Source organism: Legionella drancourtii LLAP12 (assembly GCF_000162755.2).
In the GTDB taxonomy this organism is placed as follows: Bacteria; Pseudomonadota; Gammaproteobacteria; order Legionellales; family Legionellaceae; genus Legionella; species Legionella drancourtii.
Map to the genome: position 1 here is coordinate 53,835 of NZ_JH413808.1, position 89,498 is coordinate 143,332.

The following is an 89,498-nucleotide window of genomic DNA, read 5'->3' on the forward strand; positions in this document are numbered from 1 at the left end:
GAAGCCGCATATGGAATGCTAAAACATCGCCCCCATGTTCACCACAGGCCATGCACCGAAATCCTCCTGAATCTAACCGTAAACGCAGGCTAGGTTTGGTATCTGTATGAAAAGGACAAATCGCATTTTTCCATTCACCATATCCATTGATCTTCAAACCTTGCTCCCGAAAATATTGACTAGGATTGGGCAATAGCTCTCGATTAAATTTCTTTTTGAAACGATTCATTCTGTTATGCATGATTGGTTTCTCCACAAATTTTTCGAGCAGCTTCTAGCTGCAGAACCAGAGCACGGATTTCCTCATCAGATTTACCTGCAATCCTGGCAGCATTTAATTTTGCAATCTCATTAGCAGGCCAACCCACTATACGAGCACCTAAGCTAATGGGCTTTGTCCATAGGCCTTGGGAAATTCGGAGATAAAGAGTACTTCGAGGTAACCCACTGGATATTTTTACAGCAGGTAATCTTAAGATCGTGTTAATCATGTTCGTGCCTCCTTAGGCTTCGTTAAACATGATTTAATGTAAATGAGGTAAAAATTTGTCACATTATTTGTCAGAAACAAAATATATGACAAATTTATCTTATTGATTTTAAAGTCAATTATCTAATAAGTCTGTCAGAACATTTTTTATAAATTCAGCTTTGCGTTCATCTGTAACAATATTTTCTTTAACCCAATTTTTCTTAGACTCTTGTGTTATCTTTCGTCTATTTTTATGGCTTTCCACCCATATAGGGTATTTTCTAACAGCATCCTCCACCTGAGAAACAAACTCTATCCAATATTTACTTTTTGATAATGTGGAATTTTTGTCAGCAGGCAGATTCTTAGGGAAAATTACATCATATTGCGATTGCGAAATACTCAAATCTAAATAGCCAATTCGGGTAAACCTACTAAAACCTGTTTCCGAAGTTGAAGATTCCAGAATAATTTCTGCTCTTCTTGGAATCGCTCGCCGTATCTTTTCTATATCTCCAATGTTTAGTAAACGAGGAATATTTCTGCCAGTATCAATTGTATACACTTGCACTTCGCCTCTTAAGGCTTTAGGAATAACTATTTCAGCCTCATCCTTATCTAAAAGAATTAAATTTGTAGAATCCATGCTCAACTCTCTTAATATTAATTTTTAAGTAAATCTAAATAATTTGCCCAATCCTGCATCATTTTTTTTCGCTCTGATAAATGGGCAGTACGGTTATAAGCACGCCCGTTAGGATCACGAACTGCATGCGCAAGCTGATGTTCAATAATGTCTGGTCTTACTCCAAGAACTTCATCTAACAATGTCCGTGCAGTTGCTCTAAAGCCATGACCAGTAGCCTCTTCTTTACTAATATCTAATCGACGTAAAGCAGCCAAAATGGCATTATCACTCATAGGACGATCATTGCTTCTTGCAGACGGAAAAACAAAAGTGCTATTACCAGTAAGGGGTTGAAGTTCTTTTAATATAGAAATTGCTTGAGTAGCTAATGGGACTATATGAGGAGTATCTGTTTTTGTAACGATATAACTCCATTGGGCAGCATCAAAATCAATGTCTTCCCATTTGGCATGCCTTAATTCACCAGGCCTTACAAATACTAATGGAGCTAAGCGTAGAGCGCATCGAACAATCAGCGAACCCTCATAATCTTCAATAATTCGCAACAATTTACCAAAATTTTTCGGATCAGTTTGAGCTGCAAAATGCTTGGTTTTTACTGGAGGTAACGCTCCCTTTAGATCTTGGGATGAATCACGTTCCGCACGTCCAGTCGCAATAGCATAACGGAAAACCTGTCCACAGTTACTTAAAGCTCGATGCGCTGTTTCTAATGCACCACGTTCTTCAATACGTCGAATTACTGACAACAATATAGGAGGAGTAACTTCTGCTATGGGTTTATTGCCAATCCACGGGAAAATATCACGCTCAAAGCGTTGCATGATCTTATCAGCATGACTCTTAACCCAATTTGATGAGTATTTTACAAACCATTCTCTAGCCACCACTTCAAAGCTATTGGCTGAGCGTTCATCTGCCACTTGCTTCATGATCTTACGATGCTCGCCAGGATCAATTTTATCAACAAGTAATTTTCGGGCGTCATTACGTTTATCACGTGCTTTAGCAAGAGTAACATCAGGATATACCCCCAATGCTAATAATTTCTCTTTACCACCAAAACGGTATTTCATTCGCCAATATTTATTACCTTGTGGCGTTACATACATAAACAAGCCTTTCTCATCAGAAATCTTATAAGCCTTTTTTTCTGGCTTAGCATTACGAAACGTTATTTCTTTCTTTTCAGCCACTTTGGGGGTATCTCCTTTTTTATTTCTCGATATACCCCAACAAATACCCCCACTATGGTTTGGATGTAGGGGGTACTTGTTGGACAATAGTGGACATATGATAGGCGTTAAGCCTAGTGTTTACAAGAGGTTATGGATGTTATTGGAGTGTCTTGGATGGTTAATTGGTGGAGGCGGCGGGAATCGAACCCGCGACAATTTCTCGTAACTTATTGATTTATATATGCCTAATTTTCTACTTGCTAATTCTGGGGCATAAATGGGTCAATTTTGATGCTGTTTCTCTATCACCTAAAATCATAAGCCGCGATCTCACATTTAAGCCTATTAACTTCTTAAGTTTTCTGTTCCTTGCTTCTTCATTTAACGTAACATATAATTTACTTTAAGTCATATAATGTAAAAATTATGATACATTAAGGGTTAAGAAATGAGTAAAAAAACACATTTGCCCATTCCGGTACAGAAAGTTTTAAGAATATTGGGCAAGAATATTGGTGATGCGCGCCGTCGTCGTCGTATAGCTATGGAGCTTATGTCTGAACGTTGTGGTTTTTCTCGCCCCACTTTATCCAGAATTGAAAAAGGCGATCCAAACGTATCTATGGGTGCGTATGCGTCTGCTCTTTTTGTTTTAGGAATGTCTGAGCATTTGACACGCGTTGCTGATGCCTCTCACGATATTGTCGGGCGTGAACTTGAAGAAGAAAGTCTTCCTAAAAGAATCAGATCGCCACAAGGTAATAAAGGGGAAGCAAATGAGTAGCCAAGAAATTTATGTTTCGATTGAGCTTGGTGAAATAACTCACAAGGTCGGCAAGCTCTGGTTTCATCAGCGTGGCGCAAGGCAAAGTGCGTCCTTTGAATATGATCCTGAATGGCTGAAACATTCGGAAAAGTTTGCTCTTGATCCAGCTCTTCAATTAACCTCTGGCGCATTTCATACCACCCCAGACCAGATTTTATTCGGTGCTATTGGTGATTCGGCGCCTGATCGCTGGGGTCGTGTTTTGATGCGCCGAGCAGAAAGTGTGCGCGCTAAATCAATGACCGAGACAGCAAGAACATTGTCAGAAGTCGATTATCTGTTAGGCGTTAATGATGAAGCTCGTCAGGGCGCTTTACGTTTCTCACTAAAAGATGGCGGGCCTTACTTAACCCCAAAAGATAAAGAAAGCATACCACCTTTAATCAGCCTACCTCGATTACTTTCTGCAACGGAACATTATCTTAATGACGAGGAAACAGCTGAAGATTTGAAAATATTATTGGCACCAGGTTCATCTCTTGGTGGGGCGCGGCCAAAAGCATCGGTCAGAGATAAAGACGGTCATCTTGCAATTGCTAAATTTCCAAAAAAAGATGATGAATTTAACGTGGTTGTCTGGGAAGCTGTTGCCCTGACCCTTGCAGAAAAAGCGGGTATTAAAACAACCGATTGGCGTCTCGAAACAATCATGGATAAACCGGTACTGATTCTCCGACGTTTTGACCGTCACGAAGGTCGGCGTGTTCCATTCTTATCTGCAATGAGTATGTTAGGCGCAAAGGATAATGACCTCCACAGCTATCTTGAAATCGCATACGCCATCACTCAACACGGTGCAAGTCCAAACAGTGACTTAGAAGAGCTGTGGCGACGTATCATCTTTACCGTATTGATTTCAAACACAGACGATCATTTAAGAAACCATGGTTTTTTATATGAACGTCATAAAGGTTGGAGGTTGTCACCTGCCTATGATGTCAACCCAACCCCCGTTGAAATGAAAGCACGGATGTTATCAACGTCGATAGATTATGATGATCCAACGGCCTCTATTGATTTGGCGCTTTCCGTTATTAAGGAGTTTCGGATAAAAAAAACAAGAGCACTTGAAATTATAAAAGAGGTTGCGATGGCCGTGAGTGAATGGCAAGCTGTTGCTAGCCAATTAGGATTGACAAAAAGGGAGATTGATCGCATGGCCTCAGCTTTTGAGCATGAAGAGTTGAAGAGTTGAAGAGTTGAAGAGTTGAAGAGTTGAAGAGTTGAAGAGTTGAAGAGTTGAAGAGTTGAAGAAGTTATAATCTGATTTGCATCGGAAACAAATTCCAATCAAGAAATAATGAATCTTTAATCAATTGTATTTAAAGGGCTTTGTGTGAATTCAATGGCTAAAATAAGCCTTCGAATCAAAACCCAATCAAGAAAATTTACTTAAGACTATTTTTTCACTTGACCAGTCAATGGCGATGACCAGTCATTTACTGTTGTGTATCCTGCTATGGTTGATGTGTCAGGAATCCATCTACCATAATTTTTAATAATCATTTCTGTATCTTTATGTCCCATTTGTTTCGCAACCCATAATGAATTTTCGCCAGCGGAAAGCATCATAGAAGCATAAGTATGGCGAGTCTGATATGGGTTGCGGTAGCGAACTCCTGCTTTTTTTAAAATATGAGTCCAGCAGGTTTTTCGAATTTGACCGTCTGTTTCCCAAGCAGTGTTAGTGCGAGGGTTATAAAAAACACGTGCCCCCTCAAGGAAAGTAAATTTTTTTTGATTTTGCAGTGCTTCTAGTGCTGGAGGAAGTAAAAGCACATCGCGTTGACCTGATTTTGTTTTGGTGCCTTTTTCTTTTTTAAGAACCACGGCCCTTGATACCCTTACAATCCCATTTAACCAATCAATATCGCCCCATTCTAAAGCAATAAGCTCAGAAGTACGTAAACCGCTATAAAAAGCAAATTGGAATAGATTCCTTGCTTGATCTTTAGCCTCCGAAAGAATGGCTTTAATTTCTTCCTGATTAAATGGATCTACCTCCCAATTACTGCTGCGAGTTTTTTTATCAACTAACTTAGATAAAACCAATCTATCTAAAGGATTTGATGTAATCATTCCATCATTTAATGCTTGATCTAAAGTATTTCTTAATGGGGTTAGAATATTTCGTATGGTTTTTAGCGTCAATTCGAGCTTTGTCACATAATTACGAATAATCATAGATGACAGATCTTTTATAGGAATATTGCCAAATGCTGGGTATAAATGTGCTTCACATGTTTTTCTATAGCCATTAAAAGTACTGGGTTCAAGTGTTTTTTCAGCAATTTCCATATATTCTTTGAGCAACTCACCCACAGTAGATTTCACCACTGAATAGCCAAACATTTTTGACCTTTGTGAATTTGGGAAATAATCCTGATAATTAAATGTACCCAGACTAATAGCGTTTAGAATTTCACCTCTCAACCTTTCAGCATATTTAATATTTGCTTTGGTTGGTTCAATTTTTAAAGTTTCACGACATCTAACACCACGATACGTAAAATCAATTCTAATACACCTACTGGAATCTAACTCTCGAACACTTATCCCACGCGCAACCGGATATTCGTTGCTTTGTTGCCGTTTTCCACCCATCGTTCAACCTCAACTAAATTAATCCATATATTACCATCAGGCCCCACTTTACATTGTACACCATCTAACCACATACCTCGCTTTCGTTTAGCGTGAACTGCATTAGAAGTGTCCCCCGATATTTCGCAATATTTTTTTAATTTTATCCATTTCATAATAGATTACTCCACTCATGCACTAAGTTGTCTAAAATTTTTAGGAAGAGGTAAATATTTTTTAAGCTGCTTTTCTCGACTATTTATTTCAAGAATCATTTGATATAACCGTACTAATTGCATTTCAGAGGAAAAATTATGGGGTACGAAGTTTTCACTATAAATGGCACTAATATTTTTAATTGAGGAATTTGAAAGATCTGCAATATTTTTTAAGGTGTAGTTTGTAGACTCCAAAATATATTGAATAATTCCTTTATAAATTTGTAATTTGGAATGGTTCTCCATGAATAATACTCCTTTGACTATCTTGTTTAATAGCTAACTTATTCATTAAAAGTAAAATTATCCCGCTATTTTATTTGGTGGATTAACCAACAACATGATATATTGGCTATAATTATTCTATTTAAGATTATTTTAGCAGATTAATTGAATAAAATTATTCAATTAAAGATAATATACATACTATTTTATATTTAAGTCAATCTGTTTTGAATAATTTTATTCATTTGTTAGGCTATTAATGACTGAGATGACATTAAGCAATAACTTGCAACAACTCATGAGAATACATGGCAATATTTCTGTTAGTGAGTTAGCTCGGTTAACTGGTATACCTCAACCAACTATTCATCATATTCTGACGGGTTCAACGAGAAATCCACGAAAAAAGGCATTAGAAGAACTGTCTCTTTATTTTTCTGTTTCCATCAACGAATTAACCGGCCAAGAACCTCTACCTGCTGTTATTCCTGATTCAGTTAAGGAAAATTTACAGATCAGTACAATACCTGTTATAGAATGGGCATCATTAAAAACATGGCCTTCAACAACAGTCAAAACCCAAGATTCGCAAGAAATATTAATTGATAAAAAAATTGCCAAGAATTCTTTCGCATTAGTTATGCCTGATGCTTCAATGGAACCTCTTTTTCAACAAAATAGCCTTTTAATCTTTGATTCAGGTAAAACTCCTAAAGATAGGGATTTTGTAATAGTGTACTTATCAAAAGAGGAGATAGTCGCATTTAATAGATTATTTATCGAAAATAATACCTCTTATCTGCGACAGGGTTTAGAAGATGGAAGCCTTAAACTAACAAAATTAGACAAACCTAATGATCGGATTCTCGGCACTCTTATTGAAGCGCGGATTCAGTATTAAGTTGGTAATCACTAGCGCGTTCTTCATGTAACCCGAATATAAATGGATTAAAGTTTGTATGAATATCGTAATGATCTACCTGCTCTGCTTTCTTAAGATATTTAACTACCAACCAAGCAGGAAAAACCATAATGACTGCACAGCACATTTTCCATAAATAACCACAAACCATCATCCATCCAAGTTGATGATCGGTTAGCTTTCCAAAATAATTAAGCATATCAACAATTACGGTAAGCAGGGCTTGTCCTAGAGCTGTTGAGAGAAGGCTTCTCAATATAAAAAATTTCCCCTTTAGAAAAATCTTCCACTTTGAAAGGAGATAAACATTAGTCAGCTCACCTATAAGCAAACCAACTAACCCCGAACCTACGTACCTGAGTGTAGGATCAAACACAATTTCATATGCTGAAGCATTCGTGAAAAATTCGGGTGCGGGTAAATGAGATACGGTAATTACAACTAAAGAAAATATAAATTCAGCTAAAACACCAATCCAAATAAATAATCTAGGATATGCATATCCGTATACCTCACCAACAATATCACAAATACTAAAAGTGAGCGGAAATACAAAAATACCACCTGGTTCAAGCATTGTCCCGATCTGAGTTATCCTGCTTGCCAAGCACACTGTTGATAGCAAAAAAGTTAAATATAGACCGAGCAATAAGTAAGGGTATCTATATTGCTTTTTGCGAGTTAACGCATCAAAAATTTCCTTTCTCAAATGCCTCTCCTTACATCAACTATTTGCTTTTATTAACTAATTCGAATTCCTTAACTGTTTCCCTAACACCCGCCATATATCCGATTCTACTAGCATCCTCGGGTTTAAACTTTGCTATTAGATCTTTATCTTTTGAAAGTTCAGAGGGAGATTTTTTTATAGTAATTGCTTTGGATTTTGATTTTATTTCAAGCAAGTACTCATCTACTTCAGGAGTCATATGCTGAACTACAATAGAGTAATCAGGTTTTAATCGTTCTACCGTAGCCATATAAGTCAAAGTTCGAACTGTTTTAGGATCCAGATTCTCAATTAATTCATTGTCCATAATAATATCGCTGATATTTTTTTCCTTTGTATGTCGTTCAGACAATTTAATTACTGCTTTTGTAAAGCCTGTTTTTTTACATTCAAAAATATCTGCAATTTCATATTTAGGTTTCTTTGCTGTTTCAGCTACAAATTCCTTTAACATGGCAGCAAACCATTCATACCAGCTAATCCTTTCTTTCATAATCCCTCACTCAAATTACTCCAATTGCACCAATACTCTCTTTACCATACTCTGGTAATAACAAGTCTTCTGGAAATTGACCACTTCTGTTTATGTACTCAGAGTGTTCAATTGCAAAACCAGCTTTTAACAAACTTCGATCTAATACTTCTTTTGTAATCCAATGTACAAATGTAGGTAATGAACTTGCCCGTCCACTGCTTTCAAATTTTGCTGGCTCAGTAATTTCACCTGGCCATTCTTCCTCATTCTCTACTCGTCTATTGAATTCAGGAATAAAACGTTGCCAATTTCTTAAAAACGGTGTTTCGCAAACGATATATATTTTACCGTTTGGAGCTAACAGTTTTGATAATAAAGCCAATGATTCTTCTATCTTGGCTCCAGAGAAAAAATGTAGAACACGGCAAATCAAAATAGCATCAAACTGTTTCTCAGGAAGACCAATTAACTCGTTTGGCAACTCACCAGGAACAAGAATTAATTTGCTACTATCACCCGTTAATGATTTACTGGAGTCATCTGTTGTTTCCATGAAACGCTGACGTACAACAGCTAAATTTTCCGGATCAATATCATTACAAAAAACAGTTGCTCCTTTTGCAATAGCTTCCAATGTTGCCGCTCCAAAAGCGGCTCCTATTTCTAATACTTTACCCCCATGCTTAGCTGATAAAGCTGCATGCTCAATGAACCTCTGAGAAACTGGATCACATGGGGTTGTTGTAAAACCTCCAAAAGGATTATGAGTTTTCGTAAAGATACCTGTAGTCTCTCTGGTAAGTGGCGCATCTACACTCAAAACACTTTTCGGGTCAGTAACAACATTATTATCATGATCTATACTAAAGCCCTCAATTGTTGAGATAAGCCAAGGAAGATCAACAGGTGACTCTGCTTCGAGACTTAATTCATCAAATAACTTTGTTGTTTTATCAATCTGCAATTTATACGATAGGAGAAATGTAATTGTAGGAGTACCGAAATGATGCTCCCATCGCTTGGCTCTGATAATCTGAAAATCTTTTTTCAGTGATTCCGTGTTTAGATGACGATAAAAGCCTTCAAATAAAATGGTTGCTTGAGTCATACAGAGAGATTTATTCTTTTCAGCGCTTTTGATTATCTTATCTAACTCAGCAAGCAAAATAAGATTTTTTTCTGGGACACCATTGCTTTTATTGTCATTTTCAACGGATTCTTGAATAGCTTTGCAAAAATCTAAAAACTCCATTTACATCATTCCTACTTCTTAAAGTTTATGCAATATATAATTAAGACTAATTAATTTCAATAATTTTATTCAAATAATTTTGTTAGGCATGCCTACTAAAACAACCCTACTCGTGAGTTAGAGCTAGTCATATGCTAATTCGCTTGGATAGAATGCCAGCATACTAATAATAAATTAATCTAAAAAAAGAATTTTAAATAGCCCGATTCGTCATTTAAAGCCAAGATAGCCTATATAACCCCAAGCAATACAAAAATAGACTATTATTTTAATAAATATACAAATATAAAATATAACATGGCAACTAATACAAGAAGTCAATTAACGGATCTGATCGTAAAAAGATTAAATGAAACTAAAGAGCACTTGAAAAAAGAGTTTTTCCTTGAGCATCCTATAAAAATTGCCCGTTATTTTACACTGGATAACCTCCTTCCAACTGAAATTGCTGAAAAAATATACGCTAACTTTCCTAAACCAAGCCAAATGCATCTATTAAATATTCCTGGAAAATTAAAGCTAAAATACAGCCACTTAAAAGATGTATCCAGTTTATTGCAAGATATTAATTCTGCGATTCAAGATCCTCGAGTTGTCGCTGTGATTGAAGAGATAACCGAGATTAAAAACCAAATTCCTGATCCATCAGAATATGCTGGTGGAATTAGTACATTACTCAAAGGATATCGTCTTAATCCTCATTTGGATAATTCGCATGATGTAGACAGAAAACACTATCGAACAGTAAATGTCCTTTATTATGTATCCCCTAATTGGCGACTCGAAAATGGTGGAAATTATGAACTATGGGATGAAAAAATTAAAAATTGCATTGTTGTCCCTAGTCTTTTTAATCGCCTGCTTGTGATGGAAACCAATCGAACCTCTTGGCATGCCGTAAATCCAGTTTTATGTGATGCACCTCGATGTTGTGTGTTTAATTACTTTTTTTCTAAGCAATCTCCTGAAGGTGAAGAATATTTTTTCAATGGGAATTCATTTAGCGCGCGACCTGAACAAAAAATTCGTCGTGCAATCGAACGTGTCAAAAACACATTCATAAGAAGATGAGGGTTTATCAATGCAACTGGGTACACACTAGGGAGCATTGAGCGATGTTGAGAAAAGGATCAAATAAATGTTATTTGCTTTAGTTGTTCTCTTCGGTGTTATTATGGTTCTTTTTTCAGAGGAGTTTAGCAAATCCTTCAAGAATCTATGGGCAATAAAAGGAGCTAAATTACTTCTACCACTGTTTGCTGCCTCTTGGTTTATCTATACTTTTGATTTTTTGTTTGTGGGGGTAATCTTTTATTTGCATCAATTTTTGCACGATACACTGGCCTTTTTGATAAGGATTATGCCTTTTCAGCAAGGTGCAGAATCCGTAGCATTAGTCATCTTATTAACGTTCTTTTCTGTTGCCCCTGTGCTAATTATTGATTTTTTTACTCGAAAGAAAAACTATAAGGGTTATCAATACCCTTATATAACAAGTACAATAATTTGGATATTTTGCGTTGCTCTATTAATAATCATCTAATTGTTTATACCATTCACAGCACAGAACAATTTTTAAAAAAGTGAATAAACAAGAGATCGTTAGCCGATTTTAATCCATTTTAATCGAGCCATCGCCATCTCTTTTACCTAAAACATTTAATACATAGTCCCAAATGATACTTGGCACATTGATTCGCGTTCCATCAGAAGGATTAAGGTGCAAGTCGATATAGGGAAAGCTATTGTTTTCAATAATGCCAAATTGTTGCTTATGCCATGGAAGAGAAATATCCTGACAAATAAAATCAAGACCTGTAAGTGGTATATTGAGCACTTTATGTACTCGTTCCAATAACAGTTTGTTCTCTGGATGGATTAAGTCAGTAACATTACTAATTTTTGCACCACTACCTATTGTCACTTTTTTTGAAATAAAGATTTGTTGTCCTTTGTTTATTACTGTGTTAAGAGTAACTCCCTGAGTCTCTAGGACTTTCTTCAAGTAACTATTGATATTAATTTTGCGTGAATTACTACCAGCTGCAGCTTTATTCTTTTTATCGATTAACTCTGCAAAAGTACTGATACCATCACCGATCACGCTTCCAGGTTGTCGCATCACACAAGCTATTAATGAGTCATCAATAATTAATGACCGATAAACATTGCCAGGAATATGTTGTTCAACCAATACACGAAAATCAACTTGTTTTACTATTTTAATTGCCTCTTTTAATTCATTTGGTGTTTGAATAGTACAAAAGGCATGAATACTTAAGGATTCGGATACGGGTTTAACAGCAAGAGGGAATCCTAATTCAATACCATATTGATAAGCGCTTTTACTGGAAATAAAAACCTTTCCTACGGGACATGGTATTTTTTGGTTTAATAATTCCTTTTTGAGAATCCATTTATTATCGTATTTGGTATCATCGTCAAAGTACGTATTTTTTTGATAAAGAAGAGAAATAGGGGTTTGCGTAAAATAATATTTTTTGTTATTAAATACCAACATAAAATACAACGTATGTAATTGAGACTCCTTAAAATTATACAGTTCTAATCCCCTTCGTTGCGCTTCATCCCATAGTGCAAGTACGCTATTATTAAATTGGTTTCTATCAATGATATTGGTTTTGGTAAATAATTTTAATTTTTGAAAAATAGTAATGGACATCCTATTTAATAGATTATCGAAACGTAAAAAATCCTGCTCTGATAGGAGAAACGTTTTAGATAAAAAATAGATCAATGGATTGAATATAAAATAATCGAATAAACTAAAAAATTTCCTTCTAACATGACAGCGTTTTTCAGGATAGCAATGCTCACAGATTTTATCATCCATCACCGTATACTCCCTTATAGGTATGGTGTTATCTCAAAATGTAATAACGCTTTTATTTAAATCCGTCTGCTCAACCTTTTATTCCTAACAGTAGTTTTCTCAGCTATCCCAATGTACTAAGCAATTAGTTGTAAAAAGACTTACCTATGAGAAACCCTGATTTAAATCCACAATAATTATCCTCTTGATTTTTTTCCTTTCTTTTTTCTGGTGTCAAAAATCCTAAAGTTAATGTTTTTGCTTTTGGTAAAGAGGAAGTGAGCAGTTCTGATTCTTCACTCATAGCAGTTCCTTTTTCTAATTCTTTAGGTGTATCTGGTTTTTCTTCAATCTTAGGCGAAGTTTTCTTTAAACAATTGGAGTTTACCCCATGAAAATTAGTTATTCCTTGTAGCTCATCAAAATTGCGTGCAAATCCATAGGTTTGAAAAAAGTAATTAAATACGTTATCTATCTCTACTTCTGGAGAAATGATTGAATCTGCTAGAATATGGCCATTATGTGAATTGGCAAAATAAACTACAGCCGACTTGTCTTCTAAATTCATGGCCACCCACGCTCTGTATTCATTCATATCACCGGAATGATAGGCTCTGCTTGCACGATGGATACGGCCTGTTACAGAGGTAATCCATTTTAATTCACTCCCTTCGGCTAATTTATAGGACTCGGTGCATTTTTCTTTTAGCCTATTAAAATCATCCTGATTACTCTCAGTCAATTCGATTTTCTTAATCGTTCGACTAGTTTGATCTGCATAAAAAAGCGCATCATTAAATAGAATAACCGCATTTCTCTCCTCCAATAAGCCCTCGATGCAATCAAAAGAGGACTGGCTCGGATCTGTTGTCATTTTAATAAGACCGCACCCACATTGCTTATCGGTTTGTAGCCCAAAACCTAAACCCCATGCCACATGATTTCGATCCTGCTCTAATCCGTTTACCTCCATTGGCCAGTTGCCAGGCAAATGATCATGGTTCATGGATACCATGGGTTGAAATGCATACTGTAGCTCTTCATCATTCATCCAAGCTACTATAAATTTGGCATAATCGCTTGGCGTTGTATAGAGGCTATTTGCTGCCTGCGGAGATTTACTTTTATCCGTATGAAAACTGCTGTGCTTCATGTTTAACGCTTTTTCCCCAAAGATGTACTCTTGGGCAAGTGTTTCAAGATTGGAGTCAGTTAATGCTTCGATGACTTCTTGCAAGTAAGCAATTCCTGGACCAGAATAAGCGTACTTTGTGCCAGGGTCAAACTGGAATTCAATGAGCCCTTTACTCTCATCATGCGTAATAGGTAACCCTGTCGTGTGGGATAATATCATCTCTGCGGTCAAAAGCTTGGTCTTATCTTCATCTTCTTTGCGGAATTTTTTTAGTATATCTGGAAAAACTTGATAGAGAGGGGTTTTCAAATCAAATTTGGCGTTAAATTGTCCTAGGCCAGGTTGGGCTTCATTCGCGTTATTGGCTGCTATTAATTTTAATACCAAATAGGCAAATACAGGTTTACTCAGTGATGCAGCTCCAAAAACTGTTTCAGGAGTAACTTCCATGGAGGGACTGGAGTGAAGATGGTCTGTAATCGAGGTAATCTCACTTAATTGATCATCGGACAAGATATCTATTTGTTCATCTTTGGCAAAACTTTTACGTAATTCTTCTAACTGATATTCATCCAACTCAATCTTATGAAGTTTATCCTTCGATTTGTTATAATAAAGCAAACCTTCTTCAGTAAGGATGTAATACGATTTATAGAATTTGCTTTGCTCTTCCTTAATTTTAGCCACGGGCATCTTCAATAACCCACATTGGGTTGAGCTGACAGTGCCTTTAACGAGTGGTGGAGAAATAATTCCTTCATTATTTACCGTGATAACCGATATTCCTGGAATACCGGCTTTTTTCATCACCTCTTCCAATGTCATTTTTGATGTAGGAGCAGTTGCTTTTTGTTTCTTCTCTATAATTGGCTGAAATGCAAGATCGAGAAAGTGGTATGCAACGTATCCTCGTTTTGTGTCAAATTCAAGACGAAAATTGAGATTGTTTTCTGGTGAAAAAATATTCTTACCCACAGGAATAAGCTTATAACTTTGTCCAAATGATTGAAGCTTGAGTGACTCTCCTTCAATGGTTATTTCATGAGGCCCATACTTGCCCGTATATTCCTGTAATTTTTCTTTTCCTACCGCAATTGGGTGGTCCAAATCATTTAACCACGCGAGGTGTTTTTCAATCTGCTTCTCAGATTCTAAATCTTGCACCAGTGCTTGATTGAATTTGATTATGGCGGTTTTATAATCACCTTTTAATTCTGCTTTTATTCCCTCCTGTTGCTCTTTCCAACCTGGCTTATCATAACACTCAATGTGTTGTGTCAGTTCAACCGTGTATTTAGGTTCCAATTCAATGGCCTTGAGCAGTTGGATTTTTGCAGTGACATAATCGCCTCGTGACTCAGCCAGTAAGCCTTCATGTCGTTCTTTGTAACCCGGTTTATCATAGTGCGTATAATCATATTTGCCACAAAGATAATCGAGGCCTTTTGTTAAACCAACATGAGGAGTTACTAGTTCTTTGACAAGAGATAACCCATTTTGGCTGTTCGCAAAATAACAAATCGCTGAACCATTTTCAGGGTTTATTGCAACAAATGCCTTCGCGCCTAGTGTGTCTCCCCAATGAAATGCCAATGTTCCTTCTTCTGTTTTTTCTAAACCCCATCCTAATCCCCAAAATACGGATTGTAACACTTCTTGAGGGATCTCTTTCTTTCTTGCTGTTTCATCTTTTTCTGTTGAGACGAGCTCGTTCATTGCTGTCTTTCTCAGCGTTTGCTCTTTGAGTAGTGCCATGACAAATTGTGCATAATCATATGCTGTAGTTTGTAACGACCCAGCAGCAGTTACTTCGTCTCTATACGGTTGGGGCTGCATCAGTTCATTATGACGGGAGGCAAATTGTGTTCCTGGCTTAAAACGAGCACGTTCAAAGTGACTGTTTTTCATTCCAAGTGGTGTAAATACATATTCTTGTGCAAGCGTTTCAAGACTTTTACCTATTTTTGATTCAATTACTTTCTGTAGATAGTGATACCCTTCTCCAGAATAATGGTATTGGTCACCCGGTTTGAATTGGAACTCAAGTTGATTAGTACCAGGCTCCCAGTTAGGCAAACCTGTTTGATGCGACAAAATCATTTGTGGTGTTAAAGACGCTACTTTTTCTCTGTCCTCACTTTTAAAGCGCCCATAATCTATTTCAGGCAATGATTGGGTCAGGAAGTCTGGTGGTAGTTGATCTTTTTCTATTAGCTTTAATACTAAATAAGCAAACAATGGCTTGCTCAAGGAACACGCCTCAAATACAGTAGATTCATCAACACAATCTCCAAAATCCATATCAGAAATACCAAGAGCACCGCTCCAAGAAAGTGTTCCATCAGAAATAGTAGCAATGGATACTCCAGGAATGTAGGCTTTGTTCATCAAGTCGTGCAACATCACTTTTTTTTCTGAATCAACGGTTGTTAAAGAGTGTTGCTCTTTTGCTCCACCTGTTTTTTCATGCTCCGTTTCTAGTTGAGGTTTTGTTAAAGGATGTTTAAACAATAAGGTTTGATCACCACGGATGGAAAGGATTTCCACGAGATCTCTTTTGAAACTTATTTTGAACGATGGATCCTCTTCAGGAAGAAATTCGGCCTCTGATATTCGCACAAGCTTTGTTTCACTATTAAAACGCCTACAGATTAAGCTGCCTTCTCTTAGGTAGATCTCTGCTTCATCGTTATAATTTCCTACAAAAGTTTCCATTGGAGAGGTAAATACTGTTTTTTCTGGAGAGGAGTTTTGATGAACTGCATTCGACCATTCCAAACGCCTTAACTCAATGGCCTTTTCAAAATAATCTCTCGCCTCTTCAAGCCTACCCTCATCTTCACAAATCTTACCTGCAATGGTTTCTTGCCATCCGGCCTCATCACTTTGACTAAAACTCATATATTTAAAGAGCTCTTGCATGTCACCAATAGGAGGTAAATCAGGAGAGTTCAAAATTTGAGTTGCAATACTCATCCCATTTTCTGAATTCGTAAAAAATACCGCGCCCTTTTTTTCTGTAACATTTAGTGCAATAAACGATCGTGTATTAGGATTTGCACCCCATTGATAGGCGATGACTGCATCTTTATTTTTATAAATATGCCAACCTAACCCACACGTATTCGCGATGCTGTAAGCACCTCTTGACTCAAATGCTTGTTTTATTATTGGATCATCCATACTATCCAACCAAGCACTCATCAATTTTGAAAAATCATTGGCCGTTGTAAGCAGTGATGCGGCAGAATGAAGTGGTGGCTCTATTTCTAATATGGGAGTCGGTTTCTCTAGTTGAGTATGAACCACTACAATATTTTTGCCGTCCTCTGGTTGTGGCTTGAACGTAGAGCGATTCATTTTTACGGGGTCAAACACATACTTCTTAGCCAGCTCCTCTAAATTTTTACCCGTTTTTGTCTCGATGACTGTTTGTAAAAAAAGAAACGCTTCACCTGAATACGAATATCCACTACCTAGATCTGATCTAGGATCAAACGTTAGTGTAGAAGATAAATTTGGAGACCAATTGGGCAAACCTGTAGTGTGTGACAATACATGTCGCGCTGTTAATTGCATCGCTTTTTCAGGATACTCACCATTGACCTTGAATCGCTCATATTCCTGACCTTCTTGCTGCAGAATAGAAAGTAATGGCTCATCCAAATCAATTTGCTTCTCTTTGACCAGCTGTAACACCAAATAAGTAAATACAATTTTACTCAGTGAAGAGGCTGGAAATCTCGTATTACCCCCTACGGTATTTTCAGTACCTGTGGATTGAGCATTTTTTTTGCCAAGAGCAAGAGAAGTTTTTACCAATCCGTGTTGGTGTTGTTCATTGGATTCAACATAAGCATAACTTACAGCGGGAGTATGCGCAGAATCGATTATTTTTTGTAGTTGCCCTTTATTAAGGGCAACAGTTGTGAGTTCCTGGTGAAGCATTATTTTTTTATCATGCATGTTTTTTCGGTCTATAATGGCCTTTTTTGAGTCTTCTACTCGTTTTGCATCACCTTCATTTTCAGGCAATATAACGGGAAATTGACTCACCGTATCCAGATAATTTTTAAGTGCTGTTGGTGGTTGGCTATGATTGATGTATTCATCAGCAATGAGAGAGTATGTCCAAAAATCTCTGAGATTAAAACTAAGCTCACCCCGATGCTCTTGGATAATTTTATCTATTTTTTCAAAATCACCATGCCGCGCATAGGCAAGCATTCGTTCTCCTACTGATAATTCTTGAGCGATTCTAACTAAATCGGTTGAGTCGATTATAACATCATGAATAACAGGCTCTAAACCAAGTTTCATAGCGCATACATTAACTGCCCTAATGTTGGCCGGTGAGAAATAAGCATGAGTAAAATTAACAAAACCAGTCAAATTGACTTCTTTTCCAGAATGTAATGCATCAAATAACTCGTTTGTGTATTTTCCAGTATCGTGCTTAATCGCACTGCCTATTTTAAACTGCCAATCACCCTGTTCGTCTTTAAAAAAAAGAATGTTTTCAAACCCCATAGCATCCAGGATAATATTAGTCCTTTGATAAAAATCACGATAATGATTTAAAAATTCAATCATGACTTCCCGAAGCTTAGGATCATTATCCAAACGGTGCAAAATAGCACCGATTCGCTCATCAATGAACGCATAATCATTAAGCTCAAAATCTACTCCAGAGCCTTCTTTATAAATAAGTGCTTTATGTACCTTATCAAATAAGTCCTGGTTGTGCTCCATTAAGTAAATATCAAGTTCTGCAGGTTCTATTTTAAAATCAAATTTAACTTTAGATTTGAAACATTTTTCGTATGGAACGATTGATAAAGCTGCTTCTTGAGGCTCCTTTCCGGGAAGTTGTACCTGATGAGTAATATGTTGTTCCCGAATGCATCGTTTTTTCCCTTCTTTGTCAAAGCACTCATATAAAACAGCATATTTTTTCTCTAACTCTTCAAGTTCCATAGGGTTAGGATTTTGTTTCATTAATTTAATAACAAAAGGCGCATCTGGAAATCGATAAAGTATGTGAGTCCCACCTTCAGCGATGCGCTCGGCCTTAGTTAAATCAATTGCACCGGATTCAGTCTTTGGTACTGAATAAACAAACTCTTGCTGTGCCCATTCACCAGACGTTTTGTTCACTGATAAAATTTGAGCGATTTCTGTATTGGATGTAGACATAATAAAAAAACAAATATAGGAGTATTGCGCACATTTTAAACTAAAAAAATTGAGCTCACTTTGGGTGGTCATTTTTTTACGGTTTTTTTACAGCTTAAATGCTTTTTTATGATGGGCCACTATGGCGCTCTGGCTCATCAACTAAGATGGGCATAAACTGACACCTTACCGAGCAGCGAGTCATTTTTATCTTGCGCCAAAAAACAAATTAACTCCTTATTGCTACATCAATAACGCGAGATAGAGCCACAAAAAATTAAATTTGACCCGCACAAAAGGATGTATAGTGTGCACATACTCTACGCGTCACGATCCGTATAGTGTGTTATTAATCATCTGAAGAGTACCTACAATATTGACCGCTAGAATTCCACCAAACACATGCATTAACCCCTTTCCAGTGGCTCCTGGTTGGCTACCCGAACCGGCAGCGCGCGCAATCAATACCCACCCTCTTACAAAAGCAATGAGGCCGATGACTTGAATAATAATCGTCAATGGCCTTCCAACGACACTTCCACTTCCAAATAATGTATCAAGAGTCGAATTACCGCTGTTTACCGGTGCATATTGAAGAACATTTTGATAACCAAATGAAGATTGCATGAACATCGAAAAGGTCGTTGGAAAATAAATCAGCATTGTACCTACTAACAAATAAGTTATTGGTTCTTTAGCATTGGTATTACTCGACATCATTGTTCGTTGTTCGCCATATTGCTTTAAACAATAGACTCCCTTAAATAAAAAGGCGCAACCGATAAGATACGCAGCTCCTGTAATCAAGCGCTCTACAGGAAGCAAATTATTTGCAACATTATTTAATATGTTGACCTGACTTGATATCCAGCATGCTACTGTCCCGCCCGTACATGTATCAGCCATATAAAACCTCGACTATTTTCTTAGATAATCACTCGTACTGGGCATGTTAATACCCATCACCCCTTCACCGAATGAATTAATTTCACCCCATACCTTGCAATTTTTGTTTTTTCTCTTACAGTTAAGTTTAGGACATTTGTGCCAATTTGTTTTGCGCAACCGAAAATCATTACTTAATGCTAATTTTGCATTAAATTAATTCACTATATGTAAAAAATAACGCTTTTTTACATAATTTTTGCAGATAATTTAATATTTGTGTATAATTGTCATAATGTTTATAAATTTAAATTTGGTATCCTTCATGAAAAAAGACAATGAGAAAGAAAAACATCAGCCTGTCCCTGAACCAACCACAGCAGGTGGAGCAAAAGAACAAACCTCTTCAGCCGCACTCACATTAGAACTATTAAAAAAAGAAAAAGAAAAACTTAAAGAGGTAGAAAAAAAAGAAGCTGCTGCTGAAGGAGCAAAAGTACGCTGTCGAACTTGTTTTAAAGAAATAGCCCCTACCCGTCGTTGTTTCGGACATGGTGGAGGAGGCGGTGGAGGTGATGGTGGCTCTGGTAAAACCTCCGAGGAAAAGGCAAGTTCCGGTGAAGATAAATCGCTAACCAAATCAGGAAAGGTAGTTGAGTCTACAGATGAATTAATAGGCGAGTTTGCTTCAATGGGTGATGGTGAAGGGCTTGATTTAGAATCTAGTTTTGACCCGGAAATAATTGAACAATTAATCGCTGACGGGAAATTGCTGGTTGATAGTGATCGCGAATCATTGACCCTTACGATTAAACTGCTTTGTGAGCCTAATGAATTAACTGAAGAACAAAGAGAAGAATTAAAAAAATTCATGGAAGCGATTATAAAAGAATTCAATGAATTTAAAAAAGAGAACAATCTTTCCGATGATTGTTTAAAACTTACTCAAGATGAAGAAGGAAACATACTCTCTCTTCGTATTACCATGCCCACCTTAGCTTTATACGATGCATTTATCCAACGGCTCGCAAATAATTTAGTGCCCATACCCACTCCGAAAGCACAAGAAAAGGATGAAGTCACAAAAGAGCAACGTTTTGCTCCAAACCCACTTTCGATGGAACCTAAACCTTCTTATAAAGATAAACCTTCCAAACAAGAAGAAATTGAGTCAAATAAGGATGTAGAACCTAAAAAGACAGAAGATGAGGAAGAGGAACAAGTAATCTTTAACCCATCTCCTTTTAACAGGAAACCTTGGTAAAAGCTACAAATGAACCTCCCTGTGGTAAGTCACGGAGAGGTTCATTAAATTATATTTTTCGAATCAGTGCCAAAACAACCCCAATTATTTTATGCCCGCAACTCCGAGTAACACGAATACTTGCCCAATTCTCATTTACAGCGATCAATTCATACTCCTTCACTGGATTACCTGCCGAGAGTTGCTTATAACGGCGCACGGTGACTTCTTTACTATCTTGTAAATGAATAACAACTATACCCCCAGGACGAATTATTTGATCCGGATCAACAATTAAAATATCACCAATTTTAAGTTCTGGAGTCATACTGTCATCTTGTATGCATAATGCAAATGAATTGTTTCCAAGTTGAGCTGTCAAGTCAGGACTAAGCGGAATAAAAGATATAGCATCACTTTTCCGGTCTTCCTTTATCGCTTGAATATATTGTTTAGGATCGCAAGCTTGCTGAGCATTCAACAAGGGAATTAAGGCCCCTAGCCACGGAAACTCCTGCTTAACCTGTTTGTCATCAGTCAAACACATCAAATACCCAGGAGCTACATCTAACGCCTCTGCTAACTGCTTAATTTCCTCAGGACCAGGAGTTCTTATCCCTCTTTCCCAGTTGTTAATCCTGGAAGGCTTTAAATCGTCTGTAAGCTCTGAAAGCGCTTTTCTAGTCAGTCCTTTAGCTTGTCGCTCTTGAAAAATTCGCTCTCCAATTTTTTCTTTGATGTTCATCATCGAGTCATACCTTTTCTCAAAATAACTAATAAATCCATTGACAACTCACTTAATGTGCAATATCGTCATGCTTAATTGCACATTAAGTGCAATTAACAAATCATTATCTTTCAAATGAAGATAACACAGAATAAAAACAATAACGAGATGTACAACCAGGAATGTGTATCAATCATGGATTTTATGGTTAACAGCGAGGAACTTGAGGCAATTTATGGTTTGCCTCATGCACAACAACTCGCTTATTTAAGAGGGATACGACCGTACATGGACGTTAAAACAGGACTTGTTGGCGTTAAACGGCGAATTAGCTTTCAGTCGATTGCTGAACAAATTTATATTCAGCCGCACCAAGGTGTAAAAAGCGAAAAATATTCTCGTGCTCAAGTTCGACGTGCTCTGTCTGCTTTAGAGCGTGTTGGTTTGATCAGTTTGCAATCAGAGGAATTACAGCTCATTTTAAAATGCAACTTAGCAACTTTGGGTTATTTTGCGCAAAATAAAGTAGTCACAAACCCGTCACAGAAAGCCGTCACATTTTGTTCTGATCAACCCATTGAAAATAAAGGGTTTTATGAGGATTTTCCGGAAAAACCCATCACAGTGGAACCCCCAAAAGCCGTCACACCTCTTATAAAAGAAAATAATTATATTTATTTATTACGCCAATTCGACCATTTCTGGCTTATGTATCCCGAGAAAAGGTCACGTGAGCGTGCTTTTGAAATTTTTCAACAAATCAATCCCGATGAGCATTTACTACAAACCATGTTGCAAGCACTGGAGAGCCAAATCAAAGCCCGTAAAACGAAAGAATCGCATGGTGAGTGGGTTCCAGCCTGGAAGTTTCCAGCCAACTGGTTGTCGCAAAAGTGTTGGGAAGATGAAGTCAAAATCGAATTAAAGCAGGAGAAAAGGAATGAGAACCGTCGCGCAAATACTGCAACAACAGCCCATGACCCATTCTGGAACCCAGAAGCAGGAGACTTGGCCAGTACAGGAGAAGATGAATACCAGCAAGCCAACGTCATCAGCTTGCAACGTTACCGACAAGCGGATTGAGAACCTGTTTACCCGCTTTGCTGTTTTTTACGGTCATTTATGGCGCAGTCAGTTTAAGAGCGATGGATTTTTGGAATTTGCCAAAAAAGAGTGGACTGAAGGGTTGGGGCGATTTAGCGATGAGGTTTTGAATCAGGCCATTTTAACCTGTCGGGATCATTGTGACATGCCGCCTAGCCTGCCGCAAATGATTAGTTTTTGTCGTGATATCAAAAGGCGGAATACTTTTTATGTCTCAGATGAAGCACATCAACCAGCCAGCAGGGTTGTGGTTGAAGAAAATATCAGGCAATGCAAAGCCTACTTACTTAAATAAAAAGAGGAGAAGCACAATGTTATTTTTAACAAGAAAAGTCGGGGAATCCGTGATTATCGGTGAAGAAATTTACTGCACGGTGCTTGAATACAAGCATGACGAAGTTTGTCTGGCTTTTCATGCCCCCAAGTCCCTACCAATTCATCGGGAAGAAATTCAACGCAGAATTAACCGCGAGCGCCAAAAGGATGAATGGTATTGCGATCGCGTGTCTCACAAAGAAAGCGTGGTTGATCGCCTAATCAGTAAATTCAAACAAGAAATGAGTCCTGCTCAGAACCTTCAACAATAATATGGGGTTAGCTCAATGATAGATCGGGTTGAAGGCATAACAGTTAAAGACCGTGCCAAAGAAAAATTGAAGCGTGATTTAGGTGGTTTGATCGAAGGGGCGTTAAACGACCCTAAAACCGTGGAAATCATGCTCAATGCAGATGGCACACTTTGGCAGGAACGGCTTGGAGAAACAATGCGTTGCATAGGGAATATAAATGTAGCACGTGCCGAATCCATCATCAAAACTGTTGCCGGTTTTCATGGAAAAGAAGTAACCAGCATGAAGCCTTTGTTGGAGGGAGAACTGCCTCTAGATGGCTCACGTTTTGCTGGACAACTGCCGCCGGTTGTTTCAAGTCCAACCTTTGCCATCCGAAAAAAAGCTTTATCGGTTTTTACACTCAATGACTATGTTCAATCGGGAATTATGACTGAAGCACAGTGTGAGGTTATTGAAAAAGCCGTTTCTTCACATCGAAACATTTTAGTCATTGGTGGTACCGGTTCTGGCAAAACCACATTGGTGAACGCCATTATCAATGAAATGGTTATTCATGCGTCTGAAGAACGTATTTTTATCATTGAAGATACGGGGGAAATCCAGTGTGCAGCAAAAAATTGTGTTCAATACCACACCACGCTTGATGTCAGTATGACCCAGCTTTTGAAAACCACACTGAGGATGAGACCTGATCGAATCATTGTGGGGGAAGTTCGCGGAAGTGAAGCGCTTGACTTGTTGGATGCATGGAACACGGGACATGAGGGAGGAACAGCTACTTTGCATGCGAATAACTGTATTGCAGGGCTTCATCGGTTGAAATCACTCATTACTAGAAATCCCTCAGCACCCTCCGAGATCGAACCTTTAATTGGAGAGGCTGTCCATTGTGTTGTGCACATCTCAAGAACTCCACAGGGGAGACAAATTCAAGAAATTATTAATGTCCATGGTTATGTAAACGGTCATTACAACATCGAAAAACTTATTTAAGGAGAAAATGAATGAATCAAACGACTCTGTTTAATCAAAAAAACTACTGGATAATGGGCTTAATCGTTTTATTTTTGTTGTTAATCACTCATCCAGCCGCAGCTTCCTCTGCAGGAGGTGGACTTCCCTTCGATTCATGGCTGACTAAAATTCAAAAATCCATTACAGGCCCTTTTGCCTTTAGTGCTGCCATTATTGGATTGGTTGCTGCAGGCGCGACCCTTATTTTTGGCGGTGAATTAAATGGATTTATGCGATCCCTGGTCTTTTTTGTGTTAGTGCTCTCCTTTCTAGTGGCAGCTCAAAATACCATGACGGCAATTACTGGCAAAGGCGCTGAAATTTCTAAACCATCTGCTGGAATCATTGCAACGGAATCTCAGCTATGAGTCTTCGTTCCATCCCAATACGACGCAGCGGAAACCGCCCCAGTTTGTTTATGGGCGGAGATCGTGAACTGGTTATGTTCTCAGGGCTATTATCAGCAATCCTAATCTTTGCAGCTCAAGACTGGCTGGCGGCTTTCGCAGGTAGTGTCATATGGTTTCTATCCTTGAAAGGGCTTCGTTTAATGGCTAAATCCGATCCTTATATGAGGGCTATATATTTAAGGCAAAGACGTTACCAAGCTTATTATTCGGCCCGTTCAACTCCTTTCAAAGCAAACAAAAGAGGTTATCAATGATTGCATTAATCACCTTTTTAATCAGCACCACAGGACTTTTACTTTTGAGCCTCCTGTTTTGGGAAATTCGCCTGAAAAGCCGTAAATACCATTTAAAAAAGCATCGCCATAATTCAGGAGGTACTGCTGATTTACTCAATTATGCCTCAGTGGTTGATGATGGCGTGATTGTCGGTAAAAACGGCTCCTTTATGGCAGCCTGGCTATATCAGGGTGAAGACAATACCAATACCACGGATGAGGCTCGTGAGATGGTCTCGTTTCGAATCAATCAGGCAATGTCCTCCATGGGCAATGGCTGGATGGTTCATGTAGACGCTATAAGACGAGCGGCTCCAGGTTATAGTGAGCGTGCCTATTCTCACTTTCCAGATCCGATTTCCTATGCGATTGATGAGGAAAGAAGGACACTCTTTGAAAGCATGGAAACCCTATATGACGGGTATTTTGTGATTACGTTGACCTGGTATCCGCCGGTAATTGCTCAAAAGCGTTTTGTGGAATTGATGTTTGATGACGAAGGACTGGATCTAAGCCAAAAGGCAAAGACTCATCAACTGATAGAGGAATTCAAACAAACCTGCAGAAACTTTGAATCACGACTAAGTTCAGCCCTTAACCTCGAACGACTGAAAGCCGAACAACATAGTGATGAATATAACAATACCGTGCTTCAGGATAACTTCTTAAGACACTTGCACTATTGTGCCACTGGACTTAACCATCCGGTCAATCTTCCTAAAAATCCAATTTATCTTGATGCGTTAATCGGTGGTCAGGAATTAATACCGGGCATTACGCCCAAAATTGGCCGGAAATTCATTCAGTGTGTGGCGATTGAAGGTTTTCCAATGGAGTCTTACCCTGGCATTCTAACCGCCCTAACTCAATTGCCGGTTGAATATCGTTGGAGTTCCCGTTTTATCTTCATGGATCCTTATGAGGCGGTGGCACATTTCACCAAATACCGTAAAAAGTGGAAACAAAAAGTCAGAGGTTTTTTCGATCAGGTGTTTAACACCAATTCAGGCGTGATCGATGAAGACGCGCTCAATATGGTGAATGACGCACAATCAGCCATTGCAGAAACCAACTCAGGCATGGTGGGTCAAGGCTACTACACTTCGGTTGCTATCTTGATGAATGAAGACCGTGATTTAGTTGAAAAAGCAGCGCTTCTGATTGAAAAGAACATCAATGCCTTGGGATTTACAGCAAGAACAGAAACCGTTAATACCATGGATGCCTTTATGGGCAGTCTTCCAGGGCATGGCGTTGAAAATATCAGACGACCTTTAATCAACACTATGAATTTAGCTGATTTGATACCAACATCCAGCATCTGGACAGGCGAAAACAAATCCCCTTGTCCACTGTTTCCGCCATTATCCCCTCCATTGATGCATTGCGTCACTAATGGTAATACACCCTTTCGCCTGAATCTTCATGTAAGAGACTTAGGCCATGGAATTATGTTTGGCCCAACACGTTCTGGTAAATCCACTCACCTTGGTTTAATTGCACTCTCCTGGCGACGATACAAGGATGCACGCATTTATTCATTTGATAAAGGCATGTCCATGTATCCAACGTGTAAGGCTAGTGGAGGGGAGCATTACACCATTGCTGATAAATACTCACATCTTTCATTTGCGCCCTTACAGTTTTTATCCACTCAAAGCGATAGAGCCTGGGCTATGGAATGGATTGATACGATCCTTGCCTTAAACGGGTTAAATACCACGCCAGCCCAACGCAATGAGATTGGCCATGCCATTATGAGCATGCATCAGAGTGGTTCTAAAACCTTATCTGAATTGGTCATGACCATTCAAGATGAACCCATCCGTGAAACATTGAAACAGTACACGATCGATGGATTGATGGGGCATTTATTGGATGCCGAAACTGATGGTCTGGGACTGTCCTCATTTATGACCTTTGAAATTGAGCATCTTATGGGGCTGGGTGAGAAATTTGCTTTGCCAGTATTGCTGTATCTGTTTCGGCGCATTGAAACATCACTGGATGGCAGGCCAACTCTGATTTTACTCGATGAAGCATGGCTGATGTTGGCACACCCGGTATTTAAAAACAAAATTGCTGAATGGCTTGATTCTATGGCCAAAAAAAACTGCGTGGTGTTTATGGCAACGCAACATTTATCGCATGCAGCGAATTCTGGCATTTTAGATATCATTGTTGAATCAACTGCCACAAAAATCTTTTTACCTAATCTGTATGCACGAGATCCTGAAACACGACTGATCTACGAACGTATGGGATTAAACCCTCGCCAGATTGACATCATTGCATCAGCTCAACCTAAGCGTGATTACTACTATGTCAGTGAAAAAGGACAACGCCTTTACCAATTGGCTTTAGGTCCAATGGCGATGGCATTTGTGGGTGCTACAGATCCTGACTCCATAGAACGAATGAAACAGCTTGAGCTGAAACATGGCGCTGAGTGGGTCTCGTATTGGCTTTTAGAAAAAGGAATCACAATGAATCAATTTGGAGAAGCAGCATGAACCAATTAAAACAAAAGCTAAGTCTTAAAAAGAAAAAAAACGACTTAACTGATAATCCTTATCTCAACGCCAAAAGAGCTTGGAATTTCCATACTGCAGGTCTTATGAAATCATTGCAAATATGGCAATTAGTCAGTTTGGGTAGTCTTTTAATCACTTTGGCTGCTATTGGCGGACTCATAACAATTGGAAGTCAGTCCAAATTTATCCCCTTAGTATTTCAACAGGATGCCAGCGGCAATACGCTATCAGTCACTCGTGCAGACCATGTCGGTGATGCAAGTATCGATGATTACCGAGCAGCTGCAGCCCATTTTATTGAAAACATCCGAATGGTCAGTGTTGATATTGCATTGCAGAAAAAAGCTGTATTTCAAGTTTATTCTTATTTGAACCAAAACGATGCGGCCCTTACCAAAGTTCAGGAATTTTACAGTGACAAACAACACTCAAATCCCTTTGACCGAGCAGCTCATGAAATCGTTAGCATTGAAATACGCTCAGTCCTACAAGAAGCTGAGGATACCTGGCAGGTTGATTGGGTCGAAACAGTAAGAAACCGTGACGGAACGCTTAAAGAAAAGCCCGCCCAGATGAAAGCACTTGTGACAATGTATCAGGATAATGAGCTCAATGATGTATCCAATGAATCTATTTTAAAGAACCCTCATCTGATTTATGTCCGCGATTTCAATTGGTCTTATGACTTAAAGAATGGAGAAAATGCATGAAAAAAATAATTCTTTCCTTTAGTTTATTACTCCCTTTGACAAGCTTTGCTGTGGATAACACTGAGCTGGCTAACTTCTATTTTTCTAAAAGCATCCCTGTACTATCGAATCAGGAAAAGCAGGCTTTAAGCATTGCAGAAGAATGGCAGAAAGGTGACAAAACCAGCAAGCCATTCCACTCTTCTGATGGCTCGGTAAGTTTTGTTTATGGTTCAGGTCAAATCAGAGTGGTATGTGCACCATTACAGGTTTGCGACATTGCGTTGCAGCCAGCCGAGCAGCTTAACGATATGAATGTCGGCGATCCACGTTTTCTCGTAGAGCCTTCCATTACTGGTTCAGGCATGGATCAACAAATTCACTTGCTAATCAAACCCAGAGATGTTGGGCTAGATACTTCTCTAGTCGTTACTACAGATAGAAGAACCTACCATTTTAGATTAAAGTCAGATCAAAATAATTTTATGCCCTATGTCTCTTTTACTTATCCAGATGATGCAAAAGCAAAATGGCGTTTGATACAGCAAATGCAAGCGGAGCGTCGAAAAGCCAATACATTCACTGAAACCAACGAATATTTAGGCGATCTTAATTTCAATTACAGGATACAAGGCAATTCCCGATTTAAACCAGTTCGGGTTTATAACAATGGCGTGAAAACCATTATTGAAATGCCTAAAGCCATGTCTGAAAGCGAGGCACCTGCACTACTGGTCTTAAGAAATGGTGGTTTGTTTAAACAACCAGAATCGGTGATGGTCAATTATCGTCTGCAAGGCTGCCGATATATTGTTGATAGTGTGTTCGATAAGGCAATACTGATTATCGGAAGTGGATCTTCTCAAGAAAAAATTTCCATTACGAGGTGCTAGAGATGAAGAAATTAAGTGTTTTATTGCTGGTAATTCTTCTGTCGAGCTGTACAAGTATGCAGTATGGAAATTTTACGGTTGCCTCTCAGAGCAAAGATATTTATTTGGCGAAGGATGCTACATCACAACTCATACGGATTTATCCTCCAGCTCAAAATACCTTTTATATCAGTCAAAAAGTTAATGATGGCTTTGGCATTAATTTGATTCATGAAATGCGAAACAAAGGTTATGGAGTGATTGAAAACATCCAACCAAGACAAAAAGCAAATTTTTTCTATATAGTTGATGAGATTAAGTCAGGTTATCACTATCGAGTCAGTCTTTATATTGGCTCGCAAACATTAAGCAGGATCTATGTCAAAACTAAAGAAAATATCGCTCCAACCAGCCCATGGTCACATAAGGAGTAACACTGATGAACCCAAATAACGATTTATTATCAAAGGACTACTCACCTCAAAAGCTCAAAACAGCAGGGGTAAAGCGTGTAAACAACTTGCCATTAATGATCGCAATTGGTGTATTGACCGTTTTTGTTGTGCTCATTGTCTTTGTTGCCCATAAGAGAGCCAATGCACAAAACCAAACCCCAGAGGCCATAAAAGTCACGGGACAGAAGAAAAATAACATGAATCTGGCCAATGAAATCGTTGGAAATCACAAAACCGGTGTGATGCCTGCTTCCAATGAGAAACTAATTATCAATCATGAGCCAGTACTTGAGTTACCTGTGGATCAAAACTCCCCTCAAAAGCAAGAGATGGATAGTCAAAATGTATCGGATACGGAGCTGGAACGAATTCGTCAGGAAAAAACTCAAGCATTTGAAGAGGCGGTCAAAGCCAAAACATCAATTATGGTTGATAATCCTCGCCTGAATTCCAGAGAAAGTACCAATACTCACAGAATCAATGCAGCTTCAACATTCGATGTCGATGTAGGTGGTTCCTTTAAAGAGGAACTTCAACTTGTACAAGAAAGACAAAATACCAGACCCATGCCGCAAACCTTGGGCGGCGAGGAAAATGAAATGCGCTGGCATTTAAATTCACGACTTGAGAACCCCAACAGTCGTTATGAATTAAGGGCTGGCAGTGTCATTCCAGGAGTGATGATCAGTGGCATTTCCTCTGAGTTGCCTGGGCAAATCATCGGTCAGGTTTCACAGAGCGTTTATGATACGCCAACCGGGAAGTATCTTTTAATCCCGCAAGGTACAAAGCTTATTGGTATTTACTCCAGTGATGTGAATTTTGGTCAAAACTCCGTCCTGGTAGCCTGGCAGCGTCTTGTTTTTCCAGATGGAAAAGCTTTGGATATTGGTTCCATGCCGGGAGCTGACAGTGCAGGTTATGCAGGATTTCGTGACAAGGTTAATCATCATTACATACAAATTTATGGTTCAGCTCTCTTAATGTCCGGTATCGTCGGAGGAATCAGTTACAGTCAAAATATAAACCAGCCCAATCAGTATGGATATACCCAGCCTACAGCTGGCAGTGTATTAAGTCAGGCTTTGGGACAACAGCTGGGTGAGGTGACTTCGCAATTGGTAGCAAAAAATCTGAATGTATCACCAACTATAAACATTCGCCCGGGCTACCGTTTCAACATCATTGTCGTAAAGGATCTAACTTTTACAAAGCCCTACCGGCAGTTCGCATCGTAACAGAGGAGAAATTATGAAACTTCGAATCATATTTGTTTATTTATGGACATTTAATGCCTTCTCAAATATGCCCGTGTTTGATTTACCCAATTACGTACAAAATGGAAAAATGTTACTGAATCAGATTAAAGAGTATAAAACTCAGGTTGATCAATACAAAAACCAGGTTCAACAATATCAAAACATGCTGGATAACACCAAATCGCTCACTTCGTTTCAGTGGGATAATGCTAATGGCATCATAAATAACCTGCTTGAATCGACCGATACGATTGATTATTACAAACAGGAGGCTGGGAGCCTCCAGGGTTACCTAGATAGGTATCAAAGTCAGGAATATTATCAAAAAACTCCATGTTTTAATGGCAGTAACCAGTGTACACCCGAAGAAATCCAAAAAATAAGGCAAAGTAAAATCTCGGCTTCTGTTGCTCAAAAACGAGTTAATGATGCCATGCTCAAAGGAATCGATAAACAGCAGCAAAGCATAAAAGATGATTCGCTGAAACTGCGCACATTGCAATCTCACGCCCAAACTGCCCAAGGGCAAAAACAAGCACTTCAAGCTGCATCGCAACTGGCCAGCAATCAATCCCATCAATTGCTTCAAATCAGAGGGCTTTTATTAGCGCAACAAAGCGCCCAAACCACAAAAGATGCAGCCGCTGCAAATAAAGAAGCCATACAAACTGCGGGTGATGAACGCTTTAGATCGGGCGCCTTTCATAAAAGTTCAGGGAAGAAATGGTAACCCATTTATAACAAGAGGAAGACAACAATGAAACAATTAGGATTATCCATAGCACTTTTAGCATTCCTACTTACAGGCTGTGACAGCACTGAAATGAAAGCAAGAAAAAAGGCAGAGCATCTCGCATCGTTAACCTGCGACAGCTCCAAAGAGGGTAGGACAGCCGATGAGCTGCAGGCAATAGCTGATGCATGTTTTAAAGGCGGAAGTTACTCCAAAAGTTCAGGTACAAAATGGTAATCCTATGAAAAAAAAGACAATCACTCATATAATCGTATTCTTTTTAATTGGGTTTTCCGTATGCTGCCATGCTCAAGGCAGCATGGACAGCAGGGATTTACTGGATAATATTCTGTATCGTTTTTCCAATACGGCCTCTACATGGAGCCAAACCATATTAAGTTATGCACGATACCTTTTTTGGTCTTTGGCATTAATCAGCATGGTATGGACCTATGGGCTTATGTCATTACGAAGAGCGGATATTCAGGAATTTATGGCTGAAACGGTTCGATTTTTAGTAGTTGTCGGTTTTTTCTATTGGATTTTAGATAATGGACCTGCCATTGCAACTGCAATCATCGATTCCATGCGAAAACTCGCAGCGAATGCCTCCGGAATTGATACGCACATTTCCCCCTCTGACATTATTGACGTAGGTTTTGATATTGTGTCAAAAGCAATTGATAACTCGTCCCTCTGGTCCCCTGCGGCAACTACGGTGGGCTTGATCGTTGCAGGGGTGATTCTGGTCGTTTTGGCACTGGTCAGTATTAACATGCTGATTATTCTGATTACTGCCTGGATTTTAACCTATGGCGGCATCATCTTATTAGGGTTTGGTGGCGGACGCTGGACTCAGGATATCGCGATTCAATACTACAAAACGGTGTTGGGTATTGCATTACAAGCATTTGCGATGATTTTGATTATTGGTATTGGTAAGTCTTTTGTCGATCAATATTATGCCGCTATGGCAAAGGACATTCTCTTAAAAGAAATGTTTGTGATGCTCATTGTCGCCATTCTTTTGCTGGTGCTTATCAACAAAATTCCTCCTGTTCTTGCCGGAATTGTATCTGGCGGTGGCGGAGGCAGCGGTGGTATTGGCCTGGGTGGCGCTTTAGGCGCAGCAGGCATTGCAGGTGCTGCTTTGGCAAGTAGCGCGGGAGCTGTCAGTGCTCAGAGTGCAGGAGGGTTATCCGCTCTTCATTCTGCATTCAAAGCAGCTTCCCAAAGTATAGGTACTGGTGATTTAAGTTCTGCCTCAGAGGGGAATGTAAGTTCTAAAACTGGCAGTTTGGCACAAGCCATGGGACAGGCTTCCAAATTTGCAGGCGCGTTCGGGTCACATTTGGCCACAGGAGCATTTGATGTAGCTCGTGAAAAGGTAAGCAATATGAAGGAAGCAATAGCTGCAACAGTGGCCGAAACTACTGGTGGGAAAATTGCTGATGCAATTGCCCAACGGGTAGAATCTCAAAACGATTTATCAACATCTGAACACCAGGATTGTGCATTTCAAAATATTACTTCGATAGGCGCTCCAGAAGGAAGTTTCAGTGCTTTAGAAAACGACGATGAAGTCAGCCATTTTGTCAATCGAAAAGCTTCTGGAGAAAGCCAATGAATCTGAGTAAACCCAATAAATCCATTGGTCCACAGGTAAGACAAAAAAAGCATAGTAAGAGGAACATCCGACTCATCGGAATGATTATTCTGGGGTTTTTAATCAGTTTGGAGATTGGCACACAATATGTGGCTTATAAGTTTCGTTATCACGACAGTTTAGGTTTTTCATTTGCGCATATTTATCTACCTTGGCAGCTGCTTTGGTGGAATATGAAATATCATAATTACCATCCAGAATATTTTAATGCCGCGTTTGGCATGATGGTAATGAGTAGCTGCCTGTTTTTAATGATGCTAATGTTTGCAAGTCGTCATTTTAAAAAAGAAAACATCAGCGAATACCTTCACGGTTCAGCCCGATGGGCGAATATGGATGATTTAAACGATGCTGGCTTGCATTCCCAAGAGGAAGGTGTGTATGTTGGAGCTATTGAAGATAAGCAGGGAGAGATTCACTATTTGCGCCATAATGGACCGGAGCATGTTTTAACCTATGCGCCAACGCGCTCGGGAAAGGGGGTTGGTCTTGTGATTCCAACCCTTTTATCGTGGAAGCACTCCTGTGTCATTACGGATTTAAAAGGTGAGCTTTGGGCAATGACTTCCGGCTGGAGACAAAAGCATGCCAACAATAAAGTGATTCGCTTTGAACCAGCAACATTAACTGGCTCAGCCCGTTGGAATCCGCTTGATGAAATCAGAGTAGGTACAGAATCAGAGGTGGGTGACGTACAAAATTTGGCAACGCTTGTGGTTGATCCTGATGGCAAAGGGTTAGAAACGCACTGGCAGAAAACATCGCAAGCCCTTTTGGTTGGTTTTATTCTGCATGCGATTTATAAATTGAACAACCAGGGGGAACCCGCCACATTTCCCAACATTGACCGTATGCTAGTTGATCCCAATATTAATATTGCCGATCTACTCATTGAAATGACCCAATACCCGCATATTGAAGGCAAAACCCATCCTGTTATTTCTGCCTCTGCCCGTGACATGATAGACCGCCCCGAAGAAGAAGCTGGTTCTGTGTTATCCACATTAAAATCTTATCTGGCGTTATACCGCGATCCGGTAGTAGCATATAATGTCTCCGCCTCTGATTTTTGCATCCGTGATTTGATGAACCATGAAAGTCCTGTGAGCCTTTATATCGTTACTCAACCCAATGACAAAGCAAGGCTTCAGCCTCTGGTTAGGGTCATGATTAATATGATAGTGAGGTTATTGGCTGACAAAATGGAGTTTGAGCGTGTATCTGATGACAAAGGTTTATCTTATGTCAGAACGAAAAAAACGTATAAGCATCGATTGCTTTGCATGATCGATGAGTTTCCAAGTCTTGGAAAACTCGATATTCTGCAAGAGTCATTAGCGTTTGTTGCGGGTTATGGTTTAAAGTTTTACTTAATTTGTCAGGACATTAATCAGCTTAAAAGCCGTGAACGTGGTTATGGTCCTGATGAAACCATCACGTCTAATTGCCACATTCAAAATGCTTATCCACCTAACCGAGTTGAAACAGCAGAACATCTTTCCAAGCTGACAGGTCAAACGACGATTGTTAAAGAGCACATCACCACCAGTGGCAAACGCTTATCAACTTTTTTAAATCAAATCTCCAAAACCGTGCAGGAAGTATCAAGACCTCTTTTAACCGTTGATGAGTGTCTGCGAATGCCAGGACCGAAAAAAGATGCCGATGGTTTGATACGAGAGGCCGGTGATATGGTGGTTTATGTTGCTGGGTTTCCTGCGATTTATGGGAAACAACCGCTTTATTTTAACGATCCGGTCTTCATGGCCAGAGCCTCTGTCGAGGCACCGGTACACTCAGATATTTTGCGTGCTCGTTTAAGTGACGATGAGATCATCAAGTTATGAAAAAATTGTCCGTCTTCATCGCTATTTTCTTGATAAGTCTTATTACTTTAGGCGCACTGTTCCATGCCATGGGGTTTAGGATAAACCTGACTGAATCCATTCCTATAGGCTTATATCGCATCACCAGTGCAGAGTCTCTCAAAAATGCTTATGTGATTTTTTGCCCTGATGACAGGAAGTCATTTAGGTTAGCCAAGAACAGAGGCTATATAGACCATGGTCTTAATTGTGGTGGATATGGTTATTTAATGAAAAAAGTGGTCGCTGTATCTGGCGATATTCTTTCTGTGACACCTGAAGGGGTCTTGGTAAATCAAACGTTGCTTCCCTTTTCAAAGCCAAAGTTAAAGGATGGAATTAACCGAACTTTACCTCAATGGAGGACCTTAGATTATTCGCTTAAAGAAAATGAAGTGATGACCATGACCAGTCAAAGCGAATGGTCATTCGATGGTCGATATTATGGTCTTGTTCACACAAGACAAATCAAGGGAATGATCACACCCATATGGGTAATTAATAAACGGGAGAAAACCACATGAGTCACGAAACCAAGTTAATGGATGTGATTTCAGAAAAATTCGAAGATTTAGTAATCCCTGGCTTTCTTGTCGAAGTCAGTCCAATAGAAGCGGACATCATGGGTGCATTTTTTGAAGATGCACTCAATGACGAGGATGCGATGGAAGCCATGTATGACTAAAATGCCTTACCACCAGGTCGTTGCCAATCAAATTATCGAAAGCCTGAAAACAGGAACCGCTCCCTGGCTAAAACCATGGGAGCCTGGCACAGGTAATGGTCAAGTTCCTTTTAATCCAGTCACAGGGAAGCGTTATCGAGGGATCAATGCTTTGTATTTGATGGTGAATCAAAGTGATGACAATCGTTGGTTAACCTACAAACAAGCTCAAAGTATGGATGCGCAAGTTCGCAAGGGAGAAAAAGGTACCACAATTCAATATTGGAAATTTCATGAAGAACAAACCCAACACGATGATTCTGGTAAACCTGTGCTTGATGAGCATGGTAATCCATTAAAAGTGCAGGTGAATCTTGAACGACCTAAGATGTTTTATGCAACGGTATTTCATGCCTCGCAAATTGATAATATGCCCGAACTCATTGCAAAGGAGCCAGATTGGTCCCTAATTAAAAAAGCAGAAAAACTGCTACATAACTCTGGTGCTACCATTGTTCACTCCGAGGCAGACAGAGCCTTTTATAGGTTATCGACTGATAGCATTCATCTTCCGCAATTTAAATCCGCAGCGAACTACTATGCTACCGCCCTGCATGAACTAGGGCATTGGAGCGGTCATCCCTCAAGACTGGACAGAGATTTAGGCCATCCCTTTGGTTCAGATGCTTATGCCAAAGAAGAATTGAGAGCAGAAATTGCAAGCATGCTGTTAGGTGCAGAACTTGGTATAGGCCATGACCCCTCGCAACACACAGCTTATATCAAATCATGGATTCGTGTTTTGGAAGATGAGCCATTAGAAATATTCAGGGCATCCGCAGATGCAGAGAAAATAGTGAATCACCTGTGTGCTTTAGAGCAAACTCAAGAGATTCAACTGGCAGAACTTATTGAAATCAAGGATGATAAACTAAAAGAGGAAGTCTTTATGGCGACTGACAACACCACTTCTGAAAAGGTCTGGCTAAGCATCCCCTTCAAACAAAAAGAGATTGCCAAATCCACAATTGGAAAACTCCCTGATGGTACGCCAGGTATTGCCTGGGATAAAGTACAAAAATGTTGGTATGCAAACCCTGGTGTTTCTGTTGAGAAAATCAAAGCCTGGCTTCCTGAATTTCAAACAGAATCTCAGGATAAAGCGCTCATTCCTGCAGATGAATTTAAAGCTGCATTGGTAAGCCTTGGTGCTATTGTTTCAGGTGAGCATCCAATTATGGATGGCAAACCGCATCGTATACCCACGGAGGGTGATAAAAACGGGGAAAAGGCAGGATTTTATGTTGCCTATTTAGATGGTATACCAACAGGATACATTAAAAACAACCGAACTGGCGCTGAGCTTAACTGGAAGTATAAGGGTTACATTTTAACTGATGAACAGAAAGCAACGCTTAAAGCAGAAGCACTTGAGCATCAACAAACTCGTCAACGTGAGCTTGAAGCCAAACAAAAAAATACCGCGTTACGACTTAAGCAAAAATTATCCATGATGGTAGAAGTTGTGGAGCCCACGCCTTATATGCAATCTAAAGGTATTCAAGTTCATTCAGAGGTGTATACTGATGAAGATAAAAAACTCACCTGTATTCCAGCAACGGATTGTGAAGGGACCCTTTGGACTGTGCAGTACATTGCCGAAGATGGAACCAAGCGGTTTGCGAAAGACTCGAGAAAAGAGGGCTGTTTTCATGTGTTGGGTGGTTTGGAAAAGCTTGCTGATGCATCGGTCATTGTCATTGCTGAAGGGTATGCTACCGCGGCAACGATAAAAGAAGCATGCGAGCTCCCTGCTGTCGTTTCCGCCTTTGATTCAGGGAATCTTAAAGCAGTAGCTAAAGCATTGCATGAAAAATATCCACGTACTCCAGTTATCCTAGCAGCTGATGATGATAAGCATCTGGAGTTATCGAAAGGTATCAACCCCGGGAAAGAAAAGGCAGGAGAGGCTGCCGATGCTGTTAATGGCTTTATTGTTCTACCAATTTTTGCACCAGGTGAGCAGTCATCAAACCCTAAGCAATTCAGTGATTTTAATGACTTGGCAAATCATAGCAAGTTAGGTTTTGATGGAGTTAAACGTCAGATCAAACCAACAATTGAAAAAATTGCCAAACGCTATAATCATCTGCGATTATCAAGGAGCAGCAATGTAATTCATATTTCCTAGGTTCAACATGATTGGTAAAGCTTCAATCCGTCAGATTAGGTTTAAAGCTTTACCTTTTATTACAATACACCATTTATTTTTTACGGCTTTTACTTTTCTCATTTATTCCAAAAACTTCCCATCGCACATGGTTATCAGGTTGGAGTCTTTGCCGCTCCAGCTGATCATGTGCATTATCCTGCAATAGCACTTGACCTCCTCCGGTGAGCTGAACCAGATCGCATTTGGACAGGTTTCGCAAGCTGTTGTGATCTTTGGCTGGCGAGCCTTGTCCAATGCTGAAAGAGTTTGGCTTTGTAACCCGGTTCCTTCTATTTCCATTGGCTGTTCCAACAGCCTCATGGCTTCCTGGAGTTCTTCTTCGATGGTTTTGCCTTTTTGATCTTGATTGTTCATACTGTTTCTCCTGTTCAAAATTCAATTTTTGACGTTGGTTTTCCAAATCCAAATCAGCAAACGTGATTGGTATCTGATATTGAATAACAATTTGCAAAATAATCTTTTTAAAGAGTGGAGAGCCGTTTACACAAATACAGTCACCATAGTGCTGTCTTGCCATTTCCAAAGCTCTTTTAAGCGCAGGAATAGAACCGCCTTTAAAAATTACAATTTCTTTTCCATTGTCTCTGATTACAGCGTTATCCTTTTTATAAATCTCAGTACCTTCTTTAGTAACAGAGTCGATTTGTCTAAAATTAAAAGAAGAAAAAACAGAGTCTGTACCTGATATAGTGTAATTACTGTTGTTTTTTCGATTGCGATAACGCATTGCCCTTAAAGCATCTTGGTCACCACTCTGTGCCTTTTTTTGCAGCCAATCAGCCCAGGTTTTATTTTGATAATTTTCCATTAAACTGTGCCGAGCATGCGTATAGTTTTTCCTGATGTTCTCAATGTCGTGCAGGAGGGTTTTATTGATTTGCTGATAAAGAAACTTTTTGCTCATTTTTGAAAGGTTCATTAACTTTAAAGCGGTTCGTTTCATTCGTCCCCTTTTTTTGGCCTTATCAATCAATTTGGCTTTAGCTTCGCGCAAGTTTTTTTAGTTTTGCTGAACATACATTTTGGCTTTGTGCTTTTTCATGCTGGTATTGGGCATAGAGTTCACTACTGATAATAGTTTTGTTTAGTGGTTCATACCGATAAACATTGGATGATGATAGATTAGTTATTGAAAGTAATGGTTCAAATTCACCAAGCTTTGATTCAAGACGCTCTTTAGAAAAATTTCTAGAGACAGAACTTGCTTTGACTGTAAGACCATCCTCATCACAAAAAATAAAGCCATTAGCTCTGATTTGTATTCTCATATGGTGCTTCGCTAAAATCTTATGTAAGTTGCTCCAATTTTGGGCCGCGTCGATTTGTTCTTTACAATTGCGCTTCATCCAGTTAATCAGGCTCTCAATACCTGAATGTAGCTCCATATCGTCAGCTAGGTTTTCTGAACGGTTTTTACGGGTTTGATGATTGGTTATTTGAAGACCTAATTCAATTTCGAGCTTTGATGCAACCTCGGCAAAGGTCTTATATGCCCTATAAGGTTCAATCATATTAAAGGTTTGGGGATGAATTTTATTAATCGCAACATGAATATGGAGATTGTCTGTATCATGATGAACAACGGAGATTCTTTGATGTTCTTTAAATCCAATCAACGATGCCACTCTGTCTTCAATTTCTTGTAAAGCTTGAGATGAAGGATTTTCTCCTGGGGCGAAGGAAATGAGCATATGGTAGGTTTTATCGCCCGACGCTCTCTGGTTTCTAGCCTGTGTTGCCAATACCTCCTGAACAGCCCAAATGGGATCGATACTATTACAGTTTGATAGTCTGATTTTGCCAACACGCTCCTGTTTGTTTTGTTTATTACAAAGGTACTGGACAAGACCTGAAAAACTGCTGAGTCTTGTTTTTTTCATAAGAATATGGCGAATAATCATAGTTTTTTCACCACTTCAAACATCGCATCCTGTGTGGTTTGAATACGACTTAACAATGTTCTTATTGTTTGGAGGTCAAAGTGCGCAACACGTTTATCCTGAGTCAGCCATAGTTTTAACAATCCGCCAAGCCGTCCTAAATCCCCATTAATTTTGGCTAGCTGCAGTATGTAATCCTTATCAAGACTACTTTGAATTTGATAACCGAGACTGATCCGCCTTAAGTACTCGGCAATTGAAAGGCCAGCAGTGGCCGCATTCGATTTAATTTGAATTTCTTCGGAAGGCAAAACAGGTACGCGAAGATGACGACCATTTTTTCTGGTGGATGTTTTAAGTTTCTCGTCCATAAGGATGCCGACCTCTTAATTAAGTGGTTATGCAATCCTTTGAGTATCGATTTGATCTCAAAACACAGTTTTTTCGTTGAGCACCGAAGGTGCGAATAAGACTCGTGAGGTTTGGTAGCCAGCTTGCTGGTTAGCTAACTTCACCTATCTTGCCCTGCGTTTTAAGTTCATTTCACTTCATACTATCAGGTAATTTTATGTAATTCCAAGGTTATTTTTCGTAACACCATATTAATTTCTGATAATTACCATTCATTACGCTAAATTACACTTAAGTGCGTTTAATGGCATTTTTAATTACGACAAATGGAGGGAAAATAACATAATCTATTGCAGTGCAGTGAAATATTTCATACCATCGAAGAGAACAACAATAAACTAATGGTATGACATGGGAAATTCCCTTAGCGAACTAATCGCAGCCAAGCAGATGACCAGGAAAGGCTCTGATAAATCGGTCAACAAAGCCGCTTTTCTTGCGCTAAAACAGGATATCGATGCGGCATTGGCTGACGGTTGGTCCATCAAGTTGGTCTGGGAAACTTTGGTTGAGGAAGGAAAAATCTCATTTTCATATAAAACATTTTGTGGCTATGTAGCACGTTTGATTGCTGCAGAAAAAAAGCCATCTATTCAGGAGAACACCAAGGAAGATGAAAAGGCTAAAAGTAAAGCAAAAAACGAAATTCGCGGTTTTACTTTTAATCCAAAGCCCAACCTGGAGGAACTCTTGTAATGGCAAAAATACATATTACACTGCAAGGCAAAGGCGGTGTCGGCAAATCATTTATTTCTGCAACAACGGCGCAATACAAACAACATAAAGGCCAAACCCCACTATGCATTGACACTGACCCCATCAATTCAACCTTTCATGGCTTTAAAGCCTTGAACGTGGACCATATACAGGTCATGAGCGGCGATGAAATCAATCCCCGACTCTTCGATGCACTCATTGAGAAGATTGCTCCCGCTACTAATGATGTGGTCATTGACAACGGCGCCAGCTCGTTTGTACCTCTGTCGCATTACCTCATCAGCAACCAAGTTCCAGCGTTGTTAAAGGAATTAGGTCATGAAATGGTGATTCATACTGTCATCACCGGCGGCCAGGCCCTATTCGATACCATTAATGGCTTTGCGCAGCTGATTGACCAGTTTGCAAATGAAGCACAGTTTGTCGTCTGGCTCAATCCCTATTGGGGAGCCATAGAACATGAAGGTAAGACATTCGAACAACTAAAGGCTTACCGTGATAACAAAGACAACATATCAGCCTTAATTCAAATTCCTGATCTAAAAAAAGAAACCTATGGCCGAGATCTAACCGATATGCTGCAACAAAAACTGACCTTCGGTGAAGTACTAGGTATGCCAGATAAGAGCATTATGACCCGTCAACGTTTAAAAATCGTTCGAGATCAACTGTTTGGTCAGCTGGATAGCGCCAGGGTGATCTAATGAATGATAAATTTGATACAGTTATGCAGGAGATCGCTGTCAAGCATGGGGTAGTATTAAGCAAGGATGATCCAATTCTCATCCTGCAGACCATGAACGATAGATTGATTGAAGAAACTCAACAGGCACAAGCGGCCATGCTGGCACAGTTCAGAGAGGAAATGGAGAGTATTTCCTCTCAATGGAAAGATGATGCCAAGGAAAAAGCTGAAAAGATACTCAATATGGCATTAGCCAGCAGTAAAGAAGCTATGACTCATTTATTGCAAGAGGCAACAAATGAATCGGTATCGGTAATTAAAAAAGTAATTTCTAATTCAGTAGCAGATGTTCATGATATGGCAAAGCAAACAAAAAATTATTGTCTGTTGGTCTTATTTGGTTCAGTGTTGATTGTGTCTTGTGTATATTTAGCTCTATTTTTAATTTAGCACTGGAATTTGATTTATGACTGTTGAGACTGAAGCAGAACTTATTTCTCCAAGACCTTATGGCTTAATTTCAGATTTTAGTAGCATTCAATATGAAAATAAGTTTTGTATGTATCCAGGATGCAATGAACCGCCTATTGGCTCTCATGTTTTATCTAAATCATGCATTAGAAAATATGCAGACAATCAGATAATCCAACTACAAACTATTGTTTATGAGCCCTTTGAAAACATAAGATCTAAAGCAAAACGAAAATACTATAAACCATGCGATTTAGATAAGATATCAACCTTTAAAGGATTTTGTAATAAGCATGACCATAGCCTTTTTCATGAGCTGGATAATTTTGATGGTGTTGTAACTCCCAAGATTGCTCTGCTAGCCCATTACAGAATAATATGTTACGGATTAGATATTCTTCAATTGCAATTAAAACAACACGAATTTTTGAAGAGTGCTGCATTTGTGGGAGGCGCATCAAAAAAAACCAATGAAAAAGCCAGAAGAATTAAAAATGGATTTTTTCTGCGTGGATTAAAAATGGCCGAAGCAGATTATTTAGAAAGAAAAGAAATCTGTGAAAAGTTGCTTAATGCTGTTGATCCTCAAATGAATTATATTCATTTTGAAGGAGGAATAGAGAATTCTCTATTCGTTGGGAGGGCTGGCATATTTTTACATCAATTTGGCAGGGATCGATTACCCAAAAGATTTATGGCCCAAATGCCATTTATTACATATTCATCTATTTCAGATGGAAAAACATGTAATCTAATATTTGGGCTCTACACCAATTAAGGGGGCACTTTAATCGAATTAGTCTAAACTAAGTCCTTGATTTAGCGATCAAAAGGAGATTAAAGTGCCGAAGTACAATCTTATCCTAAATTTACCTGGATTTTCCATAGTAAAAGTGAGCGGATATCAACCATTATTATTAGATGTAAGCTATAACCGCTTAGCGCGTTGTAGCCACTGTCAAAGTAAGAAGGTACGGAAGAAATCCTCGTATATACGAAGAGTTCATCATGAATTAATAGGCCATAGACGAAGTATATTAAGGTTTAAAGCGTATAAGTTGTATTGTTATGCGTGTGGTCGTTATGGTAATCAACAATTCCGTGGTATCAATAAACATCAACGCGCTACTTGGCGAGCGCAGGCTGCGGTGTTTCATGAGCATAGCCGAGGAGTCTCTCAAAAAGACTTATCAGAGCGCTATAAGAAAGGCAAAGCGACTATAGAACGTTGGTATCAGCGCCATTATGAAGAGCAACATCGAGAATTAATTAATAAACCTTGTCCTGTAGTCTTAGGTATTGATGAACATTTCTTTAGTAAGAAAGAAGGATTTGCAACTACCTTTTGTGACTTAAGAAAACATAAAGTATTTGACGTGGTGAAAGGACGAAGTGAAGGAGATTTAAAGTCCTATCTGCAGCAGTTGCCAGGAAAAGAGCGAGTTAAAGTGATTTGTATGGACTTAAGCAGTACTTATCGTTCTATGGTAAAAAAGTACTTCCCTAATGCTCTGATAGTTGCTGATAGATTCCATGTAATCCGTTTAATTCAACATCAATGTATGATGACTTATCGAGAGCTTTCCAGCGAAATAAAGAACAATAGAGGCATCTTAGCCTTATTGAGAACTAGGCCAGATAACTTGACTCAAGAGAAGAAAACCAAGAGGGATGCGTTTTTAAGTCAAAACCCAGCTATCGATGCGATCTATCAATTTCAGCAACAGCTGCATTCTCTTTTAATGAAAAGAGCGTTAACTCAAAGGGCTTGTCGTAAAGTAATTCCTACTTTCTTGGATATGCTTACTGATTTAAAACAGAGTGGATTTAAGGCCCTAGCCTCATTAGGTAAAACACTAGCTGCATGGAAAGATGAAGTTGCCAGAATGTGGCGGTTTAGTAAATCAAATGGAATAACTGAAGGGTTCCATCGAAAGATGAAACTGATACAACGAAGAGCCTATGGGTTTAGGAATTTTGAAAATTATAGACTGCGTGTTAAGGTGCTCTGCGGGTGATTATAGCTGCCCCCTTAAATGGGAAAGAGCCAATATTTGCTTATCTTCCGCAAGATGCCAAAGAATATTCCAAAGATCTAGATATTTTTATTAACCACCCAGATTTCAAAAAACGGCTGGAAGTTTTAATTTACTCTCAAAGTGATTGTTGCATTTTGAGAAAAGATCTTACAGAAGCTCACAGTAGTACTATTAAAGAGATAGTTGATTTTTATCGTTAACTCTATTTCAATTGGTTCACGCATAATTAATTAATTTTTACCCAATTTTTTGGGGCGCCATTGGGGCATTAAATTAAAATCCGGGGCTTTTTTGGGACATTTTGTAGACAATGATAGACCATGAAATACAACATAAAAATTATTAAAAACCCGCCAAATGCATTGATTTCATTGGGTTTATGATGGTCTTTGGTGGTCAGAAATGGTTTTAATGATTGGTGGAGGCGGCGGGAATCGAACCCGCGTCCGCAGATCCTCTGCCTTCAGTTCTACATGCGTAGCCTTGTCATTTGATTTAACTGTGGACTCTCCGACAGGCAGGATGGTACACAGCGATTCCCTGAGTTTCGCATTTTAATCCGGGATAAATTAAAACACTAGCTTATCTTCTATGACCGTTGATTCGATACCAATAAGCGAGCTCGGTCAACGGGGCACTGGGGTTAAGGCCAGTACACGTCGATTAGTTTAATCTGATTAAGCTGCAATAGCCCCGTCAAAAGAAACATCATCAAAGTTTGCATTGTTTGCATTTATATTTATTGAGCCTGATTTACGAGAGATCTCATTCTCGGCATGCACCTCTGGTTTTGCAACCCCCGTCGAAGCCAGGTCGCCCCCAATTTGTACACTTTAAGTATAACATAAAATAATCAGGGTTTTGCATTCTTCTGCTTAAATTAGGCAAAATAGTTGAGATCCCTACTAAGAAAGGCTTGTAAGCACTAAATTAGGATAGACTGTAATTAATAAGGATGATGTACCTGGCCTCACTCATGCGCCCTTCAGCCACCATCGCCCTTGGCGATGGTGGCTTGTTTCGGAAACACTTGGGCTGTTTTAGCCACGAATACCGTTATGGCGTAATAAGGCATCGACGGTTGCTGGGCGGCCTCTAAAGTTTTTATAGGCTTCAGCGGCTTTTCGCGAACCACCAACTTCTAAAATATTATGGAGAAAATCATGGCCCGTTTTGGGGTTTAACACGCCTTCTTCTTCAAAACGCGAAAACGCATCACTGGATAATACTTCCGCCCAACTGTAGCTGTAATAACCTGCCGCATAGCCACCGCCAAAAATATGGCTGAAACTGTGTTGAAAGCGGTTATAAGGAACAATAGGCAGTATGCTGGTTTTGCGGCGTACGTCCGCTAAAATGTCATTAATCAAGGAATCATTATTTTTTTGATACTCTTGATGAATACGAAAATCAAAGATGGAAAATTCCATTTGTCGCAACATCGCCATTGCGGATTGAAAGTTCTTCGCTGCGATTAAACGGGTATAGAGGGACTCAGGGAGTGGCTTTTGCGTATCAACATGGGCGGTGAGTACAGCTAGGGCGCTTTGCTCCCAACACCAGTTTTCAAAAAATTGACTGGGTAATTCCACCGCGTCCCATTCCACGCCATTGATACCAGATGCACTAAGGTAATCAACCTGGGTCAAAATATGATGCAGGCAATGACCAAATTCATGGAATAAGGTGGTCACTTCATCATGCGATAACATGGCGGGTTTATTCGCCGATGCTTTGGCAAAATTACAGGTCAACGTCGCTATGGGTAATTGCACGCTGCCATCGTCTAATCTGCGGCGGCTTTGTAAGGAATCCATCCACGCCCCACTATGCTTGTTTGGCCGCGCGAATAAATCCGTGTAAACATAACCTCGTACTTGATTGTGCTCATCAACCACACAATAGCATTGTACGTCTTTATGCCAAATATCAACGCCTTTGATTTCCTCAACACTCATGCCGTAAAGTTTTTTAACTAAATCAAATAAACCCTGCATTACTTTAGGTTGGGGAAAATAAGGACGTAAATCTTCTTGCGACAAGGCAAATAAATCCAAGCGTCTTTTCTCCGATAAATAACCAATGTCCCATGGTTTTATCGGGTCAATATGCCATTTACTAGCAGCAAATTCTTTTAATTCCGCAAATTCACCTTCACCTTGATGATGAGCGCGTCGTACTAAGTCATTCATAAAATCCATGACTTGAGTGGTTGAATCGGCCATTTTGGTTGCCAATGATAATTCGGCAAAATTATTAAAACCTAACAATTGCGCTTGCTCATGTCGCAAAGCCAGGATTTCATTCATTAACGGCGTATTGTCGTAAGTGCCGGCATTCGGCCCTTGATCGGAAGCTCTAGTTACGTATGCATGATACATTTCCTCACGCAAGGCACGGTCATCAGCATAACTCATTACCGCTTGATAGCTAGGGTATTCCAAAGTAAAGACGTAGCCATCGAGGCCTTTTTCTACGGCCAGTTCTTTCGCGGTATTTAAGGCGTGCTCAGGTAACCCTGCAACCCGTTGTGAGTCGGTGATGTGAATGGTAAATGCTTGGGCGGCATCTAATATATTATGCTCAAATTGATTGGATAATTCATCCAATCGCGTTTGAATCGCTTCAAACCGTTTTTTATGGTGTTCATCTAGTGCAACCCCGGATAATTGAAAGTTACGCAAAGCATCGGCAATAATTTTTTGCTGCACCGGATCGAGTGTATGGAGATCAATGGCTTTAATTGCTTCATACAATTGATGATTTTGCCCCATAGCCGCTTCATATGCAGAAAGTGCTGGTAAACAGGCATCATAGCATTCACGCAAAACCGGGGAATCCATCACCGCATGTAAGTGCGACATTGGCGACCAAAAACGCTCTAATTCATCGGACATATCCTCTAAAGGATACATTAAATTATCCCAGGTATAGTAATGATTTTCTTGCAGTAAGTGCTCAACCTGTTCTAAATGGCTTTTTAACATGGCCTCAAGATGAGATTTAAAGTGATTGACATCAATATGGCTAAATTGTGGTAATCCAACTGGCGCTGACATGTTGTACCTTCAAAAATTGATCTAAGATACAAAAGCATAGCACTCAATTGCGAAAGCCTCTACTGCTTAATTAGGATCCACAGCCCCTAAAGAAAACCCAGTCCTTGTACATTGTCACTTTCATCATCGGCATTTTCTTCATCATCGCATTCATCAGAATCAACTGGTGTCCCCAAGAGTTTCTTTTTAGGCTCATCTTTCTTAGCAAAAAAACCCAATTTCCTTATCCCCTCTGCCGGCACCTCAACCATATCTTTGGGGCGATAATGGTTAAGGATAGGCACTAAGGCAAAATTAATTAAACAAACAAGGACAAGGCTGACTGCTCCGATCATGGGAATGATTGGCATAGCAGCGAACAAAGATGCAGCGCAACACGTGGCCAGAAAAATGGCCATGGTAATTATTAAGTGTGAGCCTAATCGCAACATTTCAAAGGTTATCTGGTCGTCTAGTGTCTGAAGATGTTGTTTTATCTGTCCCTCTTGCTCCTTATTTTCGGGAGCAAGAGCCATTGCTTGGTATTGTGCACGAAGGGTAAATAAGCGATTCAATTCAATATAAGCGCGCAGGGCTGAGAGTACTACGTCATAAGCAAAAAAGACGATGACTAAATAAGTCGTGAATGGTGCTGCTAAAATAAAGCAATTGACCAAACCTACCCCTATCCAGACAATGTCGTTGCCTAATTCAAACCACCGACGTTGCAATTGCCCTTGGAAGCGCACATCCCAATCTAATGTTCGTTCTTTATCACTCACCCAAGGACCTGGTAGAGTATGTTTTAGCAGGAGAAAAAGATTCGTTGTTGCACGGGGAATGAAATAAAGCCAGGCAAGATGCGGAAGAAATGGATCTATCTGTTTATCCATGTTCCTAATCAGATCACGGTACCAATCGGCACTAAAATGCAATCCAGCAACTAGATCCAATACCCGCTTGGAACGAGTGAGCAATAAGCGATATAAGTTAGCATTTATGGTTTGCCCACGAATTTGCTGAGAAAATGAATAACCTACCTCAACTTTTACTGCTGCTGGCAACTGATTGGGAAGTATGACATTCATTTCCTGTAAGAGGTTACGATAAATCTCTTGTTGCGCGCGCAAGCGCAGAACTTCTCTGGGAACAAGCAAATAATGTTGATAGGCGTATTCTAATAACTCGGCCAGTAAAATGGCTGCCATTAATTGCTCAGTAAGGTGCTGTTCGCTAACCGAGTGCTCTCCTGAGCAATTAGCTCTGATCTGCTGTCCCAACAGACTGTATTCCATATTTAATAGCATATGGGAAGAGACAATTTTACGATAAGATTCAGGGGCAAGTGACTTGATGCGCTCAGAGAACGTCCAATTCAATGGATTAGGATCATCAATCCCGAGAGACTGATCGATAAAAAGCGTATTTTGTAAACGTCGTATAACTGGGTTCATGATGTCCTAACATATTGGATATCAAAGCACAAATTCATCTTGTCCATAAATAAGTTTAAAAGATAAATTAAAGCCTAATCTTAACAAAAAAAATACAGCAAGTAAATTCTTATAGTTATGACTGCAAATCCATGCCGCGAAAATTAGCATTAATAACACGATTAAACCTTATATCTCAATTTTTATACCAAGTTCAACTATTCTTTTGTGATAAATCATAATCCCCTGTAGAATTAGCAGGTTAAACCAACCGTCCTTGCTATCGATTTTAGCGTTTAAAGTATTACGTACGAATCTGCCACCAAAACCCTAAGATTTGCTTTCGTCAGCACCAACAGCCCCTTCTTTAACAAAAGAATGGTTAAAAATGAGTTCGATTTCTTGCTGATTCATGTCTTCTGAGCGACAATAGCGCACCTAGTACGTGCATAAGAGAACGCATGAATCTGTCAAAAGAATTAGCGAATGCCATTCGTATTTTAAGTATCGATGCAGTCGAACAGGCTCAATCAGGGCATCCAGGCATGCCTTTAGGCATGGCCGATATTGCCACCGTGTTGTGGAAAAAATTTTTAAAATATAATCCGAAAAACCCACATTGGTTTAACCGTGATCGTTTTGTCTTATCTAATGGCCATGGTTCCATGTTGCTTTATTCACTATTGCATTTGACCGGCTATAATCTGCCTATAGAAGAGCTGAAAAATTTTCGGCAATTAAATTCAAAAACCCCTGGCCACCCAGAGTTTGGTCATACTCCTGGAGTAGAAACCACTACGGGACCTTTAGGGCAAGGGTTAGCCAATGCGGTGGGTATGGCAATAGCAGAACGCGCGTTGGCCAGTCGCTATAATCATGAAGATTGCAACTTGGTCGATCATCATACTTATGCCTTTGTCGGCGATGGTTGTTTAATGGAAGGGATTTCTCATGAAGCTTGTTCTTTTGCTGGAACATTAGGTCTTGGGAAACTTATTGTTTTTTACGACAGTAATGGCATTTCCATTGATGGAAAAGTCGACTCCTGGTTCACTGACGATACCGCCATGCGCTTTAAGGCCTATAATTGGCAAGTCATTGAAGCCATTGATGGCCATGACCTGGATGCGATTGAACAGGCGATTGTTGCCGCACAAGCGAATACCAGCCAACCGACATTAATTATCTGTAAGACCATCATTGGCTTAGGTTCTGCGGTTGCCGGCAGTGAAAAATCCCATGGTTCCCCCTTAGGAGCCCAAGACATTGAGAAAGTTCGTGAATTTTTTCACTGGCAGCATGCTCCTTTTGTCATCCCCGATACCATTTATCAACAATGGAGCCATGTAGAACAAGGTGAACGCGATGAGCAACAATGGTTGTCCTTATTGCATCATTACCAGCAAAGTTATCCAATAGAGCACTACGAGTTTTTACGCCGTATCAACGGCGATCTTCCTGACGATTGGAAAAGCCATTGCCAGGCATTCTTAGAGCAATGTCGCCGTAATGAGAAAGCCATCGCGACGCGCAAAGCCTCGCAACAGTGCATCGAACATTTTGCCCGTTCGTTGCCTGAAATGTTGGGCGGTTCTGCGGACTTAACCGGCTCAAACAATACCGATTGGTCAGGAAGCCAAGCCATCACCCATGAAGATTTTAGCGGTAATTACTTAGCCTATGGCGTGCGTGAGTTTGCAATGGCGGCCATTATGAATGGCCTGGCCGTGCACGGTGGCTTTATTCCATATGGTGGCACATTCCTGGTTTTTGCTGACTATGCGCGCAATGCCGTACGCTTAAGTGCCTTAATGAAGCAGCGCGTCATTTACGTCTTTACACATGACTCCATTGGCCTTGGTGAAGATGGACCAACCCATCAACCCGTAGAACATGCCTCCATGTTACGCATGACCCCAGACATGACCGTTTGGCGACCCGCAGACCTAATGGAAACTGCAGTTGCCTGGCAAAGTGCTCTGGAGCATCATAATGGACCCACATCTTTGCTGCTTTCGCGACAAAATTTACCCGCGTTACCGCATGGCGTAAACGCAGCCGAGTTAATTAAAAAAGGCGGCTATATCCTTGTGGATTGCGCTGGCACGCCAGATGCCATCTTGATTGCCACAGGCTCTGAAGTTCAGCTCGCCATTACTGCGGCAGAACAAATAAGCACGCAAGGACTAAAAGTTAGGGTAGTCTCCATGCCTTGTGCTGAGCGTTTCTTAGCCCAAGACCCAGGCTATAAAAATCAAGTATTACCCAAGGAAGTTACTGCCCGCATCGCTATTGAAGCAGCCAGTTCAGCCTATTGGTATCAATTTGTTGGTCTCGATGGCGCCGTAATCGGCCTGGATCGCTTTGGTGTATCAGCCCCAGCAGCCAAGGCATATGACTTCCTAGGTATTACTATAGAACGAATCGTTAAAACGTTAGCAACATTAACTGTAAATAAATAATAGTGTAAACCGCTGTACGCAAAGGGCAGCAAAACACCTTAAATTGGAGAAGTAGTATGACTATACGTGTCGCAATTAATGGCTATGGCCGCATTGGTCGTTGTATTTTAAGATCCATTTTTGAATACAACCGCCAAAATGAATTTGAAGTCGTTGCGATCAATGATTTATCAGGGATTGACGTTACCGCGCACCTGACACGCCATGATACAACCCACGGCCGCTTTCCCTCAGAAGTAACTAGCGATGGAAACATGCTCGTTGTTGATGGACATGCAATTCAAATCACCGCTGAGCGCAATCCCCTGAATTTACCGTGGAACGAATTAAATATTGATATCGTTTTTGAATGTACAGGGCTTTTTACTGAGCGTACCGCAGCAATGCAGCATATAACGGCCGGCGCCAAGAAAGTATTGATTTCTGCTCCTGGAAAAAATGTTGATGCAACCATCGTGTACGGCGTCAACGATAACATCCTGAAAGCATCAGATGTTGTCGTATCGAATGCTTCGTGCACCACAAATTGCTTAGCTCCTGTTGTTAAGCCATTAAACGATGCATTAGGCATTGAAAATGGTTTATTAAATACCGTGCATGCGTATACCAATGATCAAATGCTTCTAGATGGTAGTCATAAAGACTTGCACCGCGCGCGCGCCGCAGCACACAACATCATTCCAACCAAAACTGGCGCAGCTGCTGCCGTCGGACTGGTTTTACCGGAATTAGCAGGGAAACTTGATGGGTTTGCCATGCGTGTCCCCGTGATTAACGTTTCTGCGATTGACTTAACGTTCACAGCAGGTCGTGAAACAACAGCAGATGAAGTTAATGATATTGTCCGTCAAGCGCAAAGCCGTACCTTACAAATCAATGACGAGCCATTAGTATCCTCTGATTTTAACCATAATCCGGCATCCGCTATTTTTGACACCACGCAAACTAAAGTATTTGGTAAATTAGTTAAAATAGTTGCCTGGTATGACAACGAATGGGGTTTTTCCAATCGTATGTTAGATACAGCATATAAGATGATGAATTGCTAACCCCCTGTGCGGAGAGAATAATGAATCTGATACAAATGAGCGACATCGATCTTTCAGGAAAGAAAGTACTAATCCGTGAAGATTTAAATGTCCCAATCAAAGATGGGATGATTACTAGCGATCAACGTCTGCAAGCAGCCTTACCTACACTCAAGGCTGCCTTGGCATCTGGAGCGGCAGTTATGGGCTTGTCGCACCTTGGTCGTCCGGAAGAAGGACGGTTTGAAAAACGCTTTTCCCTGTACCCGGTAGCGGAATACTTAAAAGAGCATTTAAACTATCCGGTTCGTTTTGTCAGCGATTACCTCAACGGCGTGGATGCACGTCCCGGTGAATTAGTTGTTTGTGAAAACGTCCGTTTTAATCCGGGTGAGAAAAGTAATGATGAGCAGTTGGCGCGCAAACTGGCCAGTCTTTGTGACGTCTTTGTCATGGACGCTTTTGGTACAGCCCATCGCGCCCAAGCTTCTACTTATGGTGTAGCTCAATTTGCACCTATTGCAGTTGCCGGTCCTTTATTGGTTAGAGAATTAACCGCCTTAGCAAAAGCCTTGAAAGCCCCAGAAAAACCTATTGTGGCTATTGTTGGCGGTGCGAAAGTCTCCTCGAAACTAAGCTTGTTACGCCAATTGGTTGGTATGGTTGACTATCTTATCCCTGGTGGCGGTATCGCCAATACCTTTTTGAAAGCGCAAGGATTTGAAATTGGGGTGTCGCTTTATGAAGAAGACTTGTTGGATGAGGCACGTGCTATTCTCCATTTAGCGGAAGAAAAAGGTTGCTATATACCCTTACCAACCGATGTTGTAGTCGGTAAAACATTTAGTGAAACCTGCCCAGCTTATAATAAATCCCTCCATAATGTCGCTGCTGACGATATGATTCTTGATATTGGCCCAGTCACCGTCAGTGACTATGTGGAGATCATTAATAAAGCCAAAACCATTATTTGGAATGGTCCAGTTGGTGTTTTTGAGTTTGCGCAATTTGCTTACGGCACACGTGCTTTAGCAATTGCTATTGCTGAAAGCGATGCATTTTCAATTGCTGGCGGCGGGGATACCTTGGCAGCCATCGATCTGTATGATCTGAATCAGCAAATATCTTACATTTCCACAGGAGGTGGCGCATTTCTGGAGTGTTTGGAAGGAAAAACGTTGCCAGCCGTTGCCATTTTGCAGGAGCGCGCCAAGAATGTTACGTCAGACTAAAATTGTTGCAACGCTAGGACCGGCAAGTAGTGATCCGGTAACACTTCGTGCTATGTTGACCGCAGGCGTCAATGTGGTACGGATTAATTTTTCCCATGCTGATTCCTCCGCCTTACAATTGATTGCATTAGTGCGACAAATTGCTGCAGAATTACAGCATCCACTAGCGGTTATGGCTGATTTACAAGGCCCCAAAATACGCATCGGTCGCTTCAAAGATAAAATCATTACCCTCGTTGAAGGACAAGATTTTATGCTTGATTGCCACGATCCTGAACAATTAGGTGATGTGCATCATGTCGGCGTAGCCTACCCTAATTTAGCGCAGGAATTAGCCATAGGCGATCATTTGCTCATCAATGATGGCTTAATTGAATTAGAAGTAAAACATATTTCTGGCTCGCAAATTACGTGCACCGTTATTGAAGGTGGTGTTTTATCCGATCTAAAAGGTTTAAATAGAAAAGGCGGCGGTTTAGCGGCAAGAACGCTTACGGATAAAGATATACGTGATTTACACACAGCCATTAAAGCCGAGGTAGATTACATCAGTCTGTCGTTTGTCAAAGATGCTACCGATATTCGCCATGCACGGGCATTAATGAGTGAGTTTGGCGCTCCCAACATCCCCATTATTGCAAAAATTGAACGCACAGAGGCGCTAGAACATTTAACCGCAATCATTCAGGAAGCCGATGCAATCATGGTTGCTCGTGGAGATCTAGGAGTGGAAGTTGGCGCAGCTGAAGTTCCTGCCATTCAAAAACATATGATTGGACAAGCGCGTCGTTTGGATAAAGTCGTAATTACCGCAACCCAAATGATGGAGTCGATGATTAATCATCCTCAGCCTACTCGTGCGGAAGTATCGGATGTGGCAAACGCCATCTTAGATGGCACCGATGCGGTGATGTTATCCGCCGAAACAGCCAGCGGTCACTTCCCGGTAAAAGTTGTGAGTATGGTCAATAAAATCTGTTTAAGTGCAGAAAAACATGCCAGCTTTTACTATGATAACGCTCCTGAATCCTGCCATTACCAGCGCGCTGACCAAGCCATTGCCATGGCCACAATGCATGCGGCAAACCATTTTCCTATTCAAGCAATTGTGACCTTGACTGAATCTGGCGATACCGCATTATGGATCTCCAGGCAACACAGTACCGTACCTATTATTGCCGTCTCAGCAAACAAACGCACCATTGGCCGTTTAAGCCTGGTACATAACGTCTTTCCTGTATTTATGGATTATCATCAATTTGCTGCCGATAACTTGAACCAATATGTTCTTAATGAATTAGTTAAAGCACACCACATTAAGCGAAAAGGCTTTGTGTTATTAACTCGAGGAAGAAGTATTGGGACTGCTGGTGGCACCAATAGCATGGAAATAATTAAGGTTTAATTTAAATTAACTAGGGGCTGTTGACATTTCGCTAGATTGAGCCAGAATGGGTTGATTTTTGAGCACCGAAGCGGAGCATACATCAAGTATGTGAGCATCGGAGCACAGAAAATCGACTCATTCTGGCCAAGATAGTAGAAATGTCAACAGCCCCTAGAGAACAGGGAATACTCAATAAGAAAAGAGAAGTAATTTTAAGCCAAGGCCGGAGAAGCTAAAAGAAGTTAAACAAAATATTAAGAACACGATGAATTCAACTGCCATCTGGACGGTAAAGCCCTGCTATGAACCTAATCCAATAAATTGATGCTTGGAGATTCGAGCGCGTCTCAGCTGCTGGGCTTTACAGCCCAGCCTGTTGCTTCTCATTTTTATGATTGTTTAAATTTACTCTAAATCTTAAAGTTGTCGTAACTTAATCGACAACTTCTTTCTTTTCTTCAAGACTGCGTGATAAACCTAACTTTTCTTTCAAGCGGGCCACGGCATCAGGATCATACTGTCTGGTGGTTTTATGTTTCACGACCACCGCTGCCGTACGGGCAGGTTGCACTGGGGCGTTTTGGGTTGCATAAGAACGAGCCGGATAAGTAGGTAAATAATCATCTGCAGCTGATTGACTAGCCGCTTTGGGATAACTCGATGGCAACGGATGGGAAGTAAATTGGCCTGTTGTTTTTTCGGCTAAGATCTTACGTGCATTTCTTACGCTTTTTTCAACTCGTTTTTTGATCTTGGCAGCTGCATGCTCTGCTTCTTCTGCGCTTACTTCTGCTACATCTTTCCCCTGTAAATCAACGCGCATTTCACGCAGTTTTAAACAGGCTAGATAATCAAGTCGCCGAGTAAACAAGACCACAGCTTCTCTTAATTTACTCTTGGAAATACCTACCTCCAGCGCCTTATCAGCGTGCAGCAGGATGTCTTCCATTATCCCAGTCTTTAATGGACGAATGCGTAATGAATTATCAAATGCTGCGGGAAAATTTGCCGCAAGCCATAGTAAGGCATCCGTTCGTGCTTTTTTAGACTGGTTTTTTTGAGTTTTATTAATAACGGCGGTGCGTGGGTGCAGCTCCTGTTTTCTCATTAGTGTACCCTTGATTAGAAATTAGTTGTTCTGTTCGAAAATAATACGATTTATTCGCATTAATAATGAGCGCACAATGTACAATGTTTAGTGATTTTTTGCAAGCATTCTAAACTGGTTCGCTGATTTCCAATAAAAACCAAAATACAAAGTAGAAAAACGTATCCTAATCAGCCTATAATTAATTTAAATTCCGACTATTAGACATATTATGAAACGATTATTTATCGCATTTCTTGCTTTAACTGTTCCCTGGCTGGTGATGCTTGTCAATGATAATCCAGGAGCAGCCTTTGTTGTTTTGGTAATGCAGGTAACCTTGATTGGCTGGCCTTTTGCAACCATTTGGGCTTGGCGAACCGCATATCCCCCAAAGAATAAAAAATAAGTGTGATTCCTGAATCATGACGAACAATCATCAAGGAGAACCATGTTGACTCGCGTTATCGTAAATGGGGCTGGCGGTAAAATGGGTGCATTGGCCTGCGCCACTTTGCAGCAACACCCTGAATTTGAATTAGTAGCACAACTGGGCAAGCACGATGATTTATCCCAAACGATTGTTGCGACCAAAGCCCAGATCGTTGTTGATCTGACCCGGGCTGATTCGGTTTATCAGAATAGTGTGACCATTATTAAACATGGTGCGCATCCAGTAATTGGTACCTCAGGATTATTACCGGAACAAATTAAGGAATTAACCGCACGGTGTGAAACACAACGCTTAGGAGGCCTGATAGCCCCTAATTTTTCGATTAGTGCCGTATTAATGATGCTATTTGCTGCAAAAGCCGCAGAATATTTTTCAGAAGTAGAAATTATTGAAACCCATCATCAACAAAAATTAGATGCACCTTCAGGTACGGCGTTAAAAACAGCGGAGATGATTGCTGCCGCACGCAAAAAACCTAAAAATAAACTAAATCTACAGGAACTAATCCCTGGTGCCCGAGGTGCTACACACTGCGACGTAAATATCCATTCTTTACGTTTACCTGGCGTACTGGCACGCCAACAAGTTATTTTTGGTAATGCGGGCGAAACGCTGTCTATTACCGATGACAGCATAGACCGCAATTGTTTTATGCCAGGCGTGGTTTTAGCCTGTCAGAAGGTATTGGCATTAACTACTTTGGTTTATGGCCTAGAACATGTACTATAACCGCATGCCCTACTATCAACGAGTAGGGCATGCATAATTTTTATTGCGAAACAAAAGCCCTACTAGCCCCCAAATATTCTTTTTTGGACGCATTAAATAAACCATTACACTCTGCCACACTTTGCTGAAATAGTGCGTCAAAAGACGACTCTGGTTGCTGGCTTGGTTTTAATAATTGCCGCAGCTTATACACCGTAAGCGTTGCCATCGAACGCGATACATCTTGCTCAGGACGCCTCATTATAATTTCAAAGATTCCACAAAGACGGGTAGCGCTATTTATTCCAGAATCTGGATTCATCATTAAATCTTTAATCTGTTGTATTCCCGTAGGAATACCTGAAGGGTGAAAGAATGGCAGGCTCCAACTGCCCTGTGATTCCTTGGCGATAAATTGCGTCATATCATTAAAAGCAAGATAAAGGGCATCATAGAGTTCACGACACCTCTCTTCGCCTAATTGTTCAACTACCAATTGACACAATAAACTATCAGCAGGTGATAATAAGTCATCTGTCTTAGCGCTTCCTTGGGAAATTTCTCTAGCCTCATTATTCGAGGCTAAAATATCATCGCATTTTAAGGCATTATAACCTAAACGCCGATTAATCTCTGCGGTGATATCCGCTGGAAAATATTCATAAGGCGTCTTAAGCCCCTCTGAGCCAGGTGCATTTTGTCCAGCATGTTCATGCTGGTGCCGAGAAAGGTAAAGATCGGCAGCCAAAGTGACAAAATTAGCTCGATTAGTCAGTGTATCTTCAAATAAAGGCCAATCATTATATGTTAAAGCATAAAGATACATGGCATCCGTGTTAATAATACTCTTCGCTTTTCTATCTTTACCACTCACACACGAGCCATAAGAATAGCCATTAATCGCGGAAATAATGAGCTGCTCCTGAGAACTAATAAATAGCTCTCTACCAAGACCACATAAATACTCCAGATAAGTGGCCGTACCGTAACCAGATTTTAATACGTTTTTATAATTTTCCAGGAGCTTGTCCAAACCAGGAACCTTAGAAACATAAGGTTCTACAGCCTCTAAAAACGCCACTACATCAGGATCAGCCTCGGTTGTATAAAGCACTAATTTTGCTTTATTCAATGGATGATTTGTTTGCAATATTGGCGGTGCCGGGGTGCCATTACTAATAATTGATCGCGCCATTTGATTTAATTGAAAATCAGGAATAATGGAAGATAAAAGCGGAATATAGTCTGAACCTATGGGACTAACTAAAGTTTGGAATAAAATCACCTGCTCTGGTTTCGCATCTTCCACCACTTTCAGCAAATTCGCCAGCACATGTCGTCGTTGTACGGCCAAAGGCCAATTCTTTCTTATCCCCTCACGTGTAGCAATATGGCTTGAACGCATTATGGGCGAATACAATTGACAAAATTCACCTGTAGCAGTTAATGAATAGAGGCTGTGACGAGCAAAATTAGCGGGCATTGGTAGGGTGCGATGACGACTGCAAACAAAAGATACCGCCTCTTCCACCATAGATTTACTTCGAAGTACCTTTTCCAGAAAATATTGTTGATGCTCCGACAAGACCCAATACCATTGCGGAATTTTGCTAATTTGTTCTAAGTTGTTTTTAAAGTTCTGACGCGAAAGCATCTCTTTAAACTGCATGAGTTTTTCATCAACCTCATCTACAGATTTTTCTGCAGCTAATACCCGCATCATTTCTTGATGATGCAAAGGCAACTTATCAAACCAAGCCGGAAGAGTGCTGCAATTGGCAATACTATTTAAATCATTACTTATTTTTAATGCCTTGCTTTTTATGTCTTTCCAAGCCGCTAAAAAAAGGGCTAAATCATCGCTAACATTAATCGATTCTGCGTTAAAATTACAGAAATAAGCCTGCATGAAATGAGCTTTAGGCTTAGCTAGTTCACGGAACCAAAAGGGAGTTTTAGGGTAGTTCTCTGCTTTTATCTGTGTTAGCTCATTGACAATTTGCTCATAATGAGGAGGGAGAGATTCATCCAATTGCAAGACATATTCAATGCCTTTACCCAATTTCATCGGGGTCAAAGTTGCCAAATCAGTCCGACCTTGAGACATCAACACATATTGTTCTGCCTCATTGAGTAATTCAGCAGCTTCTGCACCAGAACGATTCCAGCCAGCAGCTATGACATCGATTATTTTGCTAGTAAAATGCTCTAGCTCATTTTGTAATTCATCGATTGGAGTACTTGTTCCTTTATAAAGCGCGCGACACTGCTGAGCATAAGCTGTTAAGGTTTCTTTATTTAAAGGATAAGATGGATAAGCATCCACTAAAAAGTCAAAAGCCTGATGCAAAATATCAATACGCTTGGCATAGCTTTGCTGATAATTCGGTTTTAAAGAGTATGATTCTAGCTCATAATCAGGGAATTTTGTTTTTAATGCATCGATTATCTCCGGTGCGACGGTAGCTCCTTCTTGTACACGTATTATTCCTTTTGGCATCGTAATATATCCTTAAACTACTTTAGTCCTAGAACCCTCAGAAGTTATTGTTTAATAAACAATAACTTCTGGAAGTCCACTATTATTGTATAAATATTTCCATGAAACAATTACAATGATCAACCTAAATTGATAAAAATCATGAAAAGGAGTTTGATGATGGGATACATTGTACAACATTACATAGGTGGTCAATTAATTAACGAAGCAAACACAGCCAGCCACCCTATTTACAACCCCGCCTTAGGTGAAATCATTGGGCAAGTACACTTCGCATCGAAAGCCCTGTGCGATAAAACCATCATGACCGCAAAAGAAGCAGGAATTGAATGGTCGCAAACACCTGCAATAAAAAGAGCACGTATTCTTTTTAAATTTAGAGAATTAATGGAAAAATATCAAATGGATTTGGCACGAATCGTGACAAATGAACACGGCAAGACGATTGATGACGCGAAAGGTTCCGTAGCACGCGCCATCGAAGTAGTTGAATTACATTGTGGTTTGGTGAATCAACTCAAAGGGGATTTCTCTAACGATGTAGCCAGTGGTATTGATTGCCATACCTTTCGACAACCAATCGGCATCAGCCTTGGTATCTCCCCCTTTAATTTTCCAGTAATGGTTCCCGTATGGATGATGATCCCGGCAATTGCCTGTGGTAATCCCTTTATCTTAAAACCATCAGAACAAGATCCTTCCGCCTCCGTGCGCTTATTAGAATTATTAAGTGACGCAGGCTTACCCGATGGAGTGGCTAATTGCTTGCATGGTGATAAAGAAACGGTAGACTATTTACTCACCCATCCGGATATTGCAGCAGTCACTGCAGTCGCATCAACTCCAGTAGCTCACTCTATTTATACTAAAGCAATTACGCATGGTAAACGCGCTCATACCTTTGGTGGGGCTAAAAATCATTGTGTAGTGATGCCCGATGCCGATCTCGACCAAGCAGCCACAGCGATTGTTGGAGCAGCTTATGGCTCTGCTGGTGAACGCTGCATGGCTATCTCGGTTGCTGTTGCGGTAGGCGATCAAATTGCGGATGCGTTAATCGCCAAAATGACACCACAAATTCAAGCCATGAAGATTAATGCAGGTGATGTCGCTGGTACCGATATGGGACCATTGATTAGTGGGGCGCACCAGCAAAAAGTTTTAGCCGCCATCGACCAAGGCGTACATGAAGGTGCAAAACTCATCATTGATGGCAGAACATTTAAGCATCCAGAACATGCTCAAGGATTCTTTGTCGGCCCTTGTTTATTTGATAAAGTCACCGCACAGATGTCTATCTACCAAAATGAAATTTTTGGACCAGTTCTTGTCGTTGTGCGCGTCGCTGATTTTGAACAAGCCATCGACTTAGTAAATAAGCATCAGTTTGGTAATGGCACGGCAATCTTTACACGCGATGGCTTTAGTGCCCGTGAATACAGTCAACGCATCCAAGTCGGTATGGTTGGTATTAATATTCCTATTCCAGTACCTATTGCCAACCATCCTTTTGGCGGCTGGAAACATTCCTTCTTTGGTGATATCAATATGCATGGCGAAAACAGTATTTATTTCTATACCAAACAAAAGACGGTGACCAGTAAATGGCCAGTTAATGAACTAACAGAAAATGCCTTTATTATGCCAACCCACGATTAAATACGGAGAAATGCATGGCAAAAATTGGATTTGTCGGATTAGGTCATATGGGCTTACCCATGGCCATTAATCTTGTTAAGGCAGGACACCAAGTCAGTGGATATGACGTACAACAATCAGCCCGGCAAAATTTTGCCAATGCCGGTGGCGTCATAGCCCAGAACCTGCAAGAAGTAGCACAAGACATCATCATCACTATGTTACAAACAGGACAACAAGTCTTAGCTGTATATCATGGTCCTGATGGCTTGCTCACTATGCTAAAACAAGGTTCCTTATTGATTGACTGCTCCACAATTGACGTCAATAGCGCACGTGAGTTACATCAGCTCGCCCACGCACAGAGCATCCGTGTGGTTGATGCACCGGTATCTGGCGGTACTGCAGGTGCAGCTGCAGGCACCTTAACCTTTATGGTCGGCGGTGAAGAAGCCGCTTTTCACGCAGCCCAGCCCATACTTGCAGCAATGGGACAAAAAATTATTCACACGGGTGTTGCTGGCAGCGGCCAGGCAGCAAAAATATGCAACAACATGATTCTTGGAATTTCGATGATCGCCATTTCCGAAGCATTTGTTTTAGCAGAACAGTTGCACCTATCACCACAAAAGCTCTTTGAGGTAGTTAGTAATTCATCGGGACAGTGCTGGGCGATGAGCAAATATGCTCCTGTAGCTGGCGTACTGGAAAATGTGCCCGCCAATAATGAATACAAACCAGGATTTGCCGCAGCGATGATGCTGAAAGATTTATTGCTCAGCCAAGATTCTGCGCACGCAGTGCAGGTCACCACGCCCTTGGGTGCAAAAGCAACAACACTTTATCAACATTTAATTGAACAAGGCCTTGGTGAAGCTGATTTTTCAGCTATTATAAAATTAATATCCCAAGGAAAAGAGGTAGAGCATGACCCATCCTAAACTTACACATACGGAAGAATCTTTAGCCGAATTCTGGTCCGAAATAGCCAATCAAACCATCCATTGGCTACGCCCTTGGGACAGTGTACTGCAAGGTGATTTAAAACACGGCAATGTAACCTGGTTCAAAGGAGGGCAACTCAATGTCAGTGTGAATTGCTTAGACCGACATTTACCCCAAAGAGCAAATAAGACAGCCATTATCTGGGAAGGTGATGATCCCAACCAACATACAACCCTGACCTATGGCGAATTACACGCTGAAGTATGTCGCATGAGTAATGTACTGAAGGCGTTAAAGGTCAAAAAAGGCGATAAGGTCGCCATTTATTTGCCAATGATCCCAGAAGCGGCGATTGCCATGCTTGCCTGTGCACGCATTGGTGCGGTTCACACCGTTATCTTTGCCGGTTTTTCAGCGCATGCATTAAAACAACGTTTACTCGCTGCTGATAGTGCTTGTCTTATCACCACTGACAGTTTTTATCGTGGGGGCAAGATAGTTCAGTTAAAAGAACATGCTGATGAGGCTTGCACGAATTTAACCCTACCCCGACTTGTTATAAAAACTACCGGTGCCCCTGTAGCTTTTAATAAAAATACCGATCATTGGTGGCATGAATTAAAAACCCAGGTAAGCGCTCACTGCGATCCCGAACCAATGGATGCCGAGGATCCCTTGTTTATTCTGTATACTTCAGGCAGCACTGGCCAACCCAAAGGTGTGGTGCATACCACGGGTGGCTATCTAGTCCAAGCCGCCTATACACACCAGCTTATATTTGCCTGTAAAGAAGATGAAGTATTTTGGTGTACCGCCGATATTGGCTGGATCACTGGCCACAGTTATGTAGTTTATGGACCACTGTGCAATGGGGTCACCACGTTAATTTATGAAGGAATCCCCACCTGGCCTGATGCTGCACGAAACTGGAAAATTATTGATAAACATCAAGTCAATGTATTTTATACCGCCCCCACCGCCATACGAGCCTTAATGCGTTGTGGCAATGAATGGCTCGATTCAAGCACAAGAAGCTCCTTGCGCTTATTGGGCTCTGTGGGTGAACCGATTAATCCTGAAGCCTGGCAATGGTATTATCACCAAGTAGGTCAAGACCGATGTCCAATTGTCGATACATGGTGGCAAACAGAAACCGGTTCCATAATGATAAGCCCTCGTGCCAATGAATCCGCCAATAAACCCGGTGCCGCAAAACAGGCTATACCGGGTATTGTTCCCGTATTATTAGATGCAGAAGGTAACGAAATACAGCATGAAGGTGAAGGTTTTTTAGCCATAAAATACCCCTGGCCATCAATGGCACGCACTATAGCAGGGGATCATCAGCGCTATTGCCTTACTTATTTACACAATGGTTATTACATTACTGGTGATGGTGCAAAACGCGATGCAGATGGCGATTATTGGATTACTGGCCGTGTCGATGATGTTATTAATGTATCCGGGCATCGCTTAGGTACCGCTGAGATTGAAAGTGCATTGGTTAGTCATGTGGCTGTTGCTGAAGCTGCAGTGGTAGGGATACCTCATGATTTGAAGGGCCAAGGCATTTATGCTTATGTTATCTTAAAGGAAGATGTATCAATAACGGCGCAATTACAAGCCGAATTAATTGAGCAGGTAAAAACAGAAATCAGCCCGATCGCCAAACCAGATATCATTCATTTTACGAGTGAATTACCTAAAACACGCTCAGGAAAAATCATGCGCCGTATTTTGCGTAAAATTGCGGGTAAAGAAATACAAAGCCTTGAAGAGTTAGGCGATTTATCAACCTTAGCAAATCCACAGGTTGTCGAAGAGCTCATGAAGGATAGAAATAAGCACTCTTAATTAGTATAAATCAGCCTTTCTAGCGTGCAAAAGCTACTGGAAAAATAGCTTTTGCACACGGACATATTGAAGAACAGCTGGGAAAAATTGCACGCTTTAGTAGACAAAAAATGAATTCAATTTTCATCCTCTAATATGATGAGCCCAATGCAAGCCATTGATTAAGCACTGCAATTAACTCGGCAACACCTTCCTTTTTCGAAGAAGAAAAAGACTGTACACTAACCAAATGCTCAGCTAAGCCATAATGCTTACGCACTTTTAGTACGGTGTTTTTTACCTCGCTACGGCTTAATTTATCGGCTTTAGTCAACAAGATATGAACCGGCAATTCACGATTCAACGCCCAATCAATCATCATTTGATCTAAATCTTTGAGCGGGTGCCGTATGTCCATTAATAACACTAAGCCTTTTAAACTTTTTCTGATATCAAGATAGTGCGCTAAATGTTTTTGCCATTCCATCTTCACCTGCAAGGCGACTTTGGCATAGCCATACCCGGGCAAATCAACCAACCGATGCTCGTCATCTAGGCTAAATAGATTAATAAGTTGCGTGCGCCCAGGCGTTTTACTGGTACGTGCCAATCCTTTAATACCAGTTAAACAATTCAACGCGCTGGACTTACCAGCATTAGAACGGCCGGCAAAAGCAACTTCGTAGCCGCTGTCTTCCGGTAAATGCACCACTTTGGCGGCACTTTTTAAAAATACTGCTCTTGAGTAAGGATTTTCTAACATGAGATATATAATACTTTGGGATTTAGACCAAGGCAGTGTACCATTAGTTCACGAATTTATATAATTTTTGCTAAAAAATGTCGCTTGGGCCCTAAGGCTAATGTAGGCCAACATTTACGGTTCATTACCACGATGAAATTACTGAGAAGGTACTGCTATTGGGGCAAATGACCGACGGCGGCGTGCCCCCCTAAGACTCAAGCACCACCGAATGAGATATCTATGAAAAAATTTGTCCTTGCCCTTATTTTGTGTGCCCCTCCTGCTATTTACGCCGAAGAAAATACCACGCTTGTCGCGAATACAGCCATGGTTTGCACTGCCTGCCACGGTCAAGAAGGGAACAGCACGAATCCTGACTGGCCTAATCTAGCGGGGCAACACCCAAAATACTTCGTGAAACAACTTAAGGACATGAAAAACAGCAATGTACGGGATGCCCCCACAATGAAGGCATTGGCCGCAACATTGAGTGAGCAGGACATGGATGACTTAGCAACATATTATGCTAAAATGCCACTTGCTCAGGGCCGTACTCCCAAAGAATTTCTACGGCGTGGAGAACTACTCTACCGCGGTGGAGACTTTAGCAAACGGATTACTGCTTGCATCGCCTGTCATGGTCCTAAAGGTACAGGTAATGCGCAGGCTGGATTTCCACTACTATCTGGCCAGCATGCAGCATATACGGTACTGCAATTGCTGGCATTTAAAGACGGTAAACGAAAAAATGATTTAAACCATATTATGCAAGACATCAGCAGTAGAATGAGTCAAGACGATATGGAAGCAGTGGCACATTATATTGAAGGCTTACACTAGGGAATTTAAAAATGTTAAAAAAACTAATTTGTTTCTTCTTACTCTTACCGACCATGATTTTCGCAGCAGTATTTGTTGAAGGCAAAGATTATCAAATCGTTGCCAACCCACAAGCAATCGCCAATAAAAGCAAAACCCCTCTGATCCAAGAATTTTTTAGTTACGGTTGCCCCTGGTGTTATAAAATAGAAACCCCTCTTCATGCCTGGGTTAATTCAATGGGAAAAAGCGTGCAATTTGAACGGATCCCAGTCGTGTTTAAACCCAGTTGGGAGCTTTATGCCAAAGCGTATTACACAGCAAAAACACTGGCTCTTTCTGACAAATTAAATCCCCTATTATTTAAAGCCATACAAGTAGAGAGAACGCCTTTAGAGTCGAAACAAACCATGATCAACTTCTTTGTTACTCAAGGTGTGGATAGAGAAATTGCTAAAAGTGCTTTTGAGAATTCGCCAACTATTGAGATGAAAGTGCAAACTGGCATGGCATTGATGGCCACTTATCAAATTAGTGCAGTGCCCGCTTTTGTCATCAATAATAAATACAAAACGGATTTGCAATTGGCCGGGAGCCCTGAGCGTTTATTAGAAATATTGGCCTACTTGGTAAGAAAACCAGCTTAAATTGGTTTAGTAGGCCAATTAAAATGCTGGGCTTTATACAGTCCAGCATACGTTGTCACAAAGGTGACCAGAATTAAACTATGTCCCATCCCCGGGGTTTTCCAAACTTAAAATCCCTGTATTAAAATCATAGGCAAAAAGTTCGGCATAGCGCCCCCAGTCAATCATTGTCCGTAACACGCGTTCAGCCTCTTTCTCACTTAAATAATCTTCAAGCTTACTTAAAAAACGCTCTTCAGAAACTCGGTGCCCTACTTTTTCATCTAAAACACGACTGATGTAACGCGCAAGCGGTACTTTCTCCAATAATCGTTGGGCAAACAATTGTTTTCGCTCTTGCAAATCAGCCTCGGAAAACTGCTTACCTAAATCACTTAATTGAATATCCCCCGCCGAGACCTTAGCAAAACCTAATATTTCCAGCGTTTCCAAAATGGGGAATAAATCATCAATATTCATCATCAACTCATCGGCAAGTTCGGGTAAGTCAATGCGTTCTTCAAAAGAAGTCATGGTTTCAATCAAACCGGTTAACTCGGAAGGCTCAACATCAGGAAGACGATAGCCCAAACCAATTTGCCGTTCACGCTGTGCCCGTTTTGCCTTTTCTTTGGGGCCAGTAGTCATTAAGGTATAAATTTTATCAACCAAGGCACGAAATTCAGGAGACTCGGGATCACGAGGCTGAGGCAAGGTTACTGGTAATTCAGCGCGAATATAGCCCGGATCATTACCGAAAATTACGATACGATCCGCCAAAGTCGCTGCTTCTTCAATATTATGCGTTACTAATAAAATACCATTGGTATTGGTTTTCTTTTCTTTCCATAATTCCAATAAGTCTGATCTTAAGTTTTCTGCGGTAAGCACATCAAGAGCAGAAAAAGGCTCATCCATAAGTAACACATCAGGATTAATAACCAAAGCACGCGCAAAACCAACCCGTTGCCGCATCCCTCCTGAAAGCTCCTTGGGAAAAGCGGACTCAAAGCCATCAAGGCCAATGATATCAATGGCTTCAATCGCCCGATGTCGACGTTCTTCGCGGCTTACACCTTGGGCTTCAAGGCCTAACTCCACATTTTCCAATACATTCAGCCAGGGCATTAAAGCAAAAGACTGAAAGACCATGGCAATGCCGGCAACAGGTCGGGTAACTGGTTTGCCACGATAAGTCACCGTACCACTGGTCGGCGGAATCAAACCAGCAATAATTCGCAGCAGGGTCGACTTACCCGAACCTGATTTACCCAATAAGGCAACAATCTCACCTTCCTGCAATTTAAAATTAACGTCTTCAAGTACGAGCAAATCCTGCGTAGACGCTTTTTTAAAAGACTTGCGTAAACTTTCTATAGCAATAATGGTTTCAGACATACGCGTCTCAAGGTTTGGGTAAATTATATTGCTCTCGATATCCCCATTCCTGTTTATAAGGAACAGTAGTGCAAAAATACGTACCCGTTATTAATTAAAATTAAACCGTTCTTCCGCTAAGCGATACAGCGGCCGCCAAATCAGGTGATTAAAAGTCAGCACATACAGGCACATCATGGCTGTGCCTAATGCGATTTGCGGAAAATCACCAATGGTGGTGCTGGCTTGTATATAGGCACCCAGCCCAGTTGCCTTAAGAGTAACATTCCCCCAACTGACCCATTCTGCCACGATACTGGCGTTCCAGGCACCACCAGCAGCTGTAATCGCACCAGTAATATAAAAAGGGAAGATTCCAGGCAAAACCAGACGTTTCCACCACAGCCATCCTTTCAAGCCAAAATTGTCTGCGGCAAGATATAATTCACGAGGAATGGTCGAGGCACCAGCAATCACATTAAATAAAATATACCACTGCGTCCCAAGAATCATCAGTGGTGTCACCCATATTTCTACATTTAAATTAAATTCAACAATAGCAATAACAAATAAAGGATAAAATAAATTTGCAGGAAAGGCCGCGACAAACTGAATCACGGGTTGTATTCTTTGCGCAATACGTGGCCTTAAGCCAATCCACACGCCTACGGGGATCCAAATTAAAGAACTTAAAACAATTAAAGCAATAACGCGGGTACCCGTTGCTGCGCCCAGTAAAAATACGTGCAAAATATCACTAACTTTCAATTCGGCAAGGATAAAGCGTAATAAAAACCAGCCGCCACTTAAAACACAAAATAAAACCATCGTACTCCAAAAGCGGTCAATACGTTTTTGCCGTTTAAAATCAATTTCTTTAATCGCCTTGGGTTCACCTATGCGAAACCAGCGGGCATTGACAAAACTGTTAGTAAAAATGTCAATAATCTCTGTGAATCGTTTCATTAGCCGACTACAGCGTATCCAATCCACTAACCAGGATTGATACTCCGATTCATCGGGCGAAGGTTCAAATTTAAATTTTTCTGACCAGGCAATTAAAGGACGGAATAAAATTTGATCATAGAGGAAAATGACAATCACCATGGTTAAAATAGCATAACCTACGGCATGTAGGTCACGTTGCTGGATTGCTAAAGCAATGTATGAACCAATCCCAGGTAATCTAATGTTTTGATGTGCAACTGAAATCGCTTCCGACAACACCACGAAAAACCAGCTGGCCGACATGGAAATCATCATATTCCATAAAAGACCGGACATGGAAAAAGGCACTTCCAGCTTCCAAAAACGTTGCCATGCGGACAAGCGAAACATTGCTGCAACTTCTTGTAAATCATGCGGTATGGTTTTTAATGATTGATAAAAACCAAAGGTCATATTCCATACTTGTGCACAAAAAATAGCAAAAATCGAGGCGCATTCAGGACCTAATAAACTGTGCGGAAATAAATGGATAAACCCAGTCACCGTAATCGAGAGGAAACTTAACACCGGAATGGATTGCAAAATATCAATGGCAGGAATAATCACTTGTTCTGCACGACGATTTTTAGCTGCTAAAAGTCCCACGGCAAAGGTAAATAAGATGGAAAAAAATAAGGCTATAAACAGTCGCAAAACGGTACGCAAAGCATAAAAAGGCAAATTTTCTGGCACTAAAGAAATAGGAATCTGATCGCCTAATTGATAGGGGGTAGCCATTTGCGAACCAGCCCAACCCAAAAAGAATAAAACGGCAAAGATCAAAATCAGGAGCAATAAGTCCCAACGATTAATAAATCGACCAACTCGATCAGGATTAGCAAAGTAAAACCGACTATTACGCACCATGCCCCCATTAATCTCACTTCATCGACATAAAACCTCGAACAATAGCATAAAACCAACTCTATCGGTAGTTTTAATCACAACCAACGTTTAAATGAAACAAAGAGAATTGTGGCCAACACGTATCGCCTGATTAAAAAAAGCCCCCAGGCGATGAAAAAAATAGTCGCAGAAATGACTACCACTACACCTTACATTTTCAATGAAGCCATCACATAAGGCCCATCAACCGTAAACTCTCGATTTTTTAGTAAGGCTTTGCAGGAAAATAGCGCCGGTATTCATCCCTGCCGAGCCAGGCACATAGGTGGATGGTACATCGCTTTGCACAGCATTAACATAAATAGAAGCCATATAACCGCCCTCTACCGTCAATGTTGCATTATTTCCTGCCTGATAAGCGTATTTAAGCCCCGGCTTGGCATCCAATGCCGGAACCACTTGCACATAACTGCGATGCGAAATATATTGATGGTTTAATGGAATACCCGAGGCAGCTAGTAACGTAAATCAAAGAAAAATCCGGCACTATAATTAGAGGATTCATGCCTCTGACTTGCCAACTGGGATCAAGGATTGGCGTAGCAACATCAGGATTAAATGGATTAACGACAACACCATAATCATTAATACCCGTCGGACGCAAAAATAAAGCACCTCAGCTTAGTTCATATGCCGAGGGCAAATTAGGAACATAAACATTAAAATTGTTTTGCTATTCCCCCCATTGCTCCGGCAAAGCTTAATGAAATAGGGCTCAATAACGTACCAATAACACAGCCAATAAAAACTTTTCTCATTACTTACTCCATGTAAATCAAATATACAATAACGCGATTAATTAAACTATGCTCGAAGTACATGTTCAAGGTTTTAGCGATTTATTCGCTAATCATTACTGAATAAACAAAATCCTCAACAATCCCGCTAAAATATTTTGCTTTACGATTGAACTTCCAGATAATATTAGGTGTCTAATATGTGAGCATTTCCCCCGGATGCTTAGCTTCGCTTTACCCCCTCTTAAGCGGAGCGATGTTTGAATGAATAATTCAAACAACTAATTTGCCCCGGTGAGAAACCGGGGATTTTTTTATTTAAAAAAAGTGAGTACACTGAAACGATTGCATCTAATAAGAAATTTTTAAACAAAATCGAGACCACAAATGAATAATAAATTCCGCTCATTAGCCTTTATGCTGTTCATAATATTGTCACAGTTAACACATGCAGGCCCTGAGCAAGCGCCAATGGCTGTTTGGGTCAATGAAGCGATTGTCGCGACTTATAGCTACAGTTATAAAAATTATTTACAAGATCAAAAACAGATTGCCAAATATTTTACCGCGGATGGTTGGATAGCTTACAGCAAAGCCTTAAATGACTCAAAACTTCCTGAGGCTGTCCAAAAAAATCTTTATTACGTCAGTGCCGTGGCTACAGAACCACCGGTAATTACCACAATTGATAAAAACCATTGGAAAGCGACAATGAATTTGCTGGTAATGTATAAAAACCCGCAATATAAACAATCACAAACGCTTAAAGTCAACATTGAGTTTGGGATCGCCCCCGCAGGCCAAGGTGTGCGCGGCTTTAGCATGAACAGCTTGCAATCCGTGCTAATCAAACCATCCTGCCAATGTCCAATTGAGGATGACCATACAACACCTACCGCAGCTAGCCCAACAGGCGCCAAGCAATAAGCCCCACATGCAAAACAATCAAAGTGCCGATTAAAATTAAAATAACATTTAATTTTTTCGGCATCGTGACATCTAAAGCAGATTGTTCGGGATGATTGGGATTATAATAAACATCAATTTCTTCATTTTCTTTAAAAGCCACCGCGGCTTTATAGGCTACCCGACGCGCATATTTGCTGTTTGGGGTATTATGCGCCGTATCTAAAAATAAATACTCTCCATACAAGTTTTTATCATAAACTTGATAAGAATATTCAATTTTAGGCCAAACACTATGTCCAACTGTAGTCCATTCACAAGCGATAATATGCCCCTTTACCTTTAACCAAGATTGCGCTTTAACCAATGCCTGCCTATCCTGCCAAAAATGCCTTAGCAAAAGGAGAAGCAGCATCAGCCACCCTAAATCCAGTGTCCATCGCCAAACACCAAGCCAAATCATTTAGCAACCCTATAAAGATACTCTATGCATACAGTATATAGCTGTTTTAGCTCATAATCCTAAAAAATCATTGCCGCATAAAAAATCAAAGCGGAAATCTCGCAAAATTAATCGCAATAGGTATAATCTCTTCTTCAAGGTGATTTAAAAAGGACTCAAGCAATGATTGCTAAAACCGTACTTAATGCGATTCATCATGAATCTGGCGCTAAAATGGTTGATTTTCATGGATGGGAAATGCCTCTACATTATGGCTCTCAGCTTAATGAACATCACTTGGTTCGTCGTGATGCCGGCATGTTTGATGTCTCACATATGACCATCGTCGATATACTTGGCGCGGGTGGCCGGCAATTTCTGCGCAAACTACTAACCAATGACGTAGACCAATTAGAGCATAATGGCAAAGCCCTCTATAGCTGCATGTGTAATGAACATGGCGGTATTATTGACGATTTGATTGTCTACCAACGCGCTTCTGATAACTACCGTATCATTCTTAACTCGGCAACTCGCGAAACAGACTTAGTCTGGATTCACCAGATGAGTGAAGGCTTTGCCGTGGGTTTACAAGAACGGACTGAATTAGCCATGATTGCCGTGCAAGGCCCTAATGCGATTAGCAAAACCCTTGCAGTATTGAATCCGGCTCAGATAGACGCCGTTTCCACATTAACTAATTTTGAATGCGTTGATGTGGAACAATGGTTTTTTGCCCGCACCGGCTACACGGGTGAAGAAGGTTTTGAAATTATTGTCCCGCAAGAACAGGCAGTGCAATTATGGACTGATTTAAAAAATGCGGGGGTACATCCTTGTGGCTTAGCAGCCAGAGACACCTTAAGACTTGAAGCCGGAATGCTACTTTACGGCCAGGATATGGATACCAGCACCAGCCCCCTCGAATCAGGATTAGCGTGGACGATTAAATGGGAACCGACAGACCGTAATTTCATCGGTATGGGGGCCTTATTCTCACAAAAACAGCAGGGGCTTAAACACAAGCTAGTGGGATTAACCTTGATGGATAAAGGCATTATGCGTAATGGCCAGCGCGTTGTCGTTGCCGGCTATGCCGATGGCGTCATTACCAGCGGCAGTTATTCCCCGACTTTAGAACAATCAATCGCCTTAGCACGTGTTCCGCTAGAAACTGGTGCTGAAGTTCTGGTTGCTATTCGCGATAAATTAGTTCCGGCTAAAGTTGGGAAACCACGCTTTGTGAAGCATGGCCAAGCAATCTAACCCTATCATCATCGCTTCTAGCACAGGGGCAAACATTTTAAACTAGTGGCAAATACAATTAAGGATAAATACAATGAATGACTTAAAATTCACCTCAACCCATGAATGGCTAAGAGAAGATATGGATGAAGTTACCATCGGCATTACCGATCATGCACAACAATTGTTAGGCGATATGGTCTTTGTTGAATTGCCTGTAGTAGGTGATGAAGTTAATGCGGGTGATGAATTAGGGGTGGTTGAGTCAGTAAAGGCGGCTTCTGATTTTTATGCGCCAATTAGTGGGGTAGTTACCGCAATCAATGAAGCGGTGGTGGCAAATCCAGCTATAGTTAATACAGACCCTTATATTGCCGGCTGGTTAGTCAAAGTAAAACCTAGCGATCTTAGTGAAATCAAGAGTTTATTAACTGCTGAACAATATCAAGATGAGACTGCCGAGGAGCACTAATCATGCCTTATATCCCCCACACCACTAAAGATACCAAAGACATGCTCCAAACCATTGGTGTTACGCAGACTCAGGCTTTATTTGATGAAATTCCCGCATCCTTACAATATGCTGGTTTTCAAGAGATTCCCGCCGGCATCAATGAAATGGATATGTTAAAAGAAGCACAAAATTTCGCCAACAAAAACCGTAATGGGATCTGCTTTTTGGGCGCAGGATGCTATGAACATCATATTCCTGCCGCAGTGTGGGATATCGCCGCACGCGGTGAATTTTTAACTGCTTATACACCTTATCAAGCCGAAGCCAGTCAAGGTACACTGCAATTGTTGTATGAGTTTCAAACCATGATCTGTGAGTTAACCGGCATGGATGTCGCCAATGCCTCCATGTATGATGGCGCTACAGCGTTGGCTGAAGCGGCGTTAATGGCCGTGAGAGTAAACAAACACAGCAAGACAAATCGTATTTTGATTGCAGGTACCATTCATCCATTTTATCTGGAAACAATTAATACTATTCTCAGTAACCAGCATATTGAAGTGATTTCCTTGCCTTTTGATGAACAACAAGGCATTACGGCATTGTCTGCTTTAGAAGTTTATACAGGTGAAGACATTACCGCGCTCTTAATTGCCCAACCCAACTTCTTTGGTTGTTTGGAACGTGTCGACCAACTCAGTGATTGGGCTGCCAAAAATAAGACCATTAGCGTTGCCTGCGTCAATCCCATTTCCTTAGCCTTATTAAAACCACCTGGATTATGGGGTGAGCATGGGGTTGACATCGTCTGTGGTGAAGGCCAACCTTTAGGTTCACCAATGGCTTCTGGAGGCCCATATTTTGGCTTCTTAAGTACTCGCATGGCGCATGTACGGCAAATGCCTGGACGCATCATCGGTTGTACGGTAGATAAAGAAGGAAAACGCGGCTTTACCTTAACCTTGCAAGCACGTGAACAACACATACGTCGTGCCAAAGCAACGTCAAATATTTGTACCAACCAGGGGTTACTAGTCACCGCAGCAGCTATTCATATGAGCCTCTTAGGTGCCGAAGGATTACGCCAGGTTGCCAGTCAATGCCACCAAAATACCCATGAGTTAGTGGAGAAGTTAAGCCAAATTGATGGTGTAGAGCAAGTGTTTGCCGCCCCTTATTTTCATGAGGCGCTGCTCAAACTCAATAAGCCTGTCGCTGAAGTATTAAAGCAATTAGCCCAGGCGGGTATTACTGGTGGTTACACCCCGCAGTTCCACTTCCCTCAACTAGAAAATACGCTGCTAATTTGCGCTACAGAAATGCGTACTGAAGAAGAGATGACACAGTATGCAAAAACATTGAAATCCATCATGGGTCAGCGAGGTACCTAATGTTTATCATCAAATTAACCTATTTAGTAGCCGCTGCTGAAGTAGATAAATACCTCAGTGCGCATCGCGAGTTTCTTGATTACTATTACAAACAAGATCTATTGCTTGCTTCTGGACCAATGAAACCACGTACTGGTGGCATTATCATTGCAACGACCAATGACCGAGACTATTTAGAATCTGTTTTTAAACAGGATCCTTACTATTTAGCCGAGATCGCAGACTATGAATTCATTGAATTTATTCCCATAAAGCATTGCGATGAACTCAAAGAACTTATTCAAAAAATGGAAGGCAAATTATGTTGATTTTTGAATTATCCCAAGAGAACCGTCGAGCAAGCGCACAAGCGCCTAAAATTACCAACAGCAGTTATGCCATTCCCAAGGAGCTGCAACGCAAAACACCACCGCGCCTGCCGGCCTGCTCTGAATTGCAAGTGGTACGCCATTTTACCCGCCTCTCACATAAGAATTTTGCCATTGACAGCAATTTTTACCCCTTAGGCTCGTGTACCATGAAATACAACCCACGTGGCGTTCATAAAGCGGCCTCCATACCCAACTTTCTTAACCGCCATCCTTTAACTGTAGAGCACGATAGCCAAGGTTTTTTAGAGGTACTCTATCGCTTACAAGAACACATTACCGAAATCACCGGTATGGCCGGAGTGTCTTTAACACCAATGGCCGGCTCACAAGGTGAATTTGCTGGGGTAGCGATGATCAAGGCCTATCATCAATCGCGTGGCGATACCACGCGTGATGAAATGTTAATTCCTGATGCCGCGCACGGCACGAACCCTGCTTCCGCAATCATGTGTGGTTTTAAAATTGTGGAAATTGCTACAGGGGCCGATGGGGACATTGATCTGGAAGAATTAAAAAACAAATTAGGCCCGAAAACCGCTGGTATTATGCTCACTAACCCATCGACATTAGGCTTATTTATGCGGCAAATTAAAGAAATTGCCGCACTGGTGCATCAAGCCGGCGGATTGTTGTATTACGATGGTGCCAACCTTAATGCCATTCTCGGTAAAGTACGACCTGGCGACATGGGCTTTGATGTCATGCATTTAAATTTACATAAAACTTTTGCCACGCCACATGGTGGTGGTGGTCCTGGTGCAGGCCCTGTAGCGGTTGGCAAACGCTTGCTACCCTTTATGCCGCTGCCGATAGTGAAAAAAACCGCTTCCAGCTATCAATGGGCAAGCCGTTACGATTACCCACAGAGCATTGGCCGTTTGTCTTGCTTTATGGGTAATGCCGGCATTTTATTACGTGCTTATTTTTACATGCGTGTACTTGGCAAAGAAGGTCTGCTGCGCGTTTCCGAATACGCCACCTTAAATGCCAATTACCTGCTCAAAGAACTCAAAAATGTAGGTTTCACGGCAGCGTATCCAAGTCGCCGGGCATCCCATGAGTTTATTCTGACGTTAAGCCCTGAAAAGAAAACCTATGGCATTACGGCCATGGATTTGGCGAAACGCCTGTTAGATTATCGCATTCATGCCCCCACAACCTACTTCCCCTTGCTCGTTCCAGAGTGTTTGCTTATTGAACCCACCGAAACAGAAAGCAAAGAAGAACTAGATAACTTTGTGCAGGTAATGAAAACGATTCGGCAGGAAGCAGCAACTAATCCTGAATTGCTCAAAGAAGCACCATATACCTTACCAGTACGACGCTTGGATGATGTTAAAGCCGCAAGAGAATTAGACTTGAATTATTTTGCACAATAAGAATAAAAGGAAAGAACGTTTCAATATGCCCTCTCCAGTGCACTGGAGAGGGAAATGATACGTAATAATTGTCGCCAATTTCGTGAATCCACAGTTTCCCTGAATAGCAATAAGCAGCTATTTACGCTATTATTTCTACCTTTTTAATTAAACCTATTTTAGTTGAATTATGCACACCGCAATCGTTATTCCTGCACGTTATGCCTCAACCCGTTTACCTGGAAAGCCGTTAGTAATGATTTGCGGTCAAACCATGCTGCAGCGCGTAGTGCGTTTATCTTTTGCCGCAGCTGCGAAATTAAATAATGTCTCCATAGTCGTCGCTACTGATGATGAACGCATTAGGCAACATTGCCAAACAATTGGGGTCAACGCGGTCATGACTTCTAAAGAAGCCCTTACGGGTACTGATCGTGTTGCCGAAGCCGTACGACAAATGCCGATACAGCCCGATTTTATTTTAAACATGCAAGGCGATGCACCACTAACACCGCCTGATTTCTTGCGGGCAATGATTACTGCTTTTGCCGCCTCCCCTTGCGATGCGGTAACACCGGTAACGCAATTAAGCTGGAAACAATTAGATGAGTTACGACAAAGTAAACAAATCACCCCCTTTAGCGGTACTACAGCGGTGTTTGATGCAAAAACGGGGAATGCATTTTGGTTCAGTAAAAATATAATCCCCGCCTTACGTAAAGAAGATGAATTACGACAACGAAGTGAGAACAGTCCCATCTTTCGTCATATCGGCCTCTACGGATATTCATTAGAGCTTTTAGAAAAATTCATCACCTTGCCTGAAAGTAAATTTGAGCAATTAGAAGGATTAGAACAATTGCGCATCCTGGAAAACGGCTACATTATTCGTTGCGTTCCGGTTGATTACAATGGACGAGCAAGCATGTCCGGTGTTGATAGCCCACAAGATGTCACACGTGCCGAAGCATTAATTGCCCAATATGGTGAATTAGTCCCCCCATCCACAGAGGCGATATAAGTTATGACCCTACGTTTACTGATTGCCCGCCACGGCAATACCTTTGCTCCTGGTGACATAGTGCGGCGAGTTGGGATAACCGACTTACCATTAGTCGCGAGCGGCTTAGAACAAGGCCGCTTACTTGGCGCGTACCTAAAACAAAATAATCTTCTCCCTGATATCCTTTTTACCTCACAATTACAACGTGCAATACAAACCGCCGAGCAAGCGCAACAGGTAATGGGTACTCATTTAGCAATTGAAACTTTGTCCATCTTTAATGAAATTGACTATGGACCTGATGAAAATCAACCGGAAACAGAGGTGATTGCTCGCATTGGCAAAAAAGCACTGAACGCCTGGGAGACACAAGCCTTAGTTCCTGACGGTTGGAAGGTTAATCCGGCTGAAATTATTAATAACTGGCGCAGCTTTGCTGAACGGCTGCGCCAGCAGTACATGGGTAAAACCTGCCTGGTCGTAACGAGTAATGGCATCGCACGCTTTGCCCCCCATCTTACTGATGATTTTGCCGCCTTTAGTGCGCAGTACGAAATTAAGATTGCGACTGGTGCGGTCTGTATCTTTGCCAATGAAGCCTCTACGCCAGCATGGGACTGTCTTGCCTGGAACATGAAACCAGCAAAACCCGCGCCATAGTTAATGCACTTGTAGGATCTTAGATAAATGAATAGCACGGTATTTAAGAGAACGATGAGCTTGCTCTATATGATGACGCCGGCCTCTGTGCTTTATGCAAATTGTACTGGGATAATCGATATTTCCAATAGCCCCAGTCATAGTGACAGTCCTTGCAGCGTCCCGTTTAAAAAAGTCGTTGTCGAATTAAGTTACAGCCAACAACAACTCATGCAACATGCCGGCACCCAGCAAAGTTTCCCCTATGCAGAACTGCGTATTGGTTTACCCCGTAGCAATGAATTTTTTGTCCTGTTACCCAATTATATTCAGCAATCAATAGCCCCGACATCAGGCTCTACAGCAACCTCTGCAGGCCTCAAGCATACCATTAGCTATAATGATCAATGGATCTTTGCGGTAGAAAGTATAGCCAATACCGCCAGTGGCAGCTATAGCTACGGCGCTCAGCATTGGGGGACTACCATTACTGGCATTGCGAGTTACACCATTAATCCTCAATTTAATATCAGTGCCATGCTCGGACTAAGTAGAACAAGTGAAGCAGCAATACTAGGAGGACGCTACTTCAACAGCATTAATCCGGATCTAATCATCACTTATACACCTAATGCTAAGATAGCAGTTTATGGCGAAGTCTATGGACAAAGTAACATTGATGCGACAACGGGTGCGGGCTTTAATTTTGATGCAGGGCTGCAACTTCTCATGTCCCCCAATACCTTATTCAATCTAAGTGCCGGGCAACAACTGTATAATTACTTAGGCGATTTTACGCATTATATTAATATAGGGGTTACGGTAATGTTGTAAATAATAACTGAATCTGAATCCTGCGGATATGAGCCGCAGGACAGCAGAATAAAATGAGGTGACCTATAAGAAATTAGCCTACGTGAGCTAAAAGACGGTCATTTACATGGATGGATTTTTTAACAATTTCATCCATATCTGAATTAGGTTCGCAAGATTGATAAGCGGCTTTTATAGGTGAGAGATCTACCGTTGCATTCTCGACATCATTTTGCAAATAACCATCCAAATTTCTAAAGGTAAGGTACTTGTCCGTAGCAAACTCTTCACATTGAGCTAAAGTTTCATCTTGGCAAATTGAAAATCGCGTTAAATGCTCCACATGGAATGGTTCATGGCTTCTTGAAAAGAAATATTCTAAATCATAAACGGTACTGTCAGCTCCAGCACAAAAATAATACCCGGATTGAAATTTATTATTCTCAAACACATCACCACGAATAAATCGACCTTCTCCTGGTTTCAGTCCGGCCAAGGTCACGGTATGATTCGCAAATTCTTTGGGATCAATATCCCCAGCAACAGCAACACTCGACAAAATTAAGCTCAGCATTAATAAGGCTACTTTTTTCATTCGTTCCTGACTCCTAAATATGAAATTCCTAAGAAGTAATAAAGGATTAAATTACCTCCACTCACTACAAATTGGCAATAAAAAATCTTTTTTCAATAAATTCAGTCCGGCATTATACCTTATTTTGTACAAATAAAGTGTAGAAATTTACAAATTTATTACCATTTTGACTGAAAATTCTCTAAATAGCGAGTGTTTTACTATAGAGTTCGTATTGGATTGCTTTTAATAAATGAATCTTCGCTCTCAGCACGCAATAATAAATTTCACTTAAGGTAAATTGGCAAATAAGTGGATTTGCAGATTAAAAATAAATCCATGTTTCATACAGTACTCGGCGGCATATTCATGATTGCGTTGATTCTTTTGCAGATCTAAAAGCTCAGGCTCCCAAAAGCTAATCACTTCATTAATTTCAGAGCGTTCAGCCATAGTCAGATCGCGACCCTCATTGCGAATCATTTTGACACGTTGCGGTTCTTGCTGGTAACAATTCATGGGGCTGATAAAAACTTGTTTGTTGGTTTGTGCTGCCCATTGATGCGCCCAAACGGGTATTTCGCTGTAAGGCAAATAGGGCTCTACTTCAGGAGCAGACATAACAAATTTCAAATAATCAGCACGCGCTAACATTTTTACATTGGGTTCAAGATAACGTACGGCAGCACCATTTTTTTCCAGGCATTTAGGGCTTACCACCAGGGTAGTGCTCGGCGGTAAATCAGACAATACAGACGTGCCATTTGATTCGATTTGCGTGTATTGAAAATAACGCTGAGCTTCGGCTAAAAATGCCGATACATTATTTTGCAGCGACGGTTCGCCACCGGTAATCACCAAAACTATTTTTTTAGCAACACCTTGTCCCCAAGCAGGGATGGGCAAATTGCGTTGTTTAAAAAATTCGGCAATAACCACATCAGCCTCTACCAGCAAAGAAGAAAAACTACGCCATTCACCGCTGTCAAAATAAGTGTCACAAAAAGAACAAGCCAAATTGCATTTAGCCAAGCGGATAAAATACGCAGGATGACCACGATAAGGTCCTTCCCCTTGTAGGGTAAAAAAACGACTGGTGACTAAAAGCTCATCGTGCTTTGCCTGTTTAAAAAAAGCTTTGCCTACTATTTTATTAACACCAAACATCGAAAACCTTGGTATGTTGTACGTTACATGCGTAAATTGCTACAAATTGTAGCACACATTTTCCTGGCACCGACTCCTTCGCGCATTGTTTTTTCTGTTCCGAGTGCCGCATTGCAACAAAAGCATCCTACCATCCTTCAAATAAGACCATTGCCATTTTTATTAACCACTGATGCATAAACCGCCCATCATACCCATTAAATTACACGAGATCGCGCTCTACGTAAAAATGAAGAAATACAGCGCCAACCACGCGGATTATCGCCACCGGAACCGATTTATTGCTCAACTAGTTATCATAATGATAACTAGTTGATAACTAGTTGATTTCAATTTAAAAAATACTTTGCGATCCCCAAAAAATGCGCTATAACTCTTTTATCTGGTTCAGGGATTGATAGATCAGTGTGAGGGCAGCATTTGATTTGCGTAGTGCTGGATAGTGTTTTTTCACGGAGTGAGAAAATGAACAGTAAAGTATTTTCGCAGCGCTTCAACCGCGAATTAGCTACATTAGGTTTTCCTGAAGAATTAACCGAAAAAATCAAAGCAGTATCCAAAGTATTCGATGTATCTCGCCATTTGGCGAATTCATTTATTTTTGGTCATATCCTTCCAGGACATGAACAATTGGATAAAATCGCTGCGATTTTGGAAGTTTGCCCACAGTGGTTAAGTGGCGCTACGGATAAAAAGAAAGCCTATTCTAGTCGCGAAACGGTTGATAGCGAGTCATAGAAATGTGACTGTGAAGTTGGGTGTGAAGCCCAACTTTCGCCCTAAGACAAGTGATGCTCTACTCCTTAATAAAATTAACCATCGTAACTAAATTTGAGATAAGTACCCAATTTATTGTATAATTAACTTAATATGCAGCGTCTGCACCGCCAAAGTCAGCGCAGCTGTGTTTGCATTATTGTTCATCAAGGCAGGCACTTTTATCTTTACCGTAGGTTACAACTATCATGGAATGCTTAAGCTTTTGTATTGCTAAATCAATTGATTTATCACGTATCGACAATCATTTTAAAAATATTTCTACCGAATTTAGCTCATTGAAAACCCGAGATGTTATTAAACTCACCCCCAATAGTAATCAAGATCATACTATCTATATATTTAAAAATGGGACGGTAGTCTCATGGGGAATCAAACGTTACCAAATCAATGATTACCTAAACACAATAAAACAACTTATTGACAAACCAGTGCCGATTTTGGTGCATGATGAATTCCACTTTCAACCCGGTGATAAAACCACGATAGAACCCCATGATTATTTTGATGTGGATTGTTTAACTATAGAAGATGACAGTGATGAGCTCAAACTTAGTTTATCTTATGGCTTTTCACAATCCGTAAAATTGCAATATTTTGAAACCATCATTGATGGGCTGATTGAAAAATATAATCCAATGATCCAAACCCTGTCTCATCGTGGTGAAATGGAAATTAGCCGTACGCAAATCCAACAGATTATCGGGGAAATCCTGGGCGCAAAAAGTGAAATGAATTTGATCAGTAATTTCCTCTATCACCCCAAATATTTTTGGCAGCATCCTACGCTTGAACAGCATTTTGCAATGCTGGAGCGTTATTTGCATATTCAACGACGCGTTAATGCAATAAATCATCGCCTAGATACGCTAAATGAAATTTTTGAAATGTTCAATGGCTACCTGGACAATCGACACGGCCATAATCTGGAAATCATCATTATTGTATTGATTATCCTGGAAATTATCGTTGCAGTTTTAAATCTGCATTTTTAGTGTACTCGCTTGCATTAAAATGCAAGCCATGTGCTATTCTTAAAAAAAATACATAACTCTTATTAAGTCCATTATGCTTCGCACAATAAACCAATTAAATGACCAGCAACTTAAAGAATTAGAACAATTAAAAACGATTAGCAAAAAAGCAGATGGCAGCATTCCCAATTTATACATGCATCTGTTAACGCAACCCAGAGCATTGCCAACGATTGTTCTATATTATGAACAAGAGAAATTAATTGCTTTTTTAAGTGTTTATTTCTTTTATGATGATGCAGTAGAGGTAGCCATATTAGTACACCCAGAGGCACGCCATAAAGGTATTGCCAAACAATTGCTACGCAACATTATCCCTTTAATTGTTGAGCATAATTTTTTCAAATTAATTTTTTCAAGCCCGGCACATCTCAATGATCGCTGGCTACCCACACTTGGTTGTTCATACCGACACAGTGAATATTATATGGAGCGGCATAATTTAAATCCCTTGCTCGATCATAGAAAACAACTTACTTTTCGCATGGCAACCATTGAAGACATCCCCCAACTGTGTTTATTAGACGAAGCGTGCTTTCACAAAACGCATGCCGAACTTGAACCACGCTTTCAACACATACTCAGTGAGCGCAACTACCAGATTGTACTTGCCTTTGAAAAAAATCAGCTCGTAGGTAAAGCGCATCTACGTTGGCAAAAACATGGAGCAACGCTTTCTGATATTGCTGTTTTTCCGGAAAAACAAGGACATGGTTTAGGAACTGCATTGATAACCCATTGCATCAACTATGCATTAAGCGAAGGCAAACCAGAGCTTAATCTTGATGTAGAAACACATAATCAAAAGGCACTAGCACTATACACTCGTCTAGGTTTTTTGACCCAAAATGCCTGCGATTATTGGTCGATTGAAGTAAACCAATTACAAAAATGGCTATAAAATTAAATTAATACCATGCGCTAATCTAAGGAATATTTACACGCCAATAATAGAACTTGACAGAGTTTCAACCACCCATTTAGTATTAGCCTGAAAAAAACGCATCAATAAAAAGGACTATGAATGAAAAAAAGGGTGGTGATAACCGGTATGGAAATAACTTCTTCCATAGGGACAGGATTGGATAAGTTCTGGGGTGCCGCAAGCCAAGGCCAATGTGGCATAAAGCGCATACAAAGCTATGATCCCTCGCCCTACCCAACCCAAATCGGCGGTGAAATTACCGACCTCTGCTTAGACCATCTCCCTCAATTTAATAAAAGCAAGCGCTACCCACGCGCAGCGCAGTACGCGCTTTATTGTGCGCACCATGCCATCCAGCAATCAGGGCTTACCGCCACCGAGTTACTGCCGGCAGGAACTTATATCGGCACCAGTATGGGCGGCTATTCTGAATCAGAAAGTGTCTATAAAGTCATGTATTCTGACGGTTGGAAAAAAGTGCCCCCTCTTAGTGTCATTAGAACAATGCCCAATTCGATTGCGAATCATATTGCGATTGAATTTGGCATTGGTGGACCTAATTCAACTTTATCTAATGCATGTATTTCCTCGGCTGAAGCGATAGGAACCGCCTATCAACAAATTTCACAAGGTAGATTAGCTACGGCTCTTTGTGGCGGAACGGACTCCTTTATCTGGGAATCCGTAATGTCTACCTGGTGTAAACTAAAAGTGCTGTCCACCAATAATGAGAATCCCGCCCAAGCCTGCCGCCCATTTGATCTGCATCGCGACGGCATGATTATTGCTGATGGTGCGGGCATTTTGATTCTGGAAGAATTACAGCAAGCCAAAGCACGTGGGGCGACCATTTATGCCGAAATCATTGGCTTTGGTGCCAGCTGTGATGCCTTTCATGTAACCGCACCGAGTACCCAAGGGCAAACACGCGCCATTTTTTCAGCCTTGGATGATGCTAAATTATCAGTCAATGACATCCATTACATCAATGCTCATGGTACGGGAACACAATTAAACGACAGCACAGAAACAGCAACCATTAAATCCGTTTTTGGCACAAGAGCCTATGACATTCCAATCAGCGCGCAAAAAGCCATGACTGGCCATGCCATAGGTGCGGCAGGTGCAATGGAAATCATTGCCACCGCCCTCAGTCTACGTCATGATTTATTATTACCAACAATCAACTTAGAGACCCCCGATCCATCCTGTGATCTGGATTATGTAGCCAATACCGCACGTCATAAGGCGATTGATATTGCCTTATCCAATCACTTTGCCTTTGGTGGTGCGAATGCTGCTTTAGTATTAAGCAAATATATAAAATAAAAATATGAAAATCTGTCATTCGCACGAGATGCATAAGCGTCAGCTTAAAGAGATTAACCTTGTCTATCCTCGCTCCATTCGAACTAAGGAAGCACTTATAGGCTTTTTTCCTTAACTTGACGCCTGCGGGGAGAAACAACAGGCTCTGAGGCAAAATCCTCAATGGCAGTAATCACTAGATCGGCTCTCCTGCTGGCAGCAAATTTTGTAATGTCATCCGCGCGCGATAACCGCCAATGAATATTCCCTCAAAGCGACATTCATCAACGTTACACTTAGCTAAAAAATGAATGAACTTACTCTACTAAAGATCGATGCATATTTATACTATAATAACAAATTATAGAGAAGTATCCCCCACTACCAAAATAATTTAACGGTGTATAAACTCCAGGAGGGAGTTATTATGAAACAATTTCATAATATCTTATTTGTTAGCAGTGGCTTTCGTGATGAATGTGGCGCACTACAACAAGCAATCCAATTAGCCTATGATAATCAGGCCGCGCTAAAAATACTGATTATATGCCCACCGCTGCCCCGCTCTTTGGAACAATATAAAACATCATATGAAATTTTTTTAAAAGAAAATATCAATAAAACCATTGAAGCAGCAAAAGAAAAATTACCGCTTCAGAAAAGAAAATTAACCATGAAGACAGAACTTGAATGGGAAAGTTCTGTCAGCATCTGCATCATTCAACACGTACTACGCCAATCCCATGATTTAGTAATAAAAGCTGCTGAAGATACAAACTCTGCCGGTTTCAAAGCTCTAGATATGACCTTATTACGCAAATGCCCCTGCCCTCTATTTTTACATCGACCTTTTAAACACAGTCAAGATATTCGCATTGCAGTGGCCATCGATCCCAATGACGAAGACAGCTCCGAACAAGCCTTAACCATGAATCTGTTACAATTAACTCAGAAACTAGCACGCAATTATAACGGACAATTTAGCATTATTTCCTGCTGGGATTTTGTATTGGAGCACTTCCTGCGTACTAGTGCCTGGCGAGAAATACCTCAAGATGAAATCGAAGAAACAATTCAAAATGAAGGGCAGGCTAAATACCTTACTTTGAGTGAATTAATTAAACAAGCAGGCATCCATAACCAACCAACTATTTACCATTTAAAAGGTGAACCATCGGAAATAATTCCCACAATTATTCACGATAAAGAAATTGATATATTGGTGATGGGAACTATCGCTCGCACCGGCATATCCGGTTTTATTATTGGCAATACCGCTGAAGATATTTTACAAAAAGTAGATTGTTCACTTTGGGCGATTAAGCCCCAGGGTTTTATCTCCCCTGTCAAGGCATATTAGATGCTAATATGGCGTAATACTTTAGAAAGGCAATTCAAGTAGTGGATTAACCGCATTAATTAATTTCGCGAATAATGACTGAATATGCTGCATTGCCTGTTGTGTTTTCGCCTCAAAGCGTAAGGTCAAATAAGGCCCAGTATGCGATGGGCGAATTAAACCCCACGCATTAGCAAGATTAACTCTTAAGCCATCAAGATGAATTAATTCTCCATGCAGATACAAGGGAGCTTGCACTAATAATTGCGTCATAAATTCCTCTTTTAACGGCTCGTCAATTGCCATTCTCAATTCAGTAGTACTGAGCGAGCGAGGAAACTGCGCAAAAAAAAAGATGAGGCTCATATAACTGTGCACTGAGCATTTCTATCGCACGCGCAGCAGCATAAATAGCATCATCAGAGTGAATCCAGCGATCGCGAAAATAAAAATGCCCACAAAATTCCCCGCCAATAGCCGCCTGATGCTCAATCATACTAGCCATAATATGCGCTGTACCAGTGGGGGTTATAATAGTGCGACCATGATGTGCCGTAATGTAGTCCTGTAAATGTTGAGTACATTTAAGATCACAAACCACTGCCGAATTCGCTTTTTTCTTAAGCAATGCATCAGCAAAAGCCAAAAGTAAATAATCTGCCGCAATAATATCGCCTTTATTATCAACCATGCCCAGACGATCGCCGTCGCCGTCAAAGGCAACACCTAAGTCAGCCCGTTGCTCACAGACCATTTCCCGTAAATCAGTTAAATTTTCTTCGATGGACGGATCAGGATAACGATTACTAAAGGTTGACTGCACCTCACAATGCAAAGCAATGACATCACAACCTAAGGCAGATAATAATTGCGGCGCCACATGACCAGCCACTGCATGGCCACAATCAACAACAATGCGTAATTTCTTAATCAGCCTCATGCTGTTGATAATCGTTTGAATGTACTTGTTAATAATCTGTTCTGTAGGATATTGAACTAGCTTCGCCCGCTCTTGGTTATCCATTACAAATTGCTTATCAATAATACGTTGATGGATGGCACGTAAACATTGTCCATAATAATGTTTACCACCTAGAGTAATTTTTAAGCCATTATAATCTGCAGGATTATGACTGGCTGTAATCATCAAACCAGACTGACATTGCAAAGCATGCATCGCAAAATATAAAACCGGCGTTGGTAAATAACCCATATCAATAATATGTATCCCACTTAATAACAATCCTTTGATTAATGCTTCGGCAAATACATCACTACTTGCTCGGCTATCGCGACCTAAAAGCAGTGTATGCAAGCCATAGATTTCTTGTAGTTCACTACCAATGGCAACCCCCAAGGTATAGTACGTGTGTTCATTCAAGGCTTCACCGATGCGACTACAAACATCATATTCATTAAATATTGACAAAGGTGGTTTTATTAAGTAGGACTTACTCATAATTTAACTCCAGATAATTCAGCTAAATTGCCATACATACGCTCAAATTTTTTGATAATTTCCTTAATTATGCGCAAACAGCTCTGTAAGCTGACCAATAGTTTCATGTTTCTTTACCTTAATGCGGTACAGTAGATATCCACTAACAAGGCTCCATTCTCGTCAAACTTTAATGATAATTTGCAGGAACTAGCTCCCCAAATAGGATTGATCATTGGATTTTTGGCGCATAAAAAGATAGAGACTGATTTTGCAAAATAAAATTCTGCCTTATCGCTTGAAATACAAATTAGAGTCCAAAATATATTTTTTGCCATCATCGAACTAAGCGGATGCATTCTGAAAAATAAGCAGGAAAAGAGCATTTATCACCCATACTGACCCGTATCTGATCAAATATAGACCATCCACCACCACAAATCTAATTGGCTTTAATTTTTACGGGGAAACGTGTGTGCGATAGAGTCTATTGCCATTTCCTAAATTAAGCTCAAATGGGTTGATTTTTGCGTGCCAAAGTGGTGCATACATCTATGTATATGCACATCGGAGCACAGAAAATAGACTCATTTTAGCCCAGATAGTAGAAGTAACGATAGCCCTATAGTACTAATGTTATAAATATAAGAACACATTAATAGACAGGATGTTCGCAAGAAAATTAGGAACACCGAATCGTCGAATATATTGATTCATGTATCCTACTTCCGTAGTAACAGTGGAATTAATTTTATAACCAAGGCCAATAAAAAAGCGATTTTGGTCGAAACCCTGGCTGTTTTTGCCAACAAAATTGTTTTTATGCCAAAATAATTCATCGCTACTCACCAAACTTAATTGTATATAAGCAGGTAAAGGCAGAGATAGTTTAATTAACTGGCGAGCCCGATAAGCCGTTTTAGGATTATTTTCTAGAAAACGCTGTTCCATGCGCGTGCGACTGGTAAGGGTTAAATAGCGGCTGGTTTTAACCCATAAAAGCTGTTGCCAAATCCTATTTTCCGCAAATGTCCTAATGGCGAGCGGCCGTCCCGTATGAACCCAAGCATAGCCTAACCATAAACTAGTATTTGCAGTCAGTGCATAACCAATGCCTGGACGTAAAAGCGTTTGAGTAAAACGAGTACTATCATCACCAAAACGCTCTTGCCCCTCAAGCCAATACTTTACACGACTTGCGATTTTATCCTGTCGCTGAAAACTCCCTATAGCCGTTACATTAAGCCAAGACTGCATATCATGTTGCGTTGCGCATTCTGCGGTTACTATACAGGCGCTAAAAAACAATAATATCCACCCGAACTTAATCATTGTCAGCAAAATATCCTCTCGGTAATCGTTGCATAAAATCGATTAGGGTCTGTTGCCCCTAAAATAAGTAACTTAAACTAAACAATAATTCATTCGTATACAAGTGTGGCGCACCAGGACCTTGTCCCAAAAGATTACCATCACCACCTAAATAATTTTTACCCCAATCAGCAAATTCATACCCCACTCCTACCTGCCAATTAGGCGTTACCATTTTTTGGATCCCTGCTCCGACCGTATAAGCAAAAGAGACATTGCTATTCGTATTAAAATAAGATGGTGGGTACACTACCGCATCGATTGTTGTCGGAAAATAGTCATGTGAATGGTTAAAACCCACTCCTAAGCTGCCGCTAAGATAAGGTTGCACTATGCGACAACCCGCAGCAATCAGCTTGCCTTTAAATTCTGCGCGTACATGACTTACTTTGTAACTGTATGTATTCACATCAGCAACACCATTAATGTCAATTACACCGGAAAGCTGCGCATCACTTGCTGCCGCAACACCGATGCCCAATTGACCAATGATGCGAGGTGATAGCAGACGTTGCAAACCAAAATAAATTTCCCCACTTCCCACCGCTGTTGCTTTTTTATCGGCAATAAAATGGTTATGCATTGGGGGCGGATAGGGATAAAGATATTGATCCTTCCCAGTTAAAGCCCAGGCAGGCCCGCCGCTAATCGTGATCACCGATTCCCATTCCAGAGGTAAATTAGGATCATAGACCCCTCCATCTCCAGCACAAACATTAAGAGTAAAAAAACACCTCCCCCTATGGCTACTATCCTTCCAAACATACTTATCCCTTTAATTTAAAACGACATTGGCATACAAATCTAAGCCTGATTTTATACTTTTATTCCCTGCTTTGTAAGAGTTTCATGCATCGCGAATCCCCATCCACAACTGAGGTCATACGGTATTCCTTCCACGGCCATTGAACAGTCATGTTCTCCA

Annotated in this window: 84 protein-coding genes, 1 other RNA gene and 1 pseudogene; 55 read left to right on the forward strand and 31 right to left on the reverse strand. The window is 40.6% G+C overall.

Translation table 11 applies throughout. The features are described 5' to 3' along the window. The 4 genes from LDG_RS04340 to LDG_RS04355 all read right to left on the reverse strand — a co-directional run. A partial coding sequence (locus LDG_RS04340; protein WP_050805520.1) for a CHC2 zinc finger domain-containing protein occupies nt 1-241 on the reverse strand: 241 nt, incomplete at its 3' end. Further along, nucleotides 234-491: a helix-turn-helix transcriptional regulator gene (locus tag LDG_RS04345; protein ID WP_040534471.1), complete on the reverse strand. Its 258-nt coding sequence runs from the start codon at nt 489-491 to the stop codon at nt 234-236. The genes LDG_RS04345 and LDG_RS04340, both read right to left, overlap by 8 nt. Nucleotides 492-605: 114 nt before the next feature. After that, entirely contained in the window at nt 606-1,118 is a 513-nt protein-coding gene (locus LDG_RS04350) for a hypothetical protein (RefSeq protein ID WP_006869942.1), read from the reverse strand. Between the two features lie 17 nt (nt 1,119-1,135). Continuing rightward, on the reverse strand, nt 1,136-2,317 hold the full coding sequence (locus LDG_RS04355; protein WP_006869943.1) for a tyrosine-type recombinase/integrase: 1,182 nt from the start codon (nt 2,315-2,317) through the stop codon (nt 1,136-1,138). A gap of 430 nt (nt 2,318-2,747) precedes the next feature. Between LDG_RS04355 and LDG_RS04360 the strand changes: the two genes are divergently transcribed. Both LDG_RS04360 and LDG_RS04365 read left to right on the forward strand, forming a co-directional pair. Next, a complete protein-coding gene (locus LDG_RS04360) occupies nt 2,748-3,083 on the forward strand; it encodes a helix-turn-helix domain-containing protein (RefSeq protein ID WP_006869944.1) in 336 nt (111 codons plus the stop codon). Further along, a complete protein-coding gene (locus tag LDG_RS04365) occupies nt 3,076-4,320 on the forward strand; it encodes a type II toxin-antitoxin system HipA family toxin (protein ID WP_006869945.1) in 1,245 nt (414 codons plus the stop codon). The genes LDG_RS04360 and LDG_RS04365 overlap by 8 nt, the downstream gene beginning before the upstream one ends. Before the next feature lie 203 nt (nt 4,321-4,523). On the opposite strand, the gene LDG_RS04370 is transcribed toward LDG_RS04365, so the two are convergent. Both LDG_RS04370 and LDG_RS04375 read right to left on the reverse strand, forming a co-directional pair. Further along, nucleotides 4,524-5,729 carry a site-specific integrase gene (locus LDG_RS04370; protein ID WP_040534473.1) on the reverse strand — a complete coding sequence of 402 codons (1,206 nt, stop codon included), beginning with the start codon at nt 5,727-5,729 and terminating at the stop codon, nt 4,524-4,526. Between the two features lie 170 nt (nt 5,730-5,899). Continuing rightward, complete coding sequence (locus LDG_RS04375; protein ID WP_006869948.1) at nt 5,900-6,172, reverse strand: hypothetical protein; 273 nt, start codon at nt 6,170-6,172, stop codon at nt 5,900-5,902. Nucleotides 6,173-6,410: 238 nt separating this feature from the next. Between LDG_RS04375 and LDG_RS04380 the strand changes: the two genes are divergently transcribed. Next, on the forward strand, nt 6,411-7,052 hold the full coding sequence (locus tag LDG_RS04380; protein ID WP_006869949.1) for a LexA family protein: 642 nt from the start codon (nt 6,411-6,413) through the stop codon (nt 7,050-7,052). Here LDG_RS04380 and LDG_RS04385 read toward each other — a convergent pair. Genes LDG_RS04385 through LDG_RS04395 form a run of 3 tightly spaced genes read right to left on the reverse strand, consistent with a single transcriptional unit; the run spans nt 7,027 to nt 9,530 of the window. Next, the gene (locus LDG_RS04385) at nt 7,027-7,782 is read right to left on the reverse strand and encodes a queuosine precursor transporter (protein WP_006869950.1); all 756 of its coding nucleotides are present in this window, start codon (nt 7,780-7,782) and stop codon (nt 7,027-7,029) included. The two genes, LDG_RS04380 and LDG_RS04385, sit on opposite strands and share 26 nt — an antisense overlap. 19 nt (nt 7,783-7,801) lie before the next feature. After that, nucleotides 7,802-8,296 (reverse strand): hypothetical protein, encoded by a 495-nt coding sequence (locus LDG_RS04390; protein WP_040534476.1) that lies wholly within the window; start codon nt 8,294-8,296, stop codon nt 7,802-7,804. A gap of 10 nt (nt 8,297-8,306) precedes the next feature. Further along, the gene (locus LDG_RS04395; RefSeq protein WP_006869952.1) at nt 8,307-9,530 is read right to left on the reverse strand and encodes a class I SAM-dependent methyltransferase; all 1,224 of its coding nucleotides are present in this window, start codon (nt 9,528-9,530) and stop codon (nt 8,307-8,309) included. Between the two features lie 297 nt (nt 9,531-9,827). Here LDG_RS04395 and LDG_RS04400 point away from each other — a divergent pair, with 297 nt between their 5' ends. Further along, nucleotides 9,828-10,601: a 2OG-Fe(II) oxygenase gene (locus tag LDG_RS04400; RefSeq protein ID WP_006869953.1), complete on the forward strand. Its 774-nt coding sequence runs from the start codon at nt 9,828-9,830 to the stop codon at nt 10,599-10,601. 67 nt (nt 10,602-10,668) lie between these two features. Continuing rightward, complete coding sequence (locus LDG_RS04405; protein WP_040534478.1) at nt 10,669-11,073, forward strand: hypothetical protein; 405 nt, start codon at nt 10,669-10,671, stop codon at nt 11,071-11,073. Between the two features lie 69 nt (nt 11,074-11,142). On the opposite strand, the gene LDG_RS04410 is transcribed toward LDG_RS04405, so the two are convergent. The 3 genes from LDG_RS04410 to LDG_RS04420 all read right to left on the reverse strand — a co-directional run bounded on the left by LDG_RS04410 (nt 11,143) and on the right by LDG_RS04420 (nt 19,579). After that, the gene (locus tag LDG_RS04410; RefSeq protein WP_006869955.1) at nt 11,143-12,384 is read right to left on the reverse strand and encodes a hypothetical protein; all 1,242 of its coding nucleotides are present in this window, start codon (nt 12,382-12,384) and stop codon (nt 11,143-11,145) included. Nucleotides 12,385-12,508: 124 nt separating this feature from the next. Then, nucleotides 12,509-18,694 carry a serine hydrolase domain-containing protein gene (locus LDG_RS04415; protein WP_040534555.1) on the reverse strand — a complete coding sequence of 2,062 codons (6,186 nt, stop codon included), beginning with the start codon at nt 18,692-18,694 and terminating at the stop codon, nt 12,509-12,511. Between the two features lie 306 nt (nt 18,695-19,000). Further along, nucleotides 19,001-19,579: a hypothetical protein gene (locus LDG_RS04420; protein WP_006869957.1), complete on the reverse strand. Its 579-nt coding sequence runs from the start codon at nt 19,577-19,579 to the stop codon at nt 19,001-19,003. A gap of 304 nt (nt 19,580-19,883) precedes the next feature. Here LDG_RS04420 and LDG_RS04425 point away from each other — a divergent pair, with 304 nt between their 5' ends. Next, nucleotides 19,884-20,822 carry a hypothetical protein gene (locus LDG_RS04425; RefSeq protein WP_006869959.1) on the forward strand — a complete coding sequence of 313 codons (939 nt, stop codon included), beginning with the start codon at nt 19,884-19,886 and terminating at the stop codon, nt 20,820-20,822. Nucleotides 20,823-20,871: 49 nt separating this feature from the next. On the opposite strand, the gene LDG_RS04430 is transcribed toward LDG_RS04425, so the two are convergent. Beyond that, on the reverse strand, nt 20,872-21,549 hold the full coding sequence (locus LDG_RS04430; RefSeq protein ID WP_006869960.1) for a S24 family peptidase: 678 nt from the start codon (nt 21,547-21,549) through the stop codon (nt 20,872-20,874). 174 nt (nt 21,550-21,723) lie between these two features. Here LDG_RS04430 and LDG_RS04435 point away from each other — a divergent pair, with 174 nt between their 5' ends. The 18 genes from LDG_RS04435 to LDG_RS04520 are packed head-to-tail and all read left to right on the forward strand — an operon-like array spanning nt 21,724 to nt 37,831. Beyond that, nucleotides 21,724-22,611 (forward strand): hypothetical protein, encoded by an 888-nt coding sequence (locus LDG_RS04435; RefSeq protein WP_006869961.1) that lies wholly within the window; start codon nt 21,724-21,726, stop codon nt 22,609-22,611. A gap of 4 nt (nt 22,612-22,615) precedes the next feature. Beyond that, the gene (locus tag LDG_RS04440) at nt 22,616-22,927 is read left to right on the forward strand and encodes a hypothetical protein (RefSeq protein ID WP_040534557.1); all 312 of its coding nucleotides are present in this window, start codon (nt 22,616-22,618) and stop codon (nt 22,925-22,927) included. A 16-nt stretch (nt 22,928-22,943) separates the two neighbouring features. After that, nucleotides 22,944-23,219, forward strand: coding sequence for a carbon storage regulator (locus LDG_RS04445; protein ID WP_006869963.1), 276 nt, complete (start codon nt 22,944-22,946; stop codon nt 23,217-23,219). Nucleotides 23,220-23,234: 15 nt separating this feature from the next. Further along, the gene (gene trbB, locus LDG_RS04450) at nt 23,235-24,197 is read left to right on the forward strand and encodes a P-type conjugative transfer ATPase TrbB (protein WP_006869964.1); all 963 of its coding nucleotides are present in this window, start codon (nt 23,235-23,237) and stop codon (nt 24,195-24,197) included. A gap of 11 nt (nt 24,198-24,208) precedes the next feature. Next, nucleotides 24,209-24,586 carry a TrbC/VirB2 family protein gene (locus LDG_RS04455; protein ID WP_006869965.1) on the forward strand — a complete coding sequence of 126 codons (378 nt, stop codon included), beginning with the start codon at nt 24,209-24,211 and terminating at the stop codon, nt 24,584-24,586. Then, nucleotides 24,583-24,882, forward strand: coding sequence for a conjugal transfer protein TrbD (locus LDG_RS04460; RefSeq protein ID WP_040534480.1), 300 nt, complete (start codon nt 24,583-24,585; stop codon nt 24,880-24,882). The genes LDG_RS04455 and LDG_RS04460 overlap by 4 nt, the downstream gene beginning before the upstream one ends. Further along, nucleotides 24,879-27,416, forward strand: coding sequence for a VirB4 family type IV secretion/conjugal transfer ATPase (locus tag LDG_RS04465; RefSeq protein ID WP_006869966.1), 2,538 nt, complete (start codon nt 24,879-24,881; stop codon nt 27,414-27,416). The genes LDG_RS04460 and LDG_RS04465 overlap by 4 nt, the downstream gene beginning before the upstream one ends. Then, nucleotides 27,413-28,147, forward strand: a complete 735-nt coding sequence (locus LDG_RS04470) for a conjugal transfer protein TrbF (RefSeq protein ID WP_006869967.1) — start codon at nt 27,413-27,415, stop codon at nt 28,145-28,147. Before LDG_RS04465 ends, LDG_RS04470 begins: the two co-directional genes overlap by 4 nt. Beyond that, on the forward strand, nt 28,144-29,019 hold the full coding sequence (trbG, locus tag LDG_RS04475) for a P-type conjugative transfer protein TrbG (RefSeq protein WP_006869968.1): 876 nt from the start codon (nt 28,144-28,146) through the stop codon (nt 29,017-29,019). The genes LDG_RS04470 and trbG overlap by 4 nt, the downstream gene beginning before the upstream one ends. Nucleotides 29,020-29,021: 2 nt before the next feature. Then, nucleotides 29,022-29,432: a conjugal transfer protein TrbH gene (locus tag LDG_RS04480; RefSeq protein WP_006869969.1), complete on the forward strand. Its 411-nt coding sequence runs from the start codon at nt 29,022-29,024 to the stop codon at nt 29,430-29,432. A 5-nt stretch (nt 29,433-29,437) separates the two neighbouring features. Beyond that, the gene (locus tag LDG_RS04485) at nt 29,438-30,691 is read left to right on the forward strand and encodes a TrbI/VirB10 family protein (RefSeq protein ID WP_006869970.1); all 1,254 of its coding nucleotides are present in this window, start codon (nt 29,438-29,440) and stop codon (nt 30,689-30,691) included. 13 nt (nt 30,692-30,704) lie between these two features. Continuing rightward, a complete protein-coding gene (gene trbJ / locus LDG_RS04490) occupies nt 30,705-31,442 on the forward strand; it encodes a P-type conjugative transfer protein TrbJ (RefSeq protein ID WP_006869971.1) in 738 nt (245 codons plus the stop codon). A 27-nt stretch (nt 31,443-31,469) separates the two neighbouring features. Continuing rightward, complete coding sequence (locus LDG_RS04495; protein ID WP_006869972.1) at nt 31,470-31,682, forward strand: hypothetical protein; 213 nt, start codon at nt 31,470-31,472, stop codon at nt 31,680-31,682. 4 nt (nt 31,683-31,686) lie between these two features. Next, nucleotides 31,687-33,072 (forward strand): P-type conjugative transfer protein TrbL, encoded by a 1,386-nt coding sequence (trbL, locus tag LDG_RS04500; protein WP_040534482.1) that lies wholly within the window; start codon nt 31,687-31,689, stop codon nt 33,070-33,072. After that, on the forward strand, nt 33,069-34,958 hold the full coding sequence (locus LDG_RS04505; RefSeq protein ID WP_006869975.1) for a type IV secretory system conjugative DNA transfer family protein: 1,890 nt from the start codon (nt 33,069-33,071) through the stop codon (nt 34,956-34,958). Before trbL ends, LDG_RS04505 begins: the two co-directional genes overlap by 4 nt. Next, the gene (traF, locus tag LDG_RS04510) at nt 34,955-35,500 is read left to right on the forward strand and encodes a conjugative transfer signal peptidase TraF (RefSeq protein ID WP_040534484.1); all 546 of its coding nucleotides are present in this window, start codon (nt 34,955-34,957) and stop codon (nt 35,498-35,500) included. The genes LDG_RS04505 and traF overlap by 4 nt, the downstream gene beginning before the upstream one ends. Then, nucleotides 35,497-35,661, forward strand: coding sequence for a hypothetical protein (locus tag LDG_RS19815; RefSeq protein WP_006869977.1), 165 nt, complete (start codon nt 35,497-35,499; stop codon nt 35,659-35,661). The genes traF and LDG_RS19815 overlap by 4 nt, the downstream gene beginning before the upstream one ends. Next, nucleotides 35,654-37,831: a zincin-like metallopeptidase domain-containing protein gene (locus LDG_RS04520; protein WP_006869978.1), complete on the forward strand. Its 2,178-nt coding sequence runs from the start codon at nt 35,654-35,656 to the stop codon at nt 37,829-37,831. Before LDG_RS19815 ends, LDG_RS04520 begins: the two co-directional genes overlap by 8 nt. 73 nt (nt 37,832-37,904) lie before the next feature. On the opposite strand, the pseudogene traI reads toward LDG_RS04520, so the two are convergent. Both traI and traJ read right to left on the reverse strand, forming a co-directional pair. Beyond that, nucleotides 37,905-39,774, reverse strand: a pseudogene (traI, locus tag LDG_RS04525) (TraI/MobA(P) family conjugative relaxase). Further along, nucleotides 39,771-40,124, reverse strand: a complete 354-nt coding sequence (traJ, locus tag LDG_RS04530; protein ID WP_006869981.1) for a conjugal transfer transcriptional regulator TraJ — start codon at nt 40,122-40,124, stop codon at nt 39,771-39,773. The pseudogene traI and the gene traJ overlap by 4 nt, the downstream one beginning before the upstream one ends. Before the next feature lie 391 nt (nt 40,125-40,515). Here traJ and LDG_RS04535 point away from each other — a divergent pair, with 391 nt between their 5' ends. The 6 genes from LDG_RS04535 (at nt 40,516) to LDG_RS04560 (ending at nt 44,276) form a co-directional block, all read left to right on the forward strand. Beyond that, a complete protein-coding gene (locus LDG_RS04535) occupies nt 40,516-40,860 on the forward strand; it encodes a TraK family protein (RefSeq protein ID WP_006869982.1) in 345 nt (114 codons plus the stop codon). Continuing rightward, entirely contained in the window at nt 40,860-41,585 is a 726-nt protein-coding gene (locus LDG_RS04540; RefSeq protein WP_006869983.1) for an ArsA-related P-loop ATPase, read from the forward strand. Before LDG_RS04535 ends, LDG_RS04540 begins: the two co-directional genes overlap by 1 nt. Continuing rightward, entirely contained in the window at nt 41,585-42,016 is a 432-nt protein-coding gene (locus LDG_RS04545) for a conjugal transfer protein TraM (protein WP_006869984.1), read from the forward strand. The genes LDG_RS04540 and LDG_RS04545 overlap by 1 nt, the downstream gene beginning before the upstream one ends. Nucleotides 42,017-42,032: 16 nt before the next feature. Beyond that, complete coding sequence (locus LDG_RS04550; RefSeq protein ID WP_006869985.1) at nt 42,033-42,815, forward strand: hypothetical protein; 783 nt, start codon at nt 42,033-42,035, stop codon at nt 42,813-42,815. A 64-nt stretch (nt 42,816-42,879) separates the two neighbouring features. Continuing rightward, the gene (locus tag LDG_RS04555) at nt 42,880-44,055 is read left to right on the forward strand and encodes an ISL3 family transposase (RefSeq protein ID WP_006869986.1); all 1,176 of its coding nucleotides are present in this window, start codon (nt 42,880-42,882) and stop codon (nt 44,053-44,055) included. Then, the gene (locus tag LDG_RS04560) at nt 44,052-44,276 is read left to right on the forward strand and encodes a hypothetical protein (protein WP_006869987.1); all 225 of its coding nucleotides are present in this window, start codon (nt 44,052-44,054) and stop codon (nt 44,274-44,276) included. The genes LDG_RS04555 and LDG_RS04560 overlap by 4 nt, the downstream gene beginning before the upstream one ends. A gap of 216 nt (nt 44,277-44,492) precedes the next feature. Here LDG_RS04560 and ssrA read toward each other — a convergent pair. The 3 genes from ssrA to LDG_RS04570 form a co-directional block, all read right to left on the reverse strand. After that, nucleotides 44,493-44,897, reverse strand: a transfer-messenger RNA (tmRNA) gene (ssrA, locus tag LDG_RS18855). Between the two features lie 219 nt (nt 44,898-45,116). After that, nucleotides 45,117-47,135 carry a M3 family metallopeptidase gene (locus LDG_RS04565; protein WP_006869988.1) on the reverse strand — a complete coding sequence of 673 codons (2,019 nt, stop codon included), beginning with the start codon at nt 47,133-47,135 and terminating at the stop codon, nt 45,117-45,119. 86 nt (nt 47,136-47,221) lie between these two features. Further along, complete coding sequence (locus LDG_RS04570) at nt 47,222-48,568, reverse strand: hypothetical protein (protein WP_050805521.1); 1,347 nt, start codon at nt 48,566-48,568, stop codon at nt 47,222-47,224. Between the two features lie 440 nt (nt 48,569-49,008). Here LDG_RS04570 and tkt point away from each other — a divergent pair, with 440 nt between their 5' ends. From tkt to pyk, 4 genes are read left to right on the forward strand one after another with little or no spacing between them, the layout of a single operon-like run. Beyond that, on the forward strand, nt 49,009-51,009 hold the full coding sequence (tkt, locus tag LDG_RS04575; RefSeq protein ID WP_006869991.1) for a transketolase: 2,001 nt from the start codon (nt 49,009-49,011) through the stop codon (nt 51,007-51,009). Nucleotides 51,010-51,065: 56 nt separating this feature from the next. Beyond that, nucleotides 51,066-52,058, forward strand: a complete 993-nt coding sequence (gap, locus tag LDG_RS04580; protein ID WP_006869992.1) for a type I glyceraldehyde-3-phosphate dehydrogenase — start codon at nt 51,066-51,068, stop codon at nt 52,056-52,058. A gap of 20 nt (nt 52,059-52,078) precedes the next feature. After that, nucleotides 52,079-53,269, forward strand: coding sequence for a phosphoglycerate kinase (locus LDG_RS04585; protein WP_006869993.1), 1,191 nt, complete (start codon nt 52,079-52,081; stop codon nt 53,267-53,269). Further along, nucleotides 53,253-54,674, forward strand: coding sequence for a pyruvate kinase (pyk, locus tag LDG_RS04590; RefSeq protein WP_006869994.1), 1,422 nt, complete (start codon nt 53,253-53,255; stop codon nt 54,672-54,674). Before LDG_RS04585 ends, pyk begins: the two co-directional genes overlap by 17 nt. Before the next feature lie 415 nt (nt 54,675-55,089). Here the strand turns inward: pyk and LDG_RS04595 are convergent, their stop codons facing one another. Continuing rightward, nucleotides 55,090-55,764: a ProQ/FinO family protein gene (locus LDG_RS04595; protein WP_006869995.1), complete on the reverse strand. Its 675-nt coding sequence runs from the start codon at nt 55,762-55,764 to the stop codon at nt 55,090-55,092. A 211-nt stretch (nt 55,765-55,975) separates the two neighbouring features. Here LDG_RS04595 and LDG_RS19820 point away from each other — a divergent pair, with 211 nt between their 5' ends. Both LDG_RS19820 and dapB read left to right on the forward strand, forming a co-directional pair. Continuing rightward, nucleotides 55,976-56,152 (forward strand): hypothetical protein, encoded by a 177-nt coding sequence (locus LDG_RS19820; protein ID WP_006869996.1) that lies wholly within the window; start codon nt 55,976-55,978, stop codon nt 56,150-56,152. A 42-nt stretch (nt 56,153-56,194) separates the two neighbouring features. Beyond that, complete coding sequence (gene dapB / locus LDG_RS04600; protein WP_006869997.1) at nt 56,195-56,926, forward strand: 4-hydroxy-tetrahydrodipicolinate reductase; 732 nt, start codon at nt 56,195-56,197, stop codon at nt 56,924-56,926. Nucleotides 56,927-56,966: 40 nt separating this feature from the next. Here the strand turns inward: dapB and LDG_RS04605 are convergent, their stop codons facing one another. Further along, entirely contained in the window at nt 56,967-59,405 is a 2,439-nt protein-coding gene (locus LDG_RS04605) for a hypothetical protein (protein WP_006869998.1), read from the reverse strand. 159 nt (nt 59,406-59,564) lie between these two features. On the opposite strand from LDG_RS04605, the gene LDG_RS04610 reads away from it, so the two are divergent. The 3 genes from LDG_RS04610 to acs are packed head-to-tail and all read left to right on the forward strand — an operon-like array spanning nt 59,565 to nt 63,842. After that, nucleotides 59,565-61,064, forward strand: a complete 1,500-nt coding sequence (locus LDG_RS04610) for a CoA-acylating methylmalonate-semialdehyde dehydrogenase (RefSeq protein ID WP_006870000.1) — start codon at nt 59,565-59,567, stop codon at nt 61,062-61,064. Between the two features lie 14 nt (nt 61,065-61,078). Next, nucleotides 61,079-61,984 (forward strand): 3-hydroxyisobutyrate dehydrogenase, encoded by a 906-nt coding sequence (gene mmsB, locus LDG_RS04615; protein WP_006870001.1) that lies wholly within the window; start codon nt 61,079-61,081, stop codon nt 61,982-61,984. Next, entirely contained in the window at nt 61,971-63,842 is a 1,872-nt protein-coding gene (acs, locus tag LDG_RS04620; RefSeq protein ID WP_006870002.1) for an acetate--CoA ligase, read from the forward strand. The genes mmsB and acs overlap by 14 nt, the downstream gene beginning before the upstream one ends. 130 nt (nt 63,843-63,972) lie before the next feature. Here the strand turns inward: acs and yihA are convergent, their stop codons facing one another. Next, nucleotides 63,973-64,584 carry a ribosome biogenesis GTP-binding protein YihA/YsxC gene (gene yihA, locus LDG_RS04625; protein ID WP_006870003.1) on the reverse strand — a complete coding sequence of 204 codons (612 nt, stop codon included), beginning with the start codon at nt 64,582-64,584 and terminating at the stop codon, nt 63,973-63,975. 222 nt (nt 64,585-64,806) lie between these two features. Here yihA and LDG_RS04630 point away from each other — a divergent pair, with 222 nt between their 5' ends. Next, nucleotides 64,807-65,406, forward strand: a complete 600-nt coding sequence (locus LDG_RS04630) for a c-type cytochrome (protein ID WP_006870004.1) — start codon at nt 64,807-64,809, stop codon at nt 65,404-65,406. 11 nt (nt 65,407-65,417) lie between these two features. Continuing rightward, a complete protein-coding gene (locus tag LDG_RS04635; RefSeq protein WP_006870005.1) occupies nt 65,418-66,032 on the forward strand; it encodes a thiol:disulfide interchange protein DsbA/DsbL in 615 nt (204 codons plus the stop codon). Nucleotides 66,033-66,110: 78 nt separating this feature from the next. Here LDG_RS04635 and LDG_RS04640 read toward each other — a convergent pair whose 3' ends face one another. From LDG_RS04640 to LDG_RS04650, 3 genes are all read right to left on the reverse strand, one after another. Further along, a complete protein-coding gene (locus LDG_RS04640) occupies nt 66,111-67,409 on the reverse strand; it encodes an ABC transporter ATP-binding protein (RefSeq protein WP_006870006.1) in 1,299 nt (432 codons plus the stop codon). A gap of 90 nt (nt 67,410-67,499) precedes the next feature. Further along, nucleotides 67,500-69,239, reverse strand: coding sequence for an ABC transporter permease (locus LDG_RS04645; protein WP_085955925.1), 1,740 nt, complete (start codon nt 69,237-69,239; stop codon nt 67,500-67,502). Between the two features lie 225 nt (nt 69,240-69,464). Then, nucleotides 69,465-69,725 carry an Lpg1974 family pore-forming outer membrane protein gene (locus tag LDG_RS04650; protein WP_324602957.1) on the reverse strand — a complete coding sequence of 87 codons (261 nt, stop codon included), beginning with the start codon at nt 69,723-69,725 and terminating at the stop codon, nt 69,465-69,467. 680 nt (nt 69,726-70,405) lie between these two features. Between LDG_RS04650 and LDG_RS04655 the strand changes: the two genes are divergently transcribed. Continuing rightward, entirely contained in the window at nt 70,406-70,945 is a 540-nt protein-coding gene (locus LDG_RS04655) for a DotI/IcmL family type IV secretion protein (RefSeq protein ID WP_040534489.1), read from the forward strand. Here LDG_RS04655 and LDG_RS04660 read toward each other — a convergent pair. Then, entirely contained in the window at nt 70,920-71,387 is a 468-nt protein-coding gene (locus LDG_RS04660) for a DUF3592 domain-containing protein (protein WP_040534491.1), read from the reverse strand. The genes LDG_RS04655 and LDG_RS04660 overlap by 26 nt on opposite strands. A gap of 162 nt (nt 71,388-71,549) precedes the next feature. Here LDG_RS04660 and gcvT point away from each other — a divergent pair, with 162 nt between their 5' ends. From gcvT to LDG_RS04700, 8 genes are all read left to right on the forward strand, one after another. Next, complete coding sequence (gcvT, locus tag LDG_RS04665; protein WP_006870013.1) at nt 71,550-72,632, forward strand: glycine cleavage system aminomethyltransferase GcvT; 1,083 nt, start codon at nt 71,550-71,552, stop codon at nt 72,630-72,632. 73 nt (nt 72,633-72,705) lie between these two features. Beyond that, nucleotides 72,706-73,083 (forward strand): glycine cleavage system protein GcvH, encoded by a 378-nt coding sequence (gcvH, locus tag LDG_RS04670; protein ID WP_006870014.1) that lies wholly within the window; start codon nt 72,706-72,708, stop codon nt 73,081-73,083. A 2-nt stretch (nt 73,084-73,085) separates the two neighbouring features. Further along, nucleotides 73,086-74,456 carry an aminomethyl-transferring glycine dehydrogenase subunit GcvPA gene (gene gcvPA, locus LDG_RS04675; protein WP_006870015.1) on the forward strand — a complete coding sequence of 457 codons (1,371 nt, stop codon included), beginning with the start codon at nt 73,086-73,088 and terminating at the stop codon, nt 74,454-74,456. Then, nucleotides 74,456-74,764, forward strand: coding sequence for a YciI family protein (locus LDG_RS04680; protein ID WP_006870016.1), 309 nt, complete (start codon nt 74,456-74,458; stop codon nt 74,762-74,764). Before gcvPA ends, LDG_RS04680 begins: the two co-directional genes overlap by 1 nt. Further along, entirely contained in the window at nt 74,758-76,206 is a 1,449-nt protein-coding gene (gene gcvPB, locus LDG_RS04685; protein ID WP_006870017.1) for an aminomethyl-transferring glycine dehydrogenase subunit GcvPB, read from the forward strand. The genes LDG_RS04680 and gcvPB overlap by 7 nt, the downstream gene beginning before the upstream one ends. A 169-nt stretch (nt 76,207-76,375) precedes the next feature. Continuing rightward, nucleotides 76,376-77,206: a 3-deoxy-manno-octulosonate cytidylyltransferase gene (kdsB, locus tag LDG_RS04690; protein WP_006870018.1), complete on the forward strand. Its 831-nt coding sequence runs from the start codon at nt 76,376-76,378 to the stop codon at nt 77,204-77,206. Nucleotides 77,207-77,209: 3 nt separating this feature from the next. After that, nucleotides 77,210-77,848 carry a histidine phosphatase family protein gene (locus tag LDG_RS04695; protein WP_006870019.1) on the forward strand — a complete coding sequence of 213 codons (639 nt, stop codon included), beginning with the start codon at nt 77,210-77,212 and terminating at the stop codon, nt 77,846-77,848. A gap of 27 nt (nt 77,849-77,875) precedes the next feature. Beyond that, nucleotides 77,876-78,661 (forward strand): transporter, encoded by a 786-nt coding sequence (locus tag LDG_RS04700; protein WP_006870020.1) that lies wholly within the window; start codon nt 77,876-77,878, stop codon nt 78,659-78,661. A gap of 73 nt (nt 78,662-78,734) precedes the next feature. Here LDG_RS04700 and LDG_RS04705 read toward each other — a convergent pair whose 3' ends face one another. Beyond that, nucleotides 78,735-79,235: a hypothetical protein gene (locus LDG_RS04705; RefSeq protein WP_006870021.1), complete on the reverse strand. Its 501-nt coding sequence runs from the start codon at nt 79,233-79,235 to the stop codon at nt 78,735-78,737. A gap of 270 nt (nt 79,236-79,505) precedes the next feature. Continuing rightward, on the reverse strand, nt 79,506-80,381 hold the full coding sequence (locus LDG_RS04710) for a 7-carboxy-7-deazaguanine synthase QueE (protein WP_006870022.1): 876 nt from the start codon (nt 80,379-80,381) through the stop codon (nt 79,506-79,508). 465 nt (nt 80,382-80,846) lie between these two features. On the opposite strand from LDG_RS04710, the gene LDG_RS04715 reads away from it, so the two are divergent. The 5 genes from LDG_RS04715 (at nt 80,847) to LDG_RS04735 (ending at nt 85,785) form a co-directional block, all read left to right on the forward strand. Then, nucleotides 80,847-81,119 (forward strand): hypothetical protein, encoded by a 273-nt coding sequence (locus LDG_RS04715; protein WP_006870024.1) that lies wholly within the window; start codon nt 80,847-80,849, stop codon nt 81,117-81,119. A gap of 227 nt (nt 81,120-81,346) precedes the next feature. Next, complete coding sequence (locus LDG_RS04720) at nt 81,347-82,153, forward strand: RMD1 family protein (protein ID WP_006870025.1); 807 nt, start codon at nt 81,347-81,349, stop codon at nt 82,151-82,153. Between the two features lie 73 nt (nt 82,154-82,226). Further along, the gene (locus tag LDG_RS04725; protein ID WP_006870027.1) at nt 82,227-83,093 is read left to right on the forward strand and encodes a GNAT family N-acetyltransferase; all 867 of its coding nucleotides are present in this window, start codon (nt 82,227-82,229) and stop codon (nt 83,091-83,093) included. A gap of 123 nt (nt 83,094-83,216) precedes the next feature. Further along, nucleotides 83,217-84,446 carry a beta-ketoacyl-[acyl-carrier-protein] synthase family protein gene (locus LDG_RS04730; protein ID WP_040534494.1) on the forward strand — a complete coding sequence of 410 codons (1,230 nt, stop codon included), beginning with the start codon at nt 83,217-83,219 and terminating at the stop codon, nt 84,444-84,446. Between the two features lie 406 nt (nt 84,447-84,852). Further along, nucleotides 84,853-85,785 (forward strand): universal stress protein, encoded by a 933-nt coding sequence (locus tag LDG_RS04735; protein WP_006870030.1) that lies wholly within the window; start codon nt 84,853-84,855, stop codon nt 85,783-85,785. A 21-nt stretch (nt 85,786-85,806) separates the two neighbouring features. Here LDG_RS04735 and LDG_RS18395 read toward each other — a convergent pair whose 3' ends face one another. From LDG_RS18395 to LDG_RS04750, 4 genes are all read right to left on the reverse strand, one after another. Then, nucleotides 85,807-86,037 (reverse strand): hypothetical protein, encoded by a 231-nt coding sequence (locus LDG_RS18395; protein ID WP_158307865.1) that lies wholly within the window; start codon nt 86,035-86,037, stop codon nt 85,807-85,809. A 40-nt stretch (nt 86,038-86,077) separates the two neighbouring features. After that, nucleotides 86,078-87,223 carry a phosphomannomutase/phosphoglucomutase gene (locus LDG_RS04740; RefSeq protein ID WP_006870032.1) on the reverse strand — a complete coding sequence of 382 codons (1,146 nt, stop codon included), beginning with the start codon at nt 87,221-87,223 and terminating at the stop codon, nt 86,078-86,080. Nucleotides 87,224-87,838: 615 nt separating this feature from the next. After that, nucleotides 87,839-88,534, reverse strand: coding sequence for a DUF2490 domain-containing protein (locus LDG_RS04745; RefSeq protein WP_006870034.1), 696 nt, complete (start codon nt 88,532-88,534; stop codon nt 87,839-87,841). A 58-nt stretch (nt 88,535-88,592) separates the two neighbouring features. After that, on the reverse strand, nt 88,593-89,231 hold the full coding sequence (locus LDG_RS04750) for an outer membrane protein (RefSeq protein ID WP_006870035.1): 639 nt from the start codon (nt 89,229-89,231) through the stop codon (nt 88,593-88,595). Between the last annotated feature and the right edge of the window lie 267 nt (nt 89,232-89,498).

Excerpts from the sequence above, each read along its gene's own strand:
- LDG_RS04345 (WP_040534471.1), bottom strand. The coding sequence starts at position 491 with ATGATTAACACGATCTTAAGATTACCTGCTGTAAAAATATCCAGTGGG.
- LDG_RS04350 (WP_006869942.1), bottom strand. The coding sequence starts at position 1,118 with ATGGATTCTACAAATTTAATTCTTTTAGATAAGGATGAGGCTGAAATA.
- LDG_RS04360 (WP_006869944.1), top strand. The coding sequence starts at position 2,748 with ATGAGTAAAAAAACACATTTGCCCATTCCGGTACAGAAAGTTTTAAGA.
- LDG_RS04365 (WP_006869945.1), top strand. The coding sequence starts at position 3,076 with ATGAGTAGCCAAGAAATTTATGTTTCGATTGAGCTTGGTGAAATAACT.
- LDG_RS04370 (WP_040534473.1), bottom strand. The coding sequence starts at position 5,729 with ATGGGTGGAAAACGGCAACAAAGCAACGAATATCCGGTTGCGCGTGGG.
- LDG_RS04375 (WP_006869948.1), bottom strand. The coding sequence starts at position 6,172 with ATGGAGAACCATTCCAAATTACAAATTTATAAAGGAATTATTCAATAT.
- LDG_RS04380 (WP_006869949.1), top strand. The coding sequence starts at position 6,411 with ATGACTGAGATGACATTAAGCAATAACTTGCAACAACTCATGAGAATA.
- LDG_RS04390 (WP_040534476.1), bottom strand. The coding sequence starts at position 8,296 with ATGAAAGAAAGGATTAGCTGGTATGAATGGTTTGCTGCCATGTTAAAG.
- LDG_RS04395 (WP_006869952.1), bottom strand. The coding sequence starts at position 9,530 with ATGGAGTTTTTAGATTTTTGCAAAGCTATTCAAGAATCCGTTGAAAAT.
- LDG_RS04400 (WP_006869953.1), top strand. The coding sequence starts at position 9,828 with ATGGCAACTAATACAAGAAGTCAATTAACGGATCTGATCGTAAAAAGA.
- LDG_RS04405 (WP_040534478.1), top strand. The coding sequence starts at position 10,669 with ATGTTATTTGCTTTAGTTGTTCTCTTCGGTGTTATTATGGTTCTTTTT.
- LDG_RS04410 (WP_006869955.1), bottom strand. The coding sequence starts at position 12,384 with ATGGATGATAAAATCTGTGAGCATTGCTATCCTGAAAAACGCTGTCAT.
- LDG_RS04415 (WP_040534555.1), bottom strand. The coding sequence starts at position 18,694 with ATGTCTACATCCAATACAGAAATCGCTCAAATTTTATCAGTGAACAAA.
- LDG_RS04420 (WP_006869957.1), bottom strand. The coding sequence starts at position 19,579 with ATGGCTGATACATGTACGGGCGGGACAGTAGCATGCTGGATATCAAGT.
- LDG_RS04425 (WP_006869959.1), top strand. The coding sequence starts at position 19,884 with ATGAAAAAAGACAATGAGAAAGAAAAACATCAGCCTGTCCCTGAACCA.
- LDG_RS04430 (WP_006869960.1), bottom strand. The coding sequence starts at position 21,549 with ATGATGAACATCAAAGAAAAAATTGGAGAGCGAATTTTTCAAGAGCGA.
- LDG_RS04435 (WP_006869961.1), top strand. The coding sequence starts at position 21,724 with ATGGATTTTATGGTTAACAGCGAGGAACTTGAGGCAATTTATGGTTTG.
- LDG_RS04445 (WP_006869963.1), top strand. The coding sequence starts at position 22,944 with ATGTTATTTTTAACAAGAAAAGTCGGGGAATCCGTGATTATCGGTGAA.
- trbB (WP_006869964.1), top strand. The coding sequence starts at position 23,235 with ATGATAGATCGGGTTGAAGGCATAACAGTTAAAGACCGTGCCAAAGAA.
- LDG_RS04455 (WP_006869965.1), top strand. The coding sequence starts at position 24,209 with ATGAATCAAACGACTCTGTTTAATCAAAAAAACTACTGGATAATGGGC.
- LDG_RS04460 (WP_040534480.1), top strand. The coding sequence starts at position 24,583 with ATGAGTCTTCGTTCCATCCCAATACGACGCAGCGGAAACCGCCCCAGT.
- LDG_RS04465 (WP_006869966.1), top strand. The coding sequence starts at position 24,879 with ATGATTGCATTAATCACCTTTTTAATCAGCACCACAGGACTTTTACTT.
- LDG_RS04470 (WP_006869967.1), top strand. The coding sequence starts at position 27,413 with ATGAACCAATTAAAACAAAAGCTAAGTCTTAAAAAGAAAAAAAACGAC.
- trbG (WP_006869968.1), top strand. The coding sequence starts at position 28,144 with ATGAAAAAAATAATTCTTTCCTTTAGTTTATTACTCCCTTTGACAAGC.
- LDG_RS04480 (WP_006869969.1), top strand. The coding sequence starts at position 29,022 with ATGAAGAAATTAAGTGTTTTATTGCTGGTAATTCTTCTGTCGAGCTGT.
- LDG_RS04485 (WP_006869970.1), top strand. The coding sequence starts at position 29,438 with ATGAACCCAAATAACGATTTATTATCAAAGGACTACTCACCTCAAAAG.
- trbJ (WP_006869971.1), top strand. The coding sequence starts at position 30,705 with ATGAAACTTCGAATCATATTTGTTTATTTATGGACATTTAATGCCTTC.
- LDG_RS04495 (WP_006869972.1), top strand. The coding sequence starts at position 31,470 with ATGAAACAATTAGGATTATCCATAGCACTTTTAGCATTCCTACTTACA.
- trbL (WP_040534482.1), top strand. The coding sequence starts at position 31,687 with ATGAAAAAAAAGACAATCACTCATATAATCGTATTCTTTTTAATTGGG.
- LDG_RS04505 (WP_006869975.1), top strand. The coding sequence starts at position 33,069 with ATGAATCTGAGTAAACCCAATAAATCCATTGGTCCACAGGTAAGACAA.
- traF (WP_040534484.1), top strand. The coding sequence starts at position 34,955 with ATGAAAAAATTGTCCGTCTTCATCGCTATTTTCTTGATAAGTCTTATT.
- LDG_RS19815 (WP_006869977.1), top strand. The coding sequence starts at position 35,497 with ATGAGTCACGAAACCAAGTTAATGGATGTGATTTCAGAAAAATTCGAA.
- LDG_RS04520 (WP_006869978.1), top strand. The coding sequence starts at position 35,654 with ATGACTAAAATGCCTTACCACCAGGTCGTTGCCAATCAAATTATCGAA.
- traJ (WP_006869981.1), bottom strand. The coding sequence starts at position 40,124 with ATGGACGAGAAACTTAAAACATCCACCAGAAAAAATGGTCGTCATCTT.
- LDG_RS04535 (WP_006869982.1), top strand. The coding sequence starts at position 40,516 with ATGGGAAATTCCCTTAGCGAACTAATCGCAGCCAAGCAGATGACCAGG.
- LDG_RS04540 (WP_006869983.1), top strand. The coding sequence starts at position 40,860 with ATGGCAAAAATACATATTACACTGCAAGGCAAAGGCGGTGTCGGCAAA.
- LDG_RS04545 (WP_006869984.1), top strand. The coding sequence starts at position 41,585 with ATGAATGATAAATTTGATACAGTTATGCAGGAGATCGCTGTCAAGCAT.
- LDG_RS04550 (WP_006869985.1), top strand. The coding sequence starts at position 42,033 with ATGACTGTTGAGACTGAAGCAGAACTTATTTCTCCAAGACCTTATGGC.
- LDG_RS04565 (WP_006869988.1), bottom strand. The coding sequence starts at position 47,135 with ATGTCAGCGCCAGTTGGATTACCACAATTTAGCCATATTGATGTCAAT.
- LDG_RS04570 (WP_050805521.1), bottom strand. The coding sequence starts at position 48,568 with ATGAACCCAGTTATACGACGTTTACAAAATACGCTTTTTATCGATCAG.
- tkt (WP_006869991.1), top strand. The coding sequence starts at position 49,009 with ATGAATCTGTCAAAAGAATTAGCGAATGCCATTCGTATTTTAAGTATC.
- gap (WP_006869992.1), top strand. The coding sequence starts at position 51,066 with ATGACTATACGTGTCGCAATTAATGGCTATGGCCGCATTGGTCGTTGT.
- LDG_RS04585 (WP_006869993.1), top strand. The coding sequence starts at position 52,079 with ATGAATCTGATACAAATGAGCGACATCGATCTTTCAGGAAAGAAAGTA.
- pyk (WP_006869994.1), top strand. The coding sequence starts at position 53,253 with ATGTTACGTCAGACTAAAATTGTTGCAACGCTAGGACCGGCAAGTAGT.
- LDG_RS04595 (WP_006869995.1), bottom strand. The coding sequence starts at position 55,764 with ATGAGAAAACAGGAGCTGCACCCACGCACCGCCGTTATTAATAAAACT.
- LDG_RS19820 (WP_006869996.1), top strand. The coding sequence starts at position 55,976 with ATGAAACGATTATTTATCGCATTTCTTGCTTTAACTGTTCCCTGGCTG.
- dapB (WP_006869997.1), top strand. The coding sequence starts at position 56,195 with ATGTTGACTCGCGTTATCGTAAATGGGGCTGGCGGTAAAATGGGTGCA.
- LDG_RS04605 (WP_006869998.1), bottom strand. The coding sequence starts at position 59,405 with ATGCCAAAAGGAATAATACGTGTACAAGAAGGAGCTACCGTCGCACCG.
- LDG_RS04610 (WP_006870000.1), top strand. The coding sequence starts at position 59,565 with ATGGGATACATTGTACAACATTACATAGGTGGTCAATTAATTAACGAA.
- mmsB (WP_006870001.1), top strand. The coding sequence starts at position 61,079 with ATGGCAAAAATTGGATTTGTCGGATTAGGTCATATGGGCTTACCCATG.
- acs (WP_006870002.1), top strand. The coding sequence starts at position 61,971 with ATGACCCATCCTAAACTTACACATACGGAAGAATCTTTAGCCGAATTC.
- yihA (WP_006870003.1), bottom strand. The coding sequence starts at position 64,584 with ATGTTAGAAAATCCTTACTCAAGAGCAGTATTTTTAAAAAGTGCCGCC.
- LDG_RS04630 (WP_006870004.1), top strand. The coding sequence starts at position 64,807 with ATGAAAAAATTTGTCCTTGCCCTTATTTTGTGTGCCCCTCCTGCTATT.
- LDG_RS04635 (WP_006870005.1), top strand. The coding sequence starts at position 65,418 with ATGTTAAAAAAACTAATTTGTTTCTTCTTACTCTTACCGACCATGATT.
- LDG_RS04640 (WP_006870006.1), bottom strand. The coding sequence starts at position 67,409 with ATGTCTGAAACCATTATTGCTATAGAAAGTTTACGCAAGTCTTTTAAA.
- LDG_RS04655 (WP_040534489.1), top strand. The coding sequence starts at position 70,406 with ATGAATAATAAATTCCGCTCATTAGCCTTTATGCTGTTCATAATATTG.
- LDG_RS04660 (WP_040534491.1), bottom strand. The coding sequence starts at position 71,387 with ATGATTTGGCTTGGTGTTTGGCGATGGACACTGGATTTAGGGTGGCTG.
- gcvT (WP_006870013.1), top strand. The coding sequence starts at position 71,550 with ATGATTGCTAAAACCGTACTTAATGCGATTCATCATGAATCTGGCGCT.
- gcvH (WP_006870014.1), top strand. The coding sequence starts at position 72,706 with ATGAATGACTTAAAATTCACCTCAACCCATGAATGGCTAAGAGAAGAT.
- gcvPA (WP_006870015.1), top strand. The coding sequence starts at position 73,086 with ATGCCTTATATCCCCCACACCACTAAAGATACCAAAGACATGCTCCAA.
- LDG_RS04680 (WP_006870016.1), top strand. The coding sequence starts at position 74,456 with ATGTTTATCATCAAATTAACCTATTTAGTAGCCGCTGCTGAAGTAGAT.
- gcvPB (WP_006870017.1), top strand. The coding sequence starts at position 74,758 with ATGTTGATTTTTGAATTATCCCAAGAGAACCGTCGAGCAAGCGCACAA.
- kdsB (WP_006870018.1), top strand. The coding sequence starts at position 76,376 with ATGCACACCGCAATCGTTATTCCTGCACGTTATGCCTCAACCCGTTTA.
- LDG_RS04695 (WP_006870019.1), top strand. The coding sequence starts at position 77,210 with ATGACCCTACGTTTACTGATTGCCCGCCACGGCAATACCTTTGCTCCT.
- LDG_RS04700 (WP_006870020.1), top strand. The coding sequence starts at position 77,876 with ATGAATAGCACGGTATTTAAGAGAACGATGAGCTTGCTCTATATGATG.
- LDG_RS04705 (WP_006870021.1), bottom strand. The coding sequence starts at position 79,235 with ATGAAAAAAGTAGCCTTATTAATGCTGAGCTTAATTTTGTCGAGTGTT.
- LDG_RS04710 (WP_006870022.1), bottom strand. The coding sequence starts at position 80,381 with ATGTTTGGTGTTAATAAAATAGTAGGCAAAGCTTTTTTTAAACAGGCA.
- LDG_RS04715 (WP_006870024.1), top strand. The coding sequence starts at position 80,847 with ATGAACAGTAAAGTATTTTCGCAGCGCTTCAACCGCGAATTAGCTACA.
- LDG_RS04720 (WP_006870025.1), top strand. The coding sequence starts at position 81,347 with ATGGAATGCTTAAGCTTTTGTATTGCTAAATCAATTGATTTATCACGT.
- LDG_RS04725 (WP_006870027.1), top strand. The coding sequence starts at position 82,227 with ATGCTTCGCACAATAAACCAATTAAATGACCAGCAACTTAAAGAATTA.
- LDG_RS04730 (WP_040534494.1), top strand. The coding sequence starts at position 83,217 with ATGAAAAAAAGGGTGGTGATAACCGGTATGGAAATAACTTCTTCCATA.
- LDG_RS04735 (WP_006870030.1), top strand. The coding sequence starts at position 84,853 with ATGAAACAATTTCATAATATCTTATTTGTTAGCAGTGGCTTTCGTGAT.
- LDG_RS18395 (WP_158307865.1), bottom strand. The coding sequence starts at position 86,037 with ATGACGCAATTATTAGTGCAAGCTCCCTTGTATCTGCATGGAGAATTA.
- LDG_RS04740 (WP_006870032.1), bottom strand. The coding sequence starts at position 87,223 with ATGAGTAAGTCCTACTTAATAAAACCACCTTTGTCAATATTTAATGAA.
- LDG_RS04745 (WP_006870034.1), bottom strand. The coding sequence starts at position 88,534 with ATGATTAAGTTCGGGTGGATATTATTGTTTTTTAGCGCCTGTATAGTA.